The following is a 115,343-nucleotide window of genomic DNA, read 5'->3' on the forward strand; positions in this document are numbered from 1 at the left end:
TAGTACTGAAGGTAGCTTAACCACACGTTATGGCATACCTAATAGTCGTAGTTTTAGCGCTGGAAATGTGACCTATTATATAAATGCTAAGGTTGCACCAGAGGTTTGTTTTTCCAGACCTAATTTAGAATTAGGTGATATTAATGAGAACGGTTATGATATAGACTTCCGTGGTCCAGCTTCGATTTGGAACCCAGGTAAAGGGTTTCTTACTCAAACACTTTCCCCGTTATTTTATGGTCAAAATTTTCCGACTACTGGTGCTAACAACTTATACTTTGATTTAGACATTATCGGTAGTGATCAACCATTGTCTTGGTCTCCAGTCTCTAAGGGGGGTATCACCGCAACAATGACTAATTCTACCGCTACAAGTGTACGAGTTACCTTAACCGGTCCAGTTGCGAGTTCATCCCAATGGGCATCTAATCCCCCAGGTAGTATTGCTATACCTACTTTACCTCAGACTTTCGAGTTAGTCGGACGAGATAGTCAAGGAAATGAAGCCGTTAAGTATGGATTTGAGTTAAAACAGTGGTTCGTTCATCGTGGCGATAATCGTGATACTTATCCTGAAACCTTATCCTGGTGTAATAGCTTTGGTTATCGGATGGTTAAGATGAAAGATTTAACTAATGCTATTCGTTCAGCAAAAGGAGAAACAATAACTAGTGCTACGCCCTCATCATCTGGGAATCATTACCAGCGTCAGATTGGTGCAGGCTTTTTTACCGAGTGGGGAACTGTGTCCAACTACGCCAACGCCAATTTCACTTTCAGCTTTTACTGGACAAATGACCCTATTGATAGAGACCATTTTGTCGTGTCTGCATCCAACGGTGCTGTGGGTTGGTTTAACTACTACACTCAATACGGGCTTTGCGTTTCACCTTAGTTACATTAATGAGTAAGCATAAAAAATATATAAATCGGAATATTAATCAGCAAGGATGCCAACTATGCATTATAATCTCAAATATCGACAACACAGGTCAATTTATTATTTAAATTTATTTAATTTAAGCATTCAACGCTTATTTTTCCATTTCAGTTTATTCATCCACGAAAATTTAAGAACGCTTTGCCGCTCATTGCGAAGTGCTTTTCAATGCTTATTTCGTGGTTCCAAATTATCCCGGCAAATCTTTTTAGTGTTAATGGTGGTTACTTTTCATCCTTTTCCTGGCCATGCGTTAACATCTAAAACATCAAATGTTGTTAATGGTAATGTTCCGTATTTAACATTTGATGGCGGTCGCACACGTGCAATTAATACCGACGGTTTGCTAGGGATTACTTTATCAAATGGAATGAGATATACCCCGTCAACGAATAATTCATCAAATTTTCCAATAGTACTACCGATAGTAGGCCAAAGTTTTGCAGATATTAGTATGTTTGTGCCAACTAATACCAATTCAGTTGAGCTCAGTACAGTTATCGGTTGGCCATATAATTATTGGGGCGATGATGATGGTGATGGTGATATTTCTGCGACAGGCAGTTTAAATTTATCTATTTTTGATAAAAACGACCAACCTGTTTCACGTTATACTGTACTGGATATTTGTAATGCACCCTACCGAATTGTATTAAGTAATACATTCAGTACATTGAGTTCACGTTATGGTGTTCCGAATAGCCGTTTCTATGGTGCTGGAAATGTAACATATTATGTTAAACCTAATTTACCGCCAGCGATTTGTTTTGTTAAGCCAGATGTGGTTCATGAAAGAAGAGAATACAATGGTCCAGATTGGTTGTGGGACAGTAATAAAGGTTTTCGGATTCAGTCAACATCTCCATCATCTTATAACTTAAATTTTCCTACAACGGGTGCTCATGGTTTGTACTTTGACTTGGATATTGGTGGTGTGGGTCCGCTGTCATGGGCGCCTGTTTCACGAGAGGGTATAACCGTGAATATGTACTATTTAAACAATACCACTGTACGTGTTACATTAACCGGTCCAGCAATTCCATCATCTCAATGGCATTCTAAGAATCCTAATCGTATAGCTAAGCCGACTTTACCCCAGACCTTCGAGTTAATTGGTCGTGACAGTCGAGGTAACGAAGTTGTTAAGTATGGTTTTGTGTTAAATAAGTGGTTTGTTAATAACGGTGATGGGGTTAATACTAGGGAATGGACATTGTCGTGGTGTAAACAAATAGGAAATTATAAAGTTCCGATGATGAGCGATTTAACTAATTCAAATTTTAATGGCTTCGGTGCTAAACCTTCATCATCAGGTAATTATTTTCAGCGACGAATTGGTGCTGGTTTTTTTACTGAGTGGGGCTATATGCAACATTACTCCGGAGCCAACTTTTTCTATTTCACTTATTGGGCACGTAACAAGTATGGTGAACAAGGAATTCAAGTATTTCCAAGCTCAGGCGTTGCAAGACCTAATGCTTTTAATGGAACGTCCCTTATGCTTTGTGTTACACCTTAACTATTATTTTTCATCCTAATTCTTAGGGTAAGGGAGTTGGGATAGAAAAAAGGTTATTAATTGATAGCAGACTTGAAGTCACAACCAACGCGATAAAAAGGATTTTGTGGCTTATCGACGCTTGAATCACCCGCTTAGGCGGGTTTATTTTTGCCTTATTTTTAAAAAAAGTTGAGGAGCGGGGTTTTTGAAGCTTCAAATCACGAAATTATAAGCTTTATAGCTATTAGCAATAAAAAGATACCAAAGTATTTTACCAATTTATTTATCGATAATCGTTGTGCAATTTGAACACCCATTTTTGCCATGGGTATACTGGTGATCATAATGGATATTACTGCTGGTAGATAGACAAAGCCTAAACTATATTCTGGTAATTCTTCAATATTCCATCCTGCAATAATGTAGCCAATCGTTCCGCCAAGCGCTACCGGTAAGGTAAATGCTGCAGAGGTGCCAATCGCTTTACGTATATCTACCCCGCATTTTTTTAAGAAAGGAACCACCAATACACCCCCACCGACACCAACTAGGGCAGCAAACACGCCAATTAGTCCACCAATAATGATATAAATCGTGTCATGAAATGATACAGCGCTTCGATTTTGGGCGACATTGGTGCTTTTGAGAATAAATTTACTTCCGGTGTAGATAAGAAAAACGATAAAAATCCATTTTAACCAAACACCGGGAATATAAGGTGTCATATACGATCCGCCCATCGTGCCAATCATGCATCCTAGCACCATCTTTTTTAGAATCGACCATTGGATATTATGATTTTTATTCTGAACCCAACTTGATGATAAGCTGGTGCCAATAATGGTGGCAAGCGATGAGGCGACGGCGATGTGGTTTATCCATTCTCCACCATGATTAAAGTGATTAAGTACTATAATTAATGCAGGTACAATTAACGATCCACCACCCACGCCAAATATACCTGCTAGCAATCCCGCAAATGCGCCTATCATTAAGAAGATTATAAATTCGACAACCATTTCTTGTACTTTTTTATTTTTTTATTCAGGGGGATAATTATAACTGTTTTTTATAAGTGCGTAATAATTCTTGGTTTTGATACAAAATTTTTTGTTCTTTTTGTATAATGCTTACTTTTCGTTGATTAAGGATTTTAGGTTTAATGCTGACCGATATTTTACGTGGCGCGATGATTTCAGCGAGTTTAATTATTGCTATTGGCGCGCAAAATTTGTTTGTGCTTAAGCAAGGGTTGTTAAAAAATCATATCTTTTTTGTTGCTGCTATCTGTTTTTTTTGTGATTTCGCTTTGATGACTATTGGTATATGGGGCGTGGGGGCTTTTATTAGTCGTTATCCTATAATTACTAATTCATTAGCCATCTTTGGTGCATTGTTTTTGCTTTGGTATGGATTTAATGCATTTAAAAGCGCAGTGAGAGGTGATAGCAGTATGCAGGTTGATTCTGCCGAGCAACGAAAAAGTTCTTTAACAAAAGTGATTTTGTCGACAATTGCGGTGACTTTACTTAATCCTCATGTTTATTTGGATACAGTGGTAATTGTTGGTGGGATTGCCGGTACGTTTTCTACTGAGCAAAAATGGGCGTTTTTAATTGGTGCAGTTTGTGTGTCATTTATTTGGTTTTTTGGTATTGGGTATGGCGCTAGGTTGCTTACGCCTCTATTTAGGCAAAAAAGAATGTGGGTCATATTGGATTCGGTTGTTGGGCTGGTGATGTTTTATATTGCTTATCGACTTATTTTTTATGTGATTTGTGGTCAATAATGTGACGCTTTTGGCGTTACACTTTTTTAATCTGTTTGTTTTTTCTCATTGCTATCGTTGCAAATTTTGGCGTTAAAGATTAGGTGCTATTTAAACGTTTATTTGGTAGCAAACCTTATAATGCTAAATTGCCAATTGCATTACCAGATTCAATGGATAGTGTTATCAAACAATCTTCTGATTTACCAAACAGTATGAAAGCGCTCTATCCGTTAGGTTATGGAGTAACCCGTTAGTCGTTTGGACCTTTTTAATGTCGTTTTATTCAATGCTATTGCCTAAGGGCAATAGCTGTTTTGCGTTACATCATTTTCTCTATCAATTTTATCTTTAATTAAGAGTTCTCACTTATTTCTTTTATTTTTCTTTTAAAGGGACACTTGAGCGAAATTTTTTGAGGTAAATAATAAATATATTGAACGATGCGTCTAATTAATGATGTTTTGACAAGAGAGAAAAAATGGTGGGTCGTGAGCGATTCGAACGCTCGACAAACGGATTAAAAGTCCGCTGCTCTACCGACTGAGCTAACAACCCATAAAATAAGTAGTAAGTGGTGGGTGATACCGGGTTCGAACCAGTGACCCCCTCCTTGTAAGGGAGGTGCTCTCCCAACTGAGCTAATCACCCCAATGTTTCTTTCGAAAACTTCACGGTAAGAATTGGTGGGTGATACCGGGTTCGAACCAGTGACCCCCTCCTTGTAAGGGAGGTGCTCTCCCAACTGAGCTAATCACCCTTACCGTGTGGATGTGCATTATAAGGCGTGTCTTATTTCAGTCAACCTTTTTTTTTACTTTTCCTAAAATTTAGCCCTGTTCGGTGTAATTTTAGTCATTTTTTGGATGATACTTCGCAAAAATGGATTTTGTAGGTTTGAATCTTGATAATTGTGATTAAGATTGGGCGATATTGTTTTTCAATCTATTTAGTATGATGGTTTTTAATAAAAGTCGCGTAGTAATTTATATCGAACCCACAAAACTGCACTATCAGTTAGTCGAATCAAGCGGGAAGGTGAATGAGGATTTTATCGTTTATCAAGATTTGGCTGATATCGATCAGTTTATGCATAATCTAAAACTACCAAGATTAACGTCAATTGAATTAAATTTAAGTGATGATTTTGTACAGTATCAAAAAACCACTTATCCCGATGTTAAACTGACTGTAAGCGAATTGACTAGTTATGTTGAAGCATCCCTATATAAACTTTTCCAACAATCTGGCAATCAGCTTTTTTTTGATTATGTATCCATTTCACCTAAAACATTAATGATTGCTATTTGTGAGCGTAAAACGGTTAATGGCTGGTTAGATTTGTTCCAAAAATATGGAGTTACTTTGTCATTCGTTGGTAGTCATTTTGAAAATAGTTCATTTAACTTTCTACCATGGCGAAAACAAAAGGCAAAACAGCACCAATTCAAGTTACTTCTTTTTGTTATTAATTTTATCGGGGGGTTGACCTGTTATTTTTTTTATCTTTTGATGAACACGCAGTCAGATATCGAACACTATTCTCAACAATTATCTGCTCAACAAGTGTTGCAACAAGAGTTGTTGGCTGAATCTTATATTCCTAATCCTTCACCAAGTCAAAAACAGATCCAACAGTCGCTACAAATGCTTTCTAACAAACTACCAGCAACGATTTGGTTAAATCTGTACGAATATGAGCCTGAAAAAATTAAAATTACCGGTCGTAGTGTCAATTATGTGGATATTATCAATTTTAATCAGCAACTTTCTGCAAATGTGACGAAAAGTCAGGTAAAAAATATCGAGAAAAGTCAGGATAGTTTGTTGTTTCAAATGGATATTGAGTTGAATGAATAACGACTTTCTAGAGAGGCCGATTTGGCAACAATACTTAGTTTGTATTTTATTACCGTTAACACTGTTTTTTATTGGTTATCAATTTTTTATTCAGGATTTAAAGCAACAAGCTGATCAGCAAATGGCATTGTATCAAGAAAAGCAAGTTGAAATTGAAATGCTTCAAGCAAGAATTGAACGTTATCATGCCGCTAAAAATAGTTCGCTAACTTTGATAACCGAGCATGAACTTGCTAACGCTATTGATCGTCATCATTTGAAGTTGATGTCGTTCAAACTGGAACAAAATGATTCAGCAACTTATTGGGATGTTGAATTAAATGGGCAATTTTTTGATTTTATGAAATTTATTGGCGATTTTAACGAAAATTTCTACTATTTGAACTTTCAACAGTTATCAATCGGTAAGCAAGATAATTATTTGCGGATTAGATTTAGTTTGTTGTTTAAGAAGGGTATGCAATGAGTCGCTATTTATTTGTTTTTGCATTGATGATGTGCTGTTTCACAGTGAATGCTGATGGTCATCGCGATCCTTTTTTGCAAAAGATCGAGCTAGGTTGCCAAGAACAAACTGATCTTTTAAATATGCAGATTCAGGCTTGGCAGTTTAGAGGATCTATTCAACGCGTTAATTATCAGCAATTATGGCTTTCGTCAGATAATGATTGGTTAGCTATTACTGATAATAATGTTCCTCATGTTTTGTTTCCTTGGGAAATTGAAGCTGTGTTAAGCGATAAAATTTTATGGCAAGCAAGTTTACCAGAGTATTGTAACGATAAAGTGCTTTGGACAATGCCGTTAACTAAATAAGATGAGATCGATATTTGAGGTTGTAATTAATGAATCAAGCCAGCCAACTATTTAGTCAATTAGTTCGTCAATTAGCAAAGAATTTAAGGCAATTGACGATTTTGCTTATGCTTTTATCAATTCCATGTTTGGCTGAGCCTTCCATTTCAGCACAAAAAGAATCAAATGATCTTATTTCAATGAATTTTTATCAAACGGATGTCGCAATTATTTTGCAAGCGCTGGCTGATAATAAGCAGATGAATTTAGTGATGATAGATGATATATCAACTAAACAAACCCTCAAACTTAAGAATGTTGATTGGCAAAAAGCTTTAAAAGTGGTGTTAAATTCAGCAAATTTACAGGCCGAAATTGAGGACAATATTTTGTTTGTCTCAAAATCTATTGAGCCGGAGGTGCTTGCGCAAAGAGAGTTATTAGAGCAAAAGGAACAGGAGTTAAATCAGCCGTTAACTTTGTTAACCATTCCGATTAAACATGGCGATCCTAATAATTTAGTAGAGACCATCCAGCAACAAGGATTATTATCTGAACGCGGAAAGGCGATAGTTGATAAGCGAACCAATTCAGTGCTTATTACTGATATGACCAAACAATTTGCGGATATTAAGAAGTTAGTTAAGGCTTTGGATCAACCCATTCCACAAGTCCATATCTCGGCCCATATTGTCACTATGAGTGATGAGAGTATGGAGGAGTTAGGGATTAAATGGGGATATTTGGGTAAATCCTCACAATTTTTTAATCAGCTGGATGTTGACCTTGGGGTCGTTAATCCTTCTTCTTCTGCGGGTTTTAATTTAGCTAAACTTTCTGGTAGTTTGTTGAATTTGGAACTTTCAGCATTAGAATCAGAAAATCAGTTAGAAATTATTGCTAGTCCGAATTTATTAACTGCAAATCAAAATATGGCATCGATTAAGCAGGGAACAGAGATTCCGTACGAAGTGTCAACGGGGGGAAATGGTTCGACATCCATTGAATTTAAACAAGCGGTATTAGGTTTAGAAGTTACGCCTAAAATTGTTGCTGATAAACAAATGATTTTGGATTTATATATCACACAAAATACTACGGGTCGTTCGATTAAGCGCCGTGATGGGGGAGAAGCTTTAGCCATTGAAACGCAAGAAATTAAAACTCAAGTGAAAGTTAAAGATGGTGAAACGGTGGTTTTGGGTGGAATTTTTCAGCAAGTTAATAGTAATGGGAAAAAGAAAGTACCTGGTCTTGCTCAAGTGCCAATTATTGGGAATGCCTTTAAATATAATGCTAAAAAAAATCAAAAAAGGGAATTAGTGATTTTTATTACTCCGCAATTAGTTGAGTAAATAGCGATGGAGTTGTATCATACTCTACCATAATTTATGACTTTGTATTGAGTTAGTTGATTCTCTGCAAAGTGTCGTTATTCTAATCACCAATTATTATAAAAGTTGAGAATATCATGTTTCATTTTGTTGCTTCTGATCTAGATGGTACTTTGTTAAATACCGAACATAGTTTATCGCCGTTTACAAAAAAAATTCTTCAGGCATTACGGGAAATGGGTATTCATTTTGCTTTTGCGACAGGCCGACACCATATTGATGTTACTCAAATGCGTGAAAATATGGAAATCGATGCTTTTATGATTACATCAAATGGGGCAAGAGTTCACGATAGTAATGGTAATTTAGTATTTAGCCGTAGTTTTGATCCTAATTTAGCTAAAGAGTTGGCGGTAATTTGTAAAGACAGTCCATATATTTATACCCATGTTTACCGTGGCGATGATTGGCTAATTAATAAACCTGATGCCTATTCGCTTAGCTTTTTTGTTGATACAAAATTTAAATATCAATTTTTTGATCCAACTAATTTTGATACCAGTGATATTGCCAAAATTTATTTTACCACCTCTGATATTAGCCATAACCATTATTTGGTGGAGTTGAAGGACAAAATTGAAAAGCAATATGGTAATAAAGTTAGCATCGCGTTTTCAACGCCAAACTGTCTTGAAGTTATGGCGGAAAATGTGACTAAAGGCAGTGCATTAAAGTTAGTGGTTGAAAGCTTGGGCTATCAACTTAAAGACAGCATCGCTTTTGGTGATGGTATGAATGATTACGAGATGTTAAAAATGGCAGGTAAGGGCTGTATTATGCAAGATGCGAGTCCTGAACTTAAAGCACTGCTTCCTGAGTTGGAAGTTATTGGATCTAATGCTGATGATGCTGTTCCCCATTATTTAGCTAATCTTTTACTTTAATCTATTAATTATGATTATTGATAAAGAATTAAATACATTAGGTTTGCGTTGTCCTGAGCCGATTATGCTAGTGCGTAAAGCGATTAGGGAATTAGCTGTTGGTCAAATACTGCACGTTGTTGCTGATGATTTGGCCACAACGCGTGATATCCCCAGCTTTTGCCGGCATATGGATCACCAATTAGTTTACTCACAAGTTGAATCCATACCATTTGAATATTGGATTAAAAAATCACATTAATATAGTGTGTTAAGCTATCTTTTATTACCTATTTTGATAAATCAATTTTTTTGAAATGATAACGAAGTGTGCGCCAGTCATTAGGCGCAAGGTTATCAATCATTAAAAAAAGAGTTCTTCTTTTACCATTTCGCCGTGATTTTAAATTAATAATGATTATATAACGTAGTAGTAGTGGTTTTCGCGTTAAATACCAACGCTGTTTGTACCAATAAATTTGGTATATATATTCAAATAGCGCAAATTCACCTTTTATAGTTTTGAAATAGCAAATACTACGCCACCATTCGATTATTAAGATTAATATTAAAACAAAAGTATAACTATTTAATGAAGTATGCGCTAATTGCAATAAGCAAAGAATAATCAAAATAAGATAAAAGCAGGTTGCACTCAAAAATTGTAATAACGAAGGGGTAAGTTTTGTGCTCCACATATTAATATTGTTTAAATTGATAAAATCACAATTATCTATTCGTTTTATCAGTTTTATTTAAAAATATAAAAATATTGTGAGATAATACGCAAAATAATTTGAAAATTTACTAACTTTTGAGAACCTATCAATTAGTTGTTTAACCTGTAGCAAACCTATGTGGTATTTAATATCCGATCTATTAAGTTCTGCTAAAAAATTAAGTTATAAACTAATAAGTAATGGAATATGAAAGTGAAAATATATTAAAGGTAAATTTCTTTTTTTAATTTAATATGTTAATAATTGTTTAATGGATTTAAACAATTTTTTAAGCATGGGTTAGCGTCGCTTTTTATTTTGAGTCTTTTCGAGTAAGTAGTATACTCATCGGCTAAAATGGATTGAGATCAATTAATACAGTTTTATTATCTTTCTTTGATTTAAAATCAATTGGATAGGAATGATTTGTGATAATATTAAAAATATTAAAATTTTGCCTTAAACTTATAATCGGTTTAGTACTTTGTGGCTTAGTGATAGGTATCGCTGGCTACAGTTATTATTCTAAAGATCTGCCAGATGTAGCGACTTTAAAAGATGTTCGCTTGCAAACCCCAATGCAAGTATTAAGTAAAGATGGTGAACTAATCGCTATTTTTGGTGAACGTCGCCGAATTCCTCTAAAATATGATGAAATCCCCCCGATTGTCGTTAATGCTGTTATAGCTACCGAAGATGCACGTTTCCATGAGCATTTTGGAATTGATCCTATCGGTATTGTGCGTGCTATGTATATCGGGTTGAAGGATAAGAGCTTTTCACAAGGTGGTAGTACTATCACTCAACAAGTGGCGAAAAACTTCTTTTTAACACCAGAAAAAAGTATTTCTCGTAAAGTAAAAGAGATGATTATTGCAATTCGTATGGAGCGAGAATTATCTAAAGACGAGATAATGGCGTTATATCTTAATATGATCAACTTTGGTTCGCGTGCTTATGGTGTGGCTGCTGCTTCATATACTTTCTTTGGTAAAACGCCAGATCAGTTGACTATCGATGAAGCGGCACTACTAGCTGGTCTACCCAATGCGCCTTCTGCCTATAATCCAATTTCCCACCCAGAAAAAGCATTAACAAGACGTAATTGGGTTTTAGGTCGTATGCTTGATCAAAATTATATTACTCAAGCGCAATATGATGAAGCGACTAAGAAGCCTTTAAATGCAAGTTATCATACGCCAAAAATTGAATTTTCTGCGCCATATGTTGCTGAAATGGCAAGACAGTTTATGTTCGATAAATTTGGTGAGAACGCTTATACCGATGGTTATAAAGTTTATACCACCATATCTAAGACAGACCAGGTGGCAGCAACAGAATCAATACAAAAGCATATTATTGATTATGATATGCGACATGGCTATCGTGGGCCTGAAAAAGTGTTATGGCAAAATAATGAGCCGGCACTGAGTGACGAGAAAATTCAAGAAGCTTTACATAAATATATTTGCTATAGCGGGATGTGCCCAGCCGTGGTTCTTGAATCATCTGATAAGGAAGCAAAAGCAGTATTATCCGATAAAAGTAATATTACTATTGCCTTTCAAGATATGAAATGGGCGCGAAAATTTATCAGTGATAATCAACAAGGTGCCTCGCCGAGAAAGGTTAATGATACTTTAAAACCAGGTCAGTTGATTTGGGTTAAAAAATCTGGTGAGAATTGGGCTTTAGCACAAATTCCAGCAGTTAACGCTGCACTGGTTTCTCTTGATTCTGATAATGGTGCAATTAAGGCGATTGTTGGTGGTTATGATTTCAATTTAAGTAAATTTAATCGTGCAACACAAGCTTTACGTCAACTAGGTTCTAATATAAAACCATTTGTGTATACGGCTACGTTAGAGAAAGGGCTAACGATGGCGACGCTACTTAATGATGCGCCGATCGTTCGTACAACAGGTAGTGTGACTTGGCGTCCAAAAAATTCACCGCCTACTTATGCTGGTCCATTAAGAATGCGAATTGGTTTAGGGATGTCTAAAAATGTGATGATGGTACGTGCATTACGCGCAATCGGTATCGATTATGCTGCCACGTATTTAGAACGTTTTGGATTCCCAAAAGAGAATATATCACATAATGAATCACTTGCTTTAGGTTCAGCTTCATTTACGCCATTGCAGGTTGCACGTGCTTATTCCGTTATTGTTAATGGTGGGTATTTAATTACGCCTTACTTAATCGAAAAAATTGAATATGACAATGATAGTGGCGTAATTTATCAGCATCAACCATTGATTGCTTGTCATAACTGTAAAGATGAAGTGGTAAAATTTGATTCTGTTTCAGTATCGTTAGATAACGTTGAAAACGAATCAAATGAGACGGGTAGTGAAGAGCCTGAAGAGGCAAACCTTAAAACAGAAGATAATTTAATCTTACCTAATATTAATAAAGACAATAAAACCACTGATGTGACACCTAAATATGCACCACACACCGTCGATAGTGGTATTGCATATATTATGAAAGATGGACTAAGAACAATTGTTTTTGGCGGTTCGGATTGGCAAGGTACTGCTTGGCGTGTAAAAGCATTAGGTCGTAAGGATGTTGGTGGTAAAACGGGTACGACTAACCAATCGAAAGACGTTTGGTTTTCTGGTTTCGGCGGTAACATTGTTACCTCGGTCTGGATGGGGTTTGATGACCACCGACGTGCTTTAGGTCGAACTTTCCGCGCTGAAGCCGGTGCAGTTACCGCTAACCCTATTTGGGTTGACTATATGAAAGTTGCTCTTAAAGATGTACCTGAAAAACAAGATGTAAAACCGGATAATGTTATTTCTGTTACTATCGATCAGCGAACCGGTATGTTACCAGGTTCTGGAGCGAGAACGATGTCAGAATACTTTATCAAGGGAACCGAGCCAACTACCTATGGATCGCAAGAAGTTGGTACCAGCGTGAAGGATTCACAAGGTAATACGCAAGAACTATTCTAAGTAAGGTTTTTATATGAATGGTTCTATAAGAATTATTGGTGGAAAATGGCGCGGAAGAAAGTTGTCAGTACTTGATAAACAAGGCTTGCGACCAACCACAGATAGAGTAAAAGAGACTTTGTATAACTGGCTAATGCCAGTTATACAAAATAGTGTTTGTTTGGATTGTTTTTCTGGTAGTGGATCATTAGGTTTTGAAGCCGCATCACGCGGTGCTCAAAATGTCACATTATTAGAGAAAGATAAACAAGTTGCCAATCAGCTTAAGAAAAATAAGCAGTTGATTGCATGTGATAATGTCGAAATTTATTCGACAGATACTTTTCAATGGCTTGATAGACCAGCCCAAAGACAATTTGATATTGTATTTATCGATCCGCCTTTTCATTATTCTTTAATCGAGAAAACACTAGAGCTTCTTGAGAATAACCATTGGCTAAGCCCATCTGCTTATATTTATATCGAATCTGAGCTGGGGCATGATTTTAATATTCCATCAAATTGGTATTTGCATCGAGAGAAGACAGCAGGGCAAGTTCATAGCTATTTATTTATACGAGAAGAGAGATAATGTTCATACTTTTGGGTAAACTAGTCTATTTATTTATATGGTTATTTTTATTATTTAATCTTGTTCATCCGTTTCCTAAACCAGCAAATATTCTCGCTTATATTGGATTGGTTGCTTTTACACTTATTCATGGATTACAAGCATGGATATTACAATCAACAATGGTTAATCAAGAAAAAGAACAGGATAAATTTAAAGCACTTAGATTTTTTATTTTTGGTGTTTTTGAAGCACTTAGCTGGAAAAACAAAAAATAAAGAATAAAATAGGTTGTCAGATATAAATATTTTTGTATAATGCTCACCACTTCTTTCGAAGCGTTCAATATGCGGGAATAGCTCAGTTGGTAGAGCGCAACCTTGCCAAGGTTGAGGTCGCGAGTTCGAACCTCGTTTCCCGCTCCAATTTCATCTCTATACAAAGTTTAGCTGTTAACTTAGTTCCAACACGATTATTTTTGTCCTGATTAGAAACTATCTGTCGTTTTAAAACCTCCGCCACCTGTTGATGAGCTGGATGAAAACCCACTGTCACTTGATGAACTATAAGATGACGAGGAGGAAGAATCCGAAGAGGATGATGAGCTCGAATAGGAAGATGATGATGATGAGCGTGAAGAGGATGAAGAGAAAGAAGAAGATCTCCTTGATGATGAATCGTCACGCGACCATCCTGAATTATGATTAGATGATTTTAATTCTCTCCTTATTGCTCTATACCCAAAAAGGGTTTGAACAACTGTTTCTGGAAAAATTTGATTGCTAAATAGCTGGTCTAATAAATCATTAAGCTTGAACGATGGTATGTTATATTCATAAATTGAGCTAGGAATATTGTTTTCCCTAAATAAATAGAATGTTTGTTCAAAACGATTATAAACATTGTCTAATTCGTTAAGCGTTTTTAATAACGAGGCCAGATATGCATCAATATCAAGTATTTGTTTATTTATCGCGACAATTTTTTCTAATAATTTATCATCTTCTGTTGATTTAGTTTGTAATGTTAAATCATTAAGTTGACTTAAAGATTGTTTTTGTAACAGTTTAACTAATTGATTTGAAATTAGTTTAAACTGCGAATTATTGCCTTTTTGAAGTTCTTGTAAGGTATTTTCTGTATCTTGTTTCTGTTTTTTATAATGTGCTAAATCTTGCTCAGTTAGCGCTATTGTTTTTTTCAATTTAGATAAATTTAGGTTAGTATCAACCTCGCGCTCTTTCCGCTCTTTTGCTTTTAATGCTTGCTCATATGCTCGTTTTTTATTATTAAACCGTAACTGAGATTCTTTATATAAATCTTTAAGCATTTTATGATTTTTGAAATTTTCTGAAAAATTGATAAACCTTGCTACCCATGAGTCTAAATAACGAAATATTTTGAAGGCTTTATAATTTTTCTCTCCAAAGCGACGATTAATTAAATAATTGTAATAGTAATTTTGTTGATATTGTTTCAACTTGGTTGAAAATTCTTGTTGTGAACTTTTGAAGTTTTTTGTTTCTTTGGTTAGCTCGTCTTTAGTAATGTTATAATTATTTAATAGTGATAGATAATCTGCATCACTTTCAAGTTGCCGAATCTTTTCCGCGGTTAATTCATCTAATTTTAATAATGTTTCATCCATTTTTTGTTGGGAATCAGCAATAAAATGATCTAAATTACTGGATTTATTTTTTAAATTACAGTTTAAATCCTTTAACTGTTTAATGATTTTCTGAATTTCCAAATCGTTATTTTGGGGAGATTCTAATAGATAAATAGTCGCTATCTTTTGATAAATCTCTACTTGTTTATTTGTCAAATCAAGGATTTTTTGACGAGAGTTTTGCACCTCGTTATTAGTTTTCTCGATTGCACTAAAGATTTCCTGAAGTTTTATTTCAATACTTCGTTCAATATTGCTAGATTGCATATTTACCACTCTAAAATCCTACCTGCTTTAACTGTATTAGGACAGTTAAATTCTAGACGGCCAATGGGTTTTTTACATAATTTATTTTCATCAATATGCCCATCGGCAATTTTATCTCTTTTAACCTTATTAAATTCTTTTTGAGAAACCTGCTGACCAAACATATCTACGAGTTTCGTTTCACCTGTTTCAATACTGGTTACCCATAGCGGTGTTGCTATTCCGGATGATGTTGTTGGTGTGACAATCACATACCAAGATTTACCGTTCGTTTTTTCGTGGGTGCGCTCAACTCCTGATTTATAATTAGGTTTGTCGACAATAGTAAGTGTCAAATTAGTTTGAGCTAGATTGAAATAATAAGACATCATTTGTTGATAATTTTCAAACTTATCAAAGTTGAGATTTTTTAGGTCAGCTTGTAAATCACTTTGTAAAGCAATAACAGGTACCATATCCGACTTCGGAACTTTTAGGGCTAATAATTTCTGATTATCAATCTGAATTTTATTTATAATGGTTTTTGCTCGTTCTGTGGAATTGTAAAGTGTTTCAATTTGATTGAAATCGATAACTCTTTGTCCTTGATTAAGATTATCAAGAACGGTATCGACTGCATTTTGTAGTACGTGATACTCTTTGCTTGTTTTTATAAACTCATCATCATCTATCAAATTAGCTAGCCGCTTATCATCTTCCAATAATTTTTTTAATATATTTAATTGAGTTCTAATATCCGACAATTTAGTGGTTACTGAGTCATTAATTTGCTTAAATTGTTTAACTAAACCATTTTCATCATCTGTAATAAAAGCCCCGTTAATGGTTGGCTTGGTGACTGTGGGAATAATTTTCTGGCTAAGTAGATTAGAAATTGAGGTCTTTAAATTTTTTACTGGAATCTGCGCATAATGAACAGTAGTTTTATCAATTTGCTTAAACTCGTTGCGTAATTCTGTTAATGAATCTTCCGACGCTAATATTTGACTATAGTAACTATCAATTTTTTGTCTAACGTCTCTTGTATAGATTAAATTATTAAAAAAGATTAAGGCTAAAATAAATAAAAATATGCTAAAAAGGCTAAATATTAACTTTCTTTTGATATAACAACGAACTAGAAAATGTTGAAACCAAGGACGTTTAGGTGCAACAAACCGTAACCGATTATCAAACCAAAGATCGATTCCTTCATCAACGATTTTATCGTCCACAATTTGACCTTTGGCTTCATAGAAGGTTTTAATGTTTTCTTTTAAATTAGCTCGTAATCCTTCGCGGTCAAGGTGCTCAAGTAGTAATTGTTGTTTTTGATATAATTCATCAATTATTGCCATTGCACCTAGTTGGTCACTAAGTTTAACATCCTGCATTAACCATCAACCTTCAAGATAATATTATTAAAGCGCTGTTTTCCATCTTCCACTATACGATCGATTTCTTTAGCATTATCAATCGATTCATTTCTTAGCTCTGTAATTAATTGTTGGCTTGATTCTTGATAATTGACAATGGCTTCAACTAATGCACGTAAAGAATCAGCTTTAATCGTCGAACCATAACCAGCTCTTAAACCTTCTTCAAGTTGCTTATTAGCTGAAGTAGCAATACTTTCAATGCCTTTATTCATACCATCTTTCATTGCTTCTAGTGTTTTAGTGCTTTCACTCAAACCTGTCAATGAAGTTATAGAAGCGCTTAATGCAGTAAATACAATTTCGTTGGTTGAAAAAAAGCTTACACTTTGTTGGTAGACACGCTCTTTTATGGAGGTTGTTTGTTGCAATCTTGCAAATACTGCTTCGGCAGAATTATAAGAAACGGTTAAATTATTGGCGAGATCTAAGATGATTTGATAACGGCTATCTTCTTGTTGTACATTGCGTAGAGCTTCGTCTCTAGCAAGTTCTAATCGTCCTCGAGCGACATGATCATCACCTGTAAAATTATCAACTTGAGCAATAGCGTCGGTTAATTTTTGTTTGCGTTCTTCAAGACGATCTGTCGCAATTTGCAGTACTTCTTCAGCAACGATTTGAGCTTGTTTTAGTCCAAAACGGAAATCTTGGTAGGCGTTTAAAATAATATGTTCACGCTCGACTTGATTACTTGTTTCTTTTGAAACATCTAAATAGGTTTTTTTTATTAAACTAAAACGATCAGGAATAGAACCACGTTGAAATGTCATCCAACCCATTTTAATTTTTTCCAAAAGATCTAACTTTCCGTCATCTAACCAACCAAGCATTTTTTCCATATCGGTACGAATACTATCAAAATGCTTAACAATATTAGAATAGCGATCAGAAACATGTACGCCATCAATTTGTTCCCGGACTACTTCATTAAATGCGCTTTGTTGTTGCAAAGTGTGAGCAATGGCGATAATACGATTTTTATCAATTTCAGCAACATTATCCAATAACTTTAAAATTGGCGCATCAGCCTGAGGTTTAACCATGATGCCGATTTTATTCAACAACTGTACTGCTCTATCTACATATGAAACTATTTGACTAGACATGTTTAATATTCCTTTAACTATTGTTCCTTAGTTAATTAAGAAAACTAAAAAGATTATATATCACTAAAAAAGTTATCACAAATTAGGATTAATTAGTTGTGAAATATAAATTTTAATTAAACTGTGATAAAAAACTAAGCTAAAGATGAACAAGGTAATAATATCCAAATTATTGAATATACCTAGATTTGACTTCCTCCTAGTTCTATAGGCCTAGAAGGAGGTCCATTTTAATTTCATTTGCATCTTTTTTATAATTTTGCTAACTTTTCCTGCCAGTATTCTTGATATTGTGGCAGGCGTTTTTGTGCAGTTTGGTACACCTGTTTTAGTTCAGTAGTATCGAGTTTTCTTTCCAGTCTCTCCATGGCATAATCTAGTTTTTTCTGCTGCATATATGCCATAAACAGTAGTGAGGCATCATACACTTCACCCATATCCGGCGTAATTTTTTCAAGCTGTTTGATTGCCCGATAATTATCATCCTTATAAATCCCGGCTCTTAAAGCTTCATCCAAATAGATTATACCGGGCTTGGATTTATCAATATTTGGGCTTCCTTTGGGACTATCGAAGTAATAGTGTTGTTTTCGCAGTGCGAGTAATTTTTCTTTATCAGGCGCTTGTTTGTTCATTGCAACAGCAATCTTAGCAAAATCCATTACACCGTAAATTAGCTGAGCTTGGTTTTTACCATAAATTCCCATACCCACTTGATAGGGGGTGCCACTAAAATCAATCACTATTTTTTTTCCAAAGCAATACGCCTGTTCTGCACCCCAAATAATAGTAGAGTCGGGATTTATTTTATTCTGCACTTTATAAAATTGGATAATAGCATCGAAAATGTAGGGATTCGTTATCGTTAATGGTGCAAAAATAATTGCTCTCCATGGGGAATCATAAGTATATAATTCATCGAGATCAAAACCGCGTTTTTTAGCTTGCAATGGTGTAATGACACAAGGTGGATTTTCAATAAAATCTTGCTCATCGATGATTAACGGTTCGGAATCGCTTTTTGGTTTAGGTGAGATGTTATAAAAAATTGGTTGACTGCTAACTTCTCCTTTATCCTTAAGAGCTTCTAAAGCTAAATCATGAAAATCTGCATATATCAGTTTTTCTTGCGGATCAGTCGCATTATTAAATAATTTTTTTAACTTTTTAAGACTATCATTAGGTTCACCAAAAAGATATTCTACTAAATAAGTCAATTTACAATATGGGTTTTTGGGCTCGTTACTTCTGTAATAATCCGTCAGACTAGCTAAATTTTGCGGAATTTTATAAAATTGACTGGATAATTCATACATATGTTGACCTTGAGTTAATTGCAATAGCGCAATCGCAACCGCAGTTTCGGGCGTAATACCCCAATATTTTTCCAGAACAATACCAAAATTACCTGCCAAATATTCATGGTCACCATCGGTTTCAAGTGCAAATTTAATAGCCAAATCCATATGTTTCACATCCGTCATTGCCAGGGCAATAGCAGCAAATGCCCCGGCGACTGAATTATATTCATCTTGTAAATCAAAACTACAATCAAATTCATACATGGTTAAGTCAACAAACTCTCTTATTTTATCATGTAAACTTTCGTACATCGCTGCTTTGCGGAAAAAGACATGTGAACAACAAGCTATTCCTCCTGCCCCTAGCTCTAATTCTTCAAAGTCTTCATATTCTTCAACGTATTTAGCGAATTCAGAATAGTATTCAGGCTTGGCAACAAAATAAATATGAAGCCAATGCCCCTCAAATATATTTGAATAACCTTTTGCCATTAAGCCATTTAAATAATCAAGCGCATCTGAATATGCCTGTTCACTTTCTTGTTTGAAGCGTAAGTAAATTTCACCGCCCGTAGGCATGGCTCTGGCGATAATGGTGTCAGTTTCACAAAAAACATCAGTTTCAGTAAAAGTATCATAAAAACGTTCGGTTTCTGATTGATCGTCTGGATCGTCTTTTTTTTCTGGCTTGCTATCAGGCTTGTTATCAATAATGCCCAGTTTATCCCACGCTTGTTTTTGTAGAATTGCTGGTTCATATCCTTTATCAACTAAGCATTCAACACCGTTATAAGCATATCTATAATCAAAATTAGCCCATTCAAACTGTAAATCAACTAAATGCCATTTGTTATAATCAAAATCGTCGTATTTCCTTAACAGTGAACGTCCTTTCGATTCAGCCTCTTTCTCACCTGAATAAAGATATTTTTTTATTAATGCTAAAATTCTATCGGTATCATAATTATCAATAATGCCATTATAGGCAAAATATTCATCAATCGTGTCAGTTAGCAAATCTACATCATATTCATCTGATTGCTCCAGATATTTTAGGTCGCTTTCAAGCTCAAGTATCTTTGTTTGTCGGTAGGTTTGTTCTATTGCTGTTTCGATAAGAATACTATTCGGTTGACAAAGACTAATTCTGAAATATTTACTAGTCATATCACCAAAAAAACCATCATCCAGCATTTTTTGAATTTTTTCGGTAAGTAGTGGAACTAAATATTGATTATTTATCTCAACACCATAAATACTCGCATTATATTCTAGCTCATTTATACTTTCTGAATAATAGCGTTTGGAATTTCGTTCATTGAATAAAGCATAGATTTCCAGCGTTTTATAATCAAAGGTGATATTAAAGCCACAAATATTTTCAGGGAATTTGTTAGCTGGAATATTTTTTTCATCTTCTGCCTGAGTAGTATCAAAAATGCTCTGTAATGCGTTAACTATTTTATCCACCATTTGTATCGGATAATCGGTAAGATATTGTTCAGCCAGACGATGGATTGATTCGACGTGAGTCTTGTTGTGGTCATAAATATATTTCATCACGCCTTGGGCAAAGATGCCTACAAATTTATTTTCTGGATCTCTAATTTTCAAAAGATAAGTAATGCAATCAAAATGCATAGGTGAGATGTTCTTCATAAGTTTTGAAAAAATGAGTTGAAGCATCTCTCTGATAAAAATTTGAAATTTAAGATCATTTGGACTTAATGCTTTTAATTGTTCAAATGTTGCTTCGATATCGAATTGCTCACCTTGCTTTATATAGTTTCGTAACAATATTTTTAAGTTATCAAATTCTTGTTCTTGTGGTGTTTTAGTGACTGTCTCTTTTTTAATGGGGGTATTACTTTGTTTTGGTGGTTGTTTAACTGGAGCAACTTTTTTAGGCGGAACTTTACGTAACTCGTCAAAATCAAATGGGTTAGGTTGACCTTCACCAACCCATTCGTCGAGGTAAAACCATGGTTTTTCTTTACCGTCATCAATCACATCTTTGGGGGGTGTGGGTTTGGGGTGGTTTTTCGGTTTTGGGGCATCGGGCATTTTGATGATTGTTTTTTCTGTACAGGTTGATTGTTCAAGCGCTGGTGGGATCGCTTTTTCCTGATAGCCTTTTTTGATTTTCGATCTGATCAGTTTGTTGGCTTCTTTTTCCGCATCGGCAGGCGATGAAAACGTTTTAACTTGTGTTTGTCCTTTTGTTCCTATCTTACCAAATACGATTGTTAGGGATTCGTCTTGTTGGGTGATATACCAAAATTTATTCGATAATGTATCCTTAAACTCCAGATAATACTTCATTTCCTATATTCCTAATTATAATTCTATGTCAGTTCTTATAAATAAATTGAAAAGTAATTAATATAACTTTTTAGTTTATAAAATTTTGATTATAAAAACGACCATTATGTGTGTGTTGATTTAGTAAAACCGAGATGAATAATTTTATTACTATAAATTATGTTATTGACTAATTTTTAACAATAATTTTCTATAATTGCTTTCGAATTAGAATATTGTTTAGCAGTTTTTTAAGAAACTTTACATTATTATATGTAAAATTTTATAATTTTATTGTTGTTTTTAATGGTATATGGTACAACTAGCAATTGATAGTTCATTTTTTTGAAAGGTTAATTCCTTAATATTTCTGAACTATCAATACTTTTCTTTTTTCCATCTTAAATATTTAAAAATAATTTTGAGCTTTGTTTTTCAATAAAGTAATAATTGTTTTATCTATTAACATGTTATCCAAGTTATTTAAAAAATAAATCCAGTATTTATTTTGAAATGTAAGGATCACATTATTCAAGAGTTTCATTAATTAAGTTTTTCATGTTTTTAAATTAAAAATTGGATTATAACCAATAAAAGATTTAGTGAGATAAAATATGAATAAAATAAATAAGTTAATTTTGAATTCACAATATGCTGTTAGTAATTCAAGGAAAGGAAAATTTAAAGGTAAAGCATCTCTAATCAAATTTATTACTACAACGAGCATAACTTTAGCAATGACAAATCCAAGCTTTGCTCAGTGTATTACTAGCGATCCAAATAATCAGGCTTGTACCGGTGATGTAAATAATCCCAACGGTAATGGGTATGAAAATACAAATTCTTCTGATATTTTCTCTTTTGTCCAATCTGATGGATCTATTACAGGTAGTAAAAATGGGGTAGAAATTAATTACCATGGCAATGGTATTTTGAGCATCAATACATTAGCGAAAGTTTTTGGTAACGGAGGGGATGGAATTAATGCTCAAAATAGTAGCAATTCACAAGATATCAAAATAACACAATTAGTGAGTGGTGAAACGAGAGGGAGTAAATCGGGCATAGAGGCTACTAATAATGGTAAAGGTTTAACCATTATTAATACAGCTGGAATAATCTCTGGTAATCAGGATAACGGTATATCAGTGCTCAATGGGACTCAATCTACCGATTTAACTATTAATCAATCAAGAGGCAGTATTGAAGGGCATAATCGTGGAATAAGTGCTGAAAATCAAGGTAATGGTATCTCTGAAATCATTGTTTCCGGTAATGTGAATGGATTGAGTAGTGAAGGTATATTTGTAAAAAATAGCACTAATAGCAAGAATATTACAATTAATCAATATGATGGTAGTACGGTTAGTGGGCAAAGTTATGGTTTGGCCGCTTATAATAATGGTAAGGAACAAACTGATATCACCATTGCTGGTTATGTTGAAGGTCGTAATAATGATGCAATTTATTCAGAGTCGTCAAGTACAACATCAGATGTCTTTTTAACGCAAATGGCTGATTCTCAAATTAAAGGTCATAATAACGGTATTAATATTCTTAATAATGGTAATGGATTTAGTGATTTAATCATTTCTGGTTCGGTAACAGGTGAGCAAATTGATGGTATTGTTGCTAAAAATCTTTCAGATACATCAACTGCTATGTCTTTAAGACAGTTAGGCGGTAGTATTTATGGTCATGTGAATGGTGTGAATTTATTGAATAATGGTAATGGTGATACCACTATCTCAACTAAAAATAATATTCAGGGTGATCAACAAGATGGTATTGTAGTTGTAAATGGAACTAGTTCTAGTAATATAAAATTAAATCAGATATCAGGTACGATTAAAGGTCATAATAACGGCATAAATATCACTAATAATGGTAAAAAGTCGACGATCATTTCAACTTCTGGTGTTGTTGAAGGTGCTCAAAACGATGGAATTAGGGCAATCAATAACAATTCGACAACCTCTAATATGAGCGTTATTCAGTCAAATGGCACAATTCATGGAAATCTTAATGGCATAAATGTAACGAATAATGGACAGGGATATACGTCAATTCAAACAGCTAAAAATATTATTGGTGATCAAAATGATGGTATTGTGGTTACTAACGGTAATGCATCAGGTGATTTAACGATAATCCAATCAGCAGGTAGTATTGCTGGCAAACTTCGTGGCATTAATTTAACCAATAATGGAAAAGGGAATACAAATGTTAATCTTAGTGGCTCAGTAACAGGCGATATTAATGAAGGCGTTGTAGTTCAAAATGGTACGCAATCAAGTCACTTAAATTTAATTCAGATAGCAGGAAAAATCAAAGGTTTATTAAATGCGGTTAATTTAGTTAACAATGGTGTCGGTTCAACAAGTGTCAAAACTTCAGGCGATTTAGAGAGTGTTCAACAACATGGTTTGTTCGTTTTAAATAATAGTACAGCCAATAATCTTAATATTGATCAATTTGGAGGTACGATTACAGGTAATTATAATGGACTTAATGTAACCAATAAAGGAAGTGGAACGACTGAAATAAAAATTGCAGGTAAGGTTTTTGGTAATAATTCTGATGGCATTTTTGTGCTTAATGATGTTGCGGCACAGAACTTAATTGTTTCTTTGAACGACTCAGGTTTTGTTAAGGGCCATAATAAAGGACTCAATTTAACAAATAAAGGAAATGGCGAAACAAAAATTCTCTTAAATGGCAACATTGAAGCTGATCAAGATGATGCTATTTATGCTATAAATGAAAATAATGCTACTAACTTGACTGTTCAACAATTAGCAACCAGTAGTCTTAATGGTTTAATAAATGGCATAGAATTAGAGAATACAGGATCTGGTTCTACAACTATTACTACTTATGGAACGGTTAGTGGTGAACAACAAGCTGGTATAGTTATTAATAATCGTGGTACAAGCACTGATGTTAATGTTAAACAAAATTCTGGAACAATTTTTGGTAAAAATAATGGAATAACAATCAATAACAGTGGTACTGGCTCAACGGTTATTGATATCTATGATACGGTTTATGCGAATGGGACCGATGTAAACAATAATTTAGATGCGGGTATCTATACAACGGGTAAATCAGACACAACAACTAATATTAACCTTAATGATGGTGCTAATGTTTATTCTGTTCTTGGTACTGCAATAAGAAATGATGTGACCAATTCTATTGTTAATTTAAATAGTGGTTCTAAAGTAAGTGGTAAAATATTGCTAGGAACAGGTGATGATACGCTTAATATCAATCAAGGCTCTGATATTTCAGATTTAACCATGATTGATGGTGGACGTAAAAATATTCGAGCTAGTTCATCGAATGAAATGGATGTTCTTAATTTTAGTACCCATCTAGTTGGATCTTCTGATTCAGTAGGTATTCGTGGTGATGTAGCGATTCTTAACTGGGAAAATATCAATGTTGGTTCAAACGGAAGGTTATCATTAACTGGTAACTTAAATACCGATAAGCTTACTCTAAATTCAAATGCTATTTTAGATTTTGTTCCAAGGATACATCAAGCTTCGGTAAGTGGCGATGTTTATAATAGTGGTACTATTGCGCTGAATAATAATTTTACTGGAGATCATCTAACTATAACCGGTAATTATATTGGTAATAATGGTCAGCTTTTGCTTGATACAGTATTGCAAGATAGTAGTAGCTCAACTGATAAGTTGTTTATTGGAGGGAATGCTTCCGGAAATACATTGGTTAAAATAACCAATATTGGTGGATTAGGTGCAGATACTGGCAAAACGAATGGTATTGAAATTGTCAATGTTAATGGTGTAAGTTCGAACAATGCATTTAATTTAGAAGGATCACATTTAGATGTGGGCGCTTATGAATACTATTTACATAAAGGCGATATTAATCAACAAAATAATAACTGGTACTTACGTTCTAGTAAACCTACTGAACCAACTAATCCAACTAATCCGACGAATCCAACCAATCCAACCAATCCAACAAACCCAACAAACCCAACAAACCCAACAAACCCAGAGCAACCTGTTAATCCAGTGTCTCCGAATAAGGTTGCTTATCGTAAAGAAGTACCAATGTTTGCTGGGGTAGCGGCACAATTACGTCAGGCTGATTTAATTATGCAAGCAAATATGCATCAACGTATTGGTAATACTTTACTACCAGACTCAAAAATTAGTTGGGGACGAATAATCGCTGAGCGCACAGATATAAAACAAAATGGCATAGCTGATACACATAGCAAAGGGAATTATACTGGTTTCCAAATAGGTAGCGATATCTGGAAAGAAGAAGATAGCTATTGGCGTGTAGGTGGTTACTTCGGTTATTTACATGGTAGTTTAGATGTTGATGGTTTTGCCAGTAGTATGAAAGGATATGTAGGAAAAAATCGCTCAAATAGTTATTTCTTAGGTCTCTATGGTAACTATATGGATGAGAATGGGGCTTACTTAGATTTGGTGTTCCAAGGGGGGCGTCATAAAGTAGACATTAAACCAAATTATAATAAAAATAGTAAACAAAAGGGAAAAGGATTAAGTGCTTCCGCGGAAGTCGGTAAACCATTTGATTTAAATTATTATGATTGGCGAATTGAACCTCAGTTTCAAATTATTCACCAATGGATGAATCTTAATAATAGTCATATAAGTGGTAATACCACCGTCAAACAAAGTCATAATGATTCATGGCTTTTCCGAGTGGGTGCTAGACTTGAAAATCATTTCCAGTCAGAGTTAGGAACGTTTCGTCCTTATACTCGTTTAAATTTATACTATTCGCCCGATGGTTCAGATCGTATAAGATTTGATTGTTCCAGAGCTTCAACTAAATTTAATAGTGGTGCTGGTTATACAAGCACGGAATTAGCTATCGGTGGTAGTTATGAATTTAATAATCAAGTTAGTGCTTATACTGAGATTGGTCATACTTGGTCCAATAGTGGTGATGCAAACGTTAAGTCGCCAATTAATGGCTCTTTAGGAATAAGAGCTAATTGGTAACACGAGTAATAAACTAAGTTGTTTATCTTCCTGACCGATACTTTTAATAGAAAGTATCGGTTTTTTCTTTATTCATTTAAAATAATTAATCTTAATAATTAATCTAAGTCATATAAAAAATAGTTATCATAATAATTTTTTTATAGTTTTAAGATTTATTTATGGTAATGTTTTTGCATCGTTTTGCTATATAAGGAAGTTCCATGACTCATTCAACCAATCCTTTGGTGCGTTTTTATTTTAAAGTAGGGCTTATTCCTCAAATTGTTTTGGGTTTGCTCTTTGGTATAACATTAGCAGCAATTTCTCAAGAAGTTGCGTTAAATATGTCTTTTATTGGCTCGCTCTTTATTAATGCCTTAAAATCCGTTGCGCCAATTTTGGTACTTATTTTAGTTATTGCGTCAATATCTAATCACCAACGTGGTAAACGCGCTAATATGGGTAAACTTTTTGCCCTATATTTTTCGGGTATGATGTTGGCCGCTTTGTTAGCAACTATTGCTAGTTTCATCTTTCCTTCTGATATTTCATTAGGTGATGCTGCGGATCAGAGCAAATTAACGCCTCCAGGTAGTATTATTGAAGTATTAAAAACTCTGCTAAATAAAATGATAGACAATCCTGTTAATGCGCTTGTTAATGCTAACTATATTGGGCTCATTGTTTGGGGAGTCGGAATTGGTATTGCATTAAGACACTCAAGTGAAACAACCAAAACGATGATGAGCGATCTTTCTTTAGCAATTTCATTCATTGTAAAAATCATTATTCGTTTTGCTCCATTAGGGGTTTTTGGTTTGGTTGCTTCAACACTTGCAGAAACAGGATTTGGTGAATTACTTAAGTATGCTCATCTATTAGTTGTATTAGTGTCTTGTATGTTAATTGTGGCATTGATTATTAATCCATTATTAGCTTATATTGTAATGCGTAAAAATCCGTATCCATTGGTTTTTACCTCATTAAAAGATAGTGCTATTCCTGCTTTCTTTACTCGTAGCTCAGCAGCAAATATTCCAGTTAATATCGAAATTTGTAAAAAATTAAAAATGGATGAAGATACTTATTCTGTCGCTGTACCACTGGGCGCAGCAATTAATATGTCAGGAGCGGCAATTACTATCACTATTCTAACGTTAGCTACCGTAAATTCTTTGCATATAGACGTTGATATTCTTTCTGCAGTATTACTTTGTATTGTGACGAGTATATGTGCTTGTGGTGCATCAGGAATCGCAGGTGGTTCATTACTGCTTATTCCTGTCGCTTGTAGCATGTTTGGAATACCTAACGAAATTTCAGCTAAAGTCATTGGTATCGGTATAGCTATTGGTGTTATTCAAGATTCGGTTGAAACTGCGCTTAATTCATCAAGTGATGTTGTATTTATTGGTGCAGTATCAGAAAAAGTAAAACGTAATGAAACAAAATAGTTTTTTGATATTTAGAAATTAGTTTGTACTTACTTTAATAGCCTGATAAATAATAAATTTATCAGGCTTTTTTACAATTAAAAAGGTTTAATCACAAGGCCAATTATTGCATTTAGTGATATGACTATTTATCATAATTTAAAGCTCAATCATTGATATTCACCTAATATGTTGGAACTCTATGTCAATTAATCAAAATACTTTTGCAATAACACCTACAAGAATAGGTAATACAAAAAAAGGTAATGAGACAAGATCTGCCTTGATTCGTAGTGGAGTAGAGTTGATGACTACTTATGGGTATATTTCATCAAACATTGAAAGAATCTTAAAGCAGGTAGGAGTCCCCAAAGGTTCTTTTTATCATTACTTTAAAAGTAAGGAAGACTTTGGAATAGCAATTATAGCTAGCTATGACAGTTTTTTTACTCACAAATTAGATAAGCATTTAACCAATTCATCGATTGGTTCAGCTATTGATCGAATTTTAGCTTTTTATGAAGATGCAAAGCAAGGTATGGCAAAATATGATTTTAATCGAGGTTGCCTAATCGGTGAATTGATACAAGAAGAATCGTTATTACCGGATGGGTATGCACAAATACTTGAACAAATTTTACAAAATTGGCAAGCCAAACTTGAAAAATGCTTACTACTGGCACAACAATCTGGAGAATTAAGTTCACAAGCCAACTGCAAAGCACTTGCAGAATTTTTTTGGATTGGTTGGGAAGGTGCAGTAACTCGAAGCAAATTAATAAAAAAATCACAACCTTTAGATCTGTTTATGCAACTTTTTTTTGATAAAATCATCAATTAATATCAAAAGTTAATTTTGATTTATTTACCAATGCCGTCTTATTTTACAAACGCCATCTTATTTTACAAACACAATAACGACCATCAAAAGACACTTTGCATTATTTCGATTGCCTATCTTTAGGCAATATGATACAAATAAAAACGAATTGTCAAATTAGCTAGTTAAGCAAAAATCGATAATTTCAATAGTTAATCTTTCCACCCTGTACTTTGTGACACCATTTTATTTGTAAATAAAGCTATTTTATTTGTATTCATAAATGTCTTTAAATAATGTTTTTAATTTTCAATAGGTTATTTTTTGTCTTCTTAAATGAAGGATCAGTTTTCATTTGGTTAATCTCTAACAGCATCTTCAATTAAAAGCTATATTTTACATAAATAGAATCATCTCTGATTAAGTGAGAGGAAATAATGAACAAAGTCTATAAGCTTATCTGGAATGCAGTTCGTCAAAGTTATGTTCCGACTTCGGAAAAAACTCAATCAAAAGGTAAAAGTTTTTCGGTTAATTTGCTGACAGTCGTTAGTTTAACTTCTGTGTTAACATCTAACAGCTATGCAAATGACACAGCCAACGATTTAAAAAATGACATACCTATTCAAAAGAGCATCATCAATCAATCATTAAACTTGTCATACAATGACAAATATCAACAAAATTTTATTAATCAACGTGCCGGTATCAGTCCCTTTGCTAACACAAAAATCATTACAATATCAAACGACATTGAAAACGCAAGTGATGGATACGACTTATCAACTGATACCAACACTACTGATCTCACCTTTAACCAAGCTGCTGGCTCAATAACCGGTCAAAATAGTGGTGTAAACATTTCTCACGGCGGTATTGGTTCAAGTAATATCATGCTGTCAGGTGTCATAACAGGAAAATCGGATAATGGACTTGTCGTAAAAAACACTGATACTACAAAAGATTTAAAAGTCACACAAATGGCTAACAGTACTATTCAAGGCAAAAATAATGGTATTGAAGTCGAAAATAAAGGTAATGGAACCACAACACTCACCACATCTGGACAGGTTGTCGGTGAGCAATCTAACGGAATACAAGCTAATAATGATAAGAATTCAAAGGATCTTAAAGTTATACAACTAGTAGGTAGTATATCTGGCGGCGCCAACGGAATTTATGCAAACAATAGCGGGCTTGGATCGACAAGTGTCACAACCTCTGGCGAAGTCATTGGCGCCCACAATGAAGGAATTTACGTACATAACGATAAAACCGCCAAAGATATAAACGTTACACAAATGAAGGGCAGTAGTATCAAAGGATACTCAAATGGTGCAAGTATTATTAACGACGGTATAGGCTCAACCTTGGTTAATGCGTCTGGAAATATTGAAGGCCAAACCACAAATGGAATGTTTATCATTAACTATGAACAAACAGAAGATCTCACCGTCAATCAAATAGAAGGCACTATTCATGGTAGTACCAACGGCATTAACATGAATAATTATGGTCGTGGTTCAACACTTGTCACGACCTCTGGTAATGTCATTGGTGATCAAGATGACGGGCTATTCAACACCAATGATACCAACGCTCATGATCTTACTCTCAATCAATTAGCAGGAAAAATTCAAGGTAAGAGAAATGGCATCAATATGGCGAATAATGGTAAAGGTTCAACCTATATCACCACATTAGGTGAAATTATTGGTACTGAAAATGATGGGCTCTATTCCATTAACGGCAATAGCAGTCAAGATCTAATTGTACATCAATCAGGCGGTACTGTGCATGGTAAACTTAATGGTATCAATCTTGCCAATCATGGAAACGGATCAACCACCATCAATTCCGTTGGTGATGTCATTGGCGATCAGAATGATGGTATGTATGTGGCTAATGATGCCAACACACAAGATCTAACCATTAAACAAAACAGCGGAAAAATCAATGGTAATTTAAATGGCATTAATCTTGCAAATAAAGGGAAAGGCTCAACATTTATCACAACTAAAGGAACTGTGATAGGCAACCTAAGTGATGGCATGTATGCAATTAATGAAAATACCACTCAAAACATTATCGTAGAACAATCTGACGGTAGCATTCAAGGTAATAAGAATGGTATTAACATGGCAAATAAAGGGAACGGTTCGACCCAAATTACGACATCGGGTGAAGTAATTGGTAAAAATAACGATGGTATGTATGCCTTTAATGATATCAATACGCAAAACATTACCGTCGATCAAAAACAGGGAAAAATAAACGGCAATTTAAATGGCATTAATCTTGCAAATAAAGGGAAAGGCTCAACATTTATTACAACTAAAGGAACTGTGATAGGCAACCTAAGTGATGGCATGTATGCAATTAATGAAAATACCACTCAAAACCTTATCGTAGAACAATCTGACGGTAGCATTCAAGGTAATAAGAATGGTATTAACATGGCAAATAAAGGGAACGGCTCGACCCAAATTACGACATCGGGTGAAATAATTGGTAAAAATAACGATGGTATGTATGCTTTTAATGATATCAATACGCAAAACATTACCGTCAATCAAGAACAAGGAAAAATAAACGGTAATTTAAACGGCATTAATATGGCCAATAGCGGAAAAGGCTCAACCACAATCAACACATCAGGCGAAGTGATTGGCAATCAAAATGACGGTTTATATTCAGCAAATCAATCCAATACCCAACATTTAACCATTAATCAATCCGCTGGAAGCATTAAAGGGAATAAAAATGGGATCAACATTGCAAATCATGGGAATGGATCGACCTCAATTTCAACCGCTGGCACAATAAAAGGTCAAAATAATGATGGTATGTACGCGTTAAACGGCGCGAAATCACATGATCTAACCGTTAAGCAATCATCTGGGGATATTTATGGTGAATTAAATGGTATCAATATGGCAAACAACGGGCTTGGTGACACTAACATTACTACTTTAGGATCAGTAACGGGTGCACAATACGATGGATTATATGCCGTTAACGATGTAAAAACCCAAAATATGAAGATAAATCATATAGGCGGTGACATTACAGGCAAAAAAAACGGTATCAATATTACCAACAAAGGGCAAGGTTCATCATATATAACATTAAGCGGAAATGTAACCGGTTCAACTTTTGATGCGGTCGTTGCTTCAAATCATACAACTGCTCAAGATTTATCGGTCATACTCGATAATAATGCCACTATTCAAGGACAACTTAATGGTATCAATTTAGTCAATAAAGGTCATGGCTCAACCTCTATTAACATTAATGGAAGCGTCATAAGTCATTCTTTAGATGCATTAATTGTAGCAAATGACACAACAACCAAAGATTTAACCTTTTCGCTTCAAAATCATGCAAATATTCAGGGAAGTAAAAATGGTGTCAATCTGACTAACCAAGGACAGGGATCGACAACCATTACTGTTGAAGGGAACATTAAAGCAGGACACGGCGATGCGATCTCTGCCTCGAATAAAAATAATGCTCAACATCTCTATATTGATCAGAAGTCAACAAGTAGCATAACCAGCTCGGAGAATGGGATTAATGTGACTAATTTAGGTACCGGTTTTTCATCCGTTACCGTATCGGGGAAAGTCAATGGTGACAATGGATCAGGAATATTAGTGAAAAATGGCAACACATCGAGTGATCTCATCTTATCGCAAACAGCGGGTAGCATCATTGGACTAAATAGTGGGATTAATGTCACCAACAACGGGACAGGCTTTACCAGAATTGATATCGCTGGTACAGTAATTGGTAAGGGAGAAAACCAACTTAGCCGGCCTGGTGCGGGTATCTATTCATCAGGCAACGTAGGGACAAAAACCTATCTAAATCTCAATGCGGGGGCAGATGTTTCAGCCGTAATAGGCGCATCAATCAAAAATGAAATTAGTGATGCGATCATTACCCTAAATGATGGTTCAAAAGTCAGTGGACTAATTCAGCTTGGCACAGGTAATAATACGCTGACCATTCATAAAAATGCAAATGTGACCGATCTCACCATTATTGATGGTGGTAGTGATGTGACTCGTAATGCACAATCAACTTCAACCGATACACTCAATCTTTACCAAAATCTGACGGGATCATCAACAAGTACAGGACGTATTGGCGATGTTTCTGTTCTTAATTGGGAAAACATCAATGTGGGACAAGCGGTAACTTTCACATTAACCGGTGATTTAGATACACAAAACCTCAACCTAAACTCGGATGCGGTTTTGAAATTACAAAGATCATTAAATCAAGCAACGGTAAACGGTAATGTGAATAATGCAGGCACCATTACGCTTAGTAATGCAAATGCTGGGGAAAATTTAATCATCAACGGTGACTATGTCGGCAACAATGGTAAATTAATACTGGATACTGTTGTACAAGGCAGCGAAAGCGATACCGATAGACTAAATGTGAATGGTCATGTCACTGGAAAAACACAAATACAGATAAATAATGTCAATGGGATTGGGGCTGACACCACAAACACAAACGGCATTAAAATTGTGAATGTAACAGGAAGCAGCACTAATGATGCTTTCAATCTTCAAGGTGGACATTTAGAAGCCGGTGCCTACGAATATTATCTTTATAAAGGGGATCTGAATAAGCAAAACGAAAATTGGTATTTACGCTCCTATTTGAAGAAAGAATCTGAAGATCAAAATAAAGATAAAACCAATAATGATTCGACCAACAATCATCAATCGGGCAATGAAGAAAATAATAATGACTTAAACCATATTATTGGTTCAAATCATGAACAAGAAGATAAAACGAATATCAATAACCGACGCATAACCTATCGAAAACAAGTACCGCTCTATTCAGCTGTTGGTGAACAATTACGCCAAGCTGATATTATCATGCTCAGCAATCTACATCAGCGCATTGGTAATACACCAACCAACGAAGAGACAAACACGTGGGGTAGAATCATTGCTGCACGCAACGATATAAAACAAAATGGCGTATTGAATACTCACAGCAAAGGAAATCACACCGGTTTACAATTAGGTAGTGATATCTGGCAGACTAATCATTGGCGTTTTGGTGCTTATTGGGGTTATCTCTACGGTGATTTAAAAGTTAACGGGTTTGCCAGTGGTGTAAATGGACATGTTGGAAAAAATACCACGAACACGTATTTTATCGGTGCTTATGGTACATATACCCATGATGACGGATGTTATGTCGATCTCGTCTTGCAAGCGGCTCGACATAAAGTCAATATCAAACCAAACAGTAACGCCGACAGCAAACAAAAAGGTTATGGCGGCACCGCTTCAGTCGAATTTGGTAAACCTTTTACGTTATTTGATAATGGTTGGAAGCTAGAACCTCAAGCACAAATTATACACCAATGGCTTGATCTGGATAAAAGCCATATAAAAGGTAACACAACAGTCAAACACAGTAACAATAATGCTTGGCTATTCCGTATTGGGGGTAGAGTCGAAAACGAAGTTGACCTTGACCTAGGCACTTTACGTCCTTATGCAAGAGCAAACCTATTCTATTCGCCGAACGGAGATGATCATACACATTTTGCTACACCGAGTTACACAACATCAATCAGAAGTGGAGCTTCACACACCAGTACCGAATTGGCTATTGGTGGAAGTTTTGACATTAATAATCAATTAACCGCCTATGGCGAATTGGGTCATACTTGGTCAAATGGTGGAAATGCCCGAGTAAAAGCTCCAATCAATGGTTCAATAGGCATCAAAGCTAACTGGTAAATAGCATAATAAACACAGACTAAACCGATATTATGTGATCTTAACAAATATCGGTTTTTTTATATGAAAACAATCTTACAAATTTATGCTAGAAGAATTGACCTTAAAATTAACCACATTGATAAAAACAGTTAATACCATTTTTTACGTATCTAATAGATTGAATGATATTGATTGAAATAGACAAGACAGTTGGTCTATAATTTTTAGACCAATTGTCTAGTTATACGAAATCAGCCTGTTAACTGACTTGCTGATCGACCTATTGAGTAAATTAGCAAATCTTATACTGCCAAACGTAATAAGGAATAACCATGTCATTCAAAGCGATAGTATTAGAAAAAAATGATACTCACGGTTTTACCCATTCAATAAAAGCCGTACCTCAACAACAATTACTTGCTCAACAAGGCGACACACTACTCCAAGTCCACTATTCAAGTATCAACTATAAAGATGCGTTAGCACTGACTAACAAAAGCCCGGTTGTAAGACAATGGCCAATGATACCGGGTATTGATGGCGTGGGTAGTGTCATTGAATGTGCAAATGGTCACTATCAAAAAGGGGATATTGTCATCTTAAATGGTTGGGGATGTGGTGAAACGCACTGGGGATGTTTAGGGCAATATGCCTATTTAAAATCAGAATGGTTAATTCCATTACCGAAAAATATGACTCCTTATCAATCCATGGTGCTTGGCACGGCGGGATATACAGCGGCATTATGTGTGAAACGCATTATTGATTTTGGCGTTAAACCAGAAGATGGCAAGATTTTAGTTACGGGAGCGACAGGCGGTGTAGGTTCAGTTGCTGTCGCGTTATTGAGTAAATTAGGTTATCAGGTTGCTGCCTCCACTAGCAAAGTGGCAGATGAAGATTATCTGCATAAACTTGGTACTGTCGAAATTATTGATGGTCAATCTTTGAAAGAGCCTAATCGACCGTTACAAAAAGAGTTATGGTCTGCAGCAATCGACGTGGTTGGCTCTTATACATTAGCCAATATTTGTGCACAAACTCAATATGGTGGTATTGTTGCTTGTTGTGGTCTTGCGCAAGGTATGGATTTCCCTGCAACGGTTGCACCGTTTATTTTACGAGGAGTGACATTAGCTGGTGTGGATAGTGTGATGGCTAGTTATGATAAACGAATAGCTGCTTGGCAATTAATAGCAGAAAACATGGATGAAAAGCTGTATTCTCATATCGCCCAGACTATTGCATTAAATGAATGCATTGAAGTGGCAAATAAGATGATCGCAAGTAAAATTAAAGGTCGCTTTGTGGTTGATGTAAATAAGTAAATCAATATGCAATAAAGTGGTGTCATTTTACACACTTTATTAGTACCTAGATCTATTCAGATAAAAATTAACACAATTGATTGTGTAATAATTCTTGTATTTCCTATAATATCAGACTAAATTTACTTTTAGCTGTTTTGAAAGTAAAATTCGCAATGACTGTTTAGAATGATTAATTTTCTTTGAGTATTTTAAATAGGGGAATGTGATATGCCTTATCAAACACGAGATGACTTACCAGAATCTGTTCGACATGTTTTACCTGTCCATGCTCAAGATATTTTTAAAGAAGCATTCAATAGTGCCATAAAAGAGTATCAAGATCCTAAAAAACGACGAGACAATAGTTCACCAGAGCAAGTTGCTTTTCGTGTTGCTTGGTCAGCGGTTGAAAAGCTTTATCATAAAGATGAAAACGGCAAATGGGTTGCAAAATAGTAATTTTAACGATGTATACTTTTTTTTAACATTCTCATAATAGTGTATGATTGATGCTCAATAAAAACTAGTATAATCAAAGCCAACATATATGGTTGGCTTATTATTTTTTAAATGGAGACATTAAAATGTTTATTTTCTCTCTTACCTACCTGAAATCCATTAGTGAAGTAGAAAAATACTTACCGCAACATATCGATTATCTAGAACGTCATTATCAATCAGGGCATTTTATTGCTTCTGGTCGCAAAGTTCCTCGTACTGGTGGGGTGATTCTTTGTCGTGCAGAAAGTAAAGAACAAGCACTAGCAATAATGCAAGAAGATCCGTTTTATATTTATCAAATTGCCGAGTACGACATAATTGAATTTGTACCAACTAAATATGCCAACGGATTTGAAGCATTTATTTAATACTTACCAATTGAATATTCAAGCTTAAATATTCAATTTAGTGATATCTTCAAAATTTCATAAATATGATAGGAATTTGCTCGACTAATTGATCGTCATAATCCGCACGCAGATTTAATCAATATCTAAAATTGCAAATTTTTATGAATCCTTTTGCCACTATTCATCCTCTATATAATCAAATAAATGTTATTTAAAAATCTTAGGAAATGATACTTTTAGCATAACAAAATTAAAAAATTCACAATAATTAAATTATATGAACCTAAAAAACGAAAAACTCATTCAAGCGGCTTGTATGGGCAATAAACAAGCTTTAGAACAATTACTTATCCTTTGCCAACCTGATATTAAAAGGTTTGCTAGGCGAACTTGTTCTTCAGCTGAAGATGTTGAAGATGCTGTGCAAATCGCTCTTTGGCTAATGTATAGAAAAATTGGCACATTGAAAACAATAGCGACTTTCGCCAGCTGGTTATTTCGAATTATTGAAAGGGAGTGTTATCGATTATTTAGAGCTAGACAATCAAAAAGTATTAATAGTGAATTTAATCTAGAAAACATCGCTATGCAAAATACAGATTTGAGTCTGCATATTGATTTAACCAATGCTATTGGTTCGTTACCATTCATCTATCGTCAAGTATTAATTTTGCGCGATATTGAAGAATATAGTGCACCCGAAGTTGCTGAAAAATTGGGTATCACTATTGAGGCAGTAAAAAGCAGATTGCATCGAGCAAGAATGATTATAAAAGAAAAGTTGGATTCAAAAACCTATCTAAATTAATAGATTTAAAAAAGGAGAGTTTATGTATTGTCGTAATTCTGTAAGTTTGCATTTAATAAGAGGCGTGTGTGCCTTGATGCTAGTTTTAGCACTTTTTTTATTTCAGTTTCCTTTATTTGCTAAGCTTGCTTGTTTGGCTTGTGTTGTATTTTTATTGCGTGGCTGTCCGGCATGTTGGTTTAGCGGATTAATTTATAAATTAAAAAATAACAAAGCGTAACAATATGAGTAATTACCAATCATCTAATGATTTTAAATATGTCACTACTTTATTGAAATATGCACCTAAAGAAACTCAAGCTTTTATTGATTTTGATCATATAACGATTAAGCGGACTGAAGGGCATATTCCAGTCAAAATAAGAGAACTTATTGCATTAGCTGTTGCACTTACGACACAATGTGCGTATTGCATTGAAGTTCATAGTAAGAACGCTAAGCGCTTAGGTGTAAGCAAAGAAGAGTTAGCAGAGTTAATTTCTATTGCTGCTGCGGTAAGAGCCGGCGCAACAATGGGACATGGCTTTTTAGCTATACGTTTGTTTGATGAAACCACTTCTTAATCCCTTCATTTTTATCTTTTAAGATAAGTTGATACTGTTCTAAATATGTCCTAATTATGTTTAGGACATTCCAGCAATGCATATCTATTTTCCTTATCAATACGGAAAATATTGGTTCGTAATTCGATTTTTTTCCTTTTATACTTAACTTGAATTCTTAATAATACAGGTGCTTGATCATGAATAATAAAGGTTTACCAAAAGATTTTTTATGGGGTGGTGCGGTTGCTGCTCATCAATTAGAGGGTGCTTGGCAAGCTGGTGGTAAGGGGCCTAGTGTTGCCGATGTGATGACTGTTGGATCGCCTAAAAGTTATCGAAAAATTACCGAAGGAATCATTCCTGGTGAGTATTATCCTAATCACGAGGCTATCGACTTTTATCATCATTATAAAGATGATATTAAACTCTTCGCTGAAATGGGGTTTAAATGTTTTCGAACTTCGATTGCTTGGACTCGAATCTTCCCGAAAGGTGATGAGCTTGCACCAAATGAAGAAGGGTTGAAGTTTTATGATGATCTTTTCGATGAATGTTTAAAATATAATATTGAGCCGGTTGTTACCCTTTCGCACTTTGAATTACCTTATTATCTAGTTACCGAATATGGTGGCTTCCGTAATCGTAAATTAATTGATTTCTTTGTTCGCTTTGCTGAGGTCTGTTTTGATCGTTATAAAAATAAAGTGAAATATTGGATGACCTTTAATGAGATCAATAACCAAGCTAATTTTAATGAAGATTTTGCGCCTTTCACTAACTCAGGTATTTATTACAAAGCAGGTGATAACCGAGAAGAAATCATGTATCAAGCTGCACATTATGAATTAGTTGCAAGCGCAAAAGCGGTGCAAATAGGTCATGCTATCAATCCTGATTTTCAAATTGGTTGTATGATTGCTGTTGTGCCAATCTATCCGGAAACCTGTAAACCAGGTGATATCTTAATGGCTCAAAAAGTCATGGAACGTAAGTATTTCTTTACTGATGTTCATGTTCATGGTCAATATCCTAATCATATTATCAAATACTGGCAACGCAAAGGCTTTAAATTAGACGTTACAAGCCAAGATCTCGAAGTATTAGAAAACGGTACAGTCGATTACATTGGTTTTAGTTATTACATGTCTAATGCGATTAGAAAAAAATCAGATAACTATGAATATAATGAAAAAACCGATTTAATTGGTAATCAATACGTTAAAAAATCTGATTGGGGGTGGCAGATCGATCCGGAAGGTTTGCGCTACACATTAAATTGGCTAACTGATATGTATCATTTACCGCTTTTCATTGTGGAAAATGGATTTGGTGCATATGATAAAGTTGAAGCTGATGGAAGTATTCATGATAGTTATCGTATTGAATATCTACGAGAACATATTAAACAAATGAAGTTAGCGGTTGAAGAAGATGGTGTAGATTTGATGGGATATACTCCATGGGGTTGTATTGATTTAGTGTCAGCTGGAACTGGTGAAATGGAAAAACGTTACGGCTTTATTTATGTTGATAAAGATAATAAAGGTAATGGAACCTTAAAACGTAGCCGTAAAGATTCATTTGCTTGGTATAAAAAAGTCATTGAGTCAAATGGTGAAACCTTATAACGATTTAAATTCATTAGGAGAAGTTATGAAAAAAGCGTTAATTATTTGTGCAGCGGGTATGTCATCATCGCTTATGGCCAAAAAGGTAACTGAATTTTTTGCTAGTAAAAATGTACCTATTGAACTTGATGCGGTATCTGCAACTGAAGGTAGTAATAAAATTAAAAATAGTGATTTTTCACTGTTTTTAATTAGTCCGCAAACCATGATGATGTTTGATAAATTAAAAGCATTAGGTGATGAAGTGGGTAAACCTGTTGTGAGTATTCCTTTTCAGGCTTATATTCCAATTCAATCTGGTATTGAACAACTAGCTAAATTAGTTGAGGACAATATTAATTAAATTTAGGCAAATCTGAGTTCTACCGTTCTTGATGCGATTGTTTAGTTTAATAATCGCATCATTGAAGTAGCTTATATTTTAATGACTTGATCTTTTAGGATAATTCTCATTAATAGTTAAGGTATAGTAGATAATGATAAAACAAAAACAACGAGAACTTATTAGTTTATTAATTCGTTCCAAAAATGGATTTAAAAGTAGTCAAGAACTCGCGGAGGAATTATCGTTATCAGATCGTACTGTACGTACCTATCTTAAAGATTTAAAAACATTAATAGAACGCAATGGCGGTAATATTGTTAGTAAACAAGGCTATGGTTTTCAACTTGAAATATTAGATCGAACTGCATTTAATTTATTTTTGATTGAATATCATTTATTAGATAAAAATATTGAGAAATCCCAATGCCGGGAAGCAAGTGAACGAAAGCACTATATCCTTAATTTATTATTACTTGAAAGCCAAAAAATTGATGTTGAAGCATTATCTGAACAGCTATTTATTAGCTCATCCCAATTGAATAAAGATATTACGGAAATTAAGTCCCAATTACAACCTTATGAACTCACGCTTAAAAAAAGCCATTCTTTAATTTATGTTGATGGTGAAGAAAAAGCTAAACGTCATTTTATTATGAGTTACTTTTTTCATGAGGATTCAATCAATTTTTTACACCATTTATCCTATTTTAATCAAGCATGTGAAGCAATTAGCTTTGATACCTTAACTATCATTATTTTAGATGAGTGTCGTGAAGCGAATATCAAATTATCTGATGTAATGATTCAAAATATAGTCCTACATTTGTCATTAAGTATTAAACGTTTGCAGTCGGGGCTTACAATCCAAAATCTTGATTTACTTGTTTCAGCTGATTCAGCTATTGAATATCAAGTTGCTAATCGAATCATCGCTCGTATTGAATCGATAATTGGTTTTCATTTTCCTAAAGAAGAGCAAATGTACCTTACGCTACATTTGATGAGTAAATCAAATTTAATCCAAGACGATCTTGATGAAGAACTTGGCGCTTTATTAACTAATTTACTTTTAAAAATTGAACAAGAAACAGGCTATCCTTTTTGGCATGATGAACAGTTGAAAAATGGGTTAATTCAGCATTTAAAACCAATGCTTGTGCGTTTAGCACAGAATATAAAATTAGAAAATCCTCTAATAGATGAAATTAAAAGCCAATATGGTGAAGTTTTTGGGTTAGTTAAACATTATTTCAATCAACTACCCAATTTAAATAAATATGACGTCATTGATGATGAGTGGGGATATTTAGCACTTCATTTTTTAGCATCACTGGAAAAATTAAAAAATGAACAGAAAGCTAAAGTATTAATTATCTGCGCAACGGGGCTTGGTAGTGCACAATTACTTAAAAATCGAGTAGAAAGTGAATTTGATGAGCGAGTAAAAATTATAGCAACACGTGGTTATTATGAAATAGAACAAGGGATGTTAAATGATATCGATTTTATTATTTCTTCTGTCGATTTATCATCCAAAGTATTTAAAGTACCAGTATTTCATGTCTCTGTATTTTTTTGTGAGGAAGATGTTCAAGCAATTCGCCGATATCTTTCTCATAGACAAACCCCCAATTCATTACCCAAAAATTTCTTACCAATTGATGATAAAAAACAGAATCATTCAAAATATATAGCTCAAGTATTTGATGAAATTGCTGCTGATTATTTTTACTTGTGTCCCAATAAACCATCTAAACAAGCCGTGTTGGATCATTTGCTTGATTTATTATCTATCAATGAATCAAAGAACTTTAAGCAAGAGATGAAAAAACAGATGGAAAAAAGGATGGCGTTAGGTGAAATAATCTTTAGTCCAACCATAGTGGTTCCTCATCCAGCTATTCCAGTAGGTAAGATAGCCAAAATAGCGATTGCTGTTATTCCTCAAGGTGTGAGTTGGGATATAAATTATCAAGATGTTAAGTTTATTTTTATGATTTCTCCATCAATATACCAAAATTCCAACTTAGCTATGATGACCAAAGCGATTGTCAATTTAATTGATGATTTAGCTATGCAAGATGCAATGTTAAAAATTACCGATTTTAATCAATTCAAATCTTACTTTATCCAATTAATTGAAAAAGGAGCGTAGCAATGACTGACATAATGAGCTCGGAGGATATTCAAATTACTGCTTTCAATATTATTTTGCATAGTGGTAATGCCAAAACCAAAATTCACCTTGCATTTAAAGCGATGAGAGAGGCTAATTTCGAACAAGCAACGCAGTTACTTGAAGAAGCCAATCATGAGATTTTAGAAGCACATAAATCTCAAACTGAATTGCTTCAATCTTATGCAAGTGGCACTAAAATTGAGATGGAAATCATTATGGTTCATGCTCAAGATCATTTGATGACGACAATGACATTGAGAGAAATAGCTATTGAGATGTCCCATCTATATCAACAAACATATAAGTTATCAAATCAATAAAGAGGTTTGAGATGAATACACCACTAGAAAGCCAACTTAAATTACATAAAAAAGTTAGTTTGACTAACCTCTATTTTAATCGCTTTTTAGCGGTTCGTTATGCTACAGCATTTTTTTTGTTTATAAATCTCTATTGGGCAGTTTTTTTGATGGGAAGTTTTTCTATAGCTATCGTGCTACCTATTATGCTCATAATACTTGCTACGCTAACCAGTTTTGAGCAAATAAAACTTTATCGAAATCATAAAAACCATCTACGCTATGCAAGTTTATTTTATCAAATAATGTTGATATCTATCATTGCGTTAATTGTTTCGATATTCACTCCATTATTTCACTTTTTCTTTCCATTCTTAAAAAATTCACAAGAGGCCATAAACATACTATTGGGAATAATGTTAACAAGTTTAGTTTTTACAATTCTTATATTAATAAAATTGAAAAAAATCGAACGTAATGAGGATAAACATTTTAAAAGAATTCAAGCTTATCAAGAAATCATTAATTAAATGAGGAAAACAAAATGAATACCGGATTTGTGTTGCTACAAAAATATCTAATGACTCCGATGGCTAAAATATCGCAGTTTAAGATTGTAAGGGCAGTAATGGCAGCGGGGATGGCATCAGTTCCTTTTTGTATCGTTGGGTCGATGTTTTTAGTATTTAATACATTACCAATGACATTTACTGGATTAGAAACTCTTTTCCAAAATACCATTTTCAAAGTAAGCGATCTTTATATGATTGCGAACACAGCGACAATGGGAATATTGGCGCTTTATTTTAACATTGTAGTTGGTTATGAATTAACCAAAATTGAGGAAGAAGAAACCGGTTTAAAAGTGAATGCGCTTAATGGTGCTATGTTATCAGTATTTGCTTTTGTTATGACTTTACCGGAATTAGTTCTACAAAATGGTTCTATGGTATTACTTAGTGACCAAAGTGAAGTCTTCAATGGATTACGATTACAACCATTTGTTTTCCGATTAGGTACTTCGGGTATTTTTATTGCAATAGTAATGGCTATTGTGGCAACTCAACTTTATTTCCTCTGTGTACGTCGTAACTGGGTGGTTAAAATGCCTGAGACCGTTCCATTAGGTGTATCACGCTCATTTACTGCACTAATTCCAACCTTTGTTATTGCTTTTACAGTTATTATTTTAAACGGTATTTTAATTTTCTTTGGTACTGATATTTTCGATATTATTGGTGTTCCATTTACCTTTGTAACCAATTTGACTAAAAGCTGGCTTGGTATTATGGTAATTTTATTTTTAATTCATGCGCTTTGGGTTGTAGGTATTCATGGTGCAAGTATCATTGGTGCTTTTATAACACCAATAATGCTGGCTAATATGAATGAAAACGTTGGTGGTGCTCATATTCCATTTGCGGGAGAGTTTAACAATTCTTTGGTTATTTTAGGTGGTTCAGGTTCTACACTTCTTATGACATTCTTTATTGCTTTTTGTGCTAAGTCGAGTCAATTGAAAATTTTAGGTCGAGCCTCAGCAGTTCCTGCAATCTTTAATATCAATGAGCCAATTATTTTTGGTATGCCGATAGTTTATAACCCATATCTTGCCATACCATTTTTATTAGCGCCAATGGCTTGTGGTACTTTAGGTTATTTTGCTATAAGTAGTGGTTTTATGAATCCTATTATTGCGCTAGTGCCGTGGCCATCACCAATGGGATTAGGGGCATTTATTGGTACCGGTGGTGATTATCGTGCTATGTTTGTTGCGATACTTTCAGCAATATTAGCTTTGGTGATTTATTTGCCGTTTGTCAAAATGTACGACAATAAACTTTATAAAGAAGAACAAGTAAAATCAGAAACTGAAGTTCAAACTGAAGAATAAGTCACAAAATCGTTTAATGAATTATTCTTGTTAAGGTAGTAATAGATAGAAAAATAAATTGATATAATAAAAAACCCGTTATAGTAAACGGGTTTTTTTATTGCTATTATCTGATGATTATTCAGGAATAATCTCAACAATAATTTTAGCAAAAGCTTCGCTATGTACTTGGAATAACACTTCGTGTTCACCAGTAGTACGTAATACACCATTTGGCAGGCGAACTTCGCTTTTTGATACTTGAATACCACGAGCTTTAACTGCATCAGCGATATCACGAGTACCAATTGAACCGAATAGACGACCTTCATCACCCGCTTTAGAAGTAATAGTTACTTTACCTAATGCATTGATTTCAGATACGCGCTCTTCTGCGGCTTTTAACGTTTCTGCTAGTTTTGCTTCTAATTCAGCACGACGCGCTTCAAAGAATTCAATATTCTTTTTAGTCGCAGGTACTGCTTTACCTTGTGGAATTAAAAAGTTACGAGCATAACCCGCTTTAACATTAACTTGATCACCTAAGCTGCCTAAATTAGCAACTTTATCGAGTAGAATAATTTGCATTATATGTTCCCTCTGTTGCTAATTACTGATGGTTGTCAGTATATGGTAATAATGCCAAGTAACGAGCGCGTTTGATAGCGCGAGCTAATTGACGTTGATATTTTGCGCTAGTACCAGTGATACGGCTTGGTACAATTTTACCACTTTCTGTGATATAGCTTTTTAATAAAGAAACATCTTTATAATCAATTTCTTTAACGCCTTCTGCTGTAAAACGGCAGAATTTGCGACGACGGAAATAACGTGCCATTTGGCTATTCTCCTAATAGTTTAATTTGGTCAGCATGTAAAACTAATTGACTGGTTTTATCTCGTTTAGTATGTGTGCTGATAAAGCCACTTACTAATACTTTGCTGCCTTTTTTAATACTGTAACTTAACTCTTGTTGTCCACTGACAATAACTGGCATTGTGCACCATGCTTGTCTTGGGAATCCTGCTTCGATTTGTTCAGAAACGTGTTCTAAATAAAACTGGCAGTGTAAAATCCCACTGGGACTCATTTTTTTTATCGGGGTTTTGGTGACCAAGCCCGACAAAACTAAACGATTATTCTTCTGAATCATCGTCCATGTTTACATCGCTATAATCTTCTTCTGAACTACGACGTTCATCTTTAGCTTTTAGCATAGGTGATGTTTCAGTTACAGCGTGTTTTGTGCGCATAATTAAACTGCGAATTACTGCATCATTGAAACGGAAGTTATCTTCAAGTTCATTTACTGCTTCTTGAGTAGCTTCTACATTCATTAACACATAGTGTGCTTTATGCAGTTTTTCGATAGGATAGGCTAATTGGCGACGCCCCCAATCTTCTAAACGATGGATTTTTCCACCATCAGTGGTTAATGTACCAGTATAACGTTCAATCATACCAGGTACTTGTTCACTTTGATCTGGGTGAACCATAAATACAATTTCGTAATGACGCATTATCGCTCCCTACGGATTAATCAGCTTTCTGTCGGGGCAACCGCAACCCATTGAAAGCAAGGAACATGAAAATTAAGCGGTTGAAATCGACGGCGCATTATATATCAAATTAATCTCTTTAACAAATGAATAAGTTATAAAAATGCGATTTGGCTATTTACGAGCAAAATATAATCTTAATCATCAAAAAAACGGCTACTAGCTCCCTCAAAAACCCCGCTCCTCAACTTTTTTTATCAAAATATGAAGCGTAAATATAAAAATGTAACGATATCTATACATTTTTGTCATTAAAGTATGCTATTCTTAACAGAATAAAAATTTAAGATTAATAGCTATTTTTCTAGGGAGTATTTATATGGCTGAAGAAACCATTTTTAGTAAAATTATTCGCCGTGAAATTCCTTCTGATATCGTCTTTCAAGATGATAAGGTTACTGCGTTTCGAGATATTTCTCCTCAAGCTCCTACACATATCTTAATTATTCCCAATAAATTAATTCCAACCATAAATCATATAGAAGCGTCTGATGAAGCTTTGCTTGGTCATATGGTGGTAGTGGCAGCTAAAATTGCCAAGCAGGAAGGTATTGATGAAAGTGGTTACCGTTTAATTATGAATTGTAATAAGGATGCGGGACAAGAAGTCTTTCATATTCATATGCATTTATTGGGCGGTAAAAATTTAGGGCGATTAATAGGTTAACTTATATGAAACAGTTTAAACGTACCGCAGTAATTAGTATGCTGGCTTTAAGCTTGGCTGGTTGTCAACTTTTAGGTTCTAATCAAAAAACTGAAGTTAAAGCCCCAATTGAAACACCGAGTGATCCAGGTGTAGTAGATACGCCTCCACAGATTACAAAGACAATTGATTGGAATACAATTTTATCACCTCTTGTAAATAAAATAATGCAATCTTCATCCTCAATTGAAGCCAATAAAGTTTTGTTGATTAGTGACATTCAAAATCGCAGTGGAGATTATTTAGCAACAAATCAGGTTGATGAAACGTTACATAGCTTAATGAATAAACAAAATCTTTTTACTGTCGCTGATAGGCAATCTATCAACCGAGCCAAACAAGCATTAGGTATTTCGGCTGATGATAAACTTGTATCACGAAGCAAAATGATAGGTTTAGCAAAATCAATGAATGCTGGATATGTGCTTTTTACTACACTTTATAAATCTCCATCAGAAAATGATAATGCAAATCTTTCTATGGAATTACTTTCAACGCAAACTGGTGAAATTTTACAACGGGTAACATCAAAAGATGTGCCATCGGATAATGTTCAAGGGGCTGCGGAGTAATGGGGCCTTTATTGATTGATGTGCAAGGAACATCGTTAACTAATGATGATGTAAAGCTTTTACAAAATCCGTTGGTTGCAGGTATCATCTTATTTAGTCGTAATTACGAAGATCCAGAACAATTAACTGAACTGATTAAACAGATTCGTGCTACCACATCTGAGCGTTTATTAATTTCGGTCGATCATGAGGGGGGGCGAGTTCAACGTTTTAAAAAAGGTTTTACCCATATTCCTCCTGCTCAATCATTCGCATTGCTTAATGATATCGAACAGGCTAAATCATTGGCCTTTGATGCTGGCTGGTTGTTGGCTATAGAATTGATTGCCTACGATATCGATCTTAGTTATGCGCCGGTATTAGATTTAGGCCATGAGTGTTTAGCAATAGGTAGTCGATCCTTTCATTCAGATATCAATATTGCTTATCAAATTGCATCATCTATGATTGATGGTATGCATTGTGCAGGGATGAAAACAACGGGTAAACATTTTCCCGGTCATGGTCATGTGATTGCTGATTCTCATAAAGAAACACCAATTGATCATCGCTCTAAAGCACTTATTGAAAATGATATGCAGATCTTTGCAAAATTGATCGCAGAAAAGAAACTTGATGCCATTATGCCCGCTCACGTCATTTATCCTGAATTTAATGATAAACCAGCCAGCGGATCAGCATTTTGGCTTAAAACTGTATTACGTGAACAATTACATTTTAATGGCATTATATTTTCGGATGATTTATCAATGGAAGGTGCAGCGATTTTAGGTAATCATGCTCAACGAGCAGAAGCTGCACTTAATGCTGGTTGTGATTTATTATTGGCATGTAATAACCGCAATGGCACATTAGCTATTTTAGATGCGTTGACTAATTTAAATAAAAAACAATCATTACTAACTGATAAAGCAAAACAGTTATTGACGACAACTAAAATCAATTGTGTTGACTTAATTAATAGCCATGAGTGGCAAGTTCGTCATAACAATTTAATGAAGTTAAATGAAAAGTGGGAAAATTATAATGCAAGCAGCCATCATTGAAATCGATAATAATTCAAAACTGTTGGCTTATAATAATGTAGCAAAAGCGCTATTTTCTGTTAATTCATTGAATTTAAATCAAAAATTTGATTATCAAAATGTATTTAATTTGGATGCCGCATTCAATTTAGCTCAGCATGATGATGCTATTATTGTTTTAAATTCGCAGTATTTTTTATTGCAAAAAGTCCGAGAATCATTCAAAATTACTTTTGTTTTACAACCGGTTGAATATTTAAAAAGACGACTATCAAAAATCAATGTTGTTGGCAGTCATGCTTTTGATATTTTCGCCGTTCAAAGTCAAGCTATGCAAAAGTTGATTGCTCAAGCTAAAGCATTTTCGGTGCAACGAGAACCATTACTAATCACTGGTGAAACTGGGACTGGTAAAGATTTATTAGCTAGCGCATGTCACCAATATAGCCCTAGGGGTGATAAAGCTTTTTTAGGTTTAAATTGTGCAGCAATGCCCGATGATGTTGTTGAAAGTGAACTTTATGGACATGCAGCAGGCGCTTATCCTGGAGCAGTTGAAAGTAAAAAAGGTTTTTTTGAGCAAGCAAATGGTGGTTCTGTATTACTTGATGGCATTGATGAGATGTCATTCCAAATGCAAACCAAATTATTACGTTTTATTAATGATGGATATTTTCGAAGAGTAGGTGACGATAACGAAGTTTACGTTGATGTTAGAATCATCTGTGCGACTAAAGTTGATTTAGCTGAGTTAGTGGAACAAGGAAAGTTTAGGAAAGATCTTTATTATCGCTTGAATGTATTGTCTTTAAATTTACCTTCACTAAAAGAGCGCAAGGATGACATAGAACCACTTACTCATATTTTCATTGATGAATTTGCTAATAAGCAAGGTATTACCCCGCCAAAAGTGAGTCAGGATGTTATTCCTTACTTAACCCAATACTCTTGGCCAGGTAATGTAAGACAGCTTAAAAATGTACTTTATTCCGCATTATCTCAATTGACATCATCACAATTAACAGTAAAAGATATTGTTCTACCTACGATAACATCGACCCAAGTTTCTTGGATCAATGATATCGAAAATAAAACACTTGATGAAATGACCAAACAATTCGAAAAAGAAGTTTTAAAAAGCTTGTATACCGAATATCCAAGCTCTAGAAAACTCGCAAAAAGATTGGGTGTATCGCATACTGCGATTGCTAATAAGTTACGCGATTATAAGGTAAGGAGGTAAAATTTTTTTTATATAAATATTTTTTAATCATTTTCTATATCTTTAAATTTAACATAAGATGCGTAAACAAAGCTAATGGTTGATACTTTTTTTAGGTAACTAAAAACATCCTTTTTATGTGGGAGGTAATTAGTGAGTATTTATGTAACAAAATCTTTTATGCCAACACTTCCTGAATATTCAAATATATTGAAAAGCGTTTGGGAAAGAGGTGTATTAACTAATCAAGGTCCTTGTGTTCAAGAATTTGAACTTAAAATGAGAGAATACTTAGATGTAAGGGATTTTCAATATTTAAATAATGGTACTATTGCTCTTCAATTAGCTCTGAATGCTTTAGATATTACTGAAGGTGAAGTTATAACAACTCCCTTTTCTTATATTGCAACTATTTCCAGCATTTTATGGGAGCGTTGTACTCCTGTATTCGTAGATGTAGAAGCAGACAATTTCACAATTGATACACAAAAAATTCGATCTTCCATTACTAATAAAACTAAAGCAATTATGAGTGTGCATGTTTTTGGTTATGCGTGTAATATTGAAGAAATCGATTTAATTGCACAAGAATATAATCTTAAAGTTATATATGATGGTGCACATGCTTTTGGAGCTAAATATAAGGGAAAATCTTTACTTTCATATGGCGATGTTTCAACAGTCTCGTTTCATGCAACTAAATTATTTCATACTGTTGAAGGTGGAGCTTGTATTATTAAAGATCCTGAAGTTAGTAAGAAATTAGATTTAGCAAAACGTTTTGGTCACAATGGCGATAAACATTATCAATTAGGTATAAATGGGAAAGCATCAGAGTTTCATGCAGCTATGGGGCTAGCTAATTTTCCTTATATTAATTACATTATTTCTGAACGTAAAAATAGTTCTATACTTTATGATAAATTACTAGATAATTCATTAAAGCGTCCTAAAACTCAATTAGAATTAGAATATAATTATGCCTATTATCCTGTTCTTTTCAAATGTGAAGATGAGCTTCTAAATGTTTTTGCTGCTTTAAATAAAAATGATATTTATCCAAGACGTTATTTCTATCCAAGTTTGAATCAATTACCTTATTTAAATTATAAAAAATGTGAATTCTCTGAGGATGTATCGAAACGAATAGCATGTTTACCGCTTTATGTGGGACTTAAAGCTGATGAACAAAGGATGATTGTAGATATTATAAGAAATAGTGCTGATTGATTTTAAAAATTTAAATTTTGGAAGGAAAGTGATGAAAATTGGTATAATGCAACCTTATTTTTTCCCTTACATGGGATATTGGCAATTAATTAATGCTGTAGATAAATATGTTATTTATGATGATGTGAATTATATAATAAGAGGTTGGATAAATAGGAATAATATCTTATTAAATGGTAAAAAACACCTAATTACATTACCTCTAGAAGGTGCTTCATCGTCATTATTAATAAATGAAATTAAAGTTACTCCTATACAAAAAGATAAAGAAAAACTTTTAAAAACCATAGAACTTTCATATAAAAAGGCACCATATTTCAATGATGTTTTTCCAATTGTTAAGAATACTTTATTTTACGAAAATGAATTGGTATCTGAAAAATTAGTTTATTCTATAAAAAGTATTAAAAAATATATTAATATTAACACGGAAATACTTTTATCTTCACAATTAAATAAAGATAATTCTTTAAGCGCTGAGGCTAAGATTATACATATTTGTGAATTGTTGAATGGAGATAAGTATTACAATGCAATTGGTGGACAAGACTTATATGATAAAGCGAATTTTGAAAAGCGAAATTTAAAATTGAGTTTTGTAAAAATGAATAATATAAGTTATAAGCAATTTAATAACAATTTTATCCCTAATCTTTCAATAATTGATGTTTTAATGTTTAATTCCCCTTCTTCAATAAAAGACATGCTAAATGACTATGAGGTCATCTAATTATTCAATAGAAGGGTATTTTCAATTTGAATGTAGGGGTAATGGATCGTATCATAATAATGGAATTCTACTAAATACAGGTCGAAATTCACTAAGGTATATCATACAAGTTTGCAATATTAGAAAATTAATTGTGCCGGCATATATATGCCATGAATTGATTGAATCAATCGAATTAGAAGATTGTTTAATTGCATTTTTTAATATTAATGAAAAGCTTTTGCCTAATGAATGTTTTCAATCAAATGAATTTATTTTGTATTCCAATTATTTTGGATTATGTGAACGTACAGTTATTGAATTATATAAAAATATCCGATTTTAATTGTTGATAATTCTCAAGCTTTTTATTCTCCTTCGGCTAGCTTAGCTTCTTTTTATAGCCCTAGAAAATTTTTTAGCTTACCTGATGGTGGAATTTTATTTTGCCAAAAGAAATTAGATAAAATGTTAGATGAAGAATATTCTCATGAACGTTGCAGTCATTTATTAATTCGTTGGGATGAGGGGGGAATGATTATCTATATTTTCAATCAATTGATGAAAGTTAAAAAAACATCCAATAAAATCAATGTCTAAATTGACTAAAGTTTTGATGAGCTATATTAATTATCAAAAATTAAATATAAGAGGATAGATAATTATAAAATTTTAGATAAATATTTAAGAAATTCAAATGAATTAATATTTGATTTGTCTGAAAATGATGTACCTATGGTTTATTCTTATTTTATAAGAAATAATAAAATTAGAGATAAGTTAATTCAAAATCGTATGTATGTTGCTAAATATTGCCCAAATATTGAAAAATTGCATCCATTAAATTCTTATGAGAAGCATCTGTAAAATTATTTATTACCTTTACCAATAGAGCAACGTTATAACGAACAAGATATGAAATTAATTTTGGAGGTTATTTTTGGCTAAGATTAATGTTTTAATATTTCCTGCAGGTGAAATTAATGCAATTGAATTGCACGATGCTCTGTCGTCATGTGTAAATATTCAGGTTTTTGGTGCATCGTCAGTTGAACGTCATGGAAAATATGTTTTTCAAAACTATATATCCAATGTGCCGATGATAAATTCACCAGTTTTTATTGATAAATTCAATGAATTATTAATTACAAATAAAATAGATGTAGTATTTCCAACACATGATTCAGTAGCAGATTTTTTTGCTGCTAATCAAGATAAGATTCGAGCAAAAATTGTTGTGGCTGACAGTAGAACAGCTGCAATATGCCGTGACAAAGAAAAGACATATGAGTTATTTAAAAATTATGATTTTTGTCCACAGGTTTTTCAAGAAATTAAAAAATACCCTCTTTTTATAAAGCCAAAACAAGGGCAAGGAGCCGTTGGCGCTAGTCTGATCAATAATGTAAATGAATTACCTGAAGATTTAAGCGATTATGTAATTTGTGAGTATTTACCTGGGATTGAATACACCGTTGATTGTTTAACTGATTTGAAAGGAAAATTACTCTTTATTTTACCTCGTTCAAGAGAAAGATTACTTGCTGGAGTAACTGTTTGTGGTCAAAATGAAAAATTGACTGAAGAAATAGAAAAAATAGCTAAAATTATCAATAATAATCTCACCTTTAAGGGATTATGGTGGTTTCAAATCAAAAAAGATATTAATAATAAATGGAAACTACTTGAAATCTCTACTAGATGTGCTGGAACAATGTGTTTGTCTAGGGCCAAAGGTGTTAACCTTCCTTTATTGAGTGTTTATATCTTTATGGGGTACGACAACATTACAATTTTAAATAATAACTATAATATAAGAATGGATAGAACTCTAATATCGAGATATGAGATTGATTATAAATATAAAATTGTTTATATTGATTTTGATGATACAATTACTTGGAATAATGGTATTAATTTAAAAGTAATATGGTTTTTATATCAATGCCAAAATCTAGGAATTAAAGTCAAATTAATAACTAAGCACATTGATGATATTTATCTTACATTGGAAAAATTATCGATATCTACTAATTTATTTGCTGAAATTATAAAATTAAATCCAGATGACAATAAAAGTAACTATATAAAACCTGATAAAGCAATTTTTATTGATAATTCCTATAAAGAAAGAATAAATGTTTTCCAAAATTTAGGCATACCAGTTTTTGATGTAGATAATATAGATGTTCTAATGGATTGGAGAATGTAATAAAGTGACTGATATATCCAATAAATCATCTCAAGAAATTCGAATTGCTTTAATGTCTGTAGCTGATATTCAAAATTATGGAGACAGTTTATTTCCTTTTATTGCAAAACAAGAAATTTTAAAACGATTACCCAATGCTGAATTTCGTTTTTTTACACCTACAAGTACTGTTATTGAAAATGAGAGGTTTTATGGATATTCTCGTAAAAGCTTGGAAGAATATAATCCAACAGTAATTATTGTTGTTGGTGGTGAAGTAATTCATAGATATGACAAAGTAGTTTGGCATGAAATGTATAAAAATATTGACTCACCAGTCATATCTGAAAAAGTATCCGATACTTTTTTTGATTGGCTAGATTACCCCGCTTTTAAGGCATGGTTTTCAGTTGGAGTTCTTTATTTAAACGATGATAATAAAATAGAAATTAAAGATATTGATAAGTTAAATTATATTGGTGTTAGAGGGATTTTAAGTAAAAAAAATCTTGAAACAGATTTGTTAACGTCTAATTCTAATATAAAAATAGTACCTGATATAGGGTGGATATTTAACAGGTACTTTTCTGATTACAAAGTTTACTTAAATAATTTGGAAAACAAAATTGGTTTTCCGATATTAGATAAAAAATACGTAATATTCAATATTAATCACACCTCCATTCAAAAACATGAAATAAACAATGTTAGAAGCTCTTTAAATGATTTTGCGATTAACAATAATTGTATTATTCTTCTATTACCAATTATAAAATCATACCATGATCATAAAGACTTGATTAATTTTATTGATAGTCATATTTATTTACTACCAGATACTTTAAATTTGGAAGAAATAGGCTCTTTATTAATGGGGGCTTGGTTTTATATAGGATCTTCTCTTCATGCTGCTATAACAACAATGTCAAATAATAGAAATGCAGCAGTTATCCACAATACCCAATTAACTAAATTCCAAGATCTTTTTGGTCATTCTATGAGATTAAATTGTTTTACAAATGATTGGCAGGAAGTTCCTAATCTTCTAAATAGGTTAAAGGAAAAACCATTATTATCGTTAAAAAAATATATTGAATTTATGTCAACTATTATTGATGAAAAATTGGATGAACTTTGTAAGGAAATATCATGACTCCTATCTGTACCGTTTTATTGATAACGTATAATCACGCTAAATTTTTTGAAAAAGCTATTGATTCTGTATTATCACAAAAAACAAGGTATAATTATATTATTAATATATTTGATGATGCTTCAACAGATGGAACAGCTCTGCTTATTAAGAAATATCAAGAAAAGTACCCAGGAAAAGTTAGAGCCTTTATTTCTGAGAAAAATGTAGGTGCTCAATTAAATATTTGGAAAGCATACCAATCTGTAACTACTGAATATGTATCTGTATTAGAAGGTGATGATTTTTGGTGTGATGAAAAAAAATTAGATCTTCAAATTACTGCTCTTCAACAGAATCCGGAATGTAGCTTCTGTGCTTCTCAATCAAAAATAGTAAATATCAATGATCGTTATAGGGAAAATGAACATGACTCTTTATTGGTCAATAATGAGGTTGTATTAAATAATTCTATAATCTCTATCGATATGATTCTTAATGAATATAGTGGTTACATTAATCAATTAACAAGTAGAGTGATAAGGATGTCGTTAATTGATTTAGATAAAATTAAATATAAAGAATCTTTTTTATATGATAATTGTCAGTTTTTTTATCTATTGCTAAAAGGAGATATGTATTTTATCAATAGAATTATGTCGGTTTATCAGCAAACAGGTGAGGGTAATTGTTCAGGAAAACATCCTTGGATTAGAGCTGATCATCATACTCGAGCTTTGTTGGATTTTAATCGCGAAACAGAATTTAAAATTGCAGATAAAATTTATTCTGAAATTATATTTTATTTACGATATACATTTGGAATTTATGAATCTATCGAAACCGATCATGAAAATCAAGTTAATAAAAATAATATTAAAAAAAATTTATTTTCTAGATGTTGGAAATCTATATATACAATACCCATGAGAAAATTAAAGAAAAAATTATTTAATTGATTTTTAAAACTTAACTTATAGAAAAGTTATGGTAAAATGAGGGGAAATATAATTTTATTGTTAGCATTAATATGAAAATTAACGCTTTGGTTGTACTATATAACAGCTCTCTTTCAGATTCTATGACACTGAAATCCATATTAAATTCGGATTTAAATGAAATAGAATTAAATTTGGTCATTTGGAATAATGGTTCAGTTCTTTTAGATGAGTATGATATTTCGAATTTTTTGAAATTGTGTAATAGTAAGAAAATTAATTCATCAATTTTTCAAGATATTAGGAATATATCTCTAAGTAGAATCTATAATCATTTTATTTATCAATTAAATTATGATTTTTTTGTTATTTTTGATCAAGATTCAATGATTGATTCATATTTTTTTCAATATATTCACTGTAATAGTAATTATGCAATGATCTGTCCTGCCGTTTATCCTAAACAAAGAGATGAGAAACATTGTTTCCCTTGTGACTATGAATTAAAAGACCAAGTTATTTCTACAGGAAAGTTTAGTTTAGGTGATATAAGGACCATTAATTCAGGAACAGCTATTTCAAAACAATTAGTTAATATATTATTAACTAATCATCATTATGTTTTTGATGAAAAATTCGCTTTTTATCATACTGATCATCGTTTTTTTGATTTAATACATGAAACTCCCGAAGCTGCAACATTAGATGGATTATGTATAGGGAGAATGTATCATGATATGACCTGTGAAGTTTCTTTCAAAGAACAAAATCAAAGAACTAGACTTGAAATAGCCTATGCTAAAATGTTATTGAGAATATATAGAAGCAAAAATCCTAAAAATGAAATAAGAAGAAATTTGATTTATGCATACAAAATGAAGCATAAGGATAACTTAAATTTCAGAAGTTTCATTATGTTAATAAAATGCGTTATATTTAAACGGCATCCCCGATCTTTTTATAATATAGATAAAAATATTAAACCTACAAATCAGACTTGTTTATAATTCAGGAAATATTACATTATTTAAGCCTGATTTCGAATTCATTTTTAAACTACTTATTTGCTGGAAAAGGAAATAGTGTGGAAAAAATTTGCTTATTTGCTGGGCATAATTACGATAAAGTGATTTCTACTTATGTTGTTGATTATATAATTGAAATGGCAAATTATGCAGATGTTTATTATATTAGCGATATTGAACTTCCAGAATCAGAATTATTAAAAATAAAATCCTATGTTAAAAACAGTTGGTTTTCTAATAATCAAGATAATTTTATTGAGGCTTATTCGGAGTTAATTGAAAATTATGTTGGGTGGGACATTATAAGCAAATATGAAGAATTGATTTTATTAAATGACAGCTGTATATGTGTAAATTCTTTCAAATCAATATTTAGTAAAATGGATTCCATACACACTGATGTTTGGGGGTTATTACCTTCTAAGATAAAAGAAAAACAAATTAGTAATGAGCAAAAATCCTACTTAGATGATAAAGATCCAGATTTATATCTTGATGCTTGCTTTTTAGCTATACGTTCTGAGTTTTTTAACACGTTAGAGTTCAGGAATTTTTTTTGCCCAGATATGCTAAAAAATAATCAAATAAATAATGACGATTATGGAAAAGAATTAGGTTTATTTTTTTTAAAAAACAAATTAAAAATTTATTGCTATTTTAAGTTGTTCTATTTGAATTCAGCTTCTTCAGTTGCAGAAGCTTTGATGTTAATTAAAAATGGTTTTCCTCTATTAAAAATAGATAATTTTGTTGAAAATATAGAAAATATTAATGAAGTAGATAATCTTTCTATTTCTTGTGAAAAATTTTGTGATTATCCATATTTATCCTATATTTATAATATAAGAAGAGAAAGAAATGTTGTTATTGATAGTTCAAAATTGACTAAATATAATAAAATTTTTGAAATAATTAAATATGTTATTCCAACTTTTATTAATGATCTATTTTCTTTCAAAAAAACAAACTTAAATGAAAAAAAGCATTCGAAATCATTTTTAAAAACACTGATTAAGGCTTTAACACCTCAAGCTTTACATGATGTTGTCAAAATGCCTAAGATTTTATTAAAAACAATTAATAATAAAAAGTTAAGATTTACGTTCAAAAAGCGTCCTTCTAAGTTAGGTTATTATCCTTCCCATATTAAAAACTATGATATTATTCAAAAGAAAAGATTATGCGAATTATTAAACAATTATAATGGTAATGTGGTTATATTTTTTAATATCATGAGAGAGTCAATTTCGGGCGGTATGTTATCGATAGATCGTTTAGCAAAGAATGCATCAGAAATAATGAAGGATGTTACTGTAATTCAGTCTGGATTGCCACTTAACAATGCTATTTTTGATAATCCTTATTTTGATTATGCTATTCCTCCAATCTCGTTTAAATACCTAATCAAGGAGATTTTGCCGAATAAGTTATTATTGAATATTCCAGAGTATTTTTTGAAAGATTTTATAAGCGATTTAACCAATGAAGAGCTTATATGGTTATGGTCTATTTCTGATTTTCGTATAAATATTTTAAATCAATCTGATGAATTGATGCCTCCTTTATATAATATCGAAGAAGCGAAATTTATTTGTTCTAATAAATTAACTATTACTGCTGCTCACCAACGTTATTGCGTTAGAGAAAAAGAAATTGAATATAAATGCCCTATTTATTTACTTACACCGTTTATACCAAAACTACACATAACTCCTTTTAATAAAAAGCAAAAAATTATAGTTTTATCTCCAGATATAAATCAATACAAAAATTCAATTGTGCATCTTTTAATGAAAGAATTACCTGATTTTAAATTTGTTACAATTTCGAAAATGAAAGTCGAAGATTATAAGAAGTTAATATCAAAAGCTATGTTTGCTATTACCTTCGGAGAAGGTTATGATGGATACTTTATTGAGCCTGTTTTGTGTGGTTCAATATCTTTTGCTGTCTATAATAATTTGTATTTTCCTAAAGATATTTGTAAGCTAGATACTTTATATTCTTCTTGGATTGATTTAGAAAAAAATATAGTAAATGATATTAAGAAATACTCTAGCGACCCAAATGAATATAACGCAATATCAAAATTACTAAGGAATGAAATAAACAAATTTACAAATACAGATCTCGCAATTAAAAACTTAGAAGATTTATATGAAAGATTTATGAGTCCTTTATATTAGAATTAATAGTTATTTTGAATTTTATTTTTTAACAATTCTTGTAGGAAGAAAATAATGAAAGTAGTTGTTACAGGAGGGGCTGGTTTTATCGGTTCTGCTGTTGTTAGGCACATTATTGAACAAACAGAAGATGAGGTATTAGTCATTGATAAATTGACTTATGCTGGTAATTTGGAGTCTTTAGATCATATTGCTAAAAATACCAGATTTCATTTTAAACAAATAGATATTTGTGATCGAAGTGCAATAGATCGCGTTTTCACAGAGTTTAATCCAGATGTTATTATGCATCTTGCTGCTGAAAGTCATGTTGACCGTTCAATAGACAATCCTGCTTCATTTATTGAAACTAATATAATTGGTACTTACTCTTTACTAGAGGCTGCTTTAGCCTATTGGCGTACATTAGAGAAAAATAAGCAAAAAACTTTCCGTTTTCATCATATCTCAACGGATGAAGTCTATGGGGATCTTCATGGTTCGGAGGATCTATTTACTGAAAAAACACCTTATTCTCCTAGTAGTCCATATTCAGCTTCAAAAGCTTCAAGTGATCATCTAGTGCGTGCTTGGCATAGAACATTTGGTTTACCTACTATTATTACAAACTGTTCTAATAACTATGGCCCCTTCCATTTTCCTGAAAAGTTAATCCCGTTAATGATACTTAATGCTCTTGCGGGTAAACCGTTGCCTGTATATGGCAATGGTCAACAAATACGTGATTGGTTATATGTTGAAGATCATGCTAGAGCTCTTTATTTAGTTGCAACTCAAGCTAACGTTGGCCAAACTTACAATATTGGTGGACATAATGAACGTAAAAATATTGAGGTTGTTAATATTATTTGTGAATTACTCGAAGAATTAGCACCCAATAAGCCACAGCATATTAAGTATTATAAAGATTTAATCACTCATGTCATCGATAGACCTGGCCATGATCAACGTTATGCTATTGATGCATCAAAAATCTTTGAAGATTTAGGTTGGAAACCATTAGAGACATTCGAAACTGGAATGCGTAAAACTGTGGAGTGGTATTTACAAAACAAACAATGGTGTGATCATATTAAAGATGGATCATATGCTAGATGGCGACAGAGTGTTATTTAATAACAGGTAAATATTATGAAAGGCATTGTACTTGCAGGCGGTTCTGGAACTCGCCTTTATCCAATCACTCGAGGTATCTCAAAACAGTTATTACCTGTATATGATAAACCAATGATCTATTATCCTTTATCTGTACTTATGCTTGCAGGTATTCGTGATATTATGATTATTACTACTCCCGAAGATTCACCTATGTTTAAACGTTTATTAGGTGATGGTACACGTTTTGGTATTAAATTAAGTTATGCACAACAACCTAAACCTGAAGGGTTAGCACAAGCTTTTTTAATTGCTGAAGAGTTTATTCAAAAAGAACGATGTTCTTTAGTATTAGGTGATAATCTCTTTTTTGGTGAAAGTTTTGGTAAAAAATTGGCTAAGGTTGCAGCTCAAAAACAAGGAGCTACTATTTTTGGGTATCAAGTTGTTGATCCTGAGCGTTTTGGGGTTGTAGATTTTGATGAAAACTTTAAAGCACTATCAATCGAAGAAAAACCTATCAAACCTAGATCCAATTGGGCAGTAACAGGGCTCTATTTTTATGATGAAAATGTTACCGAAATGGCAAAGCAAGTTAAGCCATCACATCGTGGGGAATTAGAAATAACCACGTTGAATCAGATGTATTTAGATGCAGGCTTACTAGATGTTGAAATTTTAGGAAGAGGCTTTGCGTGGCTTGACACAGGTACACATGATAGTTTACTTGAAGCTTCATCATTTGTCCAAGTCATCGAGAATCGACAAGGATTGAAAGTCGCTTGTCTAGAAGAAATTGCATATCGTAATGGTTGGCTTACAGCAGAACAAGTTAAAGAGGAAGCTGTGAGTTCTAGTAAAACATTGTATGGGCAATATTTGGCTAAATTAATTGAGCAATAGGAGAGTTCATGGAAGTAATTACAACAGATATTCCTGATGTAAAAATAATTAAACCTAAAGTATTTGGTGATGAAAGAGGATTTTTTTTAGAAACTTTTGCATTAAAACGTTATCAAGAAATGCTTGAAATTAATGAATTAAATTTTGTCCAAGATAACCATTCTCGTTCACAAAAAGGCGTATTAAGAGGTCTTCATTTCCAAACAGAAAACCCTCAAGGTAAACTTGTTAGAGTTGTGAGGGGAGAAGTTTATGATGTAGCTGTTGATATCCGCAAAAGTTCGCCTACATATAGTAAATGGGTTGGCGTTAATTTATCAGAAGAAAACAAAAAACAATTTTGGATTCCACCTGGATTCGCACACGGTTTTTTAGTTTTATCTGATGTTGCTGATTTTGAATACAAATGTACTAATTATTATGATCCTAAATCTGAGAAATGTTTATTATGGAATGATCCTACCGTTAATATCGATTGGCCAATTATTAATCCAATATTATCTGATAAAGATAGACGTGGTAAAACATTTATGGAGTTATTCTAGCTAATGAAAGTTTTGTTAACAGGTTCAAATGGTCAATTAGGTCAATGTATAAAAACGATATTCCCTTCAAATTATGAGCTAATTGAAACTGATAAACAACAGCTTGACATAACTGATAGTTTTGCAATAGAAAAAATTATTAACAAATACAAGCCTGATGCTATTATTAATTCAGCAGCTTATACAGCGGTTGATAAAGCAGAGGAAGAGCAAGATTTAGCCAATAAAATTAATGTTCTTGGATCGCAAAATTTAGCTGTTATAGCAAATAAATATAATATAAAACTTATTCATGTCTCCACTGATTATGTTTTTGATGGTAAAAAAAATATTCCATATAATGAGGGTGATATAACTAATCCTATCAATGTCTATGGTAAAACAAAACGTGATGGTGAAATTTTAGTTCTAGATAATAATCCATCCTCTATTATAATTAGGACCTCTTGGGTTTTTAGTGAATATGGTCATAACTTTGTTAAAACTATGCTAAGGCTATCTAAAACAAGAACAGAGTTGTCTGTAATTGATGATCAAAAAGGCAATCCAACTTATGCAGGAGATATAGCATTAACTATTTTTAATATGCTTGAAAATAATTGTCCTGGTGGAATTTATCATTATTGTGGCGACGAAACAGTTAGCTGGTATGAGTTTGCAAAACGTATTTTTGATATAAAAAAAAGATCAAATCCATCAACTAAACATGCAAATATTAAGATTATACCAATTTTAACTAAAGATTATCCGACAAGGGCACTTAGGCCTATGTATTCTGTGCTTAGTATGGAAAAAATAAAGTCATTAGGCATTAAAAGTTCTAATTGGAACGAGGCACTTATGCACGTTATTCCTAAAATAAATTTATAATAAACGTTTTGCTTTGATAGGTTTATAACATCTTGGGTGCTTCTTGGCTATTAAGCATCGCGATAATTTTAGGAAAACATTAAGTGAGTATTCTTTTCGAATAAATTTTCGTAGCATATATAAAAATACTTTTATACTAGTTTTATTTTCATAATGTAATTTATTCAATATTTTTGAATAGTCCATTTCAAGTTTTCGAGTTGGACTAATTTGGGCTTTATTATGTAGATTGAAATTCAAAGAATGATTAATTTTGCCAATACACAATCCTTTGAAATTTGTGTTATTTAATTTTTTTAAATCAATGAAAAAACATGTATCTATAGCATATAGAGCATAACTCTCATTAAATATTTGAGTTTTAGTTTGGTATAGATAATTTATCAATTTATGGGATATTGTTAATCCAGAAGCAATAGATTCGATTTCACCCATCTCAAATGTAGCTTTATCTAATAATTTTTCAGATTGGGCATAAATTGGATAGCACAGCGATTTTTCTTTTGTTCTCCAGTTAGCGGAATATATAAAAGGAATAATTATATCGAACGTATTATTTAATAATATATTTTGGAAAAAGTCTGAAGCTAAAATTGAGTCTTGGTCTAAAATTGAAAAAAAATCAAAATTCTCTTTATTAATAAAAAAATTATAGATTTTACTTAGAGCAATGTTATTTGTGTTTTCATAAATTGAAATGTGAACATTCTGTCTATTAAATTTAGATTCGAATTCTTCGCATTCATTGATATCAAGTTGTTTAGGCCCATTATTCCAAATAATTATATTTAAATTAATATGTTTTTTTTGAGTATTTAAAAGGGATTGGATAGTTTCAGAACTTTTTATATCTGAATTATATAAAATTATTACAGCTGTTATGTTCATTTTTTGTAAAAATTATTATAAATAATTTTAATATTATATCTTGTTGTTAATAGTAAAGATAGGATGTTATCCTTTAAATATGATATAACTTGTTATTAAAGTTAACTTAAATTTTATTTTTTAATGGTAATGGCTTGGACTAATCAAGCTTTGTTATTCAAATGTATTTTTTTTACGGAAGAATAAAGTTAACGAGAAACTGTCTATTTATAGTATAATATATCTTAATTTGAAATTTACTTTTTTATTATGTCTAAAAAATATAATTCTTTAAACACTCTTATACAACTTTGGCCATATGTAAAACCCTTTAAAAAAGCATTAATTGTAGCCGTATTGGGACTTTTGTTGAATGCAGCTACAGATGCCACATTAATATCACTTACTAAGCCATTGCTTGACTATGGTTTAATGGATAAAAATTATTCTCTTTTGATTCTCATAGCAATTGCAATTATTGGATTGATTTTACTTAGAGGATTGTCTAATTATGTCTCAACATATTGTCTTTCTTGGTTATCAGGGAAAGTGGTAACTAAATTTAGGCAGATGATATTTAATCATTTAATTAAAAGTCCTACCAGCTTTCATGATAAACAGTCTGTAGGTGATTTAGTTTCAATTATCACTTTCAATACACAGATGTTATCAAAAGCCTCATCTGACGCTTTAATTATACTTATTCGTGAAATAACTTATGCTGTCGGTTTATGTATTGTTATGTTATATGGTAGCTGGAAATTAGCCTCTGTGCTTATAATTTTAGTTCCTTTAATTATTTTTATCGCTCAGTTTATTGCTAAAAAGTTCAGGCAAACCATTACCTCAATGCAGCAGGGAATGGGGCAAATTGCTATAGCTAGTGATGAAATGTTAAAAGGACATAAGGAAGTTTTGATTTTTAATGCAAAAGATTATGAAAAACGTAATTTTAATAATATAACTAATACTTTTCGAAAGGGTATGTTGAAAATAGAAGTAATTTCAAGATTATCAACACCCTTAATTCAGCTAATTGCGACAATAGGTTTAGGATTCATACTTTATTTGGTTGCTACTCAAAATTTAGATATTACACCTGGATCATTTACGGTTGTTTTTTCTGCAATGATAGCTGTAATGCGTCCATTACGAGAACTAACAAGTCTTCATGTTGAGCTTCAAAAAGGTGCTGTTGCATGTGAATCACTATTTTCACTTTTAGATTCTCCATTAGAGAATGATAATGGAACTATTGTTGTTGACCGAGTAAAAGGTAATATTGAGTTTAAAAATGTTACTTATACTTATCCAACACGAAATGCACCAGCACTTAATAACTTCTGTTTAAAAATAGAGGCAGGTCAAACTATAGCTCTTGTAGGCCGTTCAGGAGCAGGTAAGTCGACAATTGCAAGCTTATTGCCACGTTTTTATGATGTATCTATAGGTGAAATTCTGATAGATTCTATAAATATTCAAAAATATACATTGAAATCATTACGCAACCAAATTGGTTATGTATCACAAAATGTTCATTTATTTAATGGTACTATTGCTGAAAATATTGCTTATGGAGAAAAAGGACTTCATAGCGAAGATGATATTCTCAGAGCAGCTAAACAAGCAAATGCTATTGAGTTTATTAATAAGTTGGAACACGGAATAAATACTGAAATAGGTGATAATGGTATTTTATTATCAGGTGGACAACGACAACGGATAGCAATAGCACGTGTTTTATTACGTGATAACCCTATATTAATTTTTGATGAAGCTACTTCTGCATTAGATAATGAATCAGAAAGGCTTGTGCAAAAAGCGTTAGAAACACTTCAGAAAAATAGAACATCAATTATTATTGCTCATCGGCTATCTACAATTGAAAAGGCGGACCGTATTCTTGTTATTGATGACGGAAGAGTAATAGAAGATGGTAACCATGAGACATTGATGAGTTTGAATGGAACTTATGCACAAATGCATAAAATGCAATTTAATAGCTAGAGCAAACTGAATAGATAATGAATAATATGAATAAACAAAATAACCAAGAGTTTATTAATGATATAGATAAAGACCATTCTACGTGGAAAACTTTTTTAAAATTATGCCCATTAATTATGGAACATAAGCTTATCTTATTTTTGTCCGTTATATTATTGATTGCAAGTGCATTTGCTGATACTTCATTGATCGCTTTATTAAGACCACTATTAGATCGTGGTTTTTCAATGAATGATCAGAATTTTTTATTAATGGCTCCTTTTTATATATTTGGATTGGTTTTGTTGCGTGGAATTGCAAACTATGGATACTCTGTATTTTTATCACTAATTTCAGGAAAGATTGTGATGAAAATTAGACAGCGGTTATTTAGTCATTTTGTTGAAGCACCTGTAAGTTATTATGACCAAAATTCAACTGGTCGATTATTGTCACGTATAACTTATGATACTGAACAGGTTGCCGCATCTTCATCTGACGCATTAATAACGATAATCCGTGAGTCTGCTTTTATTTGCGGATTATTTTATACAATGTTCTACAATAGTTGGCAATTATCTTTGTCATTGATAATAATAACACCGATAGTAATAGCTCTTATTTCTTTTATCTCGATAAAATTTCGTCGTTTAGCTAAAAATATGCAAAATTCAATGGGTAATGTAACAATGTCTGTTGAACAAATGTTAAAAGGCCATAGAGAAATAATTGTTTTTGGTGCTCAAGATGAAGAAGTTAAAAATTTTCAAAAAGTAAGTAATAAATTTCGCCGAGATAGTATGAGATTAGTCTCAATTTCAGCACTATCAACTCCTATTGTTCAAGTTGTTATTTCTTTCGCTATTGCGTTTGTTTTATTAACAGCTAGTAACCCTGATCTAAATATTACTCCTGGTGAATTTACTGTTGTATTTTCCTCATTAGTTGCTTTAATGCAGCCGATAAAAAGTTTAACAAGTGTAAATGCCGGATTTCAAAAAGGCATGGCTGCTTGTCAAACATTGTTTTCTATATTAGAACAACCTATTGAAAAAGATAGTGGTGCTCTAAATGTTGATAAAGTAAAAGGAGATATTCTTTTTAAAAATGTTTCATTTAAGTACGAAACTCGTCAAGATCTAGCATTAAATAATATTAGTTTTTCTGTACCAGCTGGTAAAACAGTCGCTCTAGTCGGTAGGTCTGGCTCAGGAAAAACAACAATAGCAAACTTGTTAACACGTTTTTATGATATTCATGAAGGTGAAATATCTATAGATGGAGTAAATATTTGTGAATATACATTATTTTGTTTAAGGAACCAAATTGGATTAGTTTCTCAATATGTTCATTTGTTTAATGACACCATTACAAATAATATAGTATATGGAAAAATTGGTGAATTTTCACAAGAACAGATAGAAGATGCAGCAAAAAAAGCTAATGCTTATGATTTCATAAAACAATTCGATAAAGGTTTTGATACAGTAGTAGGCGAAAATGGTGTCTTATTATCTGGGGGGCAACGTCAACGTATAGCGATTGCAAGAGCTCTTTTAAGAGATAACCCTATTCTTATTTTAGATGAAGCCACATCAGCGTTAGATACTGAGTCTGAAAAGGCAATACAAAAAGCTTTAGAGGAACTACAAAAAGGAAGGACATCTCTTGTTATTGCTCATAGATTATCTACTATTGAAAATGCTGATAAAATATTAGTAATGAGTAATGGAGCTATTATTGAGCAAGGTACACATACCGAATTATTAAAAAAAGATGGTGCATATACAAACCTATATAATAATTTTAATGAATAGTTTTTTGATGTTGTAATTGATAGTTATAGTAAATTCTAAAATTTATTTAAAGAAGAATATTGTTTGTAATCTTTTTTAGTTTCTAGATAGGGATATTTTTTTGTTATTGCGCATTTTATTAATATTTTTTTTGTGTAAAGTGAGCATGGATTTTTCTTTATAAATTTAAAAATATAAAAAATATTCCTTATAGCATTAGATTTATTACTATTGTTTACTCGTATCATTAATTTAAGTAATCCAATTTCTTTTATAATTTCATCTTTAGTTCGTTTTTCAAACGTTTTATCAGATTTCAATAATGATTCTAAGTAAGTTATATTCATAGCAAAGACATAATTACATTTTGCTTTGTCAGATAATTGAAGTGAATTAATTTTAGTTATACAGTGATTTAAAACCTTCTTCAAAGTTTTTAAATTAAAATCATCAATGTATTGTTCTGATAAGGAAGAAGTACGTACTCTATGAAAATAAGAATTTTTATTTAAAAAGTAAATAGCTGATTTTGCTTTCGAAATAATAGAAAGTGAAACGCTGTGGTCTTCATGATTTTTTTCAATGAATTTTTCACTAAATAATTTCCGATTGAAAATAAATCGCCATATCACACCAGAATAATTTCTTCTTTCTAATAAAAAATTTAATAAATCTAGTCCAGTGTTGAAGCTTAATGATTTATTATTCATAGAGTTGAAAGCTATTTCGCCCTCTTTAAAGGAAGTATAATCAAAGTAGAACAAATCTAATTCAGAGATAAGATTTAAAGAATTTCTGAACTTTTTAAGTAAATCAGGATTTATCATATCATCTGAATCAATAAATAGGATATAATCTCCAGAAGAACATTCAAATCCTTTATTTCTAGCTTTGCTAACCCCAAGGTTGGGTTGCTTAATTATCTTGATATTATCAAATTTAGCTTGGTATTGCTCAAGTATTAATAATGTATTATCAGTTGAGCCATCGTCTATACATATGATTTCTGTAGAATATGCGTCATCTTTTGTAACAGTATTTAAACAATCTTTAATGTAATTTTCAACATTATAACAAGGTATAATTATAGATAGACAAATGGATTCATTTTTCATAGATTTTTAACAGATAATTATTTTTTAAGAAATAATTTATATTTTAAATAAATAATATAGTAATAAATAGATTTAAAATAGAAATTTTGTTTAATTAAATATTTAGCATAATTTCTTATTGATGAACTATCACCACTTAAAGGTAATTGAACATCTTTCCAGGGAGATATAGCCAAATATTCTCTAAATATTTCAGAAAGATATACTTTAAACCAAGGTTTATTTTGTGAAATATAGTGTAATAAAACTGTATAGGGTCTTATTTCTTTTTCTTGATGGGCATCGATAGAAATTTTTATTTTAGTATTAAATTTTATTGGTAATAATAATGTTTTATTTTCCAGTAAAATATTTAAAACATCTTGATCGGCAAATTTGTAAATATTTCCGTTGTTTATCATAGTTAATGCTTTTTCAGAAATATTTTCTTCACACCATTTCTTGGTATTTATTAACAAAACTCCAGCATTAAAGTATTTTGTTGAATCAATATTATACATTTTACTAATAGTGTGTTGCATATCTTTAGTATCACTAATCACACCGGCAATATAATTTTCAATATTAAATTCAGCTAATTTAGCTAATGATTGTAAACAAATTATATCACTATCAAGGTAAATTAATTTATCGGTCACTGAAACAAGAAGTTTTGGCATAATAAAGCGGATACAAGTTGATACCGTTGGAATATGCAAAACTAGGGTTTTAGGATTGATAATAAAATTATTATTTAAGTAATATAGTGTAATTGATACATTAGGAAAATTTATCTTTTGGAATTTATCAAGGTTTGTCTGTGATACATTATCAACAAACAAATGGAAGTGGAGATTGAAGTTAGGTGTATTTTGAATAACAGACAATATTGTTACACCTGCAGGCATTGCATAATTATTGTCAAAACCTAAAGCAATGTGAAGAGTAGGAAATTGTTGATTATTAGTTCTTATAGGTTTGATTTGATCAATAAAGTTGTTTACGTTATGCATTTAATTCGTTCTAATTTTAGTTTTCTAACAATATATTTTATTAATTATATATTCGATTATTGACAAAATATAGGTGAAAATTTTACATCGATAAAAAAATGTTCAATGTTTTAAATACATTTGAAAGGTTAAATAAATTTACACAATTAAAGTATTTAATTAGAATAAACAATTTTATAAAGTGAAAGCATGAATGTTTAGTTCCAATAAATATATAAATAAAGTTGAAGAATTTTCTCAAAAAAGTACCAACGATAGAAATTTGTTGCATATAGCATTAGCTTTTGATGATAATTATGCAATGCCTGCAGGGATTACAATAACTTCGATTATTCGAAATAATGATAACCTAAATTTTTGTTTTCATCTTTTTGTGGATAATATTTCTTCGTTACAACGTGAAAGATTTAGTGAATTAATAAGTGACAAATGTACTATTAAAATATATTACCTTAATAATAATTTTCAGGTTAATTCAGATACATTAGTTTTAGGATATTTGTCTTTTATGTCATGCGTTAGATTTATTATTCCTGATATATTAGAAAAAGAAACAGATAAATTTTTATATATTGATAGCGATATTTTATGTTTGAAGCCGATAAATAATTTATACAATACTGAACTTGGAGATTTTGTCGCCGGCGTGATTCCGGATGATAGTGTAATGAGAAATGCTATTAAAGATTTATATAATATTGATTCAGAGAAGTATTTCAATGCAGGCGTTTTACTCATTAACACTAAAGAATGGGTAAAAAATGATATATCAGCTAAATGTATGCAAAAAATAAATGATGGGAATATATATAAATTTGCTGATCAAGATGTTCTAAATATTTTATTGGAAAACAAAACAACTCTCTTACCTATAAAATATAATACAAAAATCCATATAAGTGTTTCTTGTAAAGAGGAGCAATTAATAGCACCCTATACAGTATTATTACATTATGTAACGGGCTATAAACCATGGTATCAGACTTTTGATTCTAAATTTTTCAAAAATTATTTTAGTTTATCCCCTTGGCGAGATACTAAACGCCCTTTGGCATTAAAAAAATCATGGTTACGTCATTATGCTAAATATAATTTTAAAAAGGGTAAAATAATGACTGCCTTTAAATTTTATTACTATTATTTTACTAGAAAAATATTATAATTATTTGAATTATATATATTTGAAAGCTGATTTTTAAGTTTTTCAATAAAACAATACTATTGCTGGTATTGTTTTATTATGTCTAGATACTCATAAGATTTTCCATCTACTGATAATATTAAATCTTCGCTAATAAAGGATTGATCAATATTTACAGAGTAACCCAGCAAATTACTTAATAAATAAACAAGATTAGATGTATTTATCATGTGGTCATCGTTTCTGTAATTTTCAATTTCCTGACAAGGATAATTGTCATAAGATGAATATATCATTAGTGGAATTTCAAATTGATTGCTGAATTCTTTGGATTTTCTTAATAGCCCATGCCCCAAGTTTACTATTTCACCATGATCCGGTGTATAAATTAAAATGAAGTCATCTAATTTTTCTTTTAAAATTGTATAAACTTCTTTTATGACTCGATCTGAGTGATATATTGTTCTATCATAATCATCGGCATCAGGTAAAGCTAAAGTATCAATTTCATCATATCCAAGTTTATAAGGTTTATGACTTCCTGCTAAGTGAACAACAATAAAATTTTTTTCATTATTTTGAAAATTTGTTTCAATTAATTGTTTTGGCAGATCTAGATCATCTTGTAGTTCTTCAATAAATATATTACTTAACTTGGCAATAATTGAATATTTGCTACTATGAGGACCTGACTCTCCATTTTTTGAAATCCATGATGTGTTATAGTTCTGAAAATTTGCCAATTCTATTATATTTTTTTCTCTTAGTAATGGTTGTTCATCATTTGGTTTTGCGAATGAAAATAACATAGGAATTGAATCTCGGGTGATAGATGAAGGAGAATGAACGTCTTTTACTATACAACTATTAGGTTGTGTGAAAATATAATGCATTTCGGGTGTTGTATTTTTATTATATCCGTAAATATTATGTCGTCCTCTATACGCTGATTCACCTAGTACGAAAATAATATTTTTGTATTTATTAAATGTGTTTTCATTATGTGAATTTATGATTGAATGGTTAAAGTTTTCATGCTCTATAGCATTTGTATATTTTTCGCTAAAACCTAAGGAATCAATTAATAATATGCTCGAATTACCTATCACGACTGGGTATTTTACACGTACGGATTTATTTATTGAAAAAAATGGATCTACTTTAAATTCAACAATATGCCGTCTGTCAGATAAATAATAATATAAAGTGTTTTTTAATAAGAAAAAGCTGCAAGCAAAAATTATTGACCAATAAAATATCTTATTATTACAAGATATTTTTATTTTGTTATAGATGTAGTAGGTATAAATTAATGAGAAAATAAAAGCAGGTAATAAGATTGCAAAAAACTCATGTTTAATCATCAAATAGCTTTGATTAGTATCATTTTCTAAAGCTGTTTTCAAAAGTGATTCGGTGATGTAACCATATCGTAAATTAAAAAATAGCTCAATACCTAAAATAAAATTAAACAAACCAAATATTGTTAATCTTATAGGTTGCATTTTTGGCGGAATAAATAAAAAAAACAGATAAATCAAAAAGGTATAACTGAAATTTTTTGATTTATCAATATTTATTATGTAGTAAGCAGCAAAAATAATTGCAAAGTAAATAAAGATAAAAACGATTTGTCTTGATAAAATCTTTGGATTTAAACTTTTTATTTTAAACACGAAATATAAACCTTTAGTATTTTCCCTAATCTAATGGCAATCTAACTTTTTTAATAAATAGATAAAGTAATATTTTATTCCTTTAATTAACGCTCCTTGTCTAAAAAATTGTTTGGCATAAACTCTATAATCCACTGGTCTCATTTTATCTTTAAAGGATTTTAATGGGGCCTTTGCCCAAGGAGTAAAATGTTTATAAAATTGATATAAATTTTGGGCCAGACCTTTATGCTCTAAGTACCACATTTTTCTTGGGCCAGTGAAATGAATAAAGTAAGGTAATGTATCTTTATTATCGAAAAATTCTTCTTTTTGTTTATCTGTCATCCAAGTAAATAAATAATTCCATTTAGAGTCAATTATTTTCGTATGATGTTGTAATACAATATTTAGGGCATCTTGATCAGCATATTTTAATTCAATATTATTTGATAAAATATCGTTGCTTTTATTTTCAACGTCGAAATTCATCCAATTTTCAATATTGATATATAACACTCCAGCATTAAAATAATTATTTGAATTTAAATTTAATCTAGAAGAGTTGGGATTTTGATTGTTGTGCTTAGAGTCGACTGCTGCTGCGCAAATATAGTTATCTATATTTATATCTCGAATGGATGCAATATTATTAAAGCACAATACATCTGCGTCTAGATAAAGTAACTCTTTAACTTTACCTGACAATAATCTAGGTACCATTAAACGAATGAATGTTGAATTGGTGATATGAGTAGTTGAAAAATTATGATTATATTTTTCAAAATCTTTTTGTTCTATTTGATATATAAGGATTAAATTAGATGTCTGTTGAAGTTTTTTTATATCGTTTTCATTCACATTGTATAAAAAGACGTGAAATTGAAGTTTTTCAGTTAAATTATTTAATATAATTGATTTAATGGAAACTGCAACATATTCAAGATAATTTGAGTCAGTGCAGTAAGCAATGTTAATAATATTGTTATTCATACTTTATTTAATTTTTAAATTTATGCGATATTTAGTCATTAGAACATATTAATGTCAATATAAAAGTGATTATTATTTCGTTGTTGATCTCTAATTATGTTAGAATATAAACATGTTAAAATGTTCATAAAATACGATATGTTGGAACAAAATAATTTCATTCGCAAGAGTACTACGTTATTTGATAATAAGTTAGAAGTCGAAGATACTGTACATATTGCTTTTTGTTTTGATGATAATTATGCAATGCCTGCTGGTATCGCAATGTCTTCAGTTATAATCAATAATTCAGATAAAAATTTGGTTTTTCATTTATTTGCAAATAATGTGTCTAATGAAAAAATCCAAAAATTTAATCAATTAAATCAAAAAAATACTTCAATCATCTGTTATGAAATAAGTGATGGTTTCTCAATAAATCCCGATACTTTAGTTTTACATGTTTCAGCTTCAACGTGTTTAAGGTTCATTGTACCCCAAATTCTAAATAAAGTGACATCCAGAATATTGTATTTAGATTGTGATGTATTGTGCACTAATAATCTTGACGAACTAATCAATGTTAACTTAGATGACAAGTATTCAGCTGTTGTTTGTGATATTGAAAAAATGCAAGAAAAACAATGCCCAGCTTGTGATATCCCTTACGGTGAATATTTTAATGCCGGAATGATCTATATTAATACTGATATGTGGGTAGATAATAATCTTACTGATAAAGCGTTTGCTATGATAAATAGCGGTAAAGTATATAAGTTTGCTGATCAAGATGTTTTAAATATATTAATGCAAGGTAAAACTGTTTTTCTTCCTAAAATTTATAATCAACTTACATCACTTACCGTTGGTGGTAATGAAGATAATTTGTTAAGCGAAGATACTGTTATTATTCATTATGTTACCGGCAATAAACCATGGTATCAGTTATATTTAACTCCACTTTATCAAACTTATATTGCTTCTTCACCATGGGCTAATCAAAAATTATCATTGGCTAATGAAAATGCGCCTTCAACTACAAGACGGTATGCAAAATTGTTAGCTAGTCAGAAAAAGTATTTTTCGGCGTTCAAATATTATTTACTGTATCTTAAGCACAAAGCTACTAAAAAACGATAAGGATGTTCGTCGTGATTCAAGTTGATAGATTTATTAACAAAAGAAATGAATTACTGTCACATAATTTTGACAATAACCAGTCTGTTTTGCATATTTTATTATGCTTTGATGATAATTATGCATTATCAGCAGGTGTAAATATTTTATCTATTTTTGAAAATAATCCTTTAAGACCGATTCATTTTCATTTATTTACTCATAATCTATCTGATGAAAATAGACTTAAATTTAGTGAAATAAAGTTCGATACTATATCAATAACTGAGTATATTATTAATGATCAGTTTAAAGTCGATCAAAAAAATACCGAACAATTTCCACTTTCAGCCTGTGTTCGTTTAATAGCACCAATATTATTAAAAAATACTACTGATAAATTACTTTATGTTGATAGTGATACTTTATGTATTAATAGTTTATCAGAAATTGATAGTATTGATTTAAGTGGTATTTTAGTCGCCGCGGTTGCTGACGAACCATATATGCAACAATCTCAATGTACTAAATATCATATAGTTGAAGGCTCTTATTTTAATTCTGGTGTTATGCTGATTAATATTCCTCTTTGGTGCGAAGACGAAATTACTGATAAGACATTAGAACTATTGAATAGTGGTGAAAAGTACCAATATCCAGACCAAGATGTTTTGAATATTTGTGTCGGAGAAAAACGATTAATATTGCCAAGAAAATTTAATAATTTATTAGCATTATCGGTTAATGGTAATGAAGATGCAAATGTCCCTAGCGAAACTATTTTTATTCATTATATAACGAAAAATAAACCTTGGCATGAGCCTTATCGCTCTAAATTATTTGATGCTTATTTAGAAAAATCACCATGGCAGAATGACAGTTTACCTTTGTATAATCCTAAAAAAACTTCTTCAATTCGTGCTTATTCAAAGCTAATGTTTAAGCAAAAAAAATATCTATTAGGAATAAAGCATTATCTAATTTATCTAAAAACTAAGTTTAAAAAGTAATATTAAAAAATATACGGTTAATAGATATAAGCTTATTTAGTCAATAGATTTGAAACTTAATCTATTTCTAACTAAGCTTTTTCTTTATAGTGAATATTCATGTATATATTTTTGTCTGGGTTATTGCTATAGTATAGTTTGTAATTTAGATAACTGTTTATTTATAATTTCATCTCAACTTTATGAATATTTTATTTTTTCAAACGTTAGCTTATTTCTTAAATAAATTTTCCAATATACATAGACAAATTGGGCTTATCTTCTAATTAGGTGCATTTTAAGTGATTAATGATTTTGCAGAAAATGGTTTGCTTGCGGCAGCTATAGATGGTTTTGTTGCTAGAGAACCACAAAGACATATGGCAAATAAGGTCACTGAAGCAATAAATGCAAAAAAGTCATTGGTGGTCGAAGCGGGTACTGGAACGGGTAAAACCTTTGCTTATTTAGTTCCTGCATTACGCAGTGAGAAAAAAGCAATAATCTCGACAGGCTCCAAGAATTTACAAGAACAGTTATATAGTAAAGACTTACCCATTATCAAAAAAGCTTTAAACTATACTGGTAAAATTTCACTTCTTAAAGGTCGAGCCAATTATCTCTGTTTAGAGCGCATGTATCATCAATATGCTGCTGCCGGAGATTTAGAGAAGAATTTACGAACTGATCTGGTTCGGGTTAAAAATTGGTCAATCAAAACAAAAGATGGTGACATTAGTAAATGTACAACTGTTACCGAAGATAATCCAATTTGGCCAATTTTAACTAGCACAAATGATAATTGTTTGGGTAGTGAATGTGAACATTACAACGATTGTTATGTGGTTAAAGCTCGTAAAAGAGCCATGAACGCTGATATTGTTGTTGTTAATCATCATCTATTTTTAGCTGATGTTGTTGTGAAAGATACCGGATTTGGTGAACTAATTCCTAAAGCTGATGTGATGATATTTGATGAAGCTCATCAACTTCCTGATCTTGCGTGTCACTATTTTGGTGAGCAGTTAACAAGTCGACAACTGTTCGACTTAGCGAAAGAGATAAATTTGGCTTATAGAACAGAAGTCAAAGACATGTCACAACTCCAGCAGTGTGCTGATAAACTACAAAAATGTACCCAAGATTTGAGATTGTTGATAAGCCAGCAAAATAATAAAGGAAATCTTCGTTATCTATTTAATCAAACCAATATTAAACAAGAATTATCTTATTTATTTGATGCGCTTGATTTTTGCAAAGAAGTTCTGTTATTAGCGATAGGGCGATCCACAACTTTAGATAATTGTTATGATCGAGTTAACCAATACCAGCAATTATTAAAAAAATTGTCCGAAACTCATGTACCAGGTTTTAGTTATTGGTATGAAAGTTCATATAGCTCTTTTCTCTTTGCATTAACTCCATTGTCGGTAACGGAAAAATTTGAGGAATTATTAATCCAGCGTAAAGGTGCCTGGATTTTCACATCAGCAACATTATCAGTTGATAATCAATTAGATTACTTTACCAAACGTTTAGGTTTAACTAATGCAGAATCATTAATTTTAGAAAGCCCATTTGATTATACCAATCAGACTATTTTGTGTGTACCACGTTATATACCATCACCAAATGAAAGGGGCAATGCTGAAAAACTTGTCAATATTTTATTACCGGTTATTGAGGCAAACAAAGGGCGTTGTTTTTTCCTTTGTACATCTTATGCAATGATGAATGCATTAGCTGAACATTTTCGCTTACATACCGAGTTACCGGTTTTAGTTCAAGGTGAAACAAGCAAATCAAAACTTCTTGAACAGTTTATTGAAAGTGGTAATGCACTATTAATCGCAACGAGCAGTTTTTGGGAAGGGATTGATGTTAGGGGAGATACTTTATCTTGTGTTATTATAGATAAATTACCGTTTACCTCACCAGATGATCCCTTAATGAAAGCGAGAATGGAAGATTGTCAAATGCAAGGTGGCGATGCCTTTAATGAAGTGCAATTACCTGAAGCCGTTATTACCTTAAAACAAGGTGTTGGGCGATTAATCCGTCATCATAATGATCGAGGAGCAATTATTATTTGCGATAATAGATTAGTTATGCGACCTTATGGGGCAACGTTTATAAATAGTTTACCACCATCGCCAAGAACCCGAGATGTTAACAAGGTAATCAATTTTTTATTATCTAACAACCAATCAGATAATCTGGAAACCAAATGAGTACTATTTTAGCCATTGATACTTCGACAGAAGCTTGTTCTGTAGCTCTATTTTTTCAAAATGAAATCACTCATGATTTTATGATTTCGGCACGTGATCATACTAAAAAGATCTTACCAATGGTTGATAAAATTTTAAGTCAATCAGGTTGCACGCTTTCACAACTTGATGCTATTGCTTTTGCTCAAGGTCCTGGTAGCTTTACTGGAGTAAGAATAGGTATTGGTGTAGCTCAAGGATTAGCATTAGGAATTGATAAACCGATGATAGGTGTCTCAACTTTGATGACCCTAGCGCAAGGCGCTTATAGGAAAACAGAGGCAAAGAAAGTCATACCTGCGATAGATGCTAGAATGGGCGAAGTCTATTTAGGACAATATGAGTATCAAAACCAAAATTGGCAAACAATCATTCCAGAATGTGTCGTCAAACCTGAAAATGTAATCAATAAAATTCAAAAAAGTCATAATGATTATTACTCAGCAGGTACGGGTTGGCAAACTTATCCTGAAATGTTAACAGGAACTAAGCCTAGTGAAGTATTCTTACCAGAAGCACAAGATTTGGTGGTTATCGCTCATCAAAAATGGTTAAGAAAAGAAGTTGTTAAAGTTGAAGATGTCGAACCAACTTATTTGCGAAATGAAGTTACATGGCAAAAATTGCCGGGGCGTTAAGATAAACCACCGAAATGGTTTATCTGTATTTGATGTGCAAAAGTATTTAGTCTTGAAATAATCCCAAATTAGCTTTGGCATATGCTTCAAAATCAGTACAGCCACCAATTGGTTTTTCATCAATAAAAATTTGTGGTACGGTTTCAACCGGTTTACCTACACTTTTAGAAAGATCTTCCTTGGTAATACCTTCTGCATTTATATCTACATATCGATATGAAAAATCATCACGTTCTTGAGATAACTTTTCGGCAAGCTCTTTAGCTCGCACACAATATGGACATCCTTGACGTCCAAAAATAACAGCGTACATATTTCACCTCTATGAGTTAAATTGAATAAAATTACTATACTTTAGTTTTGAATAAAAAAAAGTAGATAAATATAGTTGATATAATAGATTATATCTATTGATATTACATCCGCATAGCGTGTAAGGTATACGTTTTAATCATTTAAATGATTAATTGATTATTTTATAGCTGCTTTTATTAAAAAAAGTTGAGGAACGGGGTTTTTTAATTCTTTAAATTGATGCTAATTTGATATTACTCGCTATAATTTAAATTTCAACCATTAAATGGATGTCAAAATGCTAAAAAAAATAATAGTTATTTTTTCATTAACCTTATCAATAACAGTGTTTGCGGCACAAAAAGAGTGTGCTGTAAAACCCAATTACGATATAGTGATAAATAAAGACAACATCCAAATCGTAAATAAGTCGAATGATTTGTCGATCAAGAATGATGGCAAAGTAATACTTAATAAGAAAACAATATCAGCTAGCCCTCAATTACGTAAAAATCTCAATGAATTTCAAAAAAGTCTAAGATCACAATTACCACAACTAGAACAACAATCATTAGATTTATTATTGGAAGTAAAAGTTGCTTTCGATCTAGCAATAACAAGAAAATTAAGTGATGACCGAGAACTACATGGCGAATTAAATAAATTATATAAACGATTAGTTAAGTTGTTACATCGTTCAATTATAACTGAAAATGGAACAACAAAATTTTATTACCAAAACTTTAATAAATTAAAAAAAGATGGACAAGATATCGGTGAACGTATTTTTTATAATGTTGTGGGGGGAAGTATTTTAGAATTTAACTTCTTTAAAAACTTCGGTGCAATCAAAGATATCTCAAAAAATGAATGGAAAGCTCAAAAACCTAAACTTAAAGCATTCGATTCACATATTTGTTCGGTAATTACTGATATAGACAAACAATATCAACAGATTTTAACAGAACTTAGTCAATCAACCGATAAGTGAATAGACAATAATAAAAACTTTTGCGAGAATACCCCATTCATTGGGTAAAAGAAGTAATCGCTTATGACTGCAAAAATAATTGATGGTAAAGCGTTAGCGCAGCAAATACGTAACGAAATAGCCAAAAAGGTAAAATCACGGACTGAACAAGGTTTATCTGTTCCAGGACTAGCTGTTATACAAGTTGGTTCTGATCCCGCTTCTAAAATTTATGTTAAAAATAAGCAAAAAGCTTGTGACGATGTCGGCTTTGCTTCTTTTGCTTATGATTATCCATCTTCAACCACTGAGGCATTATTAGCGTTGATCGATGAATTAAATCAACGAGCCGATGTTCATGGCATCTTAGTTCAGCTTCCATTACCAGATAACATTGATAAGACAAAAGTGTTAGAGCGTATCGATCCTCGTAAAGATGTTGATGGTTTTCATCCTTATAATATTGGTCATTTATTACAACGCGATCCGATATTACGCCCATGCACGCCGTATGGTGTTGTTAAAATGTTAGAATCAACCGGCATTAATTTATCTGGCTTAAACGCAACAGTTGTAGGCGCATCAAGCATTGTTGGACGTCCTATGGCGTTAGAATTATTGTTATTAGGTTGTACCACAACGATTACTCATAGCAGAACTATTGATTTAGAAAAGCATGTTCGTAATGCTGATATTGTTGTTGCGGGGGTTGGAATCCCTAACTATGTTAAGGGAGAATGGATCAAACCTGGTGCTATCGTAATTGATGTTGGAATTAACCGTTTACCTGATGGCAAACTTGTTGGAGATGTAGAATTCGATATTGCTAGCCAACATGCCGGTTGGATCACACCTGTACCTGGTGGAGTAGGGCCAATGACGGTTGCAATGCTAATGAGTAATACATTAGAGGCATGTGAAAGATTTAGCGAGTAAGTCTAAGATAATAGACAGATTTGTATTATGATTTTTATGAATTAAAAAATGAAAATAAGGACATCTTATGATTATATTTCATACTTCTTTAGGTGATATTAAGATCAATACTTTTGATGATAAAGCTCCTGAAACAGTCAAAAATTTTGTTGAATATTGTAAAGAAGGTTTCTATGACAACACTATATTCCATCGAGTGATTAATAATTTTATGATTCAAGGTGGTGGATTTGAGCCAGGTATGAAACAGAAAAAAACTAAGGCTCCAATCAAAAATGAGGCTGCTAATGGTCTAAAAAATAGTCGTGGTACTTTAGCTATGGCACGTACAAGTGATCCTCATTCCGCGACGGCTCAATTCTTTATTAATGTCGTTGATAATGATTATTTAAATTATCGTTCTTCTGATATTAATGGTTTTGGTTACTGCGTATTTGCTGAAGTTGTGGATGGCATGGATGTTGTCGATAAGATCAAAGCCGTTAAAACTGGCCGTAATGGAATGCATTCTGATGTGCCAGTTGAAGATGTCGTGATTAAGAGTGTAACGGTTGAATAATCCTGTTCGCTTTTTTATCGCAGATATTCACCTCGGTGAAAACGAGCCTGCTGCACATCATTTTGATATTACAGCAGGCTTTTTGTCATTTCTTAAACAATTACCTAATGGCTGTGAACTCTATATTCTAGGGGATTTGTTTGACTATTGGGTGGGGGATGATGTTGATTCAACACTACACAAGCAGATTTCGGATGCTTTAAATGAGTTATCCTCAAAGCAAATTAAAAAGTTTTTTGTCCACGGTAATCGTGATTTTCTGATTGGTAAAGACTATGCTAAACGATGTGATATGACCTTACTAGGCGATATTAATTGTTTAGTCAATCAGGATAAAAATATTGTTTTTTTACATGGCGACCTGCTTTGTATTGATGATCATCAATACCAAAAATTCCGAAAAATCATGCATAAAAAGTGGCTACAAAAGTTATTTTTATTCTTACCATTATTTATTCGATTAAAAATTGCGGCGAAATTACGAAAAGAGAGTAGTCAGCATAATCAAATAAAATCAGAAACGATCATGGATGTAAATCCACAAGCAGTGATTGATATGATGATTGAGAATAATGCCAATATAATGGTTCATGGCCATACTCATAAACCTGCAACCCATCATCTAACCATTAATGGTGAATCAGTAACCAGAATAGTATTAGGTGCTTGGCATGATGGTGTTTCATATATAAAACAAGAAGAGAATAGTACTACATTAAAGCTTTATAGCCAGTCTTTCAAATAGTTACTTTGTAATATTTGTTCTGTCGTACCAAAGTCTATTAATTTCCCCTGTTCTAACACGGCTACATGCTGAGCAATACGTTTGACTTCATTAATATTATGGGTGACATAGATAATAGGTATGTTCAAGTCACTCACTAGTTTATTAATATAGCTTAATAACTCCTTTTTACGGGGCATATCTAAAGCGGATAAAGGTTCATCCATCAATAATAATTTGGGGTTGGTTAATAAAGCTCGACCAATGGCAACTCGCTGTTTTTCACCACCTGACAGCATCACTGGATAACGATCAAGTAGTGAACCAATATTGAGCACAGTGACAATATCATCAAATTTTTCTGTATCTAACGATTTTGCCCCATAAGTTAAATTTTTGATTACTTTATAATGGGGAAAAAGTAGCGCATCTTGAAAAACAGTACCAATTTGTCTTTTCTCTGGTGTGACAAAAATATGTTTTTCTGTATCGACTAAACTATCTTGTTTTAAATTGATATAACCATTATCAGGTTTGATTAAACCATTAATAAGGTTGATAAGTGTTGATTTTCCCGAACCAGAAACCCCTAAAACAGCAGTCACACCTTGGCAGTTAATTTCATGTTTAAATTCGAAAACAAACGAGGCAAGTTTTTTGCTTACATTGATATTTAACATTATCGCTATCCTGTTAATTTCTTTTTATGCCAACGATTTAGCATCTCTGAAACGAATAAGGCAACTAAAGATAAAATGATCGAAACAATACAAAGTCGTAATGCTCCTGACTCGCCATCTGGGGTTTGTAATAAGGTGTACATTGCTAATGGAAGGGTGCGTGTTTCTCCTTGAATGTTTGATACAAAGGTAATTGTCGCGCCAAATTCACCCAAGCAACGAGCAAAACCGAGCACGACTCCCATTAAAATTCCAGGGAAAGCTAATGGTAGTGTGACAGTCATAAAGACTCGAAATGGTTTAGCACCTAAGGTTCGAGCTACATTTTCTAAACGTGAATCTATCGATTCAATTGCTAATCGAATCGATCGAACCATAAGCGGGAACGCAACCACAGCAGAAGCTAAAGCTGCGCCTTGCCAATTGAAGCTAAAGCTTAAATGAAAATATTTATCTAACCATTCGCCAATAAAGCCATGGCGACCCATTGTTAAGAGTAGAAGATAGCCTAATACTACTGGAGGCAACACTAAAGGCAAATGGACAATGCTATCAAATAGTGATTTACCGATAAATTGACATCTTGCTAAAATCCAAGCTGTCAACACACCTATTGGAAGGCTAAAGACAATTGCTGCTCCTGCTATTTTCAAGCTTAACAGCAATGTTTGCCATTCATACTCAGTTAACATCATCTTGTTTAAATTCTATTCAGTGATAAAACCATATTTTTGGAAAATCTTTTTGGCAGTTTCAGAACTTAAATATTGATAAAATTCTTTTGCTTCAGGTTTAAGTAATGTGATCGGATATTCAATTGGCGTAAATGTCTCAGCGGGAAAGCTACCAATAATTTTCACTTTATCACTTACTTTCGCATCAGTACTGTAAACAATACCTAATGCAGCTTCATTACGCTCAACTAACATTAATGCATCACGGACATTACTTGCTGGCGCCATTTGAGGCAATAATTTATCAAATACGCCTAAATTGGTTAAAGATTCCTTAGCATAAAGCCCTGCAGGTACATGGTCAGGATCACCAACAGCTAACCTTTCTCCTTTTGGTAAAATGGCTTGCCAATCAGTATTTGCATTAATTTCTACCTTTTCTAATTTAGATTGTTTGGGAGCAATCAATACTAATCCATTCTTTAACAAATTCTGTTTATCTGTTGCAACTTTGTGTTCAATAAGATAATTCATCCACTTTTGGTCAGCAGACATAAATATATCAGCAGGTGCCCCTTGTTCAATTTGTTTGGCTAATACAGAAGATGAAGCAAATGAGAAAACAATTTCTGCATCTTTGTAAGAAGTTGCAATATCTTGCATTGCATTAGTAAGTGATGCTGCTGCAAATACCGTAATTTTTTGGGTGGCAGATGTTGTTAAACTGACGAGTAAAGTTACTATAAATAGTGATACACCAATGATTCTACGCATTTTATTCCTCACATTCGTTATGTAATAAACTATATAGCGATGCTATCAAAATTTATTAATAAAGTACAATCAAACTTTAAGCAGTACACTATTTTTATTCTTTACGAATATGGCTAAGGACATTTTTTGAAGGAAAAGAAAAAAACGTCTACAATAGATTTACTTTTTTATTGAAAGTAGCTTGTTTATTCAATTAAGGCATAAAGTAATGCTGTCACCAGAAATATTATTAACTTTAAACATAAATCAGCAATTATTTACTGATCCCAGACGAATTGCCTTATTAAAAGCAATTGAACTAACTGGCTCACTAACCCAAGCGGCTAAGAAAGTCGGTATTAGCTATAAAACTGCTTGGGATGCGATAAACGAAATCAATCAGTTATCACCAAAACCTTTTTTAATAACAGCAACGGGTGGTAAAAATGGCGGAGGCACAAAACTTAGCGCTTATGCGGTAAGGTTTATTCAGCTTTATGATCTCTTAACTCAACTCCAATATAATGCTTTTAATATTCTAAATGACGACAATATTCCTCTTGATGATATATTAAAAATAACTGCTAAATTATCATTACAGACTAGCGCCCGTAATCAAATCTATGGCAATGTTTCGAGCATTGAAACTAACAATATAGCTGGGTTTGTAAAAGTAAAATTAAGTGATAACCAAACTGAATTAAAAGCTTATATAACTCAACAAAGTATTGCGCGTTTAAAATTGAATATTGATAAAACTGTTCTTTTATTGATTAAAGCACCTTTGATTGAATTGAATGATTTAAATGAAAATCAATTAAGAGTTAAAGTTGAAAAAATAGTAAGCGATGGTCAATTATCTGAGATCTCATTTTCATTACCTTCCGGTCTGATGCTTTATGCTAATAAATCAACCAGTGAAATTAATCATCTAAAATTAACCGAAGGCCAAAAAACTACCATATCCATCCATCCCCAGAACATTATTGTTGCCACATTAGTCTAGCAGTTTGAGGTGTTTATGTTACAAATTGAAAATGCAGTATATAAAATAAGTGATTTCAACGTTTTTAAAATTGAATCATTGACTATCAATAGTGGTGACATTGTCGCTTTTGTAGGTCGAAATGGCTCGGGCAAGTCGGTATTGGCTAAAGCATTAGCTGGTAATCAACCGTTATTGTCGGGTAAAGTTATCAATCAATTTAAATCAATAGCGCATATCTCATTTGAGCAACTTCAAAAAATAATAGATGATGAATGGAAACGCAATAATACCGATATGCTTAGTGACAACGAAGATGATACTGGATTAACGACAGCAGAAATTATTCAAGAAGTTAATCAAGATGCCGAACTTTGCGAACATTTAGCCCGACAATTTGGTATTGAACATCTGTTAGATCGTCGCTTTAAATATCTCTCAACCGGTGAAACACGCAAAACATTGATATGTCGCACATTAATGAGCCGACCGGAACTGCTAATTTTAGATGAACCGTTTGATGGTTTAGATGTTGCATCTCGAGCAAACCTAGCTGAAAAACTTAAACAACTCTCTGAAAAAAATATTACGATTGTAATGGTGTTGAATCGTTTTAATGAAATCCCAATATTTGTAAAAAATATTGGAATACTTGCTAACTGCAAGCTATTGAAATTTGGATCCAAAGACACCATATTAAATGACGTAGCCATTAAGCAACTTGCGAATTTAGAACAGCTATCAAACTTTACTTTACCCGAACCGGATGAAACACCCATTCAACTACCCGATACATTAGACCGCATTATATTAAATAATGGTCATGTTCAATATGATGGAAAGGCAATTATTAATGGACTTAGTTGGTTGGTAAAAGCGAATGAAAATTGGCAGATCATTGGTCCAAATGGCGCAGGTAAATCGACATTATTAAGTCTAATAACTGGCGATCATCCTCAGGGTTATAGTAATGATTTGACGCTATTTGGGCGAAAACGAGGGTCTGGCGAAACAATATGGGATATTAAACGTCATATTGGTTATGTCAGTAGTAGTTTTCATCTTGACTATCGAGTTAGCTTGAGTGTGGAAAATGTATTGGTATCGGGGTACTTTGATTCAATTGGGGTCTACCAAGCGATTAGTGATAAACAAGCAAAGTTAGTTAAGCAATGGTTACAATTACTAGATTTGACTGATTTAGCCGATAAACCCTTTCAATCATTATCTTGGGGACAACAGCGATTAGTATTGATAGCGAGAGCTTTAGTGAAACATCCAACATTACTTATCTTAGATGAACCGCTACAAGGACTGGATCATCTAAATAGAGAACTAGTAAAAAATTGGATTGATAATTTAATCGATAAAGGTCGTACGCAATTATTGTTTGTTTCACATCATGCAGAAGATGCACCAAAATGCATCACTCATCGATTAACTTTTGTGCCAAATGATACTGTTGGCTATCAATATAAAATTGAGCGTATCAAATAATGGATTAGTTATAGACTATTAAAATAAGACTTAAAAATAGAAATAATCAATAAAAAAACTTTTTTTTAGTGGCGTTTTTTTAAGCTAAAAATTCAAAAAAGTCTATATTGATTATACTTAGCAAGTTATCCCCGTTGCCTGTGGATAAGTCTGTGAATAGTTAATTGAAAAGTGTGCTAACTTCAATGTCTATCAGGTTTTTATTTAATTTGATTACAACTTAGCCATGATTTTAATAATTATTATTAATCATAACGTTAAGATAAATCAAGGTATAGTTTTAATAATGTCTTAACAAACTTTTAACTTAACTGAACAAAAAATATAACATTTTTAAAGGTCAAGTGTTTTTGGGGATAATTTTTATTAATAGGTGAAATTTTAGGTTGCGATGTAATGAGAAAATTTAAATTATGTTCTGATTTTAAACCAGCAGGTGATCAGCCGGTAGCAATTGATCGTATAAATCAAAATCTTGATGATGGAATTGCGCATCAAACATTATTAGGAGTAACAGGATCTGGTAAAACTTTTACCATGGCTAATGTTATTGCAAAGCATAATCGCCCAACAATTATTTTAGCGCCTAATAAGACTTTGGCTGCTCAACTATATGGTGAAATGAAAGCGTTCTTTCCGGATAATGCGGTGGAATATTTCGTCTCTTATTATGATTATTATCAGCCAGAATCTTATGTTCCTTCTACAGACACATTTATAGAGAAAGATGCATCGATTAACGAGCACATTGAACAAATGAGACTATCGGCAACCAAATCATTATTAGAACGCCGTGATGTTGTTATTGTTGCTTCGGTATCGGCTATTTATGGTTTAGGTGCACCTGAAACTTACATGTCAATGATATTACATTTGGCAAGAGGGACGATCACTGACCAACGCGCAGTATTAACGCGCTTAGCAGAATTACAATATACACGTAATGAAATTGGCTTTAGTCGCGGTACTTTTCGTGTTCGTGGCGATGTGATTGATATATTTCCAGCTGATTCAGATGAACATGCAGTGCGTGTTGAGCTTTTTGATGATGAAGTTGAAAGAATAGTCATATTTGATCCATTAACAGGTAATGCAATTAATGAAGTACCACGTATTACTATTTATCCAAAAACACACTATGTCACACCAAGAAACATCATGGATGACGCGATTGTTGAAATTAAGCAAGAGCTTCAAGAACGCCAAAGAGTATTGTTGGACAATAATCGTCTACTAGAAGAGCAACGATTAACTCAACGCACACTATTTGATATTGAGATGATGACAGAGCTTGGTTATTGTTCTGGGATAGAAAACTATTCTCGTTATTTAGCAGGACGAAATGCAGGCGATCCGCCAGCAACATTATTTGATTATTTACCTGCTGATGGCTTATTGTTTATTGATGAATCGCATGTAGCAATCCCACAATTGGGTGCAATGTATAATGGTGATAGATCGCGAAAACTTAATCTGGTTGAATACGGTTTTCGATTACCTTCGGCTTTAGATAATAGACCATTAAAATTTACAGAGTTTGAAAATATCATGCCACAAACGATTTATGTTTCGGCAACACCTGCTAAATATGAAATTGAAAAATCAGCAGGTGAAATCATCGAACAAGTGGTAAGACCTACAGGATTATTAGATCCAATCATCGAAGTTAGGCCTGTGGCTACTCAAGTTGATGATCTTTTGTCTGAAATTAAATTACGCATAAACCAAGACGAACGCGTTCTTGTGACCACATTGACTAAGCGAATGGCTGAGAATTTGACAGACTATTTATCAGAACATAATGTCAATGTTAAATATTTGCATTCTGATATCAACACTGTTGAACGAATGGAAATTATTCGCGACTTGCGTTTAGGTAAGATTGATGTATTAGTTGGTATTAACTTACTTCGAGAAGGATTAGATATCCCAGAAGTATCATTAGTCGCAATTTTAGATGCTGACCGAGAAGGATTTCTACGTTCAGAAAGCTCATTAATTCAGACCGTGGGACGCGCAGCTCGAAATGTTAATGGTAAAGCAATATTATATGCTGATAAAATTACGCCAGCAATGCAACTCACTATTGATGAAACTGCAAGGCGTCGTAAAAAACAGGAAGATTTCAATCATGAACATGGTATTACACCAAAATCAGTGCGTAAAGAAATCAAAGATATCTTAGATGCAGGTTTAAGCACTAAAAAATCAACGGCTAAAATTCAAGCATTTGAACAAGGTGGTCAGTATAATTATGTTTCAATAAAAGAAGTTCAGGCAAGAGTTAAAGAACTTGAAGCCATGATGTACGAAGCTGCTCAGAATCTTGAATTTGAAAAAGCAGGTGTATTACGTGATGAGATTAAAAAATTGCGTTCGGATTTTATAAAGGTATCTTAATAAATAGTCTTTAAGGAAAATATAATGACAATAACACGAATAGATCCTGCGGAAAGGTGGTCAGAAGCAGTAATTCATAACAATGTAATTTACTATACTAGTGTACCAACTGATTTGAGTGATGATGCTTATATACAAACTAAAAGTGCATTAGCTGAAATAGATCACATCTTGGCTAGAGCAAATAGTGATAAAACTCGCATTCTTGATGCGACACTATTTTTAGTAAATAAAAACGATTTCTCTGCCATGAACAAAGCATGGGACGAATGGGTAGCAAAAGGAAAAGCGCCTGTTCGTTGTACCGTTCATGCAGGGTTAATGAAAAAAGAGTATTTAATTGAAATAAAAATTGTTGCGGCAGTGAGTCCGTAATATACAGATAATTATCCGTCATAATCTTGGCGGATATTCTCAATCTGATAATTTAACTTATTGATAATCAACCTTACTTCTTGCTAGCCCATTCATTTAATTTTAGTGTATACTTTGAACACTTAATATTTTATATCTTCCTATAAACGTTTATGCATACTCAACCTAAAATTGCCATTGTAATGGGCTCGAAAAGTGATTGGAGTACCATGCAACATGCTGCGGATATCTTAGATACTTTAACCATTGCTTATCATGTCGAAATTGTTTCTGCACACCGAACACCCGATAAATTGTTTGAATTTGCGCAAAATGCCAAATCACGAGGTTTTGATGTGATCATAGCTGGAGCAGGTGGGGCTGCGCATTTACCTGGTATGTTAGCGGCGAAAACACTAGTACCAGTGTTAGGTGTTCCAGTTCAAAGTGCAGCGCTTAGTGGTATTGATAGCCTTTATTCTATCGTACAAATGCCTAAAGGTATTCCTGTTGGAACATTAGCTATAGGTAAAGCTGGAGCGGCAAATGCAGCTTTATTAGCTGCACAAATTCTGGCATTGCATAACCCAGAGATCTATCTACGTTTATCAAATTGGCGATTGAGTCAAACTGATGAAGTTTTGAATAATCCTGATCCGAGAGTCGATATTTAATATGACAATGCAATCTGTTTGTGTTTTAGGAAATGGCCAGTTAGGACGAATGCTTAGACAAGCTGGTGAACCTTTAGGAATCCATGTCTATCCAGTTGGCTTGGATGTTGATCCTGCAACCATCCCTTATCAAAGTTCAGTCATTACTGCTGAAATTGAGCGTTGGCCCGAAACAACGTTTACTCAACTCTTAGCGAGCCACCCCCACTTCATTAATCGAGATGTATTTCCAATAATAGCAGATCGTTTAAGTCAAAAGCAGTTACTTGATGAGCTTAACTTACCTACGGCTAAATGGTACCCGCTTAATAATGAAAATGATTGGCCGAATTTATTTAAAAATTTAGGTGATTTATTAATCGTTAAACGTCGAACAGGTGGCTATGATGGTCGAGGCCAATGGCGCATAACTGCTCACGATTCGATTCCAGACGATGTTTATCAACATGCTATTGTTGAACAAGCCATTCCTTTTGAAGAAGAGCTATCACTAGTTGGTGCCAGAAATGCCAAAGGTGAAACTGTCTTTTATCCATTAACAAATAATTTCCATCAAGATGGCATTTTAAAAATGAGTGTTGCCATTCCTAGTAAAAATAATACATTGCAGAATAAAGCTGAACAGATGCTTTCAAGCATCATGCATAAACTCAATTATGTAGGCGTTATGGCGATGGAATGTTTTGTTATTGGGGATAACTTACTAATTAATGAATTAGCGCCAAGAGTACATAATAGCGGACATTGGACCCAAAATGGGGCATCTATTAGCCAATTCGAATTACACTTAAGGGCAATTTTAGGACTACCAATGCCTAAACCGGATGTTTTTTGCCCATCGGTCATGGTGAATTTGATTGGAACAGATTTTAATCTCAAATGGTTATCAGTTGATTTAGCGCATCTACACTGGTATGAAAAAGAAGTAAGAGCAGGGCGAAAAGTTGGACACATCAACCTAACTCATAACTATAGCCCAAAATTAATTGAAGCATTAAACCAATTATCCTTTTTATTACCAGCGGAATATAGTCAACCAATAGCGTGGGCAAAACAAAAATTATAGCTGATTAAATCAAGGGACTGCGATATGATCGACTTTAGTAAAAAAATTAATTATCAACGATATGCAAGTAAACCGCGTGAAGCATTTGATTATTACTCGGTTTTACGCTTTTTCGAAAGTGATCGTGGTCGCATCCTTAATTCTGCTGCCATTAGGCGTTTACAACAAAAAACACAAGTATTTCCGTTAGAGCGTAATTCTGTCGTTCGAACACGCCTTACTCATTCAATGGAAGTACAACAAGTTGGTCGTTATATTGTAAAAGAGATTATTTATCGACTTAATAAATCTGGACAATTAAAAGCTTTTGGCCTTGAAAATTCAGTTATGTCAATTGAAAGCCTAGTTGAAATGGCTTGCTTAATGCATGATATAGGTAATCCACCATTTGGTCACTTTGGTGAAGCGGCAATCAATCATTGGTTTGGTATGCGTTTAGGTATAGATAAAACGTCATGCTACTCAGTGCTTAATATTCAGGATACTGATGATAAATCAACTCAATCATTAAAATTAAAAATACGCCAAGATCTCTCTAATTTTGAGGGTAATGCACAAGCGATTCGATTAGTTCATACGATTTTACGACTCAATTTAACTTACTCGCAAATTGCGTCAATTCTTAAATATTCGAAACCAGCTTATTGGTCTGATCCTATACCTGATGAATTTAATTACTTAATGAAAAAACCTGGGTATTATCTATCTGAAGAGTCTTTTATTAAAACACTTTCGGAACAACTTGATATCCAACCCTTCCATCGTTATCCGCTCACTTATATTATGGAAGCAGCAGATGATATTTCCTACTGTATCGCCGATCTTGAAGATGCTGTAGAAAAGAAAATTTTAACGGTTCAGCAGCTTTATCATTATTTAAAAGAAGCATGGGGACCCGTTAAAAAAGGTGATTTATTTGATGAAGTTGTGAATCGCCCTTATGAAAATTTGAAAAAGAATGAATTTGAAGCGATAGGTATCGACCAGTTTTTTATGTATCTGCGCGTAAATACCATTGGTCAACTCGTGCCTCATGCAGCTGAACGATTTATCGAAAACATCGAAGCAATTTATCATGGTTCCTTTAATCATGCTCTACTTGAAGATCATGGTGCGGAATATAAATTACTTAGTATCTTCAAAACAGTTGGCTTTGAACACATCTTTAACCATGAAACGGTTGAAAATATCGAACTGCAAGGTTACCGAATCATTACTGGATTGCTAGAGATCTACAGCCCACTTTTAGCTATGCATACTGATGATTTTATAAAATTAGTCAAAACAGGTAATCACAAAAAATATCCTATCGAAACTCGGTTGTATCACAAACTATCAGCAAAACATTGCGTAGCTTATCAACAAGCACTTGAGCAGATAGACAATCAACACTTTGATTGTTGGGAATTTTACTATCGTTGTCGCTTAATTCAAGATTATATCAGCGGTATGACTGACCATTTTGCTTATGATGAATATCGAAAATTAATGGTAACATTCTAATTTGGCACATTTAAAACAGCACCAAAAATAAGCACAAGCACCATATTAGTGCGACAATGAGGCTATTTTTAGCGTCAAAAACCCCGTTCCTCAACTTTTTTTTTAATAGCAACTAATAACCCTTACTCATTTTAAGTATTTCACAATATTAATCACCCTCTTTTTAATTTTTGGCACGCCCTTTGCATTAACTTTAATAAGATTAATAGTTATAAGGAGTAATGGATGAAATTTGTCACTGTAGTTATTAAGCCTTTTAAATTAGAAGAGGTTAGGGAATCACTATCGAATATAGGTGTTACTGGTTTAACTGTTACTGAAGTTAAAGGTTTTGGCCGACAAAAAGGTCACGCCGAACTGTACCGAGGCGCTGAATACAATGTTAACTTTTTACCAAAAGTAAAAATAGAGTTAGCCATTAGCGATGAATTACTTGATGAAGTCATTAACACCATTACAAAAGCTGCGTATACCGGAAAAATAGGTGATGGCAAAATATTTGTTACGCCATTAGAACACGTAGTTCGAATTCGTACCGGCGAGACTGATGAGTCAGCACTATAACTATCAATAAGGATATCATTATGTTGAAGAAAATTATTCTCTCTTTAAGTTTAGTTTTAGCCAGTCCAGTCTTTGCCGACGAAGTGGAAATTGCGGATAAAGCCGATAATGGTTTTATGATGATTTGTACTGCATTAGTGTTATTTATGTCTGTGCCTGGTATTGCATTTTTTTATGGCGGATTATTACGATCTAAAAACGTGCTATCCATGTTATCGCAAGTCTTAGTCACCTTTTCTTTAATTGCTGTATTATGGATCACTTATGGGTATTCATTAGCATTTGGTGAAGGTAACTGGTTTTTCGGCAATTTTGAGCAATTCTTATTGGTTAATGTTGGTATTACTGATATTTCAGGTTCGATTTACGAACTAATTTGGATTGCATTCCAAGGTTCATTTGCTTGTATTACTTGTTGTTTGATCTTAGGTGCGTTTGCTGAAAGAGTCCGTTTTTCAGCTGTCCTTATCTTTATGGTGTTATGGTTTACTTTTTCCTATATTCCAATGGCACATATGGTATGGGGTGGGGGTATCCTTGGTGATGAAGGTGCATTGGATTTCGCTGGCGGAACCGTTGTGCACATCAATGCAGCTGTTGCAGGTCTATTAGGTGCTTATATGCTTAAAAGCCGTATTGGCTATAACCGTGAACCATTAAAACCATTCAACTTACCTTATGTTTATTTAGGGGCCGCAATATTATATATTGGTTGGTTTGGATTCAATGCAGGATCATCAACACACGCTGACGAAATCGCTGGACTAGCCTTTATCAATACCGTAGCTGCAACAGCCGCAGCCGTACTCGCCTGGACCATTGCCGAATGGATACTACGTGGCAAACCATCATGTTTAGGTGCTGCATCGGGTGTAATAGCAGGATTAGTTGGAGTAACACCTGCTGCTGGCTTTGTTGGTGTTGGTGGAGCAATGTTAATTGGGCTTGCTTGTGGTTTTGCAGGAGTATGGGGCGTATCATCTTTAAAAAGAGTTTTAAAAGTAGATGATACTTGCGACGTATTTGGCGTTCATGGCGTGTGTGGTATTGTTGGCTGTATATTAACTGGAGTATTTACCTCCGAATCACTGGGTGGTATAGGCTTTGCCGAAGGTGTTACTATGGCTAGCCAAGTTGGCATACAATTAATGAGTGTGATTACCTGTGTAATTTGGACTGCAATTATTGCCTTCATTGCTTATAAAATCGCTGATATTATAGTTGGTTTACGTGTTTCAGAAGAATATGAACGTGAAGGGCTTGATATTAACAGTCACGGTGAAAGCGCATTTAATAGTTAATATATAAAAACTATAAATAAAAAAAATCTACAGTATGTTACTACTGTAGATTTTTAGCTTATTAATTATTGTTAAGTTTTTTCTAGTCATCCCAAAGCATAATTGCATTATCTTCGGTTAAGACTAAAGGTGGAGCAAAAAGGTACTCTTTAAATTTAGTTGGTAATAGTTGAACATTATTTAAATTAAGTTGTATTTCTGGGTAAAATTTGGCAAATTCTTTTAAACGATCACTAAGTAATTCCATAACTTTATTGGACTCTTTGGCAATTAACATCTCTTCTTTTAACATGCCAATCTGTTTTTTATGGTGTTCTGATTCAAATATTTCAGGGAAAATAAATGAAAAACCTGATTTCTTATTAGTGTCATTATGATGTTCCCTGTATTCAGAATGGTGTAGTTTTAACTCCTTGATACGTAAACCAATAATTTCGTCGATGTGATCGGTATAATCATTTAATGTTGAATCTAAATAAGCTAAAGTTTTGTGTTCAGGAATAGCATCATTACTGTGCACTAAGGTAAATAATGGCTTTTTATATGTCTTCATTCTGTAACTTCCTTTTTAATTCAGGGTAAAAATAGAACAATAAATTTGATAATAAACACTCATTGCCAAGGTATATCTGTATATCTGTATAACTTTATGTTTATAAATAAAAATCAATTAAGATTTTTAAAATACTGCTATTTACTACTGACTATTAAAACTTGTGGTTTTTTTACAAAAAAGACCATACGATTACTATAAGCCTATCAGACTAATTACTAGCTTATTTAAACCGGCTATTTTTTCAGTACCCTCCATAATATTTTGAAAAAACTAATTAAAAAAATACCAATTATGATCTACAAATCAAAGATTAACTAAATAAACTCTATCTGGATTAAAATAAATAAGACTTCTTACAACTAAACATTTATCACTCAGTCAAGCTATTCATCTTGATAAAATATTTGTCTTAGAATATAGATTAGGGGGCATATTGATACCTCAATCCAATCATTGGTTGATATAAGTCCATTTAAGAAGTATCAAATCTTCTTGAAAATGTTTGCAATAAAAGGGATAAACTCAACTACTAATTTATCGTATATCGGACTTAAACTCTTTCGTTATTACTCTACTAGAAAATATTTTTAGAAAATAATTAACTCTTGGCGATGCAAAATATTTTTAAGATAAAAATATATTACTTTATATTGGGACGATCAATAAATTTTTAAATACCAAAAGATAATATTACTTCATTTCTACTTTATTTAACTAAATAAACTAAATAACAAAATGTATCAACCTCGGTAAAGACTTTATTTTAAAGATGTAAAAAATACCTTAAAAAACATAAACTATTTTATCAATAACATTACTGTTCTTCAGGTTATTAAATACTAGTATTTTTTTATATTTTTGTCCAGTATTTGATAAATGATATATTGTTAATTTAATTTAGCGAGATTATTTAAACATTTCATTATTTAATGGGCAGAATAACGGTGAAAAATATTATTGGCATTCTGATTATTTTTTTTTGCTCTTTTCACTCGAGCGATTTTGAGCTCAAAATTATTACAATATACTAATTGTTATCACGTCAAATATTCTTCAGGATAAAATAGTGGGGATCAGGGCAACTTATTGTATCTCCACGATTGATAAAAACACCCTATGCTTAACGTTATAATATTTGTGAGTAACAAAAGAATCCTGTAAAGAATATTTAGACTATTGGTTAAAAAGTTAAGTACAAGATCTGTTTGAAGATAATTAAGTGTGGTTAACCACACTTAATTTGTTGAATATTATTTCTTTAAATGTTTTAGATTTGGTAAGGCGATTGCAAACAAAATAATCACTACTCCAATCCATTGATTCAAATAGACCGATTCTTTTAAATAAAAATAAGAGCAGGTTACAGCTACAGGCAGTTCTGCAGCGGATAAAATCGCACTTAGCGAAATGCCGATTTTAGGCATACCGACTGAAAATAGAAAAGGGGGTAAGACCGTACCTAATAAGGCCAATAAAAATCCGAGTTGATAAATTTTATCGTCAATACTGAGTTCAAAGAAAAATAGTGGCGGAAAAATACAGAAAGTCACAATACAAGCACCGGTTATCATCAAGGCACTTTTCTCTAATTTTGGTAATTCATTGCCGATATTGCTACTAGTTGTAATAAAAAGCGAATACATAAGCGCTGCTAGAAAACCAAAGAAACAGCCTGTTAAATTTAATTCAATAGCTTGATTGAAAAGACCCGCAGCAAAACAACTACCAACAATTATGATAACGACTGTGACTAATTGAAGTGGTGAAGGTTTATTTTTAAAAATAACAAAATCAATAATGACACTAATCCATAAGTATTGCATAAGCAAAATAATCGCAATTGATGCTGGCACCAACTGTACACATTGATAATAGCAAATACCCACTAATCCGGGAAATATACCTACTGCACATACTTTCCATTTTGGGGTTAATGTTTTTTTATTTTTAATCTTTGGTTGTTTGAGCGTTTTTACAATCAGATGGATCCCCCATAATATCAACATACCTAAAAAACATTGAACACCAGTAACTTGTCCTAAGGTATAACCTGATTGATAAGCGGTTTTTACAATAGAAGAGAGAACGCCAAAACTACACGCACCTAAAAAAACTAATAAACCACCAAAAAATTTTTCTTTCATACTAAAATCTCATTACTTTTAAAACTATATTTATCGCCAATAATTGGCGCATAAAACAATCATAGCCGACAAGCTATATCTTGCGGCTTTATGTCACTATTTTTTACGGTATGGTAATACTCAAAAAAAACAGAGGATAAATAAGGGACGTTGTATCCCTTATTTATATTGATAAGATGTTACTTCGCAGATTGTTTATAATTAAAGGTAAAATAAAAAACAAAACCTAAAATTAATGCGTAAGCCGCAAAAATTAACCATATTGAGTGCCAATCTTTTAATCCATCATGAGTATTGATATCAACGACAAAACCACTGATAAAAGAACCTATAATCGCACCAATACCATTAACCATCGTCATAAATAGCCCTTGGGCACTCGCACGTATATTAGAGTTAACTTCTTTCTCAATAAAGATAGAGCCTGAAATATTAAAGAAGTCAAAAGCACAACCATATACAATCATTGATAACATCAATAATACAAAACCAAATGGCGTTGGATCACCATAGGCAAAAAAGCCAAATCTAAGTGTCCAAGCGATTAAGCTGATTATTATGACTTTTTTGATTCCAAATTTCTTGAGAAAAAATGGGATCGTCAAAATGAAGGCAACTTCAGCCATTTGTGACACTGATAATAATATTGCTGGATGTTGTACAATCACGCTATCTTGAAATTCTGGGATTCTACCAAAATCTTTCAAAAATGCTCCGCCGAAGGTGTTGGTGATTTGTAATATAGCCCCTAATAGCATCGAAAAGAGAAAAAATATCGACATTACTGGGTTTTTCAATAATACAAACGCATCTAAACCAAGGCGTGAAATCCATGATTGTTGTTGATTAGTGATGACTTTAATATCAGGTAAAGTCGCACTGTAGATGACCAAAATAACAGACGCACCACAAGCAATATAGAGCTGTGCATTACTAATATCGAATTTTAGTAAACTGATTGTCCACATAGCAATAATAAAGCCTATTGTCCCAAAAACACGAATTTTTGGAAAAACGGTAACAGAGTCTAAATTGCTTTTATCTAAACAGTGATAACTAATTGAATTAGATAATGCAATTGTTGGCATAAAAGCCATTGCATTGATAAGCATCAACCAATAAAGTTGAATTGGTGTTGTTGCGGTTGCCGCATAAAATAGTGCAATAGCACAAACAGTATGGCAAAGCATAAATAAGTATTTTGGTGGAATAAATTTATCCGCAATTATTCCAATAATAAACGGCATAAATAATGCCGCAAAGCCTTTAGTGCTATAAACCAGACCGACTTCTGCACCAGAGAAATGCAACGTATTGATTAAATAAATACCAAAAGTTGTCAACCAGCTTCCCCAAATAAAATATTGGAAAAACATCATTACTTGTAATCTATGCTTCATGTTCATTATTTATATCCAAAATAAAGTGAACTGCTGATGTGAAATTATACAAATTAAAAACGCGCAATTGTTTTAGTTATCAATTGTAAGAAAGTTGATTTAACGCGTTCAGCTGTTTCAATCACTTCTTCATGCCCTAAAGGTTGATCTAAAATGCCACAAGCCATATTAGTTAAACATGAAATACCGATAGTTTTAATGCCAGAGTGATGAGCAATAATTGCTTCAGGAACCGTAGACATACCAACCGCATCAGCACCAAGGGTACGGATCATTCTGATTTCTGCTGGGGTTTCATAAGTTGGGCCTGTCCACCAAGCATAAACACCTTGTTGTAATGTGATATTTAGTTCCTTGGCTACTTCGCTAACTGTTGCTCTTAATTGCTTATTATAAACTTCGCTTACATCCAAAAAGCGAACCCCTAATTCAGGATTATTTGGCCCCATTAATGGATTATTAGCGGTTAAGTTAATATGATCAGTGATTATCATTAAATCCCCTGGCTTAAAGCTAGTATTGACTGCGCCACAAGCATTGGTAATGATTAGTTTTTCAACGCCTAGCATTTTCATTACACGCACAGGGAAGGTAACTTGATCTAATGAAAAACCTTCATAGTAATGAAAACGGCCTTTCATTGCGACAACAGTCTTATCACCGCATTTACCAATCACTAATTCATTTGCATGGCCAACAGCAGCAGATTTAGCAAAGTGAGGGATATTGTCATAAGGAATATGGACGGCATCTTCAAGAGTATCGGCAAAAGGACCTAAACCCGATCCAAGTATAATCCCAATTGTTGGTTTTTTGTCTGTGTGTTGTTGAATATAGTTAACTGCTTGTTGAATATCTGCTGTTTGATGCATAACACTATCCTTTCAAATTTTAGTAGATACTTAATTGATAAAACTGTGTGATCAAAATCATAAATAGAAAAAGTTCACGTAATCTATAATAAAAACAAAGTCATTTTTATTTTTAGCGTATATTATGATGGTCTTCGACCAATAAAGAAAGACGTGGGATGAGATATCTTCGTATAAAAAAGTTAATGTATTGTTTTTATTATGATAATTAATATTTGGTTTTGATTAATTTTGAATTAATTTAAGTAAAAACTGCATATTATTTGAGAATACGTTCTTTAGTTGAATAAATAACACCTTGAGTATCTCTAAAAAATCCAACTAATGTTAACTGGCACTGTTTAGCTTGTTCAATCGCCATGGAAGTTGCTGCTGAAACGGCAAAAAGGATCTCGACTCCACAACGGGCTGTTTTTTGTACCATTTCATAACTTGCCCGACTTGAAACAAGAATTACCCCTTTTAAATTTTCATTATGTTTTCGTAGAAATGTGGCACGATAGCCTAATAGCTTATCTAAAGCGACATGCCTACCCACATCTTCAAATCCAACAATAAAATTACCGTTTAAATCTAACCATACGGCAGCATGAGTACAACCAGTTTGGCTGCCCACAGTTTGAACCTTCTTCAGATAATTAAGGGACTGTTCAAAATCAGAAAGATGAATTTTATCGTTTAAAGAAAGGGGGGGAATAAACTGGCAAACTTGCTCTATCTGTTCGGTACCACAAATTCCACAGCCACTTCTACCAGTTAAATTTCGACGTTTTTCTTTTAATTGCATAAAACGTCGTGAAGATAGCTCAATATGGACTTCAATGCCTTGCTTAGTATCGATGATCTCAATACCATAAATTTCATCAACAGACTCGATGATTTTTTCTGTTAATGAAAAGCCAATAGCAAAATAATTAAGATCTTTGGGTGTTGCCATCATTACCACGTGAGAAATACCGTTATAAATAAGCGCAACAGGTTTTTCAATTGCGACAGTATCTTCTTGCAATGGTTGTAATTGACCTTGTTTAAATTTATTCACATTACATTTTTCAATGCCTACTGTCATGGTATGTCTCATCATTATTAGCAATTTAATTCCAATTATAATAACTGAGGTTGATATCAATAAAAAGCCTGTCATTTAACTTATTACTTTTGTTAGTTTCTACCAATGATTAGTCGAACTATACTGCTTTTGTTGTGTTAAAATGAGTTATTCTAAAAAAATAGAAGCTAAAAAATTATGTCATTAAATGAGATTACGCATACTATTATGCAATTTATTGAGCATCATCAAATTTGGGCATTGCCAATTATTTTCATATTAGCGTTTGGCGAGTCATTAGCGATTATTTCATTGCTGGTACCTGCTACAGCAATTTTATTAGGTGCAGGAGCATTAGTGGGAACAGGGGTGATCTCGTTTGTTCCTGTTTTGATATCGGCATCATTAGGTGCCATTGTAGGTGATTTTATCTCTTATTGGTTAGGTAAACATTATCACCAACAGGTAATCTCTTCATGGCCTTTAAATAAATACCCAAAAATGATATTTCGTGCTGAACAATTTTTCCAGCGATACGGTACTTTCGGCGTGTTTATTGGTCGATTCTTTGGGCCATTGCGTGCAATCGTTCCATTAATTGCAGGAACAATGCATATGCCAGCAGCAAAATTCAATATCGCCAATATTGCTTCAGCACCAATCTGGGCATTTGTTTTATTGGCACCCGGTGCATTTGGGGTGCCATGGTTAGAAACCTTGTTTGGTTAAATAGTACCAATTGTATAACTACGACGCCCACTTTTGCGACCAAGCGCTTCTAAATTGGTTTGTAAAGGTGGGAATGGCAATGTCAAATTATGTTGGCGATAAGCTTCCAGAATCAATTTCTGTATTGAGCTACGTAATTTCATACGATGCCCCATTTCAGCTGCAAAAACACGTAGCTCAAATAATTGAATACCTTCTTGAATATCCACTAAAAAAACTTGCGGTTCAGGATCGTTAAGAACAAATTCACACTCCTCTGAAACTTGTTGTAATAGCTTCATAACCAGTTCACTATCGGCATCAATCGTAGCGGGTATAGTTAACACAATACGAGTAATTGAGTCAGATAAAGACCAGTTGACCAATTGTTCAGTAATAAAAGCCTTATTCGGCATAACAATTTCTTTACGATCCCAATCAACAATCGTTATTGCACGAGTATTAATTTTGGTAATGTTACCTGTTAAATCACGAATAGTTACGGTATCGCCAATTCTCACCGGCTTTTCAAACAGAATAATTAAGCCAGAAATAAAGTTAGCAAAAATCTCTTGTAAACCAAATCCTAAACCAACACCTAATGCCGCTATTAACCACTGAATCTTAGACCAATCTATCCCGATAAATGAAAAAGCAATCATACAACCAACCATCAAAATAATATATTTTGATACGGTTGAAATGGCATATCCAGTGCCGGGTGCGAGGTCTAAATGTTGTAAAATGCCTAACTCAAGCAGCGCCGGTAAGTTTTTTACTAACTGAACAGTAATGGTCATAACCAAGATCGCGATACAGACAGCACCTAGGGTAATATGTTGTTCAATTTCGTTGCCATTAATAATGGTACTTGTTCCCCATAGCTTGATATTATTCATAAAGGCAAAAGCGGAATGAAGTTCAGACCAAAGTAAAATCATACTAATTAAAGCAATTAGCATAATAATTGACCTGACTAGTTGTAATGATTGGGCACTGATCACATCTAAGTCGATAACAGGTTCATCCATATTATCATTTAATGGGGTGAGATCTTCTTCAATTCCTTTAGCGCGCTGCATACGTTCTAATCGACGTTGTTTTGTACGTTCAAATTCAATTCGTCGTTTTTGTATCCACATCCAACGGCGTATCATAAAATAGACCACTAACAAGCCAAACCAGATAATGACCGAAGCTTCTAATCGTCCTAATAACACTTCAGCTGTCGATAAATAACCCAAACAAGCAGCAATAATGGCTAACCATGGTGCACTCAACAACACAAACCACAGAATATGACTTAATAAATTATCGCCAGATCCTTTTTTATCGATATAAAGTGGAACTCCAGCGCGATGAATAGAATTAGTCATAAATACGAGTGCAAAACAGAGAATAATGAATGCGGTACGACCGATAGTTGCTGCAAATTGACGATTGTTAAACTGATCAAAGCTCATTACAACCATTACTAAAGGGATAACCACCCAAACCGACAGTTGATAATATTTCATAGCTTGACGGACATTTTTCTTTGACCATCCAAAATGAGTAATAAATAGCCCATTTTGAGACGCAAAATGCGCGGTGATAATAAACACCCACAAAATTGGAGCAGCAGCATTAACGCCATAGCCTAGAGCAACGGCTACAGGATAATCCCAGTTAATTTGAAGAGCATAACCCAAAGCAGCCCATAAAATAGGAACCGGCAATGCCATAATTAATGACAAAACAATCACTTCCAAAGTAAGTGAATAATTATCTTGGGTGACTTTACCAACCCGAGCCGCCGATTTATTCAAGAAAGCGTTATATTTTCCTCGCATTTTGAAATGTACAAATACAAACAATAAAGATAATACTAGGAAAAACAGTGGTTTTGGCGCACTAAGAACTTCAACACCAGCATTATATAGTTGTGACAGCGTATCAATTTGAACGGTGACATAAACTACATCTCTGGCTAAATCAAGAATAAAACTTAATGAAACGGGATTGACGTCAGCAACCCAGAAAAAGTAACGGTGTGCAGCATCATTAACCTCATCGATAGCATTGGTTAGTTGCTTATTCGATATTTTTAATTTAGTTAGTTCAAGAATCGTGGTATCAGTACCCGAAATCAACGTTTTGATGAGCTCACTTTGTTCTCTTAATAAACGGCGATATTGACTAGCTGATTTTAGATTATTCAAATTACTTGGTAACGTAGGGTAACTATCTAGCCTAGCTAAGGTATTTGAATAATTGAGTTGCTGAACTTTGGCTTCTGCGATTTCAGCATCAAGGGGTTGTGATTTAGGTTTTTCAGGTAATCGTAATAACTGTTGGCGAAGGGTTTCACCTAATGCTGTTGAAAAACTTAACCATTCGCCCTGTTCAGCAAGGGTTGCGAGCGTATTTTGAACATGGGAAATTTGGGTATTAATATTATTTTGTTCATTGATGATGCTGGTTAAATGCGCTTTTTGATACTCCATATTCTGACGAAGATCTTCATTTTTTTCATTAAGCTTAGCAATAACTTCGGTAAGCTGATCTTCATTATCAATATTGGGTATTGATTCTTCAGCAAAAGCAAAGCAAGACAGAAGGAGTAATATTCCACCCCAAAAACCACGCATCAACATAAAGTTAGATCCTTTCAGCTAGTTTTTGACCTACACGAGTAACGTCACCAAGTTTAAGATGGCTGTCAAATTCAACAGCATTTGAAGCAAACAGCGTAATAACGGTTGAACCTAATTTAAAGCAACCCATATCTTCACCCTTCGCTAATTTAATCTGACCAGAATAAGTCCAACGTTTCATTATGCCGTCACGAGGAGGCGTAATAACGCCTTCCCAATTTAATTCAATACTTCCTACAATCGTTGCCCCAACCATAATTTGTGCCATTGGTCCAAATTCAGTTTCAAATAGACAAATTACACGTTCATTTCGAGCAAAAATATTAGGAATAGTTTCTGTTGTTGCTTTATTCACTGAAAATAGTGAGCCAGGAACATAAATCATCTCACGCAATATACCATCACAAGGCATATGAAAACGATGGTAGTTTTTAGGTGATAAATAAGTAGTTGCAAAAGATCCATTTTTAAAAAACTTAATCATATCAGGGTGACAAGCAAGCAGGGATTCTAAAGAATAAAAATGTCCTTTAGCTTGCAAAAGAAGATTATCTTGAATGTTACCAAATTGACTAATTACCCCATCTGCTGGCATTACAATACTATTTGCCGAATCATCGATTGTTCGCGCATCTGCTTTTAGCTCACGAGCGAAAAAGTCATTGAACGTTTTGTACTCTTTAGCATCAGTCAATTTAGCTTCACTTAAATCGATTTTATATAATTTACAAAAACCGATAATCATCCATGTAGTGACTTTTCCTAAACGTCTGTTAGCTAACCAACCAAATAGGGTAGTTAATAATTGTTTTGGAAGAAGATACTGAATAATTGCTTTTAACTGATTTAACATAGATAGCTCTCAAATTATTTTCGAAATAATGCATTATATCAATATTTATTCTGAAAGTATAAATAGCACAACTTAATTCATATTTTGTGGCAAAGATCACAAGCATTTTAAAAATTTTGCCAAACTTCACTAACAATGGCAGTCAATTAAAAGTGTCTATCAAAATAGTTCTCTAGACTATCCCCATTAGCAAAATTGAGGGTAGTTATAATGGCAGATAGATATATTGCTGCAATTGATTTAGGTGCATCTAGTGGCCGAGTTATGTTGTCGAGTTATCAATCTCAAAAAATCACATTAACAGAAATCCACCGATTCAGTAATGGATATAAAAGTGATGGTAAAAATTTTTGTTGGGATTTGAACTATTTAGAACAAGAAATCTTAAATGGATTAAACAAAATTATTCAACAAGGAATCAAACTCGATAGTATTGGTATAGATACATGGGGCGTTGATTATGTATTACTTGACAAGCAAGGCCAAATCGTCGGACCGACATACTCTTATCGTGATCATCGTACTGACAATATCATGTCAAAGGTACAAGATGAAATTGGAACAGAAAATATTTATCAAAAAACCGGAATTCAATTCTTAACCTTCAATACACTCTATCAACTCAAAGCTATGATGCTTGAATCACCATCTTGGCTGTCACAAGTATCTGATTTTGTGATGATTCCTGATTACCTAATTTATCGATTGACCGGTGTTTTAAATCGTGAATATACCAATGCCACCACAACCCAACTTGTTAATGTTGCAACTCAAACTTGGGACAAAGATCTACTTGATTATCTAGGCATACCACGTAAATGGTTTGGTGATATTTGTATGCCCGGAAACCAAGTTGGATATTGGCAAAGTGCAAACGGCGATCGTATTCCAGTAATTGCAATTGCAAGCCATGATACTGCCAGTGCTGTTATTGCTGCGCCATTAATGGACCAACATAGTGCTTATTTATGTTCAGGTACTTGGTCACTTATGGGATTGGAATCTAAACAACCTTTCACAGGAAAAGAAGCGTTAAAAGCGAATATTACCAATGAAGGTGGTGTTGATGGTAATTATCGAGTGTTAAAAAACATCATGGGATTATGGTTATTCCAACGCGTTTGTTCTGAACACGAAGTCAAAGATATCAATCAATTAATCACATTGGCAAAACAAGAGCAACCTTTTGCTTTTCTCATTAATCCTAATGATCCAAGGTTTCTAAATCCTGATGATATGACAGAAACCATCAAACAGGTATGTTTAGAAAACATTGGTCAGACTCCTAAAAATCTCCCTCAATTGGTGAGATGTATTTTTGACAGCCTAGCACATCTATATCGAGATGTATTAAACGAATTATCGGTGCTAAGTGGTAAACCAATTAACACATTACATATTGTCGGTGGTGGTTGCCAAAATGCTTTTTTAAACCAGTTATGTGCTGACTTATGCAATGTCAATGTTACCGCAGGTCCTATTGAATCATCAGCCTTAGGCAATGTGGGTTACCAGTTAATTTCATTAGGTGAAATTGCTGATGTTAACGCATTAAGACAACTCATTTCACAGAATTTTGACACTAAATATTATCAACCCAAAAGTAATTAACCAATTATAGAAAAATTTTATATTTATTAAGGAGTATTTCATGAGCGCAATTGAAAATGCCTATCAGATCGCTAAAGCAAGATTTGCTGAAATCGGTGTGGATACAGATGCTGCTATAGCAGCAATGGCAAAATTACCGATTTCTGTACATTGCTGGCAAGGCGATGATGTTGCTGGTTTTGAAAAGCAAGAAGGTGAATTAACTGGTGGTATACAAGCGACAGGTAATTATCCGGGTAAAGCTCGTAATGCAGATGAATTAAGATCAGATTTAGATAAAGCCTTTAGCCTTATACCAGGACCAAAACGATTAAATCTACATGCTTCTTATTTAGAATCAGATCAAAAAGTCGATCGTAATGAAGTCAAACCAGAACACTTTGCCAATTGGGTCAAATGGGCTAAAAAACATCAGATTGGTCTAGATTTCAATCCAACATATTTTTCACACCCTTTGAGTAACGAAGGCACTCTTACTCATGTTAATCCAGAAATTCGTCAATTCTGGATAGATCACGGAAAAGCTTGTCGTAAGGTATCAGAATATTTTGGTAAAGAATTAGGTACACCATCAGTCATGAATATCTGGCTACCAGATGGAATGAAAGACATTACTGTCGATAAATTTGCACCAAGACAACACTTAGTTGAATCATTGGATGAAATTATTCGAGAAAAGATTGATCAAAAATATCACATTGATGCAGTCGAAAGTAAATTGTTCGGTATTGGTCTTGAATCTTATACTGCTGGATCAAATGAATTCTATCTCGCTTATGCTACATCACGTAAAACTGCACTATGTTTAGATGCTGGACATTTCCATCCAACTGAAGTCATTTCAGACAAAATTTCTGCCGTAATGCCTTTTGTTGAACATCTCTTACTACATGTTAGCCGTCCAGTGCGTTGGGATAGTGATCACGTAGTGCTCTTTGATGATGAAACTCAAAATATCGCGAGTGAAATCATTCGAAACAAACTATTTGACCGAGTACATATTGGTTTAGATTTCTTTGATGCCTCTATAAACCGTATTGCCGCTTGGGTAATTGGCACTCGCAACATGAAAAAATGCTTGTTAAAAGCACTATTAGAACCTACCGAACAATTAAAAAAATATGAACACGATCGTGACTTTACTTCACGACTAGCATTACTCGAAGAACAAAAATCATTACCTTGGCAAGCAGTTTGGGATCAGTACTGTTTATTGAATGACGTACCAGTTGGTAGCCGATGGTTAGATGAAGTTCGTCAATATGAAACAACAGTTTTAACTAAACGATCATAAGGAAAACAAAATGCAACAGATTCTTTCTTCTTGGTTTGTAAAAGGGATGATCAAAGCCACTTACGATATGTGGTTAAAAGGATGGGATGAGCGTAATGGTGGTAATGTTAGCTTAAGATTACTTGAAAGTGATGTGGTCTCTTTTCAAAGTGACTTTTATAAAAATCCCCGTCACGTATCGTTAACACAAGATGTGACTAAACTTGCTAACCAGTACTTTATTGTCACAGGATCAGGTAAGTTTTTCCGCAATGTCATTTTAGATCCTGCTGATACGTTAGCCATTGTCAAAATTGATGAACAAGGCAAGGGTTATTACATCATGTGGGGATTAATAAATGGTGGATTACCGACTTCTGAACTCGCTGCTCATCTGCAATCACATATTGTAAGAATCGAACAAAGCCAAGGAAAAGACCGCGTGATCATGCACTGTCATGCGACCAATTTAATTGCATTAACTTATGTCCTAGAACTTGATACTGCGGTAATAACGCGATTGTTGTGGGAAATGAGTACCGAATGTTTAGTTGTATTTCCAGATGGTGTTGGTGTCGTTCCTTGGATGGTTCCAGGTAAAGACGAAATTGGTTATGCCACTGCAAAACAGATGGCAAAACATAGTTTAGTGTTATGGGCTTTCCATGGTGTATTTGGAACAGGACCAACGTTAGATGAAGCTTTCGGCTTGATTGATACAGCTGAAAAATCAGCAGAAGTTCTTGTAAAAGTCCTATCAATGGGAGGAAAACGTCAAACCATATCCACGGAAGAGTTCAGATTATTAGCTGAGCGTTTTGATGTGAACCCAATGGAAGAAGCATTAAAACAGTAAAAGCTACTAATAAAAAATATCAAATTATATTTCAAAAATATAAGGATAAATATATGGGTAGTTCAATTATTTTAGGCATATTTTGGCACTTTGTTGGTGCCGCTTCTGCCGCGTGTTTTTACGCACCACTTAAAAAAGTAAAAAATTGGTCATGGGAAACCATGTGGTCAATAGCCGGACTATTTTCATGGATCATATTGCCATGGTCAATTAGTTACTTCTTATTGCCTGACTTTTGGTCTTATTACGGATCGTTTAGTTCAGATATATTAATTCCAGTTTTCTTATTTGGCGCCATGTGGGGAGTAGGTAACATTGGTTACGGACTAACAATGCGTTATTTAGGCATGTCGATGGGCATAGGTATTGCGATTGGCATAACCTTAATCGTTGGTACGCTAATGACGCCAATACTACAAGGTAAATTTGGTGAATTATTGGCTTCAACTGGCGGAAAAATGACATTATTAGGTGTCGTTGTTGCTGTTATTGGTGTCGCTATCGTAACTTATGCTGGTTTATTGAAAGAAAAAACACTTGGAGTACAAGTTGAAGATTTTAATTTAAAGAAAGGACTTCTTCTTGCCATCATGTGTGGTATCTTCTCTGCTGGTATGTCATTTGCCATGAGTGCAGCAGTACCAATGCACGAAAAAGCTGCCGAACTTGGCGTAGACCATCTATACGTAGCTCTCCCAAGCTATGTCATTATTATGGGTGGTGGTGCAATTATTAATCTAGGTTTCTGTATTAGTCGACTCTGCGCTAAAAAAGAACTTTCATTTAAAAAAGATATCTCAGTTGCCAAATCCCTACTTATTAGCAACATACTATTTGCCATTTTAGGTGGCGCAATGTGGTATTTCCAATTCTTCTTCTATGCTTGGGGTCATGCAAATATTCCAACTGAATATGGTTTCATGAGTTGGATGTTACATATGAGTTTCTATGTACTTTGTGGTGGTATTGTTGGATTAGCACTAAAAGAGTGGTTTGGTACTGGCAAAAAACCAGTACGAATACTTTGTATTGGTTGCTTAGTTATCATTGTTGCAGCGAACATTGTTGGTTTAGGCATGACGAATTAAAAGGAAAACATTATGGCTTATAGAATGATTCTAAATGAAACATCTTACTTTGGCGCTGGTTCAATCAGCCACATCGTAGATGAAGTAAAAAAACGGGGTTTTAAAAAAGCATTAGTGGTTACTGACAAAGATTTAATTAAATTCAAAGTAGCAACTAAAGTAACAAAACTATTAGATGACAATGGCTTTGCTTATCAAATATTTGATGAAGTCATGCCAAATCCAACTATTGGTATTGTTCAAAAAGGGGTTGAAGTCTTCAAACAATCGGGTGCCGACTACCTAATTGCAATTGGTGGTGGCTCACCACAAGATACCGCAAAAGCGATCGGTATTATTATCAACAATCCAGAATTTTCTGATGTTCGTAGTCTTGAAGGGGTAGCGCCAACGAAAAAACCAGCAGTACCCACAATCGCTATTCCTACAACAGCAGGTACAGCAGCTGAAGTGACCATTAACTACGTCATTACCGATGAAGAGAAAAAACGTAAATTTGTCTGCGTTGACCCTCACGATATTCCCGTTGTCGCAATCATAGATTCCGATATGATGACAAGTATGCCAGCGAGTTTAAAAGCAGCAACAGGTGTTGATGCCTTAACTCACGCCATTGAAGGTTATATAACCAAAGGCGCTTGGGAACTATCAGACATGTTCCATCTTAAAGCAATAGAAGTCATATCTCGTTCATTACGTGACTCAGTAAAAGGGATTGCAAAAGGTTCTCAAGACATGGCATTAGGCGAATATATTGCTGGCATGGGCTTTTCAAATGTGGGATTAGGTTTAGTTCACGGAATGGCTCACCCACTTGGAGCATTTTATGGAACGCCTCACGGTGTAGCTAATGCGGTACTTTTACCTCATATCATGGCTTACAATGCTGAATTTACTGGTGAAAAATATCGTGATATTGCTAAAGCGATGGGAGTGGCTAAAACAGAACAAATGACGATCGAACAAGCAAGAAAAGCTGCTGTCGATGCTGTTAAACAACTTAACGTAGATGTTGGTATCCCTCCTACATTAAAAGATATTGGCGTAAAACTTGAGGATATCCCTGCGTTAGCTCAAGCTGCTTTTGATGATGTTTGTACCGGAGGCAATCCGCGTGACACTAACGTAAAAGAAATTGAGCAACTATATCATTCTATTTACCAATAAAACTTGAATGTACACGTGATAATGAAATAGGTTAAATGCAAATTTAACCTTTTCATTAAAAAGGAGCAATTATGATAAGAAAAGCAAGCATAATGCAGGTTCATCCTGACAAACATGCTGAATATAAAAAACGGCATGACGAAATCTTTCCCGAGCTGGTAAAAGAACTAAAAGCCCATGGCGCTCACAATTACTCGATATTTTTAGACAGCAAAAGAAATCTACTTTTTGCTTATGTTGAAATCGAGTCAGAAGAGCGATGGGATGCAGTAGCTAAAACAGCAGCTTGTCAAAAATGGTGGGCGTTTATGAAAGATATCATGCCAAGCAACCCAGACAACAGCCCAATTAGTGAATCATTAGCAGAAGTCTTTTATTTAGAATAAAACATTACTCTCTTTTAAAGCCTAAAAGAGAGTAAATTGAATATATATTTAATCTACCTTCACCTAGCACTTCTTATCATTAAATTTAGCCCGATACTCTGAAGGCGTTTGATTGGTTTGCTTTTTAAACACTGATGAAAAATAGTTACTATCGTCATAACCACACTCAGCAGCAATCATACTAATCGAATAATTAGTATTACGAAGTAAAGACATGGCATCACATAATCGCCTTTTTTGTAAATAACCACTAATGGTCATCCCTGTTTGGCTTTTAAATAAACGACTAAGTGAACGGCTTGCAATATGATTTTCCTTGCAAAAAACATCAACATTAAATGGTGTTGCAATACTGTTATGGAGCGCGGTAAACAATAAATCCAACTGATGAGTAGCAGTCGGCTCCGTTACCTTTGGAGCTTGTTTTATCCGGTCTAACAAAATAACTAATTGCAGAAAAAGTGCCTCAGATAAATGTACGGAGGCTAAATTATTTTTCTTTGATTCGATAGCTAATTTTTCGATAAGTGGAGATAAAAGTTTAAGGTATGAAGGTTGAATTCGCCAAGAACGCTCATTATGTTTGGCTGTCACTTTAGGTAAATAAGACTCGATAGTCGATAATAAAAAAAGTGACTCTCTCAAATATAAAATATTATCCAATTTGAGATCATTAACTGACTCATAACCATGCACATCTTTGGGATTAATATATAAAATATCGCCACTGGTAATTGGATAAATATAATCATTCCAATAATGCAAACCATTACCTGAACAAACAATCACAATTTCATAAAAATCGTGATCATGTAAAGGAAAAGGGTGTTGATGATCACGTTTTTCGACAGTAACAGTATTCATCTTTGAAATAAAATAATCTTGTTTATATAAACGCAAACATCTTTCCATAAACTGTTCCTGACTTACTAGTAAAACAACTAATGATACCCTTTATCTGGGTTATTACGTAATGCTTGTGGCGAAAACGTAAATTCTTGTTTAAAACAGGTAGAAAAATAAGCACTATCATTAAAACCACACTCTTGCGCAATGGTTGTAATAGATTTATTGCTATAAATTAACTGAGTATAAGCATTAGCTAACCGCAACTTTATTAAATATTTTTGAGGCGTGATGCCAATCTCATTTTTCATCTTCCTATGAAAAGAGCGCAATGACAATGAAAATTGTGCCGTTAACTGTTCCCAATCAATTTGCTCCTTAAAATTGATCTGTAACCAACGCAACAACTGCTTAACGCGATTATCAGATGATCCAGAACCTTCATTGACATAAAAATTCTTATTAAAAATAAGTAGTAATTGTAAAAATAAACTTTCCTGTACAGCACTTGATTGATTTTGCGTCAATTGCTTAATAATCGATTGAATATTTTCATCAGATTTTTTATCAAAAAAGTAATGAGAATGAATCGGATCAGGATTTGGAATTAACTGATTTATCCCATTAATAAAATGAAAATTCTCAGGATCTCTAAATAAAATATTGGTCAAATGTAGATTATTAACGTTCTCATACAAATGGCAGTCCGAAGCCTTAATATAAAACATCATACCTGGATATAAATCAAATAGTCGCCCATTTAAAATATGTTTTCCATACCCACTTGTCACAATAACGATTTCATTAAAATTATGCGTATGTTCAGGGTAGACGGGTTGAGGCGCCCGAGGCTCAACGGTGATATTTTGATCGCTAGACGAAAAAAAATCTTTATCAAGTAACATCTCAATCATTTTGAACCTCACTCCTTATAAAAACCTACAACCACATTCTAAAAAGTAAATCGAAATCTCACCTTTAAAATTTGGACAGCTAATATAATATTTTGGCAATAAATTATAGCTATACAGGAATTTTTATTAAAAATGTGCGAAGCTTCACATTTTTTCAAACTACTTTGTTTAAAAAATGAGTGATATAAACAGCTTAATTTTTTTTAAATTTTCATCTTGTTGGAAGTTATTATTTGTGATATTTTTTGCGCACTTAAATTGATTTATGTCAAAAATTGAAGATACTCATATGGAAATCTTAATTGTAATTTTGATTCTTTTAGCGTCACTACTTGTACGATACAATAGAGTGATTACGATTCTCATTAAAACTTTAAAACACAAACCTTTTCCCCAAAATTCTCAAAAAACTGAACAACTGACAGTTGACCAGCAAAATGCATTATCAGCAGGACTTATTATTTCAGAGCAACATATGTTTTGTTGGGATAGCTTAGAAAGCGATGCCCGAAACTCTGGTAAAAAAGAGCAGCGATATCGCTTAAGTACAGCTTGGGATGTAACTTCTCCACAAAGTGCTACTGAATGTTTATCCTCTTTTGGATCAGTTCACAAACTCATTGATGTCGCGATTGAAATTTATCTAAACGTTCCTAAAGAGCAGTGGCAAAGTTGTATTGATGACCAAGTTCCAGAAGATTACCGTGATATTATTACAATCTATTGCTCAAGATTAGATCAAGTATCTTCAATGTTAATTGAAAACAAAGTCGCTGAAGACCAAGACGAATTGCGTCAAATTCTACTACGAGGTTCAATTGCATGGGATTTAGGACGCCTAGTTTATATTGCCAGAGCAAGCTATATAGCGGGCTATATTAGCAAAGATCAAGCATGGCAATCGATTAACTCAGTTTTACCAACGGTTAAAGAAAATTTTGTCAATTGGAAAGAATTTGGTCAAAGTTATATGCTAGGTCGTGCTGTGTATCAGCCTGATGATGCATCGCTTCCTGGTCTATTTGATATCTACACTCAAAGCACCACTTCCGAAGAGAGCCCATGGCTCAAATATCCGTTAAATAATTAATTTAATGCTTGTGACAGTGTAAACTGTCACAAGTACTTAAATACTTAATCGTCATTTAAAACCCAACCATATTAAAATCTAGTTAAATTTTCGCTCTTCAGATGGCGTGATACCAAACGTTTTTTTATACAGTGTAGTAAAATGAGTACTATTAACAAAACCACAAAGTAATGATATTTCGGTAATAGTCATATCACTTTCTCTAATCTTTAATCTTGCTGACATTAACCGTAATCGTCTGATGTAATTTTCAGGAGTTAGGCCGGTTGCTTGTTTAATATGCCTAAACATTGTACGTGTTGTTAAATGAAATGTTTGCGCTATATTGTTCCAATCATATTCATCAAAGCAATTTTCTTGAAGATGGTTAAGCAAAAGATGGAGTTTATAGCGGGTATTATTTTGCTGTGACTGACGTTGATATTGCTTAATGATAACAAGCAATTTAAAAAACAGATACTCACGATGCTCAATTGAATTATTTAAATTAAATAACTGATCAATAACAGAATTACACTCTTTACGAATATTAGGCGCTAACCAAATATAAGAACTTAAATCACTTGCGGAGATAGGCCTTAATAGCTCCTCCATATTCTTCAAAAAAGTAAAATTCTGATTGGGATTAATCAGGATATTAGTTAGCTTTAGCGTTCCGAGATCATCATAAAAATGGTAATCATGCCCTCTAACTAAAAAAACATCACCTTGTTGAATAAATAACGGCTTACCATTAATAACATGTAAACCATGACCGTGCTCAACAATCACTAACTCGTCGAACTCATGATTATGCTCGCAACCGTTGTCCTCAGGGTCACTCTTATAAAGGGCTAATTTATCTGATTTATGATTAAAATAAGTGTCAATTTTTAAAGTATACATATTGATTATATCCTTACAACGGTAACTTATTATCAAGGTATCCCGTTAAATAAAAGACAATTTTTATCCGTCATATAAATACAATAAAGTAATTAAACATGAGATAAAAAATAATATTCTTAAAAATGTGAACTTGCTCGGTATAAGCTTTTTAATATTGCCATTTATAAACGCAATCTGGCAGTATCTTAGTGGCTAGCTTTTGTTTTGCATAGCTATACTCCTAAATGTTTTCTATAGGAGAAGAATATGGCACAAGCAATTCAAAAAAATATTGATGCAGTTATGGTAAAAGATAATGCATTTATTCTGAAAGCAAAGCAATTACAACCAAAGATTTATCAAAAAAAGATCTCACCCCAAAAGATTATTTCGCTCATCAATGATCCAAGTGCTATTCATCATTGGTCATCAAAAATAGTGAGTGATGCAAATGATTATCTCAATCAGAGTTTTCATTCAGGTGATAGTTTTATAATTGATTTTGGTCAACACAATGTTGGTTACCTCTCTTTCTTGTGCGAATCTACTGGTAGCCCTCCTGATGCCCCTGCGCATATAAAATTAACATTTGGTGAAACACTGTGTGAAATTGCTGAACCATTCAGTCAATATCAAGGTTGGCTTAGCAAAAGCTGGTTACAACAGCATGATGAATACATTGATATTTTACCCGCTAAAATCAACTTATCTCGACGCTACTGTTTTCGATACTTAAAAATAGATGTTGTCTCACTATCGCCTAAATACCAAATTTTATTTAAAGATATAACTTTTAACACAGTCAGTTCAGCACCAGAACACTGTCTTAGCTATCAATCATCAGATCCGCTATTAGCGAAGATAGATCAAGTCTCCATTCACACGCTTCGAAATTGTATGCAAGACGTATTCGAGGATGGACCGAAAAGAGATAGAAGACTGTGGTTAGGCGATTTACGCTTACAAGCCCTAGTGAACAACGTCACTTTTCAACAGCACGATTTAGTCCGCAGATGCTTATACCTCTTTGCTAGCCATCGTCGGGAAGATGGTCTGGTTTCATCTAATGTCTTTGTTAAACCTGACATTATTGCTGACGATACTTTTTTATTTGATTACTCACTTCTTTTTGTCGATGTCCTTTATGACTACTTTAATCAAACTAATGATCGACAAACGGTTAAAGAGCTATGGCCGATCGCATTACAGCAAATTGAAATAAATCTAAAACGTTGTGACGCGCAAGGATTAGTTCAAGATAGTGATGATTGGTGGTCATTTATTGATTGGCACGAAAAACTCAATAAACAAGGCGCTTCTCAAGGTGTTTTAATTTACTGTTTAGACAAAGCATGTCGACTTTCCCAACATTTTCAACCTGAAATAAC

102 protein-coding genes, 4 tRNA genes and 1 pseudogene (1 of these 107 running past the window's edge) are annotated in these 115,343 nt (G+C 33.1%); 75 read left to right on the forward strand and 32 right to left on the reverse strand.

Annotated elements, in window-relative coordinates; translation table 11 throughout:
- Positions 1-895, forward strand: an 895-nt coding sequence (locus J3T98_RS00005; RefSeq protein WP_267361807.1) for a hypothetical protein, incomplete at its 5' end; no start/stop codon positions are given.
- 64 nt (positions 896-959) lie between these two features.
- The gene (locus J3T98_RS00010; RefSeq protein WP_267361808.1) at positions 960-2,459 is read left to right on the forward strand and encodes a hypothetical protein; all 1,500 of its coding nucleotides are present in this window, start codon (positions 960-962) and stop codon (positions 2,457-2,459) included.
- A gap of 200 nt (positions 2,460-2,659) precedes the next feature.
- Here J3T98_RS00010 and J3T98_RS00015 read toward each other — a convergent pair whose 3' ends face one another.
- Positions 2,660-3,460, reverse strand: coding sequence for a sulfite exporter TauE/SafE family protein (locus J3T98_RS00015; protein WP_267361809.1), 801 nt, complete (start codon positions 3,458-3,460; stop codon positions 2,660-2,662).
- A 146-nt stretch (positions 3,461-3,606) separates the two neighbouring features.
- Here J3T98_RS00015 and J3T98_RS00020 point away from each other — a divergent pair, with 146 nt between their 5' ends.
- Both J3T98_RS00020 and J3T98_RS00025 read left to right on the forward strand, forming a co-directional pair.
- The gene (locus J3T98_RS00020; protein WP_416380606.1) at positions 3,607-4,230 is read left to right on the forward strand and encodes a LysE/ArgO family amino acid transporter; all 624 of its coding nucleotides are present in this window, start codon (positions 3,607-3,609) and stop codon (positions 4,228-4,230) included.
- A gap of 83 nt (positions 4,231-4,313) precedes the next feature.
- Positions 4,314-4,466 carry a hypothetical protein gene (locus tag J3T98_RS00025; protein ID WP_267361811.1) on the forward strand — a complete coding sequence of 51 codons (153 nt, stop codon included), beginning with the start codon at positions 4,314-4,316 and terminating at the stop codon, positions 4,464-4,466.
- A gap of 225 nt (positions 4,467-4,691) precedes the next feature.
- Here the strand turns inward: J3T98_RS00025 and J3T98_RS00030 are convergent.
- From J3T98_RS00030 to J3T98_RS00040, 3 genes are all read right to left on the reverse strand, one after another.
- A tRNA-Lys gene (locus tag J3T98_RS00030) sits at positions 4,692-4,767 on the reverse strand.
- 17 nt (positions 4,768-4,784) lie between these two features.
- Positions 4,785-4,860 (reverse strand) — tRNA-Val (locus J3T98_RS00035).
- A 33-nt stretch (positions 4,861-4,893) separates the two neighbouring features.
- A tRNA-Val gene (locus J3T98_RS00040) sits at positions 4,894-4,969 on the reverse strand.
- Positions 4,970-5,163: 194 nt separating this feature from the next.
- Here J3T98_RS00040 and J3T98_RS00045 point away from each other — a divergent pair.
- The 6 genes from J3T98_RS00045 to tusA all read left to right on the forward strand — a co-directional run bounded on the left by J3T98_RS00045 (position 5,164) and on the right by tusA (position 9,383).
- Entirely contained in the window at positions 5,164-6,069 is a 906-nt protein-coding gene (locus J3T98_RS00045) for a PilN domain-containing protein (protein WP_267361812.1), read from the forward strand.
- Positions 6,062-6,535, forward strand: a complete 474-nt coding sequence (locus J3T98_RS00050; RefSeq protein WP_267330161.1) for a hypothetical protein — start codon at positions 6,062-6,064, stop codon at positions 6,533-6,535. Before J3T98_RS00045 ends, J3T98_RS00050 begins: the two co-directional genes overlap by 8 nt.
- Complete coding sequence (locus J3T98_RS00055) at positions 6,532-6,885, forward strand: hypothetical protein (RefSeq protein WP_065734361.1); 354 nt, start codon at positions 6,532-6,534, stop codon at positions 6,883-6,885. The genes J3T98_RS00050 and J3T98_RS00055 overlap by 4 nt, the downstream gene beginning before the upstream one ends.
- A gap of 29 nt (positions 6,886-6,914) precedes the next feature.
- Positions 6,915-8,219: a secretin N-terminal domain-containing protein gene (locus tag J3T98_RS00060; protein ID WP_267361813.1), complete on the forward strand. Its 1,305-nt coding sequence runs from the start codon at positions 6,915-6,917 to the stop codon at positions 8,217-8,219.
- A 116-nt stretch (positions 8,220-8,335) separates the two neighbouring features.
- Entirely contained in the window at positions 8,336-9,142 is an 807-nt protein-coding gene (locus J3T98_RS00065) for a Cof-type HAD-IIB family hydrolase (protein WP_065563098.1), read from the forward strand.
- A 10-nt stretch (positions 9,143-9,152) separates the two neighbouring features.
- Positions 9,153-9,383 (forward strand): sulfurtransferase TusA, encoded by a 231-nt coding sequence (gene tusA, locus J3T98_RS00070; protein ID WP_267361814.1) that lies wholly within the window; start codon positions 9,153-9,155, stop codon positions 9,381-9,383.
- Positions 9,384-9,411: 28 nt separating this feature from the next.
- Here tusA and J3T98_RS00075 read toward each other — a convergent pair whose 3' ends face one another.
- Positions 9,412-9,819 carry a protein YgfX gene (locus J3T98_RS00075; protein WP_267361815.1) on the reverse strand — a complete coding sequence of 136 codons (408 nt, stop codon included), beginning with the start codon at positions 9,817-9,819 and terminating at the stop codon, positions 9,412-9,414.
- A 449-nt stretch (positions 9,820-10,268) separates the two neighbouring features.
- Between J3T98_RS00075 and J3T98_RS00080 the strand changes: the two genes are divergently transcribed.
- From J3T98_RS00080 to J3T98_RS00095, 4 genes are all read left to right on the forward strand, one after another.
- Positions 10,269-12,809: a penicillin-binding protein 1A gene (locus J3T98_RS00080; protein ID WP_220224982.1), complete on the forward strand. Its 2,541-nt coding sequence runs from the start codon at positions 10,269-10,271 to the stop codon at positions 12,807-12,809.
- 13 nt (positions 12,810-12,822) lie between these two features.
- Positions 12,823-13,380 carry a 16S rRNA (guanine(966)-N(2))-methyltransferase RsmD gene (gene rsmD / locus J3T98_RS00085; RefSeq protein WP_065563095.1) on the forward strand — a complete coding sequence of 186 codons (558 nt, stop codon included), beginning with the start codon at positions 12,823-12,825 and terminating at the stop codon, positions 13,378-13,380.
- Positions 13,380-13,637: a DUF1145 domain-containing protein gene (locus J3T98_RS00090; protein WP_065563094.1), complete on the forward strand. Its 258-nt coding sequence runs from the start codon at positions 13,380-13,382 to the stop codon at positions 13,635-13,637. Before rsmD ends, J3T98_RS00090 begins: the two co-directional genes overlap by 1 nt.
- A gap of 71 nt (positions 13,638-13,708) precedes the next feature.
- Positions 13,709-13,784, forward strand: a tRNA-Gly gene (locus J3T98_RS00095).
- A gap of 62 nt (positions 13,785-13,846) precedes the next feature.
- Here the strand turns inward: J3T98_RS00095 and J3T98_RS00100 are convergent.
- The 4 genes from J3T98_RS00100 to J3T98_RS00115 all read right to left on the reverse strand — a co-directional run bounded on the left by J3T98_RS00100 (position 13,847) and on the right by J3T98_RS00115 (position 21,442).
- The gene (locus J3T98_RS00100) at positions 13,847-15,304 is read right to left on the reverse strand and encodes a hypothetical protein (protein ID WP_267361816.1); all 1,458 of its coding nucleotides are present in this window, start codon (positions 15,302-15,304) and stop codon (positions 13,847-13,849) included.
- Complete coding sequence (locus tag J3T98_RS00105; RefSeq protein WP_267361817.1) at positions 15,298-16,668, reverse strand: DUF6384 family protein; 1,371 nt, start codon at positions 16,666-16,668, stop codon at positions 15,298-15,300. Before J3T98_RS00105 ends, J3T98_RS00100 begins: the two co-directional genes overlap by 7 nt.
- The gene (locus J3T98_RS00110; protein WP_267330167.1) at positions 16,668-17,819 is read right to left on the reverse strand and encodes a hypothetical protein; all 1,152 of its coding nucleotides are present in this window, start codon (positions 17,817-17,819) and stop codon (positions 16,668-16,670) included. Before J3T98_RS00110 ends, J3T98_RS00105 begins: the two co-directional genes overlap by 1 nt.
- 251 nt (positions 17,820-18,070) lie before the next feature.
- Complete coding sequence (locus tag J3T98_RS00115) at positions 18,071-21,442, reverse strand: DUF6138 family protein (protein ID WP_267361818.1); 3,372 nt, start codon at positions 21,440-21,442, stop codon at positions 18,071-18,073.
- Between the two features lie 593 nt (positions 21,443-22,035).
- Between J3T98_RS00115 and J3T98_RS00120 the strand changes: the two genes are divergently transcribed.
- From J3T98_RS00120 to celB, 16 genes are all read left to right on the forward strand, one after another.
- On the forward strand, positions 22,036-26,442 hold the full coding sequence (locus tag J3T98_RS00120) for an autotransporter outer membrane beta-barrel domain-containing protein (protein ID WP_267361819.1): 4,407 nt from the start codon (positions 22,036-22,038) through the stop codon (positions 26,440-26,442).
- 203 nt (positions 26,443-26,645) lie between these two features.
- Entirely contained in the window at positions 26,646-27,878 is a 1,233-nt protein-coding gene (gene sstT, locus J3T98_RS00125; RefSeq protein ID WP_065734369.1) for a serine/threonine transporter SstT, read from the forward strand.
- 181 nt (positions 27,879-28,059) lie between these two features.
- Entirely contained in the window at positions 28,060-28,698 is a 639-nt protein-coding gene (locus J3T98_RS00130; protein ID WP_267337478.1) for a TetR/AcrR family transcriptional regulator, read from the forward strand.
- A 416-nt stretch (positions 28,699-29,114) separates the two neighbouring features.
- Positions 29,115-34,460 (forward strand): autotransporter outer membrane beta-barrel domain-containing protein, encoded by a 5,346-nt coding sequence (locus tag J3T98_RS00135; RefSeq protein WP_267361820.1) that lies wholly within the window; start codon positions 29,115-29,117, stop codon positions 34,458-34,460.
- A 314-nt stretch (positions 34,461-34,774) separates the two neighbouring features.
- On the forward strand, positions 34,775-35,770 hold the full coding sequence (locus J3T98_RS00140; protein ID WP_267361821.1) for an MDR family oxidoreductase: 996 nt from the start codon (positions 34,775-34,777) through the stop codon (positions 35,768-35,770).
- Positions 35,771-35,980: 210 nt separating this feature from the next.
- Entirely contained in the window at positions 35,981-36,208 is a 228-nt protein-coding gene (locus J3T98_RS00145) for a ChaB family protein (RefSeq protein WP_267330175.1), read from the forward strand.
- Positions 36,209-36,336: 128 nt separating this feature from the next.
- Entirely contained in the window at positions 36,337-36,621 is a 285-nt protein-coding gene (locus tag J3T98_RS00150) for a YciI family protein (protein WP_065734374.1), read from the forward strand.
- Positions 36,622-36,880: 259 nt separating this feature from the next.
- A complete protein-coding gene (locus tag J3T98_RS00155; RefSeq protein WP_065734375.1) occupies positions 36,881-37,411 on the forward strand; it encodes an RNA polymerase sigma factor in 531 nt (176 codons plus the stop codon).
- A 22-nt stretch (positions 37,412-37,433) separates the two neighbouring features.
- Positions 37,434-37,631: a hypothetical protein gene (locus J3T98_RS00160; RefSeq protein ID WP_267361822.1), complete on the forward strand. Its 198-nt coding sequence runs from the start codon at positions 37,434-37,436 to the stop codon at positions 37,629-37,631.
- 4 nt (positions 37,632-37,635) lie between these two features.
- Complete coding sequence (locus tag J3T98_RS00165) at positions 37,636-37,974, forward strand: carboxymuconolactone decarboxylase family protein (protein ID WP_267361823.1); 339 nt, start codon at positions 37,636-37,638, stop codon at positions 37,972-37,974.
- A 179-nt stretch (positions 37,975-38,153) separates the two neighbouring features.
- Positions 38,154-39,584 carry a 6-phospho-beta-glucosidase gene (locus tag J3T98_RS00170; RefSeq protein WP_267361824.1) on the forward strand — a complete coding sequence of 477 codons (1,431 nt, stop codon included), beginning with the start codon at positions 38,154-38,156 and terminating at the stop codon, positions 39,582-39,584.
- Between the two features lie 25 nt (positions 39,585-39,609).
- On the forward strand, positions 39,610-39,927 hold the full coding sequence (locus J3T98_RS00175) for a PTS cellobiose transporter subunit IIB (RefSeq protein ID WP_065563107.1): 318 nt from the start codon (positions 39,610-39,612) through the stop codon (positions 39,925-39,927).
- Between the two features lie 133 nt (positions 39,928-40,060).
- Positions 40,061-42,064: a BglG family transcription antiterminator gene (locus J3T98_RS00180; RefSeq protein WP_267330178.1), complete on the forward strand. Its 2,004-nt coding sequence runs from the start codon at positions 40,061-40,063 to the stop codon at positions 42,062-42,064.
- A 2-nt stretch (positions 42,065-42,066) separates the two neighbouring features.
- Positions 42,067-42,408, forward strand: a complete 342-nt coding sequence (locus tag J3T98_RS00185; RefSeq protein WP_065563080.1) for a PTS cellobiose transporter subunit IIA — start codon at positions 42,067-42,069, stop codon at positions 42,406-42,408.
- Positions 42,409-42,419: 11 nt separating this feature from the next.
- Positions 42,420-42,917: a hypothetical protein gene (locus J3T98_RS00190; RefSeq protein WP_267361825.1), complete on the forward strand. Its 498-nt coding sequence runs from the start codon at positions 42,420-42,422 to the stop codon at positions 42,915-42,917.
- A 14-nt stretch (positions 42,918-42,931) separates the two neighbouring features.
- Positions 42,932-44,281, forward strand: a complete 1,350-nt coding sequence (celB, locus tag J3T98_RS00195; protein WP_267337484.1) for a PTS cellobiose transporter subunit IIC — start codon at positions 42,932-42,934, stop codon at positions 44,279-44,281.
- A gap of 117 nt (positions 44,282-44,398) precedes the next feature.
- Here the strand turns inward: celB and rplI are convergent, their stop codons facing one another.
- From rplI to rpsF, 4 genes are read right to left on the reverse strand one after another with little or no spacing between them, the layout of a single operon-like run.
- Positions 44,399-44,848, reverse strand: a complete 450-nt coding sequence (rplI, locus tag J3T98_RS00200) for a 50S ribosomal protein L9 (protein ID WP_065563077.1) — start codon at positions 44,846-44,848, stop codon at positions 44,399-44,401.
- A gap of 22 nt (positions 44,849-44,870) precedes the next feature.
- On the reverse strand, positions 44,871-45,098 hold the full coding sequence (gene rpsR / locus J3T98_RS00205; RefSeq protein ID WP_025314965.1) for a 30S ribosomal protein S18: 228 nt from the start codon (positions 45,096-45,098) through the stop codon (positions 44,871-44,873).
- Positions 45,099-45,102: 4 nt separating this feature from the next.
- A complete protein-coding gene (priB, locus tag J3T98_RS00210) occupies positions 45,103-45,414 on the reverse strand; it encodes a primosomal replication protein N (protein WP_065563076.1) in 312 nt (103 codons plus the stop codon).
- On the reverse strand, positions 45,398-45,781 hold the full coding sequence (gene rpsF / locus J3T98_RS00215; protein WP_034882519.1) for a 30S ribosomal protein S6: 384 nt from the start codon (positions 45,779-45,781) through the stop codon (positions 45,398-45,400). Before rpsF ends, priB begins: the two co-directional genes overlap by 17 nt.
- 358 nt (positions 45,782-46,139) lie before the next feature.
- Between rpsF and hinT the strand changes: the two genes are divergently transcribed.
- The 16 genes from hinT to rfbD all read left to right on the forward strand — a co-directional run bounded on the left by hinT (position 46,140) and on the right by rfbD (position 62,169).
- The gene (gene hinT / locus J3T98_RS00220) at positions 46,140-46,487 is read left to right on the forward strand and encodes a purine nucleoside phosphoramidase (protein WP_267330180.1); all 348 of its coding nucleotides are present in this window, start codon (positions 46,140-46,142) and stop codon (positions 46,485-46,487) included.
- Positions 46,488-46,492: 5 nt separating this feature from the next.
- Positions 46,493-47,098, forward strand: a complete 606-nt coding sequence (locus J3T98_RS00225; RefSeq protein ID WP_267361826.1) for a penicillin-binding protein activator LpoB — start codon at positions 46,493-46,495, stop codon at positions 47,096-47,098.
- The gene (nagZ, locus tag J3T98_RS00230; RefSeq protein ID WP_267330182.1) at positions 47,098-48,144 is read left to right on the forward strand and encodes a beta-N-acetylhexosaminidase; all 1,047 of its coding nucleotides are present in this window, start codon (positions 47,098-47,100) and stop codon (positions 48,142-48,144) included. The genes J3T98_RS00225 and nagZ overlap by 1 nt, the downstream gene beginning before the upstream one ends.
- The gene (locus tag J3T98_RS00235; RefSeq protein WP_267361827.1) at positions 48,125-49,366 is read left to right on the forward strand and encodes a sigma 54-interacting transcriptional regulator; all 1,242 of its coding nucleotides are present in this window, start codon (positions 48,125-48,127) and stop codon (positions 49,364-49,366) included. The genes nagZ and J3T98_RS00235 overlap by 20 nt, the downstream gene beginning before the upstream one ends.
- Before the next feature lie 132 nt (positions 49,367-49,498).
- Positions 49,499-50,575, forward strand: a complete 1,077-nt coding sequence (locus J3T98_RS00240; protein ID WP_267361828.1) for a DegT/DnrJ/EryC1/StrS family aminotransferase — start codon at positions 49,499-49,501, stop codon at positions 50,573-50,575.
- A 31-nt stretch (positions 50,576-50,606) separates the two neighbouring features.
- Entirely contained in the window at positions 50,607-51,305 is a 699-nt protein-coding gene (locus J3T98_RS00245) for a WbqC family protein (RefSeq protein ID WP_267361829.1), read from the forward strand.
- A gap of 447 nt (positions 51,306-51,752) precedes the next feature.
- The gene (locus J3T98_RS00250; RefSeq protein ID WP_267361830.1) at positions 51,753-51,884 is read left to right on the forward strand and encodes a hypothetical protein; all 132 of its coding nucleotides are present in this window, start codon (positions 51,753-51,755) and stop codon (positions 51,882-51,884) included.
- A gap of 340 nt (positions 51,885-52,224) precedes the next feature.
- Positions 52,225-53,496 (forward strand): ATP-grasp domain-containing protein, encoded by a 1,272-nt coding sequence (locus J3T98_RS00255; RefSeq protein ID WP_267361831.1) that lies wholly within the window; start codon positions 52,225-52,227, stop codon positions 53,494-53,496.
- 4 nt (positions 53,497-53,500) lie between these two features.
- A complete protein-coding gene (locus J3T98_RS00260; RefSeq protein WP_267361832.1) occupies positions 53,501-54,628 on the forward strand; it encodes a polysaccharide pyruvyl transferase family protein in 1,128 nt (375 codons plus the stop codon).
- Positions 54,625-55,566: a glycosyltransferase family 2 protein gene (locus J3T98_RS00265; protein WP_267361833.1), complete on the forward strand. Its 942-nt coding sequence runs from the start codon at positions 54,625-54,627 to the stop codon at positions 55,564-55,566. The genes J3T98_RS00260 and J3T98_RS00265 overlap by 4 nt, the downstream gene beginning before the upstream one ends.
- A gap of 71 nt (positions 55,567-55,637) precedes the next feature.
- Positions 55,638-56,552: a hypothetical protein gene (locus tag J3T98_RS00270; RefSeq protein ID WP_267361834.1), complete on the forward strand. Its 915-nt coding sequence runs from the start codon at positions 55,638-55,640 to the stop codon at positions 56,550-56,552.
- Positions 56,553-56,629: 77 nt separating this feature from the next.
- Positions 56,630-58,756 (forward strand): rhamnan synthesis F family protein, encoded by a 2,127-nt coding sequence (locus tag J3T98_RS00275; RefSeq protein ID WP_267361835.1) that lies wholly within the window; start codon positions 56,630-56,632, stop codon positions 58,754-58,756.
- Between the two features lie 51 nt (positions 58,757-58,807).
- A complete protein-coding gene (gene rfbB / locus J3T98_RS00280; RefSeq protein WP_416380607.1) occupies positions 58,808-59,872 on the forward strand; it encodes a dTDP-glucose 4,6-dehydratase in 1,065 nt (354 codons plus the stop codon).
- 15 nt (positions 59,873-59,887) lie between these two features.
- Complete coding sequence (rfbA, locus tag J3T98_RS00285; RefSeq protein ID WP_267361837.1) at positions 59,888-60,754, forward strand: glucose-1-phosphate thymidylyltransferase RfbA; 867 nt, start codon at positions 59,888-59,890, stop codon at positions 60,752-60,754.
- Between the two features lie 8 nt (positions 60,755-60,762).
- Positions 60,763-61,299, forward strand: a complete 537-nt coding sequence (gene rfbC, locus J3T98_RS00290) for a dTDP-4-dehydrorhamnose 3,5-epimerase (protein ID WP_267361838.1) — start codon at positions 60,763-60,765, stop codon at positions 61,297-61,299.
- 3 nt (positions 61,300-61,302) lie between these two features.
- Positions 61,303-62,169: a dTDP-4-dehydrorhamnose reductase gene (gene rfbD, locus J3T98_RS00295; protein WP_267361839.1), complete on the forward strand. Its 867-nt coding sequence runs from the start codon at positions 61,303-61,305 to the stop codon at positions 62,167-62,169.
- Here the strand turns inward: rfbD and J3T98_RS00300 are convergent.
- The gene (locus J3T98_RS00300; protein WP_267361840.1) at positions 62,164-63,057 is read right to left on the reverse strand and encodes a glycosyltransferase; all 894 of its coding nucleotides are present in this window, start codon (positions 63,055-63,057) and stop codon (positions 62,164-62,166) included. The genes rfbD and J3T98_RS00300 overlap by 6 nt on opposite strands.
- 249 nt (positions 63,058-63,306) lie before the next feature.
- Here J3T98_RS00300 and msbA (J3T98_RS00305) point away from each other — a divergent pair, with 249 nt between their 5' ends.
- Both msbA (J3T98_RS00305) and msbA (J3T98_RS00310) read left to right on the forward strand, forming a co-directional pair.
- Positions 63,307-65,043 (forward strand): lipid A export permease/ATP-binding protein MsbA, encoded by a 1,737-nt coding sequence (msbA, locus tag J3T98_RS00305; RefSeq protein ID WP_267361841.1) that lies wholly within the window; start codon positions 63,307-63,309, stop codon positions 65,041-65,043.
- A 26-nt stretch (positions 65,044-65,069) separates the two neighbouring features.
- A complete protein-coding gene (gene msbA / locus J3T98_RS00310; protein WP_267361842.1) occupies positions 65,070-66,839 on the forward strand; it encodes a lipid A ABC transporter ATP-binding protein/permease MsbA in 1,770 nt (589 codons plus the stop codon).
- A 35-nt stretch (positions 66,840-66,874) separates the two neighbouring features.
- Here msbA (J3T98_RS00310) and J3T98_RS00315 read toward each other — a convergent pair whose 3' ends face one another.
- On the reverse strand, positions 66,875-67,933 hold the full coding sequence (locus J3T98_RS00315; RefSeq protein ID WP_267361843.1) for a glycosyltransferase family 2 protein: 1,059 nt from the start codon (positions 67,931-67,933) through the stop codon (positions 66,875-66,877).
- Positions 67,934-67,950: 17 nt separating this feature from the next.
- Positions 67,951-68,925 (reverse strand): glycosyltransferase family 8 protein, encoded by a 975-nt coding sequence (locus J3T98_RS00320; RefSeq protein ID WP_267361844.1) that lies wholly within the window; start codon positions 68,923-68,925, stop codon positions 67,951-67,953.
- 193 nt (positions 68,926-69,118) lie between these two features.
- On the opposite strand from J3T98_RS00320, the gene J3T98_RS00325 reads away from it, so the two are divergent.
- On the forward strand, positions 69,119-70,087 hold the full coding sequence (locus J3T98_RS00325; RefSeq protein WP_267361845.1) for a glycosyltransferase family 8 protein: 969 nt from the start codon (positions 69,119-69,121) through the stop codon (positions 70,085-70,087).
- A gap of 56 nt (positions 70,088-70,143) precedes the next feature.
- On the opposite strand, the gene J3T98_RS00330 is transcribed toward J3T98_RS00325, so the two are convergent.
- Both J3T98_RS00330 and J3T98_RS00335 read right to left on the reverse strand, forming a co-directional pair.
- Positions 70,144-71,742, reverse strand: a complete 1,599-nt coding sequence (locus J3T98_RS00330) for a phosphoethanolamine transferase (RefSeq protein WP_267361846.1) — start codon at positions 71,740-71,742, stop codon at positions 70,144-70,146.
- Positions 71,743-71,772: 30 nt separating this feature from the next.
- The gene (locus tag J3T98_RS00335; protein ID WP_267361847.1) at positions 71,773-72,714 is read right to left on the reverse strand and encodes a glycosyltransferase family 8 protein; all 942 of its coding nucleotides are present in this window, start codon (positions 72,712-72,714) and stop codon (positions 71,773-71,775) included.
- 96 nt (positions 72,715-72,810) lie between these two features.
- Here J3T98_RS00335 and J3T98_RS00340 point away from each other — a divergent pair, with 96 nt between their 5' ends.
- From J3T98_RS00340 to tsaB, 4 genes are all read left to right on the forward strand, one after another.
- The gene (locus J3T98_RS00340; RefSeq protein WP_267361848.1) at positions 72,811-73,833 is read left to right on the forward strand and encodes a glycosyltransferase family 8 protein; all 1,023 of its coding nucleotides are present in this window, start codon (positions 72,811-72,813) and stop codon (positions 73,831-73,833) included.
- Between the two features lie 11 nt (positions 73,834-73,844).
- The gene (locus J3T98_RS00345) at positions 73,845-74,819 is read left to right on the forward strand and encodes a glycosyltransferase family 8 protein (protein WP_267361849.1); all 975 of its coding nucleotides are present in this window, start codon (positions 73,845-73,847) and stop codon (positions 74,817-74,819) included.
- Positions 74,820-75,100: 281 nt separating this feature from the next.
- On the forward strand, positions 75,101-77,029 hold the full coding sequence (locus J3T98_RS00350; protein ID WP_267361850.1) for an ATP-dependent DNA helicase: 1,929 nt from the start codon (positions 75,101-75,103) through the stop codon (positions 77,027-77,029).
- The gene (tsaB, locus tag J3T98_RS00355) at positions 77,026-77,706 is read left to right on the forward strand and encodes a tRNA (adenosine(37)-N6)-threonylcarbamoyltransferase complex dimerization subunit type 1 TsaB (RefSeq protein WP_267361851.1); all 681 of its coding nucleotides are present in this window, start codon (positions 77,026-77,028) and stop codon (positions 77,704-77,706) included. Before J3T98_RS00350 ends, tsaB begins: the two co-directional genes overlap by 4 nt.
- Positions 77,707-77,752: 46 nt before the next feature.
- Here tsaB and J3T98_RS00360 read toward each other — a convergent pair whose 3' ends face one another.
- On the reverse strand, positions 77,753-78,019 hold the full coding sequence (locus J3T98_RS00360; protein ID WP_065562576.1) for a GrxA family glutaredoxin: 267 nt from the start codon (positions 78,017-78,019) through the stop codon (positions 77,753-77,755).
- Between the two features lie 279 nt (positions 78,020-78,298).
- Here J3T98_RS00360 and J3T98_RS00365 point away from each other — a divergent pair, with 279 nt between their 5' ends.
- The 4 genes from J3T98_RS00365 to J3T98_RS00380 all read left to right on the forward strand — a co-directional run bounded on the left by J3T98_RS00365 (position 78,299) and on the right by J3T98_RS00380 (position 81,210).
- Positions 78,299-78,991: a DUF2884 family protein gene (locus tag J3T98_RS00365; protein ID WP_065734601.1), complete on the forward strand. Its 693-nt coding sequence runs from the start codon at positions 78,299-78,301 to the stop codon at positions 78,989-78,991.
- Positions 78,992-79,054: 63 nt separating this feature from the next.
- Positions 79,055-79,906 carry a bifunctional methylenetetrahydrofolate dehydrogenase/methenyltetrahydrofolate cyclohydrolase FolD gene (gene folD / locus J3T98_RS00370; protein WP_065562574.1) on the forward strand — a complete coding sequence of 284 codons (852 nt, stop codon included), beginning with the start codon at positions 79,055-79,057 and terminating at the stop codon, positions 79,904-79,906.
- A 67-nt stretch (positions 79,907-79,973) separates the two neighbouring features.
- Positions 79,974-80,465, forward strand: a complete 492-nt coding sequence (gene ppiB, locus J3T98_RS00375; RefSeq protein ID WP_065562573.1) for a peptidylprolyl isomerase B — start codon at positions 79,974-79,976, stop codon at positions 80,463-80,465.
- A complete protein-coding gene (locus J3T98_RS00380; protein WP_267357019.1) occupies positions 80,458-81,210 on the forward strand; it encodes a UDP-2,3-diacylglucosamine diphosphatase in 753 nt (250 codons plus the stop codon). Before ppiB ends, J3T98_RS00380 begins: the two co-directional genes overlap by 8 nt.
- Here J3T98_RS00380 and modC read toward each other — a convergent pair.
- The 3 genes from modC to modA are packed head-to-tail and all read right to left on the reverse strand — an operon-like array spanning position 81,189 to position 83,317.
- Positions 81,189-81,869 carry a molybdenum ABC transporter ATP-binding protein gene (gene modC, locus J3T98_RS00385; protein WP_267361852.1) on the reverse strand — a complete coding sequence of 227 codons (681 nt, stop codon included), beginning with the start codon at positions 81,867-81,869 and terminating at the stop codon, positions 81,189-81,191. The genes J3T98_RS00380 and modC overlap by 22 nt on opposite strands.
- A gap of 5 nt (positions 81,870-81,874) precedes the next feature.
- Positions 81,875-82,564 carry a molybdate ABC transporter permease subunit gene (gene modB, locus J3T98_RS00390; protein ID WP_065562570.1) on the reverse strand — a complete coding sequence of 230 codons (690 nt, stop codon included), beginning with the start codon at positions 82,562-82,564 and terminating at the stop codon, positions 81,875-81,877.
- A 12-nt stretch (positions 82,565-82,576) separates the two neighbouring features.
- On the reverse strand, positions 82,577-83,317 hold the full coding sequence (modA, locus tag J3T98_RS00395) for a molybdate ABC transporter substrate-binding protein (RefSeq protein WP_218058406.1): 741 nt from the start codon (positions 83,315-83,317) through the stop codon (positions 82,577-82,579).
- A 208-nt stretch (positions 83,318-83,525) separates the two neighbouring features.
- Between modA and J3T98_RS00400 the strand changes: the two genes are divergently transcribed.
- The 9 genes from J3T98_RS00400 to amtB all read left to right on the forward strand — a co-directional run bounded on the left by J3T98_RS00400 (position 83,526) and on the right by amtB (position 93,640).
- Complete coding sequence (locus J3T98_RS00400; protein WP_267361853.1) at positions 83,526-84,302, forward strand: TOBE domain-containing protein; 777 nt, start codon at positions 83,526-83,528, stop codon at positions 84,300-84,302.
- Between the two features lie 9 nt (positions 84,303-84,311).
- Positions 84,312-85,778, forward strand: a complete 1,467-nt coding sequence (gene modF, locus J3T98_RS00405; protein WP_416380598.1) for a molybdate ABC transporter ATP-binding protein ModF — start codon at positions 84,312-84,314, stop codon at positions 85,776-85,778.
- A gap of 396 nt (positions 85,779-86,174) precedes the next feature.
- Positions 86,175-88,178: an excinuclease ABC subunit UvrB gene (gene uvrB, locus J3T98_RS00410; RefSeq protein ID WP_267361855.1), complete on the forward strand. Its 2,004-nt coding sequence runs from the start codon at positions 86,175-86,177 to the stop codon at positions 88,176-88,178.
- A gap of 24 nt (positions 88,179-88,202) precedes the next feature.
- Positions 88,203-88,553, forward strand: a complete 351-nt coding sequence (locus tag J3T98_RS00415) for a RidA family protein (RefSeq protein WP_065562565.1) — start codon at positions 88,203-88,205, stop codon at positions 88,551-88,553.
- Between the two features lie 152 nt (positions 88,554-88,705).
- Positions 88,706-89,206, forward strand: coding sequence for a 5-(carboxyamino)imidazole ribonucleotide mutase (purE, locus tag J3T98_RS00420; RefSeq protein ID WP_065562564.1), 501 nt, complete (start codon positions 88,706-88,708; stop codon positions 89,204-89,206).
- Between the two features lie 7 nt (positions 89,207-89,213).
- Positions 89,214-90,272: a 5-(carboxyamino)imidazole ribonucleotide synthase gene (gene purK / locus J3T98_RS00425; RefSeq protein ID WP_416380608.1), complete on the forward strand. Its 1,059-nt coding sequence runs from the start codon at positions 89,214-89,216 to the stop codon at positions 90,270-90,272.
- A 24-nt stretch (positions 90,273-90,296) separates the two neighbouring features.
- Complete coding sequence (gene dgt / locus J3T98_RS00430) at positions 90,297-91,775, forward strand: dGTPase (RefSeq protein WP_267361857.1); 1,479 nt, start codon at positions 90,297-90,299, stop codon at positions 91,773-91,775.
- A gap of 225 nt (positions 91,776-92,000) precedes the next feature.
- On the forward strand, positions 92,001-92,339 hold the full coding sequence (gene glnK / locus J3T98_RS00435; protein ID WP_065562562.1) for a P-II family nitrogen regulator: 339 nt from the start codon (positions 92,001-92,003) through the stop codon (positions 92,337-92,339).
- 20 nt (positions 92,340-92,359) lie between these two features.
- The gene (gene amtB, locus J3T98_RS00440) at positions 92,360-93,640 is read left to right on the forward strand and encodes an ammonium transporter AmtB (RefSeq protein ID WP_267361858.1); all 1,281 of its coding nucleotides are present in this window, start codon (positions 92,360-92,362) and stop codon (positions 93,638-93,640) included.
- 82 nt (positions 93,641-93,722) lie between these two features.
- On the opposite strand, the gene J3T98_RS00445 is transcribed toward amtB, so the two are convergent.
- The 5 genes from J3T98_RS00445 to fdhD all read right to left on the reverse strand — a co-directional run bounded on the left by J3T98_RS00445 (position 93,723) and on the right by fdhD (position 99,681).
- Positions 93,723-94,193: a hypothetical protein gene (locus J3T98_RS00445; RefSeq protein ID WP_065562560.1), complete on the reverse strand. Its 471-nt coding sequence runs from the start codon at positions 94,191-94,193 to the stop codon at positions 93,723-93,725.
- A 1,253-nt stretch (positions 94,194-95,446) separates the two neighbouring features.
- Positions 95,447-96,340 (reverse strand): EamA family transporter, encoded by an 894-nt coding sequence (locus J3T98_RS00450; protein ID WP_267361859.1) that lies wholly within the window; start codon positions 96,338-96,340, stop codon positions 95,447-95,449.
- Between the two features lie 179 nt (positions 96,341-96,519).
- Positions 96,520-97,746 (reverse strand): nucleoside permease, encoded by a 1,227-nt coding sequence (locus tag J3T98_RS00455; protein ID WP_065734593.1) that lies wholly within the window; start codon positions 97,744-97,746, stop codon positions 96,520-96,522.
- A gap of 47 nt (positions 97,747-97,793) precedes the next feature.
- Entirely contained in the window at positions 97,794-98,612 is an 819-nt protein-coding gene (locus tag J3T98_RS00460) for a purine-nucleoside phosphorylase (protein WP_065562557.1), read from the reverse strand.
- A gap of 259 nt (positions 98,613-98,871) precedes the next feature.
- Positions 98,872-99,681 carry a formate dehydrogenase accessory sulfurtransferase FdhD gene (gene fdhD / locus J3T98_RS00465; protein ID WP_065734592.1) on the reverse strand — a complete coding sequence of 270 codons (810 nt, stop codon included), beginning with the start codon at positions 99,679-99,681 and terminating at the stop codon, positions 98,872-98,874.
- Positions 99,682-99,858: 177 nt separating this feature from the next.
- Here fdhD and J3T98_RS00470 point away from each other — a divergent pair, with 177 nt between their 5' ends.
- Positions 99,859-100,389 carry a DedA family protein gene (locus tag J3T98_RS00470; protein WP_065734591.1) on the forward strand — a complete coding sequence of 177 codons (531 nt, stop codon included), beginning with the start codon at positions 99,859-99,861 and terminating at the stop codon, positions 100,387-100,389.
- Here J3T98_RS00470 and mscM read toward each other — a convergent pair.
- Both mscM and asd read right to left on the reverse strand, forming a co-directional pair.
- Entirely contained in the window at positions 100,386-103,004 is a 2,619-nt protein-coding gene (gene mscM, locus J3T98_RS00475; protein WP_267361860.1) for a miniconductance mechanosensitive channel MscM, read from the reverse strand. The genes J3T98_RS00470 and mscM overlap by 4 nt on opposite strands.
- A 7-nt stretch (positions 103,005-103,011) precedes the next feature.
- A pseudogene (asd, locus tag J3T98_RS00480) lies at positions 103,012-103,857 on the reverse strand (archaetidylserine decarboxylase); the annotation flags it as partial.
- Between the two features lie 210 nt (positions 103,858-104,067).
- Here asd and rhaB point away from each other — a divergent pair.
- The 6 genes from rhaB (at position 104,068) to rhaM (ending at position 110,238) form a co-directional block, all read left to right on the forward strand.
- A complete protein-coding gene (gene rhaB / locus J3T98_RS00485) occupies positions 104,068-105,468 on the forward strand; it encodes a rhamnulokinase (protein ID WP_267361862.1) in 1,401 nt (466 codons plus the stop codon).
- Between the two features lie 40 nt (positions 105,469-105,508).
- Positions 105,509-106,762: an L-rhamnose isomerase gene (locus tag J3T98_RS00490; RefSeq protein WP_065734588.1), complete on the forward strand. Its 1,254-nt coding sequence runs from the start codon at positions 105,509-105,511 to the stop codon at positions 106,760-106,762.
- A 10-nt stretch (positions 106,763-106,772) separates the two neighbouring features.
- Complete coding sequence (rhaD, locus tag J3T98_RS00495; protein ID WP_065562550.1) at positions 106,773-107,597, forward strand: rhamnulose-1-phosphate aldolase; 825 nt, start codon at positions 106,773-106,775, stop codon at positions 107,595-107,597.
- 53 nt (positions 107,598-107,650) lie between these two features.
- The gene (gene rhaT / locus J3T98_RS00500; RefSeq protein WP_065562549.1) at positions 107,651-108,685 is read left to right on the forward strand and encodes an L-rhamnose/proton symporter RhaT; all 1,035 of its coding nucleotides are present in this window, start codon (positions 107,651-107,653) and stop codon (positions 108,683-108,685) included.
- 12 nt (positions 108,686-108,697) lie between these two features.
- Complete coding sequence (gene fucO, locus J3T98_RS00505; protein WP_267361863.1) at positions 108,698-109,852, forward strand: lactaldehyde reductase; 1,155 nt, start codon at positions 108,698-108,700, stop codon at positions 109,850-109,852.
- A 71-nt stretch (positions 109,853-109,923) separates the two neighbouring features.
- Positions 109,924-110,238, forward strand: a complete 315-nt coding sequence (gene rhaM, locus J3T98_RS00510; RefSeq protein WP_065562547.1) for an L-rhamnose mutarotase — start codon at positions 109,924-109,926, stop codon at positions 110,236-110,238.
- 63 nt (positions 110,239-110,301) lie between these two features.
- On the opposite strand, the gene J3T98_RS00515 is transcribed toward rhaM, so the two are convergent.
- Both J3T98_RS00515 and rhaS read right to left on the reverse strand, forming a co-directional pair.
- Positions 110,302-111,150, reverse strand: coding sequence for a helix-turn-helix domain-containing protein (locus J3T98_RS00515; RefSeq protein WP_065562546.1), 849 nt, complete (start codon positions 111,148-111,150; stop codon positions 110,302-110,304).
- Between the two features lie 29 nt (positions 111,151-111,179).
- Entirely contained in the window at positions 111,180-111,998 is an 819-nt protein-coding gene (gene rhaS / locus J3T98_RS00520; RefSeq protein ID WP_081303373.1) for an HTH-type transcriptional activator RhaS, read from the reverse strand.
- Between the two features lie 265 nt (positions 111,999-112,263).
- Between rhaS and J3T98_RS00525 the strand changes: the two genes are divergently transcribed.
- Positions 112,264-113,088 (forward strand): DUF1266 domain-containing protein, encoded by an 825-nt coding sequence (locus J3T98_RS00525; protein ID WP_267361864.1) that lies wholly within the window; start codon positions 112,264-112,266, stop codon positions 113,086-113,088.
- A gap of 78 nt (positions 113,089-113,166) precedes the next feature.
- Here the strand turns inward: J3T98_RS00525 and J3T98_RS00530 are convergent, their stop codons facing one another.
- The gene (locus J3T98_RS00530) at positions 113,167-113,973 is read right to left on the reverse strand and encodes a helix-turn-helix domain-containing protein (RefSeq protein WP_065734585.1); all 807 of its coding nucleotides are present in this window, start codon (positions 113,971-113,973) and stop codon (positions 113,167-113,169) included.
- Between the two features lie 249 nt (positions 113,974-114,222).
- Here J3T98_RS00530 and J3T98_RS00535 point away from each other — a divergent pair, with 249 nt between their 5' ends.
- Positions 114,223-115,343: the 5' portion of a hypothetical protein gene (locus tag J3T98_RS00535; RefSeq protein ID WP_267361865.1), read on the forward strand. It continues 448 nt past the right edge of the window; only the first 1,121 of its 1,569 coding nucleotides appear in the window; the start codon lies at positions 114,223-114,225; its stop codon lies off the right edge, out of view.

This window comes from Gilliamella sp. B2772 (genome assembly GCF_026536985.1).
In the GTDB taxonomy this organism is placed as follows: Bacteria; Pseudomonadota; Gammaproteobacteria; order Enterobacterales; family Orbaceae; genus Gilliamella; species Gilliamella apicola_E.

Bases quoted from the DNA above. Each gene is read 5' to 3' on its own strand.
- priB (WP_065563076.1), bottom strand. From the start codon at position 45,414: ATGATTCAGAAGAATAATCGTTTAGTTTTGTCGGGCTTGGTCACCAAA.
- J3T98_RS00170 (WP_267361824.1), top strand. From the start codon at position 38,154: ATGAATAATAAAGGTTTACCAAAAGATTTTTTATGGGGTGGTGCGGTT.
- nagZ (WP_267330182.1), top strand. From the start codon at position 47,098: ATGGGGCCTTTATTGATTGATGTGCAAGGAACATCGTTAACTAATGAT.
- J3T98_RS00145 (WP_267330175.1), top strand. From the start codon at position 35,981: ATGCCTTATCAAACACGAGATGACTTACCAGAATCTGTTCGACATGTT.
- rfbA (WP_267361837.1), top strand. From the start codon at position 59,888: ATGAAAGGCATTGTACTTGCAGGCGGTTCTGGAACTCGCCTTTATCCA.
- J3T98_RS00325 (WP_267361845.1), top strand. From the start codon at position 69,119: ATGTTTAGTTCCAATAAATATATAAATAAAGTTGAAGAATTTTCTCAA.
- J3T98_RS00515 (WP_065562546.1), bottom strand. From the start codon at position 111,150: ATGGAAAGATGTTTGCGTTTATATAAACAAGATTATTTTATTTCAAAG.
- J3T98_RS00075 (WP_267361815.1), bottom strand. From the start codon at position 9,819: ATGTGGAGCACAAAACTTACCCCTTCGTTATTACAATTTTTGAGTGCA.
- modA (WP_218058406.1), bottom strand. From the start codon at position 83,317: ATGCGTAGAATCATTGGTGTATCACTATTTATAGTAACTTTACTCGTC.
- rpsR (WP_025314965.1), bottom strand. From the start codon at position 45,098: ATGGCACGTTATTTCCGTCGTCGCAAATTCTGCCGTTTTACAGCAGAA.
- dgt (WP_267361857.1), top strand. From the start codon at position 90,297: ATGATCGACTTTAGTAAAAAAATTAATTATCAACGATATGCAAGTAAA.
- rfbD (WP_267361839.1), top strand. From the start codon at position 61,303: ATGAAAGTTTTGTTAACAGGTTCAAATGGTCAATTAGGTCAATGTATA.
- hinT (WP_267330180.1), top strand. From the start codon at position 46,140: ATGGCTGAAGAAACCATTTTTAGTAAAATTATTCGCCGTGAAATTCCT.
- J3T98_RS00490 (WP_065734588.1), top strand. From the start codon at position 105,509: ATGAGCGCAATTGAAAATGCCTATCAGATCGCTAAAGCAAGATTTGCT.
- J3T98_RS00190 (WP_267361825.1), top strand. From the start codon at position 42,420: ATGAATACACCACTAGAAAGCCAACTTAAATTACATAAAAAAGTTAGT.
- J3T98_RS00320 (WP_267361844.1), bottom strand. From the start codon at position 68,925: ATGCATAACGTAAACAACTTTATTGATCAAATCAAACCTATAAGAACT.
- msbA (WP_267361842.1), top strand. From the start codon at position 65,070: ATGAATAAACAAAATAACCAAGAGTTTATTAATGATATAGATAAAGAC.
- mscM (WP_267361860.1), bottom strand. From the start codon at position 103,004: ATGTTGATGCGTGGTTTTTGGGGTGGAATATTACTCCTTCTGTCTTGC.
- rsmD (WP_065563095.1), top strand. From the start codon at position 12,823: ATGAATGGTTCTATAAGAATTATTGGTGGAAAATGGCGCGGAAGAAAG.
- fucO (WP_267361863.1), top strand. From the start codon at position 108,698: ATGGCTTATAGAATGATTCTAAATGAAACATCTTACTTTGGCGCTGGT.
- rhaS (WP_081303373.1), bottom strand. From the start codon at position 111,998: ATGATTGAGATGTTACTTGATAAAGATTTTTTTTCGTCTAGCGATCAA.
- rhaM (WP_065562547.1), top strand. From the start codon at position 109,924: ATGATAAGAAAAGCAAGCATAATGCAGGTTCATCCTGACAAACATGCT.
- J3T98_RS00160 (WP_267361822.1), top strand. From the start codon at position 37,434: ATGTATTGTCGTAATTCTGTAAGTTTGCATTTAATAAGAGGCGTGTGT.
- rhaT (WP_065562549.1), top strand. From the start codon at position 107,651: ATGGGTAGTTCAATTATTTTAGGCATATTTTGGCACTTTGTTGGTGCC.
- J3T98_RS00105 (WP_267361817.1), bottom strand. From the start codon at position 16,668: ATGCAGGATGTTAAACTTAGTGACCAACTAGGTGCAATGGCAATAATT.
- celB (WP_267337484.1), top strand. From the start codon at position 42,932: ATGAATACCGGATTTGTGTTGCTACAAAAATATCTAATGACTCCGATG.
- glnK (WP_065562562.1), top strand. From the start codon at position 92,001: ATGAAATTTGTCACTGTAGTTATTAAGCCTTTTAAATTAGAAGAGGTT.
- J3T98_RS00060 (WP_267361813.1), top strand. From the start codon at position 6,915: ATGAATCAAGCCAGCCAACTATTTAGTCAATTAGTTCGTCAATTAGCA.
- J3T98_RS00450 (WP_267361859.1), bottom strand. From the start codon at position 96,340: ATGAAAGAAAAATTTTTTGGTGGTTTATTAGTTTTTTTAGGTGCGTGT.
- J3T98_RS00130 (WP_267337478.1), top strand. From the start codon at position 28,060: ATGTCAATTAATCAAAATACTTTTGCAATAACACCTACAAGAATAGGT.
- J3T98_RS00090 (WP_065563094.1), top strand. From the start codon at position 13,380: ATGTTCATACTTTTGGGTAAACTAGTCTATTTATTTATATGGTTATTT.
- J3T98_RS00140 (WP_267361821.1), top strand. From the start codon at position 34,775: ATGTCATTCAAAGCGATAGTATTAGAAAAAAATGATACTCACGGTTTT.
- J3T98_RS00530 (WP_065734585.1), bottom strand. From the start codon at position 113,973: ATGTATACTTTAAAAATTGACACTTATTTTAATCATAAATCAGATAAA.
- J3T98_RS00470 (WP_065734591.1), top strand. From the start codon at position 99,859: ATGTCATTAAATGAGATTACGCATACTATTATGCAATTTATTGAGCAT.
- J3T98_RS00360 (WP_065562576.1), bottom strand. From the start codon at position 78,019: ATGTACGCTGTTATTTTTGGACGTCAAGGATGTCCATATTGTGTGCGA.
- folD (WP_065562574.1), top strand. From the start codon at position 79,055: ATGACTGCAAAAATAATTGATGGTAAAGCGTTAGCGCAGCAAATACGT.
- J3T98_RS00460 (WP_065562557.1), bottom strand. From the start codon at position 98,612: ATGCATCAAACAGCAGATATTCAACAAGCAGTTAACTATATTCAACAA.
- J3T98_RS00050 (WP_267330161.1), top strand. From the start codon at position 6,062: ATGAATAACGACTTTCTAGAGAGGCCGATTTGGCAACAATACTTAGTT.
- tsaB (WP_267361851.1), top strand. From the start codon at position 77,026: ATGAGTACTATTTTAGCCATTGATACTTCGACAGAAGCTTGTTCTGTA.
- fdhD (WP_065734592.1), bottom strand. From the start codon at position 99,681: ATGACAGTAGGCATTGAAAAATGTAATGTGAATAAATTTAAACAAGGT.
- rhaD (WP_065562550.1), top strand. From the start codon at position 106,773: ATGCAACAGATTCTTTCTTCTTGGTTTGTAAAAGGGATGATCAAAGCC.
- modB (WP_065562570.1), bottom strand. From the start codon at position 82,564: ATGATGTTAACTGAGTATGAATGGCAAACATTGCTGTTAAGCTTGAAA.
- J3T98_RS00525 (WP_267361864.1), top strand. From the start codon at position 112,264: ATGTCAAAAATTGAAGATACTCATATGGAAATCTTAATTGTAATTTTG.
- tusA (WP_267361814.1), top strand. From the start codon at position 9,153: ATGATTATTGATAAAGAATTAAATACATTAGGTTTGCGTTGTCCTGAG.
- purK (WP_416380608.1), top strand. From the start codon at position 89,214: ATGCAATCTGTTTGTGTTTTAGGAAATGGCCAGTTAGGACGAATGCTT.
- J3T98_RS00155 (WP_065734375.1), top strand. From the start codon at position 36,881: ATGAACCTAAAAAACGAAAAACTCATTCAAGCGGCTTGTATGGGCAAT.
- J3T98_RS00235 (WP_267361827.1), top strand. From the start codon at position 48,125: ATGCAAGCAGCCATCATTGAAATCGATAATAATTCAAAACTGTTGGCT.
- J3T98_RS00270 (WP_267361834.1), top strand. From the start codon at position 55,638: ATGAAAATTAACGCTTTGGTTGTACTATATAACAGCTCTCTTTCAGAT.
- J3T98_RS00250 (WP_267361830.1), top strand. From the start codon at position 51,753: ATGTTAGATGAAGAATATTCTCATGAACGTTGCAGTCATTTATTAATT.
- J3T98_RS00175 (WP_065563107.1), top strand. From the start codon at position 39,610: ATGAAAAAAGCGTTAATTATTTGTGCAGCGGGTATGTCATCATCGCTT.
- ppiB (WP_065562573.1), top strand. From the start codon at position 79,974: ATGATTATATTTCATACTTCTTTAGGTGATATTAAGATCAATACTTTT.
- rhaB (WP_267361862.1), top strand. From the start codon at position 104,068: ATGGCAGATAGATATATTGCTGCAATTGATTTAGGTGCATCTAGTGGC.
- J3T98_RS00415 (WP_065562565.1), top strand. From the start codon at position 88,203: ATGACAATAACACGAATAGATCCTGCGGAAAGGTGGTCAGAAGCAGTA.
- J3T98_RS00400 (WP_267361853.1), top strand. From the start codon at position 83,526: ATGCTGTCACCAGAAATATTATTAACTTTAAACATAAATCAGCAATTA.
- J3T98_RS00340 (WP_267361848.1), top strand. From the start codon at position 72,811: ATGTTAGAATATAAACATGTTAAAATGTTCATAAAATACGATATGTTG.
- sstT (WP_065734369.1), top strand. From the start codon at position 26,646: ATGACTCATTCAACCAATCCTTTGGTGCGTTTTTATTTTAAAGTAGGG.
- msbA (WP_267361841.1), top strand. From the start codon at position 63,307: ATGTCTAAAAAATATAATTCTTTAAACACTCTTATACAACTTTGGCCA.
- J3T98_RS00455 (WP_065734593.1), bottom strand. From the start codon at position 97,746: ATGAACATGAAGCATAGATTACAAGTAATGATGTTTTTCCAATATTTT.
- J3T98_RS00010 (WP_267361808.1), top strand. From the start codon at position 960: ATGCATTATAATCTCAAATATCGACAACACAGGTCAATTTATTATTTA.
- J3T98_RS00015 (WP_267361809.1), bottom strand. From the start codon at position 3,460: ATGGTTGTCGAATTTATAATCTTCTTAATGATAGGCGCATTTGCGGGA.
- J3T98_RS00315 (WP_267361843.1), bottom strand. From the start codon at position 67,933: ATGAAAAATGAATCCATTTGTCTATCTATAATTATACCTTGTTATAAT.
- J3T98_RS00365 (WP_065734601.1), top strand. From the start codon at position 78,299: ATGCTAAAAAAAATAATAGTTATTTTTTCATTAACCTTATCAATAACA.
- J3T98_RS00265 (WP_267361833.1), top strand. From the start codon at position 54,625: ATGACTCCTATCTGTACCGTTTTATTGATAACGTATAATCACGCTAAA.
- J3T98_RS00150 (WP_065734374.1), top strand. From the start codon at position 36,337: ATGTTTATTTTCTCTCTTACCTACCTGAAATCCATTAGTGAAGTAGAA.
- J3T98_RS00180 (WP_267330178.1), top strand. From the start codon at position 40,061: ATGATAAAACAAAAACAACGAGAACTTATTAGTTTATTAATTCGTTCC.
- J3T98_RS00115 (WP_267361818.1), bottom strand. From the start codon at position 21,442: ATGAAGTATTATCTGGAGTTTAAGGATACATTATCGAATAAATTTTGG.
- J3T98_RS00245 (WP_267361829.1), top strand. From the start codon at position 50,607: ATGAAAATTGGTATAATGCAACCTTATTTTTTCCCTTACATGGGATAT.
- J3T98_RS00445 (WP_065562560.1), bottom strand. From the start codon at position 94,193: ATGAAGACATATAAAAAGCCATTATTTACCTTAGTGCACAGTAATGAT.
- rpsF (WP_034882519.1), bottom strand. From the start codon at position 45,781: ATGCGTCATTACGAAATTGTATTTATGGTTCACCCAGATCAAAGTGAA.
- rfbC (WP_267361838.1), top strand. From the start codon at position 60,763: ATGGAAGTAATTACAACAGATATTCCTGATGTAAAAATAATTAAACCT.
- J3T98_RS00225 (WP_267361826.1), top strand. From the start codon at position 46,493: ATGAAACAGTTTAAACGTACCGCAGTAATTAGTATGCTGGCTTTAAGC.
- amtB (WP_267361858.1), top strand. From the start codon at position 92,360: ATGTTGAAGAAAATTATTCTCTCTTTAAGTTTAGTTTTAGCCAGTCCA.
- purE (WP_065562564.1), top strand. From the start codon at position 88,706: ATGCATACTCAACCTAAAATTGCCATTGTAATGGGCTCGAAAAGTGAT.
- J3T98_RS00185 (WP_065563080.1), top strand. From the start codon at position 42,067: ATGACTGACATAATGAGCTCGGAGGATATTCAAATTACTGCTTTCAAT.
- uvrB (WP_267361855.1), top strand. From the start codon at position 86,175: ATGAGAAAATTTAAATTATGTTCTGATTTTAAACCAGCAGGTGATCAG.
- J3T98_RS00120 (WP_267361819.1), top strand. From the start codon at position 22,036: ATGAATAAAATAAATAAGTTAATTTTGAATTCACAATATGCTGTTAGT.
- J3T98_RS00065 (WP_065563098.1), top strand. From the start codon at position 8,336: ATGTTTCATTTTGTTGCTTCTGATCTAGATGGTACTTTGTTAAATACC.
- J3T98_RS00055 (WP_065734361.1), top strand. From the start codon at position 6,532: ATGAGTCGCTATTTATTTGTTTTTGCATTGATGATGTGCTGTTTCACA.
- J3T98_RS00110 (WP_267330167.1), bottom strand. From the start codon at position 17,819: ATGTCTAGTCAAATAGTTTCATATGTAGATAGAGCAGTACAGTTGTTG.
- modC (WP_267361852.1), bottom strand. From the start codon at position 81,869: ATGTTAAATATCAATGTAAGCAAAAAACTTGCCTCGTTTGTTTTCGAA.
- J3T98_RS00165 (WP_267361823.1), top strand. From the start codon at position 37,636: ATGAGTAATTACCAATCATCTAATGATTTTAAATATGTCACTACTTTA.
- J3T98_RS00335 (WP_267361847.1), bottom strand. From the start codon at position 72,714: ATGAATAACAATATTATTAACATTGCTTACTGCACTGACTCAAATTAT.
- rplI (WP_065563077.1), bottom strand. From the start codon at position 44,848: ATGCAAATTATTCTACTCGATAAAGTTGCTAATTTAGGCAGCTTAGGT.
- J3T98_RS00300 (WP_267361840.1), bottom strand. From the start codon at position 63,057: ATGAACATAACAGCTGTAATAATTTTATATAATTCAGATATAAAAAGT.
- J3T98_RS00135 (WP_267361820.1), top strand. From the start codon at position 29,115: ATGAACAAAGTCTATAAGCTTATCTGGAATGCAGTTCGTCAAAGTTAT.
- J3T98_RS00045 (WP_267361812.1), top strand. From the start codon at position 5,164: ATGATGGTTTTTAATAAAAGTCGCGTAGTAATTTATATCGAACCCACA.